The 83,414-nt window shown below is 60.2% G+C and carries 69 protein-coding genes and 8 pseudogenes (1 of these 77 only partly in view); 12 read left to right on the forward strand and 65 right to left on the reverse strand.

Features of this window, described 5'->3' with window-relative positions; all coding sequences use genetic code 11:
- The 10 genes from IVB42_RS32015 to IVB42_RS32060 form a co-directional block, all read right to left on the reverse strand.
- On the reverse strand, positions 1-780 hold the 5' portion of the coding sequence (locus IVB42_RS32015; protein ID WP_247369499.1) for a sugar ABC transporter permease. Its footprint begins 156 nt before the window's first position; the window shows 780 of its 936 coding nt (coding positions 1-780); its start codon is at positions 778-780; its stop codon lies off the left edge, out of view.
- A gap of 82 nt (positions 781-862) precedes the next feature.
- On the reverse strand, positions 863-2,248 hold the full coding sequence (locus IVB42_RS32020; protein ID WP_247471784.1) for a sugar ABC transporter substrate-binding protein: 1,386 nt from the start codon (positions 2,246-2,248) through the stop codon (positions 863-865).
- Positions 2,249-3,017: 769 nt separating this feature from the next.
- Positions 3,018-4,736: an ABC transporter ATP-binding protein gene (locus IVB42_RS32025; protein WP_247371507.1), complete on the reverse strand. Its 1,719-nt coding sequence runs from the start codon at positions 4,734-4,736 to the stop codon at positions 3,018-3,020.
- Between the two features lies 1 nt (position 4,737).
- Positions 4,738-5,517 (reverse strand): ABC transporter permease, encoded by a 780-nt coding sequence (locus tag IVB42_RS32030; RefSeq protein WP_247471787.1) that lies wholly within the window; start codon positions 5,515-5,517, stop codon positions 4,738-4,740.
- 89 nt (positions 5,518-5,606) lie between these two features.
- Positions 5,607-6,563: an ABC transporter permease gene (locus tag IVB42_RS32035; protein WP_247369509.1), complete on the reverse strand. Its 957-nt coding sequence runs from the start codon at positions 6,561-6,563 to the stop codon at positions 5,607-5,609.
- Positions 6,560-8,263, reverse strand: coding sequence for an ABC transporter substrate-binding protein (locus tag IVB42_RS32040; protein WP_247471790.1), 1,704 nt, complete (start codon positions 8,261-8,263; stop codon positions 6,560-6,562). Before IVB42_RS32040 ends, IVB42_RS32035 begins: the two co-directional genes overlap by 4 nt.
- Positions 8,264-8,310: 47 nt before the next feature.
- On the reverse strand, positions 8,311-9,645 hold the full coding sequence (locus IVB42_RS32045; protein ID WP_247369513.1) for an NtaA/DmoA family FMN-dependent monooxygenase: 1,335 nt from the start codon (positions 9,643-9,645) through the stop codon (positions 8,311-8,313).
- Positions 9,646-10,821: 1,176 nt separating this feature from the next.
- A complete protein-coding gene (locus IVB42_RS32050) occupies positions 10,822-11,109 on the reverse strand; it encodes a hypothetical protein (protein ID WP_247369516.1) in 288 nt (95 codons plus the stop codon).
- A gap of 375 nt (positions 11,110-11,484) precedes the next feature.
- Positions 11,485-11,877 carry a tautomerase family protein gene (locus IVB42_RS32055; protein ID WP_247369519.1) on the reverse strand — a complete coding sequence of 131 codons (393 nt, stop codon included), beginning with the start codon at positions 11,875-11,877 and terminating at the stop codon, positions 11,485-11,487.
- A gap of 165 nt (positions 11,878-12,042) precedes the next feature.
- Positions 12,043-13,725, reverse strand: coding sequence for a methyl-accepting chemotaxis protein (locus IVB42_RS32060; protein WP_247471793.1), 1,683 nt, complete (start codon positions 13,723-13,725; stop codon positions 12,043-12,045).
- Between the two features lie 325 nt (positions 13,726-14,050).
- Here IVB42_RS32060 and IVB42_RS32065 point away from each other — a divergent pair, with 325 nt between their 5' ends.
- Positions 14,051-14,914 (forward strand): LysR family transcriptional regulator, encoded by an 864-nt coding sequence (locus IVB42_RS32065; protein WP_247369523.1) that lies wholly within the window; start codon positions 14,051-14,053, stop codon positions 14,912-14,914.
- A gap of 15 nt (positions 14,915-14,929) precedes the next feature.
- Here IVB42_RS32065 and IVB42_RS32070 read toward each other — a convergent pair whose 3' ends face one another.
- The 9 genes from IVB42_RS32070 to IVB42_RS32110 all read right to left on the reverse strand — a co-directional run bounded on the left by IVB42_RS32070 (position 14,930) and on the right by IVB42_RS32110 (position 23,673).
- Positions 14,930-15,982: a phenylacetaldoxime dehydratase family protein gene (locus tag IVB42_RS32070; protein ID WP_018458442.1), complete on the reverse strand. Its 1,053-nt coding sequence runs from the start codon at positions 15,980-15,982 to the stop codon at positions 14,930-14,932.
- 15 nt (positions 15,983-15,997) lie between these two features.
- The gene (locus IVB42_RS32075) at positions 15,998-16,735 is read right to left on the reverse strand and encodes an ABC transporter ATP-binding protein (RefSeq protein ID WP_247471798.1); all 738 of its coding nucleotides are present in this window, start codon (positions 16,733-16,735) and stop codon (positions 15,998-16,000) included.
- Positions 16,732-17,511 carry an ABC transporter ATP-binding protein gene (locus IVB42_RS32080; RefSeq protein ID WP_247369525.1) on the reverse strand — a complete coding sequence of 260 codons (780 nt, stop codon included), beginning with the start codon at positions 17,509-17,511 and terminating at the stop codon, positions 16,732-16,734. Before IVB42_RS32080 ends, IVB42_RS32075 begins: the two co-directional genes overlap by 4 nt.
- Positions 17,508-18,707, reverse strand: coding sequence for a branched-chain amino acid ABC transporter permease (locus tag IVB42_RS32085; RefSeq protein WP_247471800.1), 1,200 nt, complete (start codon positions 18,705-18,707; stop codon positions 17,508-17,510). Before IVB42_RS32085 ends, IVB42_RS32080 begins: the two co-directional genes overlap by 4 nt.
- A gap of 1 nt (position 18,708) precedes the next feature.
- The gene (locus tag IVB42_RS32090) at positions 18,709-18,978 is read right to left on the reverse strand and encodes a hypothetical protein (protein ID WP_247471802.1); all 270 of its coding nucleotides are present in this window, start codon (positions 18,976-18,978) and stop codon (positions 18,709-18,711) included.
- Positions 18,879-19,628, reverse strand: coding sequence for a branched-chain amino acid ABC transporter permease (locus IVB42_RS32095; protein WP_247471804.1), 750 nt, complete (start codon positions 19,626-19,628; stop codon positions 18,879-18,881). Before IVB42_RS32095 ends, IVB42_RS32090 begins: the two co-directional genes overlap by 100 nt.
- Positions 19,629-19,666: 38 nt before the next feature.
- A complete protein-coding gene (locus tag IVB42_RS32100; protein WP_247455006.1) occupies positions 19,667-21,268 on the reverse strand; it encodes a branched-chain amino acid ABC transporter substrate-binding protein in 1,602 nt (533 codons plus the stop codon).
- Entirely contained in the window at positions 21,225-22,580 is a 1,356-nt protein-coding gene (locus tag IVB42_RS32105; RefSeq protein ID WP_247371534.1) for an MFS transporter, read from the reverse strand. Before IVB42_RS32105 ends, IVB42_RS32100 begins: the two co-directional genes overlap by 44 nt.
- A 103-nt stretch (positions 22,581-22,683) precedes the next feature.
- Positions 22,684-23,673 carry a nitronate monooxygenase gene (locus IVB42_RS32110; protein ID WP_247455009.1) on the reverse strand — a complete coding sequence of 330 codons (990 nt, stop codon included), beginning with the start codon at positions 23,671-23,673 and terminating at the stop codon, positions 22,684-22,686.
- Positions 23,674-23,787: 114 nt separating this feature from the next.
- On the opposite strand from IVB42_RS32110, the gene IVB42_RS32115 reads away from it, so the two are divergent.
- Entirely contained in the window at positions 23,788-24,735 is a 948-nt protein-coding gene (locus IVB42_RS32115) for a LysR family transcriptional regulator (RefSeq protein WP_247299987.1), read from the forward strand.
- Here IVB42_RS32115 and IVB42_RS32120 read toward each other — a convergent pair.
- Complete coding sequence (locus IVB42_RS32120) at positions 24,701-25,588, reverse strand: LysR family transcriptional regulator (protein WP_247299985.1); 888 nt, start codon at positions 25,586-25,588, stop codon at positions 24,701-24,703. The two genes, IVB42_RS32115 and IVB42_RS32120, sit on opposite strands and share 35 nt — an antisense overlap.
- A gap of 106 nt (positions 25,589-25,694) precedes the next feature.
- Between IVB42_RS32120 and IVB42_RS32125 the strand changes: the two genes are divergently transcribed.
- Positions 25,695-27,194: a CoA-acylating methylmalonate-semialdehyde dehydrogenase gene (locus IVB42_RS32125; RefSeq protein ID WP_247285545.1), complete on the forward strand. Its 1,500-nt coding sequence runs from the start codon at positions 25,695-25,697 to the stop codon at positions 27,192-27,194.
- Between the two features lie 220 nt (positions 27,195-27,414).
- Here IVB42_RS32125 and IVB42_RS32130 read toward each other — a convergent pair whose 3' ends face one another.
- The 11 genes and pseudogenes from IVB42_RS32130 to IVB42_RS32185 all read right to left on the reverse strand — a co-directional run bounded on the left by IVB42_RS32130 (position 27,415) and on the right by IVB42_RS32185 (position 37,883).
- A complete protein-coding gene (locus IVB42_RS32130; protein ID WP_247369534.1) occupies positions 27,415-28,401 on the reverse strand; it encodes a pyridoxamine 5'-phosphate oxidase family protein in 987 nt (328 codons plus the stop codon).
- A gap of 27 nt (positions 28,402-28,428) precedes the next feature.
- Positions 28,429-29,040, reverse strand: coding sequence for a glutathione S-transferase (locus tag IVB42_RS32135; protein WP_247299979.1), 612 nt, complete (start codon positions 29,038-29,040; stop codon positions 28,429-28,431).
- A gap of 199 nt (positions 29,041-29,239) precedes the next feature.
- Complete coding sequence (locus IVB42_RS41850; RefSeq protein ID WP_247299977.1) at positions 29,240-29,473, reverse strand: hypothetical protein; 234 nt, start codon at positions 29,471-29,473, stop codon at positions 29,240-29,242.
- Positions 29,474-29,590: 117 nt separating this feature from the next.
- Entirely contained in the window at positions 29,591-30,667 is a 1,077-nt protein-coding gene (locus tag IVB42_RS32145; RefSeq protein WP_247285541.1) for a carbon-nitrogen hydrolase family protein, read from the reverse strand.
- 92 nt (positions 30,668-30,759) lie between these two features.
- Entirely contained in the window at positions 30,760-31,743 is a 984-nt protein-coding gene (locus IVB42_RS32150; protein WP_247471807.1) for a molybdopterin-dependent oxidoreductase, read from the reverse strand.
- Between the two features lie 88 nt (positions 31,744-31,831).
- On the reverse strand, positions 31,832-32,725 hold the full coding sequence (locus IVB42_RS32155) for a LysR family transcriptional regulator (RefSeq protein WP_247285610.1): 894 nt from the start codon (positions 32,723-32,725) through the stop codon (positions 31,832-31,834).
- Positions 32,726-32,912: 187 nt separating this feature from the next.
- Positions 32,913-33,713 carry an ABC transporter ATP-binding protein gene (locus tag IVB42_RS32160; protein WP_247369539.1) on the reverse strand — a complete coding sequence of 267 codons (801 nt, stop codon included), beginning with the start codon at positions 33,711-33,713 and terminating at the stop codon, positions 32,913-32,915.
- 4 nt (positions 33,714-33,717) lie between these two features.
- Entirely contained in the window at positions 33,718-34,566 is an 849-nt protein-coding gene (locus IVB42_RS32165; RefSeq protein ID WP_247371543.1) for an ABC transporter permease, read from the reverse strand.
- Positions 34,566-36,089, reverse strand: coding sequence for a CmpA/NrtA family ABC transporter substrate-binding protein (locus tag IVB42_RS32170; RefSeq protein ID WP_247471810.1), 1,524 nt, complete (start codon positions 36,087-36,089; stop codon positions 34,566-34,568). The genes IVB42_RS32165 and IVB42_RS32170 overlap by 1 nt, the downstream gene beginning before the upstream one ends.
- Positions 36,016-37,580 (reverse strand): annotated as a pseudogene (locus IVB42_RS32180) (cation acetate symporter). Before IVB42_RS32180 ends, IVB42_RS32170 begins: the two are co-directional and overlap by 74 nt.
- 9 nt (positions 37,581-37,589) lie before the next feature.
- Entirely contained in the window at positions 37,590-37,883 is a 294-nt protein-coding gene (locus IVB42_RS32185; RefSeq protein ID WP_247369547.1) for a DUF485 domain-containing protein, read from the reverse strand.
- Positions 37,884-38,587: 704 nt separating this feature from the next.
- Between IVB42_RS32185 and IVB42_RS32190 the strand changes: the two genes are divergently transcribed.
- Positions 38,588-38,788, forward strand: coding sequence for a hypothetical protein (locus tag IVB42_RS32190; RefSeq protein ID WP_247299960.1), 201 nt, complete (start codon positions 38,588-38,590; stop codon positions 38,786-38,788).
- A gap of 295 nt (positions 38,789-39,083) precedes the next feature.
- Entirely contained in the window at positions 39,084-40,631 is a 1,548-nt protein-coding gene (locus IVB42_RS32195) for a Fic family protein (RefSeq protein WP_247299958.1), read from the forward strand.
- 391 nt (positions 40,632-41,022) lie between these two features.
- On the opposite strand, the gene IVB42_RS32200 is transcribed toward IVB42_RS32195, so the two are convergent.
- The 6 genes from IVB42_RS32200 to IVB42_RS32225 all read right to left on the reverse strand — a co-directional run bounded on the left by IVB42_RS32200 (position 41,023) and on the right by IVB42_RS32225 (position 48,958).
- Positions 41,023-43,845 (reverse strand): EAL domain-containing protein, encoded by a 2,823-nt coding sequence (locus IVB42_RS32200; protein ID WP_247452977.1) that lies wholly within the window; start codon positions 43,843-43,845, stop codon positions 41,023-41,025.
- Positions 43,845-44,738 (reverse strand): transporter substrate-binding domain-containing protein, encoded by an 894-nt coding sequence (locus tag IVB42_RS32205; RefSeq protein ID WP_247369553.1) that lies wholly within the window; start codon positions 44,736-44,738, stop codon positions 43,845-43,847. Before IVB42_RS32205 ends, IVB42_RS32200 begins: the two co-directional genes overlap by 1 nt.
- Positions 44,739-44,829: 91 nt before the next feature.
- On the reverse strand, positions 44,830-45,579 hold the full coding sequence (locus IVB42_RS32210; protein ID WP_247299952.1) for a VTT domain-containing protein: 750 nt from the start codon (positions 45,577-45,579) through the stop codon (positions 44,830-44,832).
- Positions 45,580-45,582: 3 nt separating this feature from the next.
- A complete protein-coding gene (locus tag IVB42_RS32215) occupies positions 45,583-46,932 on the reverse strand; it encodes a pyridoxal-phosphate dependent enzyme (RefSeq protein ID WP_247369555.1) in 1,350 nt (449 codons plus the stop codon).
- 748 nt (positions 46,933-47,680) lie between these two features.
- Positions 47,681-48,196 (reverse strand): DsbA family protein, encoded by a 516-nt coding sequence (locus tag IVB42_RS32220; protein ID WP_247456387.1) that lies wholly within the window; start codon positions 48,194-48,196, stop codon positions 47,681-47,683.
- 348 nt (positions 48,197-48,544) lie between these two features.
- Entirely contained in the window at positions 48,545-48,958 is a 414-nt protein-coding gene (locus IVB42_RS32225) for a helix-turn-helix transcriptional regulator (RefSeq protein WP_247471819.1), read from the reverse strand.
- Positions 48,959-49,146: 188 nt separating this feature from the next.
- On the opposite strand from IVB42_RS32225, the gene IVB42_RS32230 reads away from it, so the two are divergent.
- Positions 49,147-49,905, forward strand: coding sequence for an SMP-30/gluconolactonase/LRE family protein (locus IVB42_RS32230; RefSeq protein ID WP_247299944.1), 759 nt, complete (start codon positions 49,147-49,149; stop codon positions 49,903-49,905).
- Positions 49,906-49,949: 44 nt separating this feature from the next.
- Here the strand turns inward: IVB42_RS32230 and IVB42_RS32235 are convergent, their stop codons facing one another.
- The 5 genes from IVB42_RS32235 to IVB42_RS32255 all read right to left on the reverse strand — a co-directional run bounded on the left by IVB42_RS32235 (position 49,950) and on the right by IVB42_RS32255 (position 55,688).
- A complete protein-coding gene (locus tag IVB42_RS32235; protein ID WP_247369571.1) occupies positions 49,950-51,803 on the reverse strand; it encodes a TRAP transporter large permease subunit in 1,854 nt (617 codons plus the stop codon).
- Positions 51,804-51,838: 35 nt separating this feature from the next.
- Positions 51,839-52,864: a TRAP transporter substrate-binding protein gene (locus tag IVB42_RS32240; RefSeq protein WP_247299942.1), complete on the reverse strand. Its 1,026-nt coding sequence runs from the start codon at positions 52,862-52,864 to the stop codon at positions 51,839-51,841.
- A 192-nt stretch (positions 52,865-53,056) separates the two neighbouring features.
- On the reverse strand, positions 53,057-54,067 hold the full coding sequence (locus IVB42_RS32245) for a transketolase family protein (RefSeq protein WP_247471823.1): 1,011 nt from the start codon (positions 54,065-54,067) through the stop codon (positions 53,057-53,059).
- A complete protein-coding gene (locus IVB42_RS32250) occupies positions 54,064-54,915 on the reverse strand; it encodes a transketolase (RefSeq protein ID WP_247299938.1) in 852 nt (283 codons plus the stop codon). The genes IVB42_RS32245 and IVB42_RS32250 overlap by 4 nt, the downstream gene beginning before the upstream one ends.
- Before the next feature lie 23 nt (positions 54,916-54,938).
- Entirely contained in the window at positions 54,939-55,688 is a 750-nt protein-coding gene (locus IVB42_RS32255) for a glucose 1-dehydrogenase (protein WP_247299936.1), read from the reverse strand.
- 111 nt (positions 55,689-55,799) lie between these two features.
- On the opposite strand from IVB42_RS32255, the gene IVB42_RS32260 reads away from it, so the two are divergent.
- On the forward strand, positions 55,800-56,696 hold the full coding sequence (locus IVB42_RS32260; RefSeq protein ID WP_247471826.1) for a LysR substrate-binding domain-containing protein: 897 nt from the start codon (positions 55,800-55,802) through the stop codon (positions 56,694-56,696).
- Between the two features lie 94 nt (positions 56,697-56,790).
- Positions 56,791-57,464: pseudogene (locus IVB42_RS32265) on the forward strand (lactate dehydrogenase); the annotation flags it as partial.
- Positions 57,465-58,633: 1,169 nt separating this feature from the next.
- Here IVB42_RS32265 and IVB42_RS32270 read toward each other — a convergent pair.
- Positions 58,634-59,029, reverse strand: coding sequence for a hypothetical protein (locus IVB42_RS32270; RefSeq protein WP_247299934.1), 396 nt, complete (start codon positions 59,027-59,029; stop codon positions 58,634-58,636).
- Between the two features lie 26 nt (positions 59,030-59,055).
- Positions 59,056-59,256 (reverse strand): hypothetical protein, encoded by a 201-nt coding sequence (locus IVB42_RS32275; protein WP_018459031.1) that lies wholly within the window; start codon positions 59,254-59,256, stop codon positions 59,056-59,058.
- A 688-nt stretch (positions 59,257-59,944) separates the two neighbouring features.
- Here IVB42_RS32275 and IVB42_RS42095 point away from each other — a divergent pair.
- Complete coding sequence (locus IVB42_RS42095; protein WP_256464689.1) at positions 59,945-60,070, forward strand: hypothetical protein; 126 nt, start codon at positions 59,945-59,947, stop codon at positions 60,068-60,070.
- 158 nt (positions 60,071-60,228) lie between these two features.
- Here the strand turns inward: IVB42_RS42095 and panC are convergent.
- Together panC and panB are read right to left on the reverse strand one after the other, a co-directional pair.
- Positions 60,229-61,088 (reverse strand): annotated as a pseudogene (panC, locus tag IVB42_RS32280) (pantoate--beta-alanine ligase).
- A 2-nt stretch (positions 61,089-61,090) separates the two neighbouring features.
- Positions 61,091-61,981 carry a 3-methyl-2-oxobutanoate hydroxymethyltransferase gene (panB, locus tag IVB42_RS32285; RefSeq protein WP_247300065.1) on the reverse strand — a complete coding sequence of 297 codons (891 nt, stop codon included), beginning with the start codon at positions 61,979-61,981 and terminating at the stop codon, positions 61,091-61,093.
- A gap of 272 nt (positions 61,982-62,253) precedes the next feature.
- Between panB and IVB42_RS32290 the strand changes: the two genes are divergently transcribed.
- Complete coding sequence (locus IVB42_RS32290; protein WP_247337824.1) at positions 62,254-62,727, forward strand: hypothetical protein; 474 nt, start codon at positions 62,254-62,256, stop codon at positions 62,725-62,727.
- A 316-nt stretch (positions 62,728-63,043) separates the two neighbouring features.
- Here the strand turns inward: IVB42_RS32290 and trbB are convergent.
- The 5 genes and pseudogenes from trbB to IVB42_RS32315 all read right to left on the reverse strand — a co-directional run bounded on the left by trbB (position 63,044) and on the right by IVB42_RS32315 (position 68,974).
- Positions 63,044-63,869, reverse strand: a pseudogene (trbB, locus tag IVB42_RS32295) (P-type conjugative transfer ATPase TrbB).
- Positions 63,870-64,125: 256 nt separating this feature from the next.
- Positions 64,126-65,441, reverse strand: a pseudogene (locus IVB42_RS32300) (MFS transporter).
- An 82-nt stretch (positions 65,442-65,523) separates the two neighbouring features.
- Entirely contained in the window at positions 65,524-66,186 is a 663-nt protein-coding gene (locus IVB42_RS32305; RefSeq protein WP_247299931.1) for a hypothetical protein, read from the reverse strand.
- 384 nt (positions 66,187-66,570) lie between these two features.
- A complete protein-coding gene (locus tag IVB42_RS32310; RefSeq protein WP_247299930.1) occupies positions 66,571-66,993 on the reverse strand; it encodes a CopG family transcriptional regulator in 423 nt (140 codons plus the stop codon).
- Positions 66,994-67,003: 10 nt separating this feature from the next.
- Positions 67,004-68,974, reverse strand: a complete 1,971-nt coding sequence (locus IVB42_RS32315; protein WP_247299929.1) for a conjugal transfer protein TraG — start codon at positions 68,972-68,974, stop codon at positions 67,004-67,006.
- 508 nt (positions 68,975-69,482) lie between these two features.
- Between IVB42_RS32315 and IVB42_RS32320 the strand changes: the two genes are divergently transcribed.
- A complete protein-coding gene (locus IVB42_RS32320) occupies positions 69,483-70,271 on the forward strand; it encodes a polysaccharide deacetylase family protein (RefSeq protein WP_247300063.1) in 789 nt (262 codons plus the stop codon).
- Positions 70,272-70,446: 175 nt separating this feature from the next.
- Here IVB42_RS32320 and IVB42_RS32325 read toward each other — a convergent pair whose 3' ends face one another.
- From IVB42_RS32325 to IVB42_RS32365, 9 genes and pseudogenes are all read right to left on the reverse strand, one after another.
- Complete coding sequence (locus IVB42_RS32325) at positions 70,447-70,653, reverse strand: cold-shock protein (RefSeq protein ID WP_026233366.1); 207 nt, start codon at positions 70,651-70,653, stop codon at positions 70,447-70,449.
- A gap of 323 nt (positions 70,654-70,976) precedes the next feature.
- The gene (locus tag IVB42_RS32330) at positions 70,977-72,701 is read right to left on the reverse strand and encodes a DUF3363 domain-containing protein (protein WP_247299928.1); all 1,725 of its coding nucleotides are present in this window, start codon (positions 72,699-72,701) and stop codon (positions 70,977-70,979) included.
- A 240-nt stretch (positions 72,702-72,941) separates the two neighbouring features.
- Complete coding sequence (locus tag IVB42_RS32335; protein ID WP_247367885.1) at positions 72,942-73,856, reverse strand: lytic transglycosylase domain-containing protein; 915 nt, start codon at positions 73,854-73,856, stop codon at positions 72,942-72,944.
- Positions 73,853-74,359, reverse strand: coding sequence for a S26 family signal peptidase (locus tag IVB42_RS32340; RefSeq protein ID WP_247367878.1), 507 nt, complete (start codon positions 74,357-74,359; stop codon positions 73,853-73,855). Before IVB42_RS32340 ends, IVB42_RS32335 begins: the two co-directional genes overlap by 4 nt.
- Entirely contained in the window at positions 74,359-74,823 is a 465-nt protein-coding gene (locus tag IVB42_RS32345) for a DUF2840 domain-containing protein (RefSeq protein ID WP_247367877.1), read from the reverse strand. Before IVB42_RS32345 ends, IVB42_RS32340 begins: the two co-directional genes overlap by 1 nt.
- Before the next feature lie 454 nt (positions 74,824-75,277).
- A complete protein-coding gene (locus IVB42_RS32350; RefSeq protein WP_018457390.1) occupies positions 75,278-76,180 on the reverse strand; it encodes a replication initiator protein A in 903 nt (300 codons plus the stop codon).
- Positions 76,181-76,183: 3 nt separating this feature from the next.
- A complete protein-coding gene (locus tag IVB42_RS32355; protein ID WP_018457391.1) occupies positions 76,184-76,462 on the reverse strand; it encodes a helix-turn-helix domain-containing protein in 279 nt (92 codons plus the stop codon).
- Between the two features lie 382 nt (positions 76,463-76,844).
- Positions 76,845-77,480, reverse strand: a complete 636-nt coding sequence (locus IVB42_RS32360; protein WP_345946707.1) for a DUF2285 domain-containing protein — start codon at positions 77,478-77,480, stop codon at positions 76,845-76,847.
- Between the two features lie 397 nt (positions 77,481-77,877).
- Positions 77,878-78,154, reverse strand: a pseudogene (locus tag IVB42_RS32365) (DUF2285 domain-containing protein).
- Positions 78,155-78,231: 77 nt separating this feature from the next.
- On the opposite strand from IVB42_RS32365, the gene IVB42_RS32370 reads away from it, so the two are divergent.
- On the forward strand, positions 78,232-78,495 hold the full coding sequence (locus tag IVB42_RS32370) for a helix-turn-helix transcriptional regulator (protein WP_247338177.1): 264 nt from the start codon (positions 78,232-78,234) through the stop codon (positions 78,493-78,495).
- A gap of 515 nt (positions 78,496-79,010) precedes the next feature.
- Here the strand turns inward: IVB42_RS32370 and IVB42_RS32375 are convergent.
- From IVB42_RS32375 to IVB42_RS32400, 5 genes and pseudogenes are all read right to left on the reverse strand, one after another.
- Complete coding sequence (locus IVB42_RS32375; RefSeq protein ID WP_018458991.1) at positions 79,011-79,331, reverse strand: DUF736 domain-containing protein; 321 nt, start codon at positions 79,329-79,331, stop codon at positions 79,011-79,013.
- A 1,159-nt stretch (positions 79,332-80,490) separates the two neighbouring features.
- On the reverse strand, positions 80,491-81,414 hold the full coding sequence (locus IVB42_RS32385; protein ID WP_247471829.1) for a DUF2493 domain-containing protein: 924 nt from the start codon (positions 81,412-81,414) through the stop codon (positions 80,491-80,493).
- 330 nt (positions 81,415-81,744) lie between these two features.
- The gene (locus IVB42_RS32390; RefSeq protein WP_247299923.1) at positions 81,745-82,806 is read right to left on the reverse strand and encodes a toprim domain-containing protein; all 1,062 of its coding nucleotides are present in this window, start codon (positions 82,804-82,806) and stop codon (positions 81,745-81,747) included.
- A gap of 90 nt (positions 82,807-82,896) precedes the next feature.
- A pseudogene (locus IVB42_RS32395) lies at positions 82,897-83,073 on the reverse strand (DNA-binding protein); the annotation flags it as partial.
- A 107-nt stretch (positions 83,074-83,180) separates the two neighbouring features.
- Positions 83,181-83,321: pseudogene (locus tag IVB42_RS32400) on the reverse strand (antirestriction protein ArdC); the annotation flags it as partial.
- Positions 83,322-83,414: the final 93 nt, after the last annotated feature.

Genomic DNA, 83,414 nt, shown 5'->3' on the forward strand with positions numbered 1-83,414 from the left:
GCTATCTCCAGGCCCGCCTTGCGTAGTGCCAAAGATGATGTCGAACTGATTGAGCGATTCGATCAGCCGAAACACAGCCGCGATCAGAATGTAGGGAGCGATCAGCGGCAACTCGATATGCACAAAGGTTGCCCACCCCTTTGCGCCATTGACACGCGCGGCCTCCCTCACTTCTTCATTGATACCCTGAAGGCCTGCGAAAATGATCAGCGCAAAGAATGGCGTGTAGGTCCAGACGTCAATCAGGACGAGCGAGAACATTGCGGTGTTGGGATCTGAAATCCATGCAAAACGGGCGATTCCTGCAAGCGAGAGCAGATAGTTAAGGATCCCGCTTTGCGGGTCCATCATCGTCGTCCACATGAGCGCTACGCTCATCGGAGGCAGCACGAGGGGCAAGAGGATGACCGGCCGCATCAGCCGTGCAACGATGACTTCTGTCGCGAACAATTTTGCAAGTGCAAGACCGAAGGCAGCCTCCGCAACCACCGCCGATCCGGCGTAGACAAGAGTGGCCCGAATGCTGTTCCAGAAATCATCCGACTTGATCAGCGCTGCATAGTTGTTGAGGCCGACGAAGTGGACCAGCGGCCGACCGAACTTGAGATCCGTCAGCGACTGAAAGACGCCATAGAAGAACAGAAAAAGAAAGCCGAGCAATATGGTGATCGCTGGCGCTATGGCTGCGATGCTCCACCAGTCAAGATGCGACTGCTCGGCGCGCGTGACCGCCTTATCGTTTGACGCAACAAGTGGGCTGGCTGAAGACTGCAGCGTCACGAGCCCGTCGGATCCTCGAAGGTCCATCTCGGTCTATCTCTAAAATGCATGGGGCGGCGATGAGCTCGCCGCCCCATTTGTTTCACATTGACGAACGGATTTCCGAGGCAAGGGCGGCCAGCGTCGCCTTCACGTCGGCTCCGTTGACCATTTTCTGCATGGCTACGGCCCATGCGTTCATTGCTTCGGCAAAGCCTACGCGGGCTGTGAAGGCGAGTTGCGCCCGTTCCTGCACGGTTTTAAACGTGTCTACGAAATTGTTGAACTCTGGCTTTGCCGCATAGTCGAGCCAGGCCTTGTCGCTCCAGGTCGAGGCGCGCGGAGAGTTGACGAGCTTGCCGGCGATGGCGCCGTTCAGCTCGACTTGCTTCGATGTCGCCCATTGGATGAACAGCCAGGCGGCTCCTTTTTTCTGGGACGCAGCGTTCATCGCAAGCGACCAGATCCAGATATTCGACTCGAAGTTCTTGCTAGTCGGTGCGTGCAATGGGGGTGCGAACGCGATTTTGCCGGACGCGGGCTTGCCAGCCACGTCGTTCCAAAACCCGAACATATTAGAATCAATCGCCATCGCGGTGCGCCCTGAATTGATGCCATCAACGACCTGGTACCAGTTGTCATTGGCAAAGGACGGCGCCGCGCATTTCTTGATCATGTCCACATAGTCTTTGTGGAAGGCGATCGACTCGGGCGAATCCAGCCCTGTCTCCAACTTGCCGTCCTGGACGACGAAATCATGCACGCCATAGGACCTGGCAATCGAGATGGCAGCTGTGTGGATGCTGCTCCAAAAGCGCACGCCGCGCACGCCCAAAGGGGTGATGGCGGAATCCGCAGCCTTCAGCTTTTCGCAGGCGGCGGACATCTCTGGCGGAGTCGTTGGGACCCCAATGCCGTATTTTTCAAGTATGTCCTTACGGTAGAACAGCTGGATGTTCTCAAAGCCATGCGGGATCGCCCACACCTGCCCGCTTCCTGGCTCGATTTGGCCTTCCTTGACTTTCCAGGTCAGCGCATCCCGCAATGCAGGGAAGAAATCCTTGTAGTCGTAGCCCGCTGCCGTGAGCTTAGCGTCGTTCAGATAACGATCGAGCGGCTCGAGCAACTGGCCCGGTGCGAGATCCCAGGCCGGTTGAATGCCCGTACCCACCACGTCCCAGCTGCGGGATTTTGTACTGAGCTGGATGGTCAGCTTATTCCAATAGGCATCGTCGGGATACAGTTCGGGCGTCACCTTGATGCCGGTGAGTTTCTCGAATTCCGGCAACTGGGCCGCGACCGCGTCGGCATACGGATGAATGTCGTAGGCCCAGACGATCGACGTGCCTTCGAACTGGCGCCAGTTGATGTCCTCCGCCTTAGCTTGGGAAAACGCCATGGCCGTTCCGGCCAAAAGGGTGGAGCAGATGAGAGCTTTTTGTGCAAAACTAGCCGTATGGCCGCGCAAAGCGGCGAGCGTCCTTGGCATGATTCCCTCCGATGGGCTCTTTGGCCCGCAAACCACGCGCCCCCTCCTCTTCAAGCGGCCGCGGCGTTGCCGAGGCTAATCTTCGCGCATCTAACGAAAGCGGCCTTTGAGGCTCGGATTGGGTAAGGTTGGGTAAGTCAAAAAATCGGGCGATTGGGAAGTATCGATTGGAAGAAGCGGAGTTTGGAATGGGCCCCGGTTGACGACAACAGCCTGGCGAGCGCTGTGATGGCTGCGTTTGTACCCCAGTTCGAGACGAACAGCACTAAGGCGCACAGGGCGAGCATCGCGATCGGTGCTCCGTTGCCGTATACGATATACGGCTTCTGGAGCGCGATCCAAGCGGCGATGTGATGGGCGTTAGTGCAGCCAAGAGATATGGGCGCAGCAATATTCGCGTTGAAGCGGTCGCCCCCCTGCACGGCAATCCTGTCAGGAGAAAGCGCTCAAATGAATCTGCACCTACTCCATCCCGTCACAGGTGGAGAAGTCGTGAGATTCCCGGAGAGATCGTCGTGCATGGCGGCAATCAGCAAGCAACATAGACTCTAGAGAAGCTTGTGCGGCTTGGACCGCGCGCATACTCGCCTTCAATGAGCCGGCTCGACCATATCAGGAGCGGTCTCGTCTATTGGTTGAGACGGATCCTCCGATCCGTTTGCGGGCAAGAGGTATCGGCAGCCCCGATGGGATTGGCGGGACATCGGTCTCGGCGGGCAGTATATTGGTCCTCGATCCACGCTAAACCTAACCGAAAGTACTGGCGCATTCATGCGACCTCTCCGCTGACGAGGCTAGACGAGCGATCGCTTGCGACAGGTCGGACGAGGCGAGGTACCGCAGCAATCAGACGCTTGGTATAGTCCGCCCGTGGATTGAGGAAAACCTCATCCGTATCGCCACTCTCGACGACGCGTCCATGGCGCATGACCATGACCCGGTCGCTGAGATGGCGAATCACGCCGAGATCGTGCGAGATGAAGAGATAGCTCATACCGAGCTGCGCCTTGAGATCCCCGAGCAGGTCGAGCACCTGCGCCTGGATCGAGACATCCAGAGCGGAAACCGGTTCATCGCAGACGATCACGGCTGGCTTTGGCGCGATCGCACGCGCGATCGCGACGCGTTGGCGCTGGCCGCCCGAGAGCTCCAGCGGCCGGCGATCCAGGAATGCTGGCGATAGGCCCACCGACTCGAGCAGCTCAATAATGCGCAGGCGACGCTCCGACCCGGTGTCCACATCAAGGAGGCTGTCAGATATGATGCGGCCGACGGTCCAGCGTGGATCAAAGGAGCTGAGCGGATCTTGATAGATCACGGAGATCGAGCGGCGTCGCGCCCTACGCTTGCGTTCGGCGATTTCGCTCCACGCCTCTCCCTGGAACAGAACGGCTCCCTCGTCGGGAGTATCCAGAGCCATCGCCAGGCGGGCTGTGGTGGATTTACCTGATCCTGATTCCCCCACAAGGCCCAGCGTTTCGCCTGACCGAAGCTCGAAGGATACGCCGTCAACCACCGTCCGCGGGACGCCATCAGGGCCGTTGAATCGCTTCACAAGATTGGTCGCACTGAGGATGATTGCAGTGGATTTAGGCGAGTGTGGTTGTTGCAGCGGGCTCAGAGACTTGGGTAGGCGTGCAATCGCCGTGGACGACAAACGGGAGCCGCGGGGACGTCCCGAGGGTACCGCGTTCAGGAGCTGCGAGGTGTAATCGTGTTGCGGGTCGCCGAAGATCTGCGCAGCTGGTCCACGCTCGACGACCTCGCCTTCGCGCATGACCAGAACATCATCCGCCATGCGCGAGACCACCGCCAGGTCATGGCTGATCAGGATCAGAGCCTTGCCCCGTGCCTTGGTTTCCTCCAGCAGCGCCAGCACCTGTGCCTGCACGGTCACGTCGAGCGCGGTGGTTGGCTCATCGGCGATCAAGAGGTCTGGATCGAGTGCGAGCGCCGACGCAATGAGGGCTCGCTGGCGTTGGCCACCGGACAATTGATGCGGCAGCTGCCGGGCTTTGATCTCAGGCTCAGGAACCCCAACGAGTTCGAGCAGCTCAACCACGCGGCGTTTGAGTTCCTCACGGGAGTGGACAGCACGATGGAGAAGGAGGCCCTCGCCGATTTCTCTGCCGACCTGACGGAGTGGATCGAGCGAGAGAAGGGCGTCCTGCAGCACGAAGCCGATCTTCTTGCCCCGGATGAGCCGCCATGAACGTTCATTGAGGTCAGTCAGGTCTGTCCCTGTGAAGTTCATCTCGTGCGCATGAACATGTGCCCCATGGCCCGCAAGCCCGACGAGAGCGCGCGCGGTTACGCTCTTGCCCGAGCCGGATTCGCCGACGATCGCGAGGCAACGCCCCGATCGAAGCGAGAACGACACGCCACGCACGGCCGTGCCGTTTGGATTGTCGCGTCCGAATGACACGCGCAGCGAATCTACGTTGAGAAGACTTGGCTGAGGAGGCTGGGGGGGAAGAACATGCAACATGTCAGCCCTTTCCTTCGAGGCGGTTCTGCAGATAACGTCCGATCACCGTCACGCTGAGAGCAAAGATCACCACTGCCAGACCCGGCATGATCTCGAGCCACCACGCATAGATCACGTAGTTGCGGCCAGCATTCAGGAGCGCCCCCCATTCAGGGGCTGGAGGGGGAACACCGAGTCCCAGAAACGCAACGCCCGATGCCCAGATGATGGCTTGGCCGACGCCAAGCGTGATCATCGCGGTCAACGGGTTCATGGCATTGGGGAGGATGTGCCTTCGCACGATACGCCAATACGGGTGTCCAAGCGCCTTGGCTGCCTCCACATATCCTGCGCCCTTAACAGACAGGACCTGCCCCCTGATCATCCGGGCATAACCCGGGGTTGTTCCGATCCCGACCGCGATGACCAACGTCAGCACAGTCGTGCCGAAAACGGCCACGAACAGAAGCGCAAGGAAAAGCACCGGTAGCGCGAAAAGTGCGTCGAGCAAACGGCTGAGAACATGATCGATGGCTCCGCCGCAAAGACCGGCGGCGAACCCCAGAACGAGTGCAATTGACACGCTCAACGCGGTCGCGCCAAGACCGATGGTCAGGGACTGCCCTGCCCCTTCAACAATGCGGGAGTATAAATCGCGACCGGACTGATCAGTCCCCAGCCAGTGGCTGGGCGACGGGGCCTGTACTGAGGACGTCAGGTCAATCGCCAGCGGATCATGGGTCTGTAGCAGCCAGGGCGCGGCCGCCGCTGTTAAGAAGAACGTAACGATGGTTATGGCCAAGCAAACCCGCAAAGGAATTGCCTGTGCCGTTGAAAGTGCTTCCCTCCAATAGCGAGATTTGAGGACGTCTGGTAGCGCGGCAGAGCAAGTCATGCCAATTTGATCCTTGGGTCAACGATACTGTAGGCGAAATCGACGGTCACGCTGACAATGACAAACAGGCCAGCGGAGACCAGAATGACGCCGGAGACGACGGGAACGTCGCGCGTGGCTGTAGCGGCGACCAGGACGCCGCCAAGTCCCTGTCGGGCAAAGACGGCCTCAATTAAAACGGCACCGGACAGAAGCTTACCGAACGCCCAGCCTGACAAGGTGATTGCTGGCAAAGCTGCATGGCGCAGGACATGACGAAACCGCACACCGAGATCGCCCATGCCTCGCGTTCGCGCCGAAGTTACAAAGGGCAACTCGAGCAAACGCGTGAACTCACTCGTAACGACTTGCCCGAAGAGCCCAGACAGTTCCAACGCCAGCGCCAGGGTCGGAAGAATGAGGCCGATCGCCGAATTTCCTCCCACCACAGGAAAGATGCGAAGCTGTACGGCAAAGACGACGAGCAGGATGGTGGCTAGCCAGTAAGGCGGCACGGTCGCCAACAGAACCTGCATCCCGCTCAGCAGCTTTGCCCAGAAATTATCTCTCCCGGCTGCAAAAACTGTGGTCAGAATAGTGATCACCCACGCGGTTAAGAGCGCGGCGACCGCAAGGAGGACGGTTGGCCCAATCTGTTCGGCAATGATGGCTGTCACTGGCCGGTGCTGGTGGTAGGATTGGCCAAGGTCCCCCTGCAAAATCCCGGAAATGTATTTCGCGTATTGCAAGAAAATCGGCTGGTCGAAGCCATATTTTGCGTTGATTGCCGCAAGCTCTTGTCGAGGGGCCGCCCCTACATTGCCGCTGACGACGTTGAGAATGATCTGGGCGCGGTCACCTGGCAGCAGACATTGGACAAGGAAGGTGAATGTTGCCGCAGCCCATACGGTCGCTGCGGCGGACAGGATGCGATGTGCGAACCACACGGCCCGTCTGCAGGCTGCGACTTTCACGGGGCGGATTTCTTGTCGAAATAGCTATCATAGAAGACCGGCTCGCCGACGGAGCCGCGGTCGAGCCAAATGTCCTTTAGATGTGCTTGCACAGCTAGAGTGACGTCCAGGACTGCGAACCCCACGACAGGAGCGTCAGCGACGATCTTGCGCTCTGCTTCCTGATAGAGCGAGGTTCGCTCAGCATTGTCGAAGTGTTTTTCGGCCTTCTGAATAATGTCCCACAGTGCCCGGTCCTGGTAGCGTGAGGGATTGAAGCGATTGAGCTCACCATTAAGGTCAGGCTTCCAGGAGATGCGGAAGATTTCAGCGCCGGGAGCAACCCAGTAGAGAAGGACGACCTCGTAATCGTTCGGACCGAGATTTTTCCCGGCGAAGAAATCGGCCTGGTTCGTTGGCTGAAGCCGCACGTCGAAGCCGGCAGCCTTTGCCTGCTGTTGGATCACCTGCACGGCCTGCTCACCGTCGGGCTTCAAGAACGAACTCGAATAGGAGATGCGTACGACGAGCGGCTTGCCATGCTTGAGGCGAACGCCCCTGCTGTCACGCTCGGTCCAACCCGCCTGATCCAGGAGCTGATTGGCTTTGCCGACGTCATACCTGTATGACGGGGCAAGCTCGCTAATATATTCGGGCGAGCTTTGGCTTAGCGCGCCATTGCCTTCAAACGGCAAGGAGCCCAGGAACGAGGACTCGACCGCGGCTTTTCGGTCGGCGGCATAGGCAAACGCCTGGCGAACGAGCAGATCGTCAAAAGGCGAGCGAGCCGTATACAACGCCAAGCGCAGGGGCGTGCCACCCGTAATGTGCCGCAAGACAGTGAAGCGCGAGTTCGCATCTTTCCAAGCGACGGCTGGAACGTCGTAAGCTGCATCAGATTCCCTGGTTAGCAGAGAGCCATACCGAACGGTCTGATCGGGGAAGAACTTCCACTGGATCCCGTCAACGTAAGCCGGTCCCTGGTGCTTGGCTGTTGCCGGCGCGGAGTTGTAGTCGGGATTGCGGCGGAATATAACCTCTTTTCCCCGATTCCACTTCTGGACGATGAATGGACCCGATCCGACCGGGTTCTCGCAGTTCACCGCAAGTCCACGCTTGAGCGCCGTTGGCGACAGAATGCCCTGGGACGACTGGGCCAGAACATTGAGCAACGGCTGGAACGGCGCCTTTAGCGTTAGTCGAAGTGTCGCGGGCGCGATTGCCGCTGCCGATTCAAAGTTGTCGCTGAGGTAAGGAGCGGCCGTCGGATTGCGGAGGTCCGGATTGGTGCTGAGCCAGCCATTGATGTTGTCGGCGACTGCCTGTGCATCGAGCGGTGTCCCGTCGGTGAATTTCACGTTCGGCTTGATCTGAAACGTGTACACTTTCTTGTCGTCGGAGATGGTCCATGATGTAGCCAGCCATGGCACAATCTCCCCGTCCTTCGTCCGGGCGACTAGATTGTCGCTATATTGCCGCTGTAGATACCACTGCTGGACCCATCCTCCGAACAAGCAAGGCGGCTCCTGAAAGTGGCCATATCGAATAATGCCGCCGCGCCTCGTACTGTCGCTCGAACCGTCCTGAGCAAAAGTGCTGGGCGCATAGGCGATCTGCGAGAGCGTGGAGAGCGTTATTGCAATGGCTGCTGCCTTTTGCTTTCTGTAAGCGTGTGGCTGGCCCGCGAGAAGCGCAGATGATTGTGTGTCGGACAGAGACATATCGAACCCCAAGCTATTGATAGTGAAACCGCGAGGCAGACGGGCGATCAGGCCGTCGCCCGCTCTTGCGACGGAACGCCCCCTGGGAGCGCAAGGCCAAAACGGTCACGCAAGCTTTCTTCCCGATACTCGGTGCGAAACAGTCCGCGGCGCTGCAGTATTGGAACGACATGATCGATGAAGGCGGGCGCACCATCCTCCAACACATCTGGGATGATGTTGAAGCCATCAACTGCGCCGGCGCGGTACCATGCCTCGATCGAATCGGCGATCTGTTCCGGTGCGCCCGCGATCACGCGATGGCCGAAACCTTGAACGCTGCTTATGATCTCCCTAACTGTCCGGCCTTGGCGTGCCAAGCTTTCGATGGTGCGGTGATGACCGACCGAAAATGGGACATCATTCGGATCGGGCAGCAGTTCCTCGGGAATGGGTTTGTCAAGGCTGAGCTTTTCGGGCGCCACATTGATGCCTCGCGCCAAAGCGACGAGCGCGCTGGGCAGATCGAGTAATTCGTCGATCGCTCTCTTGCGGCGATACGCCTCCTCTTCCGTGCCGCCAACGAAGGTGACCAGGCCCGGCAGTATGATCGGCGCCGTCCGCCGGCCGAGTTGATGCGACAGCGCACGCAGGCGTCCGGCCTCGCGCAGCGCTGTCTCCAGGTCGCCTGCAGCAGCGAACACCAGATCGGCGCTGCGCGCGGCAAGCCGCAATCCGTCGTCCGAGCCTCCCGCTTGAACAATGATCGGGTGCACTTGTCGCGAACCGGGGTGCGTGAGCGGACCGCGGACGCTAAAGATATTGGTGTTGGGGTCGAGCAGTCGAAAGTGGGGATTGGCGTAGATTCCAGATGTCTGATCCCCGACGATTGTTCCATCTCCCCAGCTCAGCCATAGCCCACGGACCGTTTCGACGAAGTCTTCGGCGCGCTTGTAGCGCTCCTCGCGACCGAGCTCGCGCCCACCGAAATTGCCGACCGTCGCGGGGCTGGAGGTCGTGACAGCATTCCAGGCGGCGCGGCCGCCGCTAATGACATCAAGTGATTGGAAACGACGCGCCAGGTTGTACGGCTCATTGTACGTCGTCGATGCGGTTGCAATCAGTCCGATGTGTTTCGTCTCACGTGCGATTACCGTGAGAACAAGCGTAGGTTCAAGCCCGTTGAGTGGCGGTCGGCGGGTAATATCCCAAGATATTGCCGGGGTATCTGCAAGAAACACCGCGTCGAGCAAGCCGCGCTCGGCCACCTTCGCTGCCCGAAGATAATGCTCGATGTCAAAGAAAGCGCTCGGATTGGTGCTCGGCCAACGCCATGCTGCGGCGTGTCCGCCCGCGCCGTGAAGATTAAGCCCAAGATGAAGCGTTCGGATTGCAGAAGACATGAATTCTCCAGGCGCGGGATGGCATGCGCAGTTCAAGGGGTGTGTTGGCTCGGCTACGCTATCTGGCTGCTTCTTGCGCGCTCGCGCAGAGAACGAGCGGCATCCGAGGACGCGGCGAGGCCGCCGGTCGAGATTAGCGGATCAGGTGAAGCAACCCGCGCGCTCAAGGAGCCCGAACACTTGACCAAGCGCGAACCAGCTGGACCTCTGACGAATTCGCTCGAGCGACGGTTGGCCGGGGGACATTGTGTATTGTACTTGCCCGAAACTCTGCTGGTGAGCCTTACAATGCGTGCAACTCGCGCGATGACCAAAGCCGCTGTCATGACAACTCCACGGCCGACACCAGCGGCCTTCGATCGCGAGAGAATCAAGCGACGGGACATCAAACGCAATAGTTGCGTATTTCAATCTGCTACCGCGCGCTGGCATACTCTTCTACGACAGCCTCGTTGTCTTCGAGCTTGCAGGATTTGTGCGCGTGCAGTCTGGTTGTCGCAGTTTCTGAGCGCGATCCCAAAGTCACGCCGAGGCGAGTGATTGCAAATCTGATGTGTCTCTTGGAGCATCGTCGTTCGGGGCGCGCGCTCGGTGTCAGCGACGGGGGTCCTCGAGTATCCCTCGATAGGATAGAAGAACTTTCAGGCCGATCGGCGACGGACACAGCCCCACCGCTTGCCGGGCACCCTCGTTGCGCGCGGGCAGCGCTCTCAGCCCAGCACCGCCAGCATGAGTTTTAGTGGCCTCGCGTGCCTCTGTGGTGTGACTGTCAAAGCGTGTCAAGCTCATCGGTTAGTGATCGACTTGGGCGCGCGAGATCAAGCTTCTTGAGCAAGTGTCTTTGCCTCCTGGCCAAGCCTGCGCTCGCATGTCTCGCGATACCGGACCGATCCAGCGGGAGCTGAGATAAGGCGCTCCGCGAACCCAGCAGCGACGCCGCTGCGGGCTGGTCGACAGTTCTCGGCTCGGCGCTTTACTTGTCGATTGCCGCGGGCTGCCGACGTCACATAGTTGCCAACGTTGCTCACGACCTTTCTGATCGAGGCAGGATGCTGACGACTTCGCCGGAGATGCCGTCGGCTCAGCCACCTGGGTTGCGCTGCGCTTCTGGGACACCGACCTGACTGATCCACCGCTGCTGTTCATTCGTAAGCAGCTCCTGACGGGTAATGGTATTTAAAGCCCGCTCGAAGCGAACTTGTCGCGTGCATCCTGAATAGAATGCGACAGATCCCGCGACAGCTCGATGATCGGTCCAGCTGCGGACGCACCATCAAGGTCGCGCACAATGGCCCCGATGCAGCAATTGGTTGCTTCCAGCACCGCTAATGAGACCGACATTTCTGCGGGGGTGCGAACCCGAGCAAAATCGAATTGCGCCAGAGGGGCACCTAATCCGCGAAGGTGTTCAGCGGCGGAATTGTACGCCTGCCAACCTGGTTTTGGGAAAGCAAGGAGGGTCATTGCAACGGTCTCTGCTGCGCGACTGAATGAAGGGATCGTAGAAGCGATAGTCTGTAACCAATTGAGGCTACGGTTCTTGTCGAATGTCTAGAGCCCGCCGCGGCATTGAAGTGAGATCGTATTGACCTGATGCGGCTCAAGAACGTAGCCCCGCTTGTGCGGGCAAAGTCCGCGACCAGAGCGTTAGAGAAATCGTGTTGGCCTTCTGGGGAAGGAAATCCGCAGCCAAGCGGCAATTCCGGCCCCGAGTCGCTTATGTCAGTCGAACGGGACAACGCGTTTCCGTTTATGGGCGAGGCAGGCGTCTCTGCTCGGTGCGGGCGGGCGGACGGGTTCCGTTCCCTGCATTAACACTGAGGCAAACTTGCTCCAGGCCTAGTGTAACTCGCCGGTGACGAACTGCGCTCGTCCCATGCCGAATGACCAATCCTCATCCGCATTGATCACGAAACTTATCATGAGGTCAGTTGACGCTACTCCACAGGACGACGACAGCCTCTCGGCGAGGACGCGGTAAAACTCCAATTTGGACGCCTTGTCGCGCGGTCGGCTCGTCAACTGCAGCATGACCAATTTATCGGTCCGATTGATATCAAGACCTGTGTCAAGCGCGACGAGGCTGGATTTGGGGTGCTGATGCACCACCTGATAGCGATCGCGGGGCGGCACGTGGAGCGTTTCGACCAGAACTTCGTGAGTGACATCCAAAAGCCGTTGGATCTCCGCGTCACTTCGTCCCTCGATCAAATCGAACCGCAAAAATGGCATGGCGATGCTCCTGGAGGCTCAACTAACAAAGCTGCGGCCGGCAACCAAGGTGGACCGAGCAATGAAAAGCTGCAATACTCGTTGTATGTTTTCTCTGCCGAGATCGACATCATCATTCAAGATGACGGTCATCTATTTTTAAGATGGACGACGGAGCACGCCAACTCACGCGGCCCGAACACTTGCCAGGAAGCGATCGACATCCGCTTTCAGCAAAGTGGACTGGTGGTTCAGCCCACCTGCAGCCGCAAGCACATCAGCCGCAGCCACCCCGGTCTGGGCAGACGCCTCGCTCACCCCGACGATGTTGCGCGATACGTCTTCGGTGCCTTGCGCGACCTGCTGGATGCTGCGTGCGATTTCGCGCGTCGCGACACCCTGTTGCTCTACGGCGGATGCAATCGCAATTGCGATCTCGTTGATCGAGGATATCGTGCCGCTCACGCCCTCGATTGCTTGGACAGCCTCGCTCATGGCGCCCCGCATGCCGTTGACTTGGGTCGAGATCTCCTCCGTTGCACGTGCGGTCTGCCCTGCGAGCGACTTCACCTCGCTTGCCACGACGGCAAACCCCCTTCCCGCCTCGCCGGCACGGGCGGCCTCAATGGTTGCATTTAGCGCCAGCAGGTTCGTCTGGCTTGCGATCGCAGTTATTAACTGAACCACGTCTCCGATCTTTGATGTCGCGGCTACAAGACCTTGAATTGTGATATTAGTCCGTTGCGCCTCTTCAACGGCGCCTCCGGCGACCTTGGTCGAACGCGCCACCTGATTGCCTATCTCGGCGATCGAGGCCGAGAGCTGCTCAGTGGCCGACGCGACCGACTGCACGCTTGAGCTGGCCTCTTCTGCAGCAGTCGCAACCACTCCGGACTGGCGGCTGGCAGATCTCGCCGTCTCCGACATGCCTTGGGACGTCGTCCTCATAGCGGAAGCCGAGTGAAAGAGGGCATCGAGTGACGTGCTTACACCTTGTGCGAACTCGTCGGCCAGCTTGCCCAGGAGGCCCCGTTTTTCCGTCTCGGCCATCAATTTCATCTCGTCCTGTTCCTGGCGAAGGCGAGCGGTCTCTATCATGGCGTCCTGAAACACTTTGACGGTCGTCGCCATCTCTCCCACTTCATCCGCACGCGAGAGCGCAGGAATCGCCGATCTTGTATCGCCACTGGCGAGCTTTCGCATCGCCCGCGTGAGACTGGCGATCGGCCGCGTGATACTGCGGCTGAGAAGAATTGACGTGGCCACGACAAGCGCAAGGGCTATAAGGATGAGAAGGCCAATGCGCTTTGCTTCTGCCATGAATATCGCGTCTACGTCGTCCAGATAGATGCCGCCCGCGACTGCCCAGTCATAGGGCTTGAACCCCACGACATAGGCGATCTTGGGAAGTGGGTCGCCGACGCCGGCACGGGGAAAGCTAAAGGCGACAAAGCCGGATCCGCCGGACTTCACAAGATCGACTTGCAGCCGGGAGAAAAAGACACCGTTGGCATCCGAGGTGTCCTTCATGCTCTTGTTCTGAAACTTGGGATTGGGATGCGCGACCAGTACGGAATCCATGTCGAGGGCATAGAAATAGTCGTCCTTGCCGAAACGCAATGATTGAAGCAGTTGCTTGCTCCGTTCCAAGGCCTGCGCATCGGAGAGCCCTGCCGCTCGGGATCCCTGGTAGTCCAATTCAAGCACCTGCTTCGCCAGCAGGACGAGCTGCTGAAGCTTGTCTTTTCGGTCCTCGAGCAGGCTGCTCTTGAGGGCCGACAAGCCGACCCCGGCCACGGATGCAATACCTAGAACAGAGAGAACCACCATCAACATCAGCCTGGAAGAAATCTTGAACTTGGCAGGCATGAAAAATCCTCAACACGCTGAGTCCGACCATCACTCCGCCTCATCTATCGCACATTGATAAAAATTGCCTTTAGCCCACAGGGCCACCTTGATATCAGGGCCAGTCGAACAAGGGCGCTGGGATGTGAGTTTATGCAAGCCTCGTTGCGATCACTGCGGTTCGCGGCGAACCATTACCAGTTGAGATGACGGTCATCTCGTCTCTAGATGACGACGCGCGCCGCATGGTTCCCCAATGCGTCTTTCACGCGGCCCACATTGGTCGTTAGGATGATTGTGACGTCATTCAAAATGTTGCTGCTGCTGGCTTCAAGAGTGGACTGGAATGGATCTCTCCGATCTCAAAGTGTTCGAGACGGTTCTGCGTCTTGGAAGTATCAGCCGTGCGGCAACGCAGCTGTGTACTGCTCAATCCAAAGTCACAACTCGTATCCGAGTGCTTGAGGGCAAGCTTGGCATTTCACTCTTCGAGCGTCACGCACGGGGCGTAACGCCAACCCCGGCAGCCCGCAGGGTCCTCCCCTATGTCGCGAGGCTTTCAAAACTTGCCGCGGATGCCCGAGCTGCGGCACGGGATGATGGTGTGCCGAGGGGCACTCTGCTGATCGGAAGCCTCGAGACGACCACCGCGTTGCGATTGTCTCCGCTTCTGCCAAGGTTTGCCAGCGCCTGTCCCCACGTCCAGCTCACGATCACGACCGGAAACACTACACGCTTGTTGAATGACGTCCTCGAGTATCGTCTCGACGGCGCGTTTGTCGCGGGCCCGGTCGATCACCCGGACCTGCATCAACGGCCTTTCTTCCACGAGGAGCTCGTGCTGGTAACGACCCCTTCGGTCCGGACAAAGGACCTGGCTGCCATCGGGCCCTTGAAGATGATCGTCTTTCAGACCGGCTGCTCTTATCGCACCCGTCTGGAGACGATGCTGATGGAAATGGGGATCACTCTGTCCGAGCCGCAAGAGCTTGGTTCTCTCGACGCCATCATCAGTTGCGTCTCCGTCGGCCTTGGTGTCACCTTGATGCCGAGAGGTGTCATTGCAGCTGCCGCCCGGGACGGCAGGGTCGCTGCGCATGCGTTGCCGCCTTCCCGGACGGCCGTTGAGACGGTGTTCGTCTGGCGAAAGGATGTCTATGTATCGAGCGCGATGACAGCCCTGTTCGATCTGATCGAATTCTGGCCGTAACTCGAGCCGTCCAGCCTAGGACCGCCGCTCGCCTTCGAAGTAGTTCAATAGGCCCGTGCCTGGTGCGCAGTTGACATACTCGAAAAGCTGGTTGTTCTCCGGCAGCACGAAGACTTCATGCCAGGTTCTGAGCTGGTTCTTCGCGCCGAACTTGCGGTAACGGGCCATTGCGGCGCGGAAGATCGCCCCGTGCGACGGATGATGCTCAGCCCAGTTCTCCATGTGGCCGAGCGAGAGAAAATATCCGAGCGCATGAGTCTCGAGCTCGGGTGCCCCGCCGACATCGCATGTTTGCTGAAACCGCAGCGAGCAGCAACCCGTTGCCTCAGGACTTTCGCGCAAGAAGTCCATTCCGCGTTCGAGGGGAGCTCGCAGGTCGCGCATGTAATCTTCGGTTTGGTCGGCATCGCAGCGCCCCCAAAAGGCCGCCGACCGAATCACCGTGAGGTTCCGGGGCGTAGCGATCCGCCACCGATTGGACCTGGTCTCGCGCGGCGTCGCGGATGGGAGCTCAGGCAGCGCCGACGGCAAGGGATCGACCGCCGCGAGTGGGATCCGGTCGCGCATCGCGCCGTAGTAGCCGCAATACGGTGTCGGGTAGAGCGCCACTTCGTTAGAGCGACTCATTCCGGCTGGATAATCGTTCCAATACAGCGTCTCAAGGCGTTCAATCGGAACGGTCAAGCTCTCACGGAAGTAGCCCGTTGCCTCCGAACACCTCGCCGAATCGTTCCACCAATTTGCCACGCGACTATCTTCGAGCCAATCATCACGACGGGTCCGGTCAACCCAATAGCTCGCAACCACATGCGTATAGAGGCCGTTGTGATCGACGAACCACGCATGATCGTGCACGTGCGGGCCGTTCGGCAGGCTGACGGCTTCGGACATCCACCGTATGAAGCCGGACTTGTAGACGGCTTCCGCGTTCGGTCCCTGGATGCCGTGAAATGCAACACACAAGGCGTCGCATTTGCGTGGGAAACCGACGGACCAACGCTGGACCACCGGCTCGAAACCTTTCGGCTTACGCAGCGGATTGATCCGCTCCAACACCTGAAAATTCATAGCGAGCTCCGTTCCCTAGTGGATTCCAAAATATGCCTTGTGAAGCTCGGAATTCTCTTTCAAGAGTTCAGCGCTTCCTTTGGCGACAACGAGTCCTTGTGCCAGCACGTAGCCGTAATCGGCCACGTCGAGCGTTTGACGCACGTTCTGCTCGATCAGCAGAACCGAAAGCCCGGCTGTCTTCAGTTGTCGGACTATTCCGAAAACCTCCGAGACAAATAACGGCGACAGTCCGAGCGAGGGCTCGTCGAAGATCACGAGTTCCGGATCGGCCATCAGCCCTCGCGCGATGGAGAGCATCGACCGCTCACCGCCGGACAGTGTTCCCGCGAGCTGGCTTCGCCGCTCCTTCAGACGCGGGAACACCTCGAACATCTCCTCCATCCGGGCCGCAACGCGCCTGTCGTCACGCATGATCAATCCGCCCACCTTGAGGTTATCAAGGACGCTCATGCGCGGCATCACGCGATTGCCTTCCGGGACCGTCGCGATCCCGAGGGCCGCGATCTTGTGGGTAGGCATGTTTGTAGTCGCTACGTGCCCAAAGCGAACCTCGCCTTTCCGGATCCGGGTCAACCCGAGGATGGCCCGGATCAACGTGCTTTTGCCGGCGCCGTTGGCCCCCAGGATGACCGTTACCGTACCGGGCCTGACCTCGATGGTCACGTTCTTCAGAACGTCAGCGCGATCGTAGCCGGCGTTGATCGCATTGGCCGACAACGTCCGCGCCGCGGTTCGTCGCACGCTGATCATTGCCCTATCCCGAGATAAGCTGCCTGCACTTCGGGGTCGGCTATCAACCCGTCAAAACTGCCTTCGAAGACTTTTCGGCCGAAATTGAGCACGATGCAGCGATTGGAGACACGCCGGATGACGTCCATTTCGTGCTCCACCAGGACCACGGCGAGGTCCGGCATCTCGGACCTGAATGCGAGGAGATCGTCCATGAGTTCGCGCGTCTCATCCGGGGTCATACCGGCGGAGGGCTCATCCAGCAACAGCAGGCGCGGCCTGCCGATCAGCGCCCGGCAGATCTCGATCCGCCGACGATCGATCATCGCGAAAGAGCTCACAGGCTGGAACAGCCGGTCGGCAATCGCGGCGTTGAAGCGGGACGCAATCTCCCTTGCGCGATTGACCGTCTCCCGCAGCTCTCTGCCCCACCGCGCGCGCCGAAACATATTTGTAAGGAGACCGAGATCGCAATGGCAGAGGGCTCCGACCGCAATATTGTCGAACACGCTCTGATCGAGCATCAGCCTCGATCGCTGAAAGGTTCGCGCGACACCGGCACGACCGATCATCTGGGGCGCACAGCCAAAGAGGTCGCGGCCATCGAGCCGGATCGTTCCCGCGTTCGGGTCGTAAAGTCCCGTGATGACGTTGAAGAATGTCGTCTTCCCCGATCCGTTGGGCCCGACCAGCCCGATCGTCTCGCCGCGGCCGATCTCGACGTCGAAACGGTCGAGCGCGACCAGCCCGCCGAATGTCTTGGTGAGACCGGCACAATGCAGCAGAGTGCTACTCATTTTGGCGCTCCGTCGATGAAGCGGGACAGGTCCCTCACCGGACGAGGCAGGATGCCGCCCGGGCGGAACAGCAAGATGACGAGCACGAGCAAGGCGAACAGCAACAGGCGGAATTCCTGGATCGACTGCAGCTTTTCCGGCACTTCCAGGATGATCAGGGCGGCTACGACGGAGCCCCACAAATTGCCGATTCCGCCCAGCACCACGATTGAGAGCATCAGCAGGGAGTCCCCGAGGCCCGCGCCGTTGGGTGTCACGAACCCGTTCATCATCCCGTAGAGCGCTCCAGCCATGCCGATGATGGCGTTGCCGAGGACAAAGCCGACGACCTTCCACAGCCGGATTGACAGGCCGAACACCGCCGCGGCGGTCTCATCGCTGCGGACAACGTCCAGGGCGATGCCGACCCACGAGTTTTCCAGACGACGGACGAGGATGAACACGAGGCCGAACATGCAGACCGAGAGCGTTGCATAGGGCAGATAGAACGACACGCTCCATGGACCAATCTGTTTGAGCCGGGCGAAATCGAGCCCCATGATCGAGAAGCTTCCGATCTTCAGCCCCTGGGGCCCGCCGAGGACGTCGTTGACTTCGAGCCAGGTCCGCAGCAGCACGCCGAAGGCGATCGTCACGAGCGCGGCATAGTGCCCGCGCGTTCGCAGCACCGGCAGCAACAGCACGAGGCCCATTGCACCCGTCACAATCGCGCCGATCAACGGCGCAAATGTGCGCGGAACGGTGCTGTATGCAGTCACTAGGGCGGCCGTATATGATCCCACGACGAAGAAGGCCGCGCCTGCGAAGTTGGCGATGCCGGCGAATGCGAGCTGCAAGTTGAGAGCGATGCAGGCAGTCGAGAAGATTGCTACCGTTGACAACATGAGAAGCGCGTAGTGATCGGCGTGAAACAGGACAATCAGGATCAACGCACACAGCAATGCCATGCCATTGGCAACGCCTCGGTAGTCGCCGCAGGTGGCGGCAATCTCCCGGCCGATCTGCGTTCGATCGGACACTCCAAACGCCAGAACGAAGGCTGCGAGCAAGGCGAGAACGACGGGCTGGGATTCGGCGTGCATCATCACGCCGCCGCCGGAAAACAGGAGCGCCACCACGGCTGCGACGAGGGCGCGCGGATGACGACGAATCCGTGGGACGGAGAGCGAGGGAGCCGGGCTTGAAAGGCTGCTCATGTCACACCCGTTCGCTGCGCTGTTCTGCAATGATTCCTGTCGGGAACAACGCAATCAGGATGATGATGACGGCAAAGGCCACCACATCGCGATAAGCGCTCGAGATCGGCATCGCCACCACAACCAGCGTCTGCACGCCGGCGAATAGAAATCCCCCGATGATCGGCCCGATCAGGCTTCCAAGACCGCCCACCACAGCCGAGGCGAATCCGATAATGCCGAGCAGAACGCCCATGTTGAAGCTGATCTCGCGGTAATACAGCCCGAGCATGCAGCCGGCAAAGGCGGCGAGCCCCGATCCCAATGCGAAGGTCCCAGCACGACGCGCTGCTGGTCGATGCCTGCAAGGCGTGCAACCTCGTCATCCTGGGCCACGGCGCGGATCGAGAGCCCGAACCGGGTGCGGGTCACGAACAGATGCGTTCCCACCACCAACAGCAGTCCGGCACATACGATGATCACACTATCGATACCCACACTGAAGGAACCGGCATTGATCATGCCACTCGGCAACAGAGCCGGAAACGGCTTCGGGTTGCCGCCGTTGGGCACGCCAAGCCGGATGGCCTCGCGTAGCACGGTGCCGGCCATTAAGGTCGCGAGCAGCACATTGATGCTGGGGGCGCCGCGCAAGGGGATCACAAGAATCCTCCCGATCACGATGCCCGCGAGCGCCCCGGCGCCGACCGCAGCCGCCAAACCGGTGAGCAAGGCCAGCGCAGGGGGCAGCGCAAAGAGAGCTCCCGAAACGCCGGCGGCTCCCAAGGCTGAAAAACTTCCGAGCGTCACGACGTCACCATGCGAGAACTTGATGACGTCGAGCACCCCAAAGAACAGCGAAAATCCAACGGCGATCATTGAGTAGATCACCCCCAGCATGAGGCCGTTGAACAGCTGCTGCGCTACGATCCCGATGTCCATCAATGTCTCCGCACGCTAGGGCGTCGCATGACGTCTGGTCAATTGAGGCGGAGTTTTCGTTTGCTGGCGGCATATTCGCTATCCGGCCAATAGACCCATTTACCATCCTGGGCGACATAGACGTTGGCCCTCAGAATGTTCTGCCTGTGGTCGTCGAAATTGATCTCGCCGACCAGCGACTTGTATGCCTTGGTCGTATTGAGCAGGTCCTTGACCTTGGCGCGGTCGGGGCCAACCTTCTCGATCGCATCCATGATCAGAGTGGCGGCGGAGTAGGCGAAGGGGCCATAGGCGTCCGGGTCTTCGCGAAAGCCCGCCTTGGCGTATGCGTCGAGAAACGCTTGACCCTGCTCATATTTGGTGATGGGAGCACCGTTGTGGAAGGAAATCGTTCCTTCCGCCGCGGCACCTGCGCCTTCCAGGAAGCCTGCGTTCATGATGCCAGAGACGCCCGCAAGCTGAGCGGTGACACCGACCCGATCCATTTGAGCCCGCAATCGGACGCCGAGCGGCGTCAGGCCGCCCACCATGATCAGATCTGGCTTCAGCTCCTTGATCTTGGTGAGCTCAGCCGTGAAGTCCTGCTGATCCGGGCTGACCGGAAAAATCGCGACGATCTCGCCGCCGGCCAATTTGAGATATTCGCTGAAATATTTGTTCTGTCCCTTGCCGTAGTCGGTGGTGTCGTGAACGACAACGTATTTCAGGAAACCCTGCTTGGTGAGGAACTCCGCTGCGAGCTTGCCTTCATTGATCATCGTCCCGTTGACGCGATGAATTTCGTGGTAGTCGTTGCCATAGGTGATCTCGGGCAGGATGGCGCCCCACACCACGACCGGCAATCCGAACCGGGCATAGGTATCAACCGTCGCGATGCCTACGGCAGAGCAATAGTGGGTCACACCGGCGATGATGCTACGATCCGATGCGGCCTTGGTTGCGACCTGGATGCCGATATTCGGCTTGCATTCGTCGTCCAAGGTGACGAGCTCGAAAATGTACTTTGCCGATGGGTCGGCGTTTCTCAATTGCACGGCCAACTGCGTGGAATTGCGGCCCCCGATACCGGGAGCTGAATTCCCGCCCGACAATGGTCCAATAAACGCAAGCTTTACGGTCTCCTTGGCCAAGACCGGAACTGTTCCGGTCGCCACCGCGACCAGCGCGCCGCATGTCAGCAGCAACAATTTGTTTATCAGCTTCATTGGCAATGCCCTCCCCTGCTCGGAAAAACTGTATCCATCGCGCACGAGCGAGACAGTGCGAATCTTCGCAAATGGGCGTGCGCAACGGAGCACGAGCAGGTGGACCGGCGATGATCGCCTACAATCGAGACAGATTGCTGCTGCTTTTGGCAACGGATTGCCTTCGACGAGGCGGATGCGGACGCAAAAAAAACACCCCGTTGCAATCGGCAACGGGGTGACTGGGTCGCAGGACATCTGCGACAAGTCGAGGGAGGTAGTCTTCGTAATCACGACAGCCAGGGGCTCATCGCAGACGTCGAATAAATCCTTCATACCATCGCCACGGCAAATTCCCGCGGGGCGTTCGTGCAAAGGGTCTTGCACGAACACCTTGATGGCAATTGGCGGCTCATGCGATCTGGCGGCTGGCTGCCGGTGTGTTGTCGAATTCACTGGAAAGGTCGACTGCGACAGTCTTAGGCAGGCAGAGGACATTAACCGCCGCGGTCATCAGTGCGATCGCGATGGGATAGATCAGGCCGGCGTAGATGTTGCCGGTGTAGCTGACGAGCGAGAGGCTGATCAGCGGAACGAAGCCGCCGAATATCCCGGTGCCGATGTGATAGGGAAGCGACAGCGAAGTATATCGCAGCCGCGCCGGAAAGAGCTCGACGAGAAATGCGGCATTCGGCCCGTAGACCAGCGCTACGAAGATGAGTTGCGCCAGGATTAGCGCGGTGACGACCACGTAATTGTGCGCAGCCGTGGCGCTTGCAATCCCCATGTAGATGGGGACGTAGAGCGCGGCGGCGAGCAGCAGGCCGGCGACAATCAGCGGGCGGCGTCCGATGCGGTCTGACAGGGCCCCGCTCACGACGATCAGGGGCGTGCCAAGGGCTAGAGCAACGGCGACGCAGACATTTGCCGTCAGGAAGTCCACCTTGAGAACGCTCTGCAGGAAATACAGCGCATAGAATTGTCCGGTGTACCACACGCATCCCAGACCCGCCGTCGCGCCGAAGAGAGCATAGAGCGCATAACCCAACCCTTGTCTCGTGCCAAAACTTTCGCGAACCGGCGCGCGCGAGACCTTGCCGGCCTGGCGCATCTGCTCGAAAACCGGCGACTCGCTCAGCTTCAGACGAAGATAGATCGAAAACACGACGAGAAGTGCAGACAGCAAGAACGGGATACGCCAGCCCCAAGCACGGAAACCTTCCTCCCCGAGCGATAGCCGACACGCCAGCACGACCAGAATTGCAACGAAGAAGCCCAAGGTGGCTGTGGTCTGGATAAAACTGGTGAAGAAGCCTCGACGGTTTACCGGTGCATGCTCAGCCACATAGATGGCAGCGCCACCGTACTCGCCGCCGATGGCCAAGCCCTGTACCAAACGGAGCAAGACCAACGCGACAGGTGCAGCAAAGCCGATAGTTTCATATGTCGGCAAAAGGCCGACCGCGGTGGTCGAAATCCCCATTAAGATAAGTGTCAGCAGAAACGTGTGCTTGCGTCCCAATCGGTCGCCAAGACTGCCGAACAGGATGGCACCGAACGGCCGGATGACGAATCCGGTCGCAAAGGTCGCAACACTGATCAAGACGGCGGCGGTGGGATCATTGGCGGGGTAAAAAAGGGTCGAAAAGAACACGGCAAGGCTTCCATAGAGATAGAAGTCATACCATTCGATAACCGTGCCTGCACTTGAGGCAAGCACCACCGTCCAGATGCTCAGGTTCGGGGCGTCCGCTTTAGGTTCGCTCATCATATCTCTCCATGGGCCTTGTTGGGCACGTGTTTTCCCGGGCGCGCGCGCCGCAGCGCACGCCCCTTCTCCACCCGGCAATACGTAGAAAGTTGCGGACCCGTTAGGCCGCGATAGAATTTCGGGTCGGCGCATAGTGCGCAAGACATGCGCTTGCTTCTGCCGAAATTCGCTTCACCAGCTCACCGGCGGTTGGAATGTCGTTGATGAGACCGATTGCTTCTCCGACCGTGACATTGGCCGTATCGTAGTCGCCGGAGACCCACGCCTTCTCGACGCGCTGCAGCTCGGCTTCTTGCAGTGTGCGCAGCTCGTCTTCCCGGCCATGCCACCTTTCGATGAAGCCGTTCTTCATCAGGCGTCCAGTGTACTCCGAGGGCCAAGCCTTTTTGCGGACAACGTCGTAGACACGTGTCCGGATCGTTTCATCGCCGGTGGCTGCCAGCACCTTTTCCTTGGCGTTGCGATGAATGACCGACTCTTGCGTGGCCCAAAACCGCGATCCGATCAAAGCACCGTCGGCACCTAGCATTAGCGCGGCGGCGAGACCGCGCCCGTCAGCAATGCCTCCGGCGGCAAGAAGGAGAACGCGCGGCGCTCGTTGCGCGATCATATCGGCGACTGCAGGAACGAACGGCATCGTCGAGCGCGCCGTGAGTCCGTGGCCGCCGGCCTCCGTACCCTGTGCGATGATAACGTCCGCGCCGACGTCGATCGCCCGCTGGGCATGCTCGAGCGTATGCACCTGACAGATCAGGGGGATGCCGGCCTGCTTCACTTTCGGGGCATATGGCGCAGGATCCGAGAACGACAGCATGATCGCTTTCTTGTGCCGCTCCAGAGCGAGATCGAGCAGACCCGGATCGTTCGCCAGCGCCCAGGTGATGAATCCACAGCCGACGTCCGGGCGGCTCACCTTTGCGGACTGTTCTTCGAACCAGGCGCGGTTGGCATAGCCGCCGCCGAGAAGGCCGAGAGCACCTGCCGCGGAAACCGCGGAGGCCAGCTCGCCGCCGGAGGCCGGATCCATCGGCGCCAGCACGATCGGGTGCTCGAGCCCAAAAAATTCGGTCAGTCTCGTCTTGATAGCCATGTCTCTTCCTCTCCTAGGCTTATGCCCGTCTCGGATACTGGGAAGCTAGATTGGCTGTTGACAACATAAAAGTGATTATTATTGATCAGAGTCATCATTCCGGGAGATGACCACATGGACAGCACGGATCTGAATTTCTTTTCCGCGGTCGCCACGGCCGGCGGAATCGGCCGCGCCGCCCACAATCTCCACACCGTGCAATCGAACGTGACCCAGCGAATTCGAGCGCTGGAGAACCAGCTCGGTGTCCGACTTTTTGATCGGTCCAAGAAAGGCGTTACGCTCACCTCCATGGGCAACAGGCTGCTTCCTTACGCCAAGCGCATCAGCGATCTGTTGGCCGAGGCGCATTGCGCAGTGAAGGACGAGGCGTGGCCGGGCGGCGAGCTGCGCATTGGATCAATGGAGACGACGGCGGCGTTACGCCTACCACCGTTGCTCACCCACTACGGCATCGCTTATCCCGATGTTGACGTCCAAATCGAGACAGGCCCGACCGCAGCGCTGGTCGACTGCGTATTGTCTCGGAAGCTTGACGGAGCTTTTGTCTCTGCACCGGTCACGCACGGTGAACTGACCTGCACACCGATCGTGGAGGAGGAGCTGGTGCTGATCACGCCGCCGATGGTGACGTCCCCCCAACACCTCGGCAAATTCCTGGCTTCGGGAAGCGGCCGGAAGGTGATCGTGTTTCGTGCCGGCTGCTCCTATCGACAGCGCCTGTCCGAATATCTTGCGCATCGTGGTTTCGTCGACCTGCGCTGGATGGAAATGGGAACGCTCGACGGAATCATCGGTTGTGTGGCGGCTTCGGTCGGGCTGTCATTGGTGCCGCGCGTCGTCGCTGATTCTGCCGAACGACAGGGCTTGATCCGCCTGCATTCGCTGCCGAACGGGACCGGCAGTGCCACCACGGTTTTCGTTCACCGCAAGGACGCATTCGTGTCCTCCGCCCTGCGGGCGTTCATGGAATGCGCCGGATCGGGAACGAACCAAACAGCCCCGCCCGAGCAACCGGCAGTGGCGCTCAAGCAGCCTCGAAAGACGACCTCGCCGCCTTGACTGATGCCACGATAAAGCGATGCACTTCTGCAACCCGCCGCGTTTCGTGCGTATCGGGATGCGACGTCAGCCAGTAATTCCGCACGAAACGAATGTCGGGAAGCAGACGCTGCAATTCGGGATAGCGCTGGGCCACGTAATCATGAAGGATTCCGACGCCGTGTCCACCACGAACGGCCTCCATCTGCGCAACGACGCTACCGCATTCATAGCGTCGCGACATGAGCCGGCCGAGCACTGAGGCATAGTCCAATGCCCTGCTGTAGACGAAATCCTCGACCTGGGTGACGAACAGGCGGCCGGCAAGATCGGCCTGCGTCCTGATGGGACCCTCGCGCGCGAGATAAGCATCAGCAGCATAGACACTGAGCGTATAGTCGGTGAGTTTGGACAGGATCAGCTTACCCTGCTTGGGCCGGTCCAGCGTGATCGCAACGTCGGCCTCGCGCCTTGACAGGGAGAATGTGCGCGGAAGCGGCACGAGTTGAATGACAAGGCCCGGGTGCTTCGCGGCCAGCGAGCCCAGCCGATCGGCCAGGAAGTAGTTGCCAAGCCCGTCCGGTGCCCCTACGCGCACGGTTCCGGTGAGGGCCTCGGCCGCGCCTCCAATGCTCGATCCCACTTTGAGGAATTCGCTCTCTGCGCGCTCGGCAGCCGCGACGAGCGCCTCGCCCGCCGCCGTCAGCGTGCAGCCTGTAGTGTGTCGTTCGAGCAGTTTGGCATTCAAGCTACTCTCCAGCGCGGTCAGTTGCCGGGCGACCGTTGCATGGTTCAGCCGTAGGCTTTTCGAGGCCTTCAGAATCTGGCCGGCACGCGCCACTTCTAGGAATATCCGAACGCGCTCCCAATCCATTGACTACACTTTCTGCACAACGGAGCCGCGAATTCGGCCGTTGATACCGCATTTTTATGCGCTGCATATCTGGCTCGATCAAGCATCATGTTAGGGAGAGCAGCCAATGCCCGTGACTATTCTGAATTTCATCAATGGCGAGCTGGTGCCGAGCCGCGGCCCTCGCACCGCGCCGGTTTACAATCCCGCGACCGGCGAGCAATCGGCAACGCTCGGACTTGCCACGACGCAAGACGTGCGGTCGGCCGCTGCAGCCGCCCGCAAGGCCTTCCCGGGCTGGGCGAACACACCGCCACTGCGCCGTGCTCGTATTCTCAACCGTTTCCTGCGGATCATGGAGGATCGAATCGATGAACTTGCCCAAGTGATCACCGCCGAACACGGCAAGGTGCTTTCGGACGCGAAGGGCGAGATCCAACGCGGCATGGAGGTGGTGGAGTTCGCGACCGGCGCGCCGCAACTGCTCAAGGGAGAGATCACCGAGAATGTCGGGACCCGTGTCGACAGCCACTCGCTGCGTCAACCGCTCGGGGTGGTCGCTGGCATCACGCCATTCAATTTCCCGGCAATGGTCCCGATGTGGATGTTCCCGGTTGCGCTGGCCTGCGGCAATACGTTTATCCTCAAGCCGTCGGAGCGCGATCCCTCGGCCTCGCTCGTGCTTGCGCAGTGGCTGAAGGAGGCCGGGCTGCCCGACGGCGTGTTCAATGTCGTGCATGGCGACAAGGAAGCGGTGGATGCCATCCTAACGGATCCCGATATCGTGGCGGTCAGCTTCGTCGGCTCGACGCCGATTGCGCGATACATCTATGAGACGGCGACCAGCCACGGCAAGCGCTGCCAGGCGCTGGGCGGCGCCAAGAACCACATGATCGTGATGCCTGACGCCGACATGGACCAGGCCGTCGACGCTCTCATGGGCGCGGCTTATGGCTCCGCCGGCGAGCGCTGCATGGCGATCTCGGTAGCCGTTCCGATCGGCGACACCACCGCCGATCGTCTGATCGAAAAGCTGGCGCCCAAGGTCCGCGCGCTTAACATTGGTCCCGGTACCGACCCCGAGGCCGAGATGGGCCCGCTGGTGACGAAGCAGCACCTCGACAAAGTCCGAGGCTATATTGACGCCGGCGTTGACGAAGGCGCGAAGCTGATTGTGGACGGGCGCGATTTCCATCGCCAGGGCTACGAGAAGGGCTACTTCATCGGCGGCAGCCTGTTTGATCGCGCGACCACGGACATGAAGATCTATCGCGAAGAGATCTTCGGACCGGTGCTCGTGGTGGCCCGGGCCAAGTCTTATGACGAGGCGGCCGACATGATCAACCAACACGAGTTCGGCAACGGCACCGCAATCTTTACCAGGGATGGCGATGCGGCGCGTGAGTTTGCGCATCAGATCCAGGTCGGCATGGTGGGCATCAACGTACCGATCCCGGTGCCGATGGCATTCCATTCGTTCGGCGGATGGAAAGCCTCTCTGTTCGGCGACCATCACATGCATGGCCCCGAGGGCGTTCGCTTTTATACCAAGCTGAAAACGATCACGACCCGTTGGCCGACCGGCATCCGGGCCGGCGCCGAGTTCGTGATGCCGACGATGTCCTGATCTTCTCCGAATGGAAGGCCGTGGCAGCTCCACGGCCTTCTTAACCCGCCAGTTGGCCCGGCCCCCAAATGGTGAACTCTGGCAGTCGCGCCAGAGAGCTGAATTCGGCCGATCAATCCGTGAATATCGCCCTAGAATCTCGGGCCGGGATCAGATTGGCCCTGTCGATCTCCATCGGCCGCTCGAGGCTGTCATGCTCGCTCTCCTCAGCTCCATTGGGTCACTGGGAACGCTCACCTCTCGGCCAAGCTCCCGTGGTGAGCGCCCTCGGAGAATATTCGACCACCTCTCCGATGAGAGGGATCGCCGCAGCGCGCACTCTCCGGCCGGCCGTGACATGAAGCCGCCAGGCGCGCTCGGCGCCCTTGAAGCCCTGAATCGGCGGATCATTCCAGAGCAACTCGATCGTCCCGTGCAGGATTAGGACATCGCCGACGACAAAGTCGACAAAAAGCAGTCCCGCCCTGGGATTGGACATAAAATTCCCAAGCGTGTTGAAAAAGGAATTACCCGCAAAGTCCGGAACGGTGATCTGGTTATCCGCCACGTGAATGAAGCCTGGCTTACCGCCGCGGTGAGAAATATCGCAATCGAACGATGATCCGTCATCTGAAGCCGCACATGAGGCGACGAAGAAGGTCGCCGACTGGCGGATCAGCTCTCGTGCCGCATCGTCCAAGACGGCGAACGCCTCGACCTCGCCGGGACCGAGTTGCTCCGGCGCAGCGGATGGTGCCGCGCTGATATGGCGCGTGTGGATGTATTGAGGGCAATTGCCAAAGCTCTGCACGACCGCCACCTCGAAACTTGTCTGGTCGAGGGTGATCAGCGTTCCGTTCATGCGGTTTCGCCGACGATTGGTCAGGTCTATGCCCAGCACTCCCAAGCTGGCGCCCACGGAAAGATTCGTTCCGAGCAGGTCGAAGGTTTTCGGTAACGATCCGATGCGCAGCCGTCCTGGATCCGGTGAAGAGACGAATCCGCGCGGGCCAAACAGGACCGAAGGGATCGGCCAGCCCGCTCGGTCCGACGAGCCGACAAGGAGGTATTCGAGTCCTGCGAAGAATTCACGGTGCTGATCGGGCATCCATGTGCGGATGGAGGTTTTCCCGCGCTCGCTCATTCTGTCGGCCACGCCGACGCGTCGCTGCACGTCGATCTCGCCCTGGTGAAAAGGAGACGAGCTCCGTTCGGAAAGGCTGGTCATGACCGCACCTCGAAGAAGATTTGCCGATCAGCTCGCAGGCGCGCTTGGCATCCGCTGAAAATTCGGAAGTGCTTCCAGCCGCCCCAGCCAGGCGACAATGTTCGGGTAGGAGGACAGTTCAATGCCTCCCTCCGGAGCGGCCCGTGTGTAGCTGTAGCAAGCGAGATCAGCCACGGTCGGATGGGTTGCCGCGAGAAATTCGTGCTTCGCAAGATGACCATCCATCACGCTGAACAGACTGCTGGCGACCCCGGCCGCTTGCCGGCCATCGACGGGCAAGTTGAACACCTTGCCCAGCCGAGCTGTTGCTGGTCCATATGCCAGCTGTCCGGCTGCCACGGACAGCCAACGTTGCACGGCAGCCGCACTGACGGGATCTTCCGGAAGCCACGTCTCGGTAGTGTCGTAGCGCTTGGCCAGATAGATCAGGATTGCGTTGGAATCGGCAACGACGGTGCCGTCATCATCGACGACAGGTATCTGCCCGAACGGGTTCATTGCGAGATAGGCCGGCGTCTTCCGCTCGGCAGGGGGCGTTGGGATCAACTCGTAAGGAAGCGAGAGAAGGCCGAGCAAGAGCTCGACCCGGTGGCTGTGTCCCGACAATTTGCCGCCATAGAGCTTGATCGTAGCTGACATTCCCAACTCGCTTTCGCTATTCAAACGATGTCTCGGTACTTATCATTTCCCATTCGGACGATAATCGAATGTTCCTTCATTTTACCATTGCGGTTTTTGCAACGATCCAGACGAGCAGAATGACTGGCCGCCATTTTTCCCTCTGAACTCGCGCAACACGTTCTTCTGAACCTCTCCGATCGTATTCCGGGCAGCTCGCTCACGCAGAAATCGTTGTTCGGCAGGTTGTAGGGAACCAGCCGTCCTTCAGCACCGCCACGCCATCCCTTTCCCCTGCAGCGCCTCCTGCCGTCGGGACGGCGGCCGCGACAACTCGCTCGCCGAAATCAGGATGTGGCAGTCCGACGACGGCGCTTTCGAGCACATCTGGAATGCGATCGATCTCGAGTTCGAACTCCTTCGGATGAACGTTGTAACCGCCCGAAATGATCACATCCTTCGCGCGCCGACCTTCAAAGGGAGCCGGCGGCGGAACGCACGAGTTCTGTCGGTCGCTGCTCCAACAGCTCGCTGAGAACGCGCTTCATCTCGGCCCCCTTTGATGGATCACTCAGTCCGCAACTGCCCGCTCAAGCTCGGCCACTCTGGGTCTGACCGTCTCCTGCTGCGAGGACTGGACCGGCCGTTCGTCCCCCTCGCCTGTTTCCATGTCGATAAAAACGGCCGGCTCGCGCTGTGAACGGTCAATCGTCAGCGAAAACACATCGAAACGATTGTAGTAGCCTACGACATCGTGAAATTGCTTCGGTTCGACGCATTGCGCGACGTCAATATCGGCATATGCGATGCCTTCGCTGTCTGAGAGGACGTCGCTGATAATCTGCCCTGTTGGATCGAGGATCATCGATACCGCATGCGGTGTGCCCTCGATCAGATCCAGCATGGCGGGGTTAGCCTGTCCGAGCGCGTCCTTCATACCTACGTCCATGCAGGCGGACGAAACGATGTTGAAGCATTTGGCTTCAAACGAATGAGCTCCAGCCCGGATCTCGATGGCCCTGCGTAGGTCATAGCCCCCCTTCTCCTTGGAGGGACGCGTCGGCCAGATCGGCGGGTAGGTCGAAATATGAACTTGCTCGCCCTGCGCCATCAATGAATAGCGGGCAAGTGGATTCGTATTCTCACCACAAATCAGCATGCCAATGCGGCCGATGGAGGTCTGCGCGACGCGCAACCCACGCGCATCTCCGGCAGCCCAGACCAGCTTCTCGTAAAACGTCGGAACGAGCTTGCGATGATGATTCAGGATCGATCCATCTTGGCCGATCAAAAGATTGGAGTTCCAGATACAGCCAAGGCTGGCAACCGTCCCTTCCGTAAAACCGATAGAGACCACGACGTTGTGGCGCTTGGCCGCCATCCTGACCTTTGTCAATTCCGCGCTGTCGAGCCGCAATGCCTGGGCCGACAACGCTCTGAAGAAATCATGAGACATAATCGGCGCCTGCAGCGCCGCCCACACGGGAAAGCCGGGAATGAACGATTCCGGGAAAGCAACCAGCGAGGCACCGTTGCGTGCCGCCTCGGCAACGAGGTCGCAGGCCTTGTCTGCACTTTTGGCCGCGTCGAGGAAAACTGAAGATGTGTGGCACGCGGCAGCTTTGAAGCGCGGCAAATTCGACGGCATTTGAGACGATCCTCTCGGTTTCTGGCACCACAGGTTAGTCTTTCGCCGGCGGGTGGCGAATGCGGAAAATCTGCACGAGCGGTTGCGCGTCTTCAGACGACCAGGACCGGCACGCGATAGATCGCGTTGCGTCGGCCGCCGGCCGGCTGATTCTCGCCCGATCGCGAGATCGCCCGAGACAGGAGACCGCAGCATCCCTCTTTTACTATCCAATCACAGGTGAACTTGGTCCAGGATCGTCCTGACACCTTCTCCAAGCGGCATCCCTGCCAGCTCCGCCCTTCATCGGCGCTCAGTTCGACCGCCGCAATCCCGTCGTCACCCCAGGCCCATCCCCAGACCTGCAAAACCTCGTCACGCCTGAGCTGACCATTCGGCTTTGGCGCCACGATGACCGATTGGGGGGCGATCGCCCACACCGGCTGGGTCGAGCCGTCCGGCGCGAGGTCGTTGTACCATGTGGTGGTGAAGACGCCCGGAGCCCGCTCCGAGCGCAATTCGAGCTTGCGGAGCCATTTGACGCTGTTCGTGCCGTAGAAGCCCGGGACCACCAACCGCAACGGATACCCGTGCTCAGGAAGCAGCGGCGCTCCGTTCATCTCGTAGGCGAGCAAGACGTCGTCGGATATCCGGGAGAGCGGCAGATCCTTGATGTAATGTCCGCACGCGATGCCTCCGAAGTCGCCGGAGTCCGCCCCCTGTGACCAAACGAAATTTGCGCTCCTCGCCACGCCCGCTGATCCTAGCACATGATCCAGACGAACGCCCGCCCAGCGCACGTTGCAGACCCGCTGCGTGGGCTTGTCGGGCGCCAGCGGGCTGCCTGCACATTGATGCACCGAGACCACCTCGGTCTTTGGAAGCGACTTGAGCTGACCGACGGAGAAGCTCGCGGGCGTCTCGACCAGGCCGGCGATTTCCAGCGTCCAATCATCCCCATGAGTGACATCGAGAACACCGAGATGGCACAACACGATGCAGCCTTCGACTGGCGTGATGCGGTCGGTCAGCAGATGCGGTTCAGAGGGAATTCGGCCGAAGAAGCCGCGTACCTTGTACGTAAAGTCGTCAGCCATCGCAGCGCTCCCTCGCGCCGGCATTCTAGTACATCACGGGAGGACGTCGACCGTAAGAAACTCCGCAGATACACTTGCGCGTATTCGATCACTCGAATTCGTTCAGATACGCTCTGTCCGCCTTGAAGATCTCATGAAGGAACCGCAGCAGCGTACGCACCCTACCCATATATTCGATATCCTCATGGACGGAAATGTAGAGCGACCGCGTGACCACCACATCTTTCATGAGCCATACAAGGCGAGGATCCTTTTTTGCCGAGAAGAAGGGCAGAAGGCCGATGCCACGCCCGACAGCGATCGCATTCTGCTGGGCTGCCATGCTGGTCGATCGAAACACGACGCTCTCCGGCACCAGGACGTCGTGCAGCCACTGCACCGGCTGGATAGCCACGAGATCGTCGACATAATCAATGAAATCGTGACGCTTCAATTCTTCCATGGTGCCCGGCGTCCCCCGTTCCACGATGTACCTGGACGACGCGAACAGCCCAAGCTTGAACTCGCCAGCTTTTTTGACCGAAAGTTTGGGGCCCACGAGGGGAACGAAGCTGATGCACACATCCGCCTCGCGTTTGGTCAGATTGATCAGATGCCTTTCGGTCACAAGCTCCACGACAACGCCCGGGTGCTTCTCATTGAATTGGACCAACTTCTCGGCAAGGTAGAAGGCGGCAATACCCTCCATGCTCGTCAGCCGGACGCGACCAGTGGGCTCGGCGGGCGTGGCGCGGAAATCTTCCGATATCACCAGGGCCGCGCCCTCAATTTTCTCGGCCTCTTGGTAGAGCTTGTGCCCGTCCTCCGTCAGCACGAACCCGTTCGGCTTGCGGTCGAAAATCTTGATACCAAGATCTCGCTCAAGCTCTGAAATGCGCCGGCTGACCGTCGTGTGGTCGACTTTGAGGCGCCGCGCGGCCGGCATCAACCGCCCCTGCCGGGCGAGTTCAAGGAAGAATTTCAGGTCGTTCCAGTCGAACATTCGCTCCTGCGTGCCAATCCGGAAGAGGCCAACGACGAAAATCCGACGGTGGGTGACCGCCCCCCGCCCGATCAAACAGCCTTCTACGGCGGCTTTCAAGATGCCTGAAGGCGATTTCCGTGCCTTCGGTGCCTGAAGCCGCGGGGCGCAGCCCGCTCTCGCGCTCCAGCCGCAACGATCTCGGCCGTTATAGCTCCACCATTCCCTGAGGCACGCATTCTCGTTGATACAGATACTCGAGAATTTCCTTTCTATACTGCAGACTCCCGGCGTGGGTCGCCAGTTTGAGCCGGTCCCGCGGTCGCAAGGTATCGATCTCCCAAATCCGCCCGATTCGCGCAGCCGGTCCGTTCGAGAGCGCGACAATTCGATCGCTCAGGAAGATCGCTTCGTCTATGTCGTGCGTGACCATTACAACCGTGGTCGGGGTCTTTTCCACGATGCGAACCAGTTCGTCCTGAAGGCTCGACTTGGTCAGCGCATCGAGCGCGCCGAACGGCTCGTCCAACAGCAGCACCTTAGGCTCGACCGCAAAAGCGCGAGCGATGCCCACCCGCTGCTTCATTCCACCTGACACCTCGAAAGGGTATTTGTTGATGGCGTGCTCCAGGTGAACAAGCTTCAGCGCCTGCTCCGAGCGATCCTTCAATTCGGATGCCGCGGCACCCTTGAAGGCCTGTTTGACCGCAAGGCGAACATTTTCGTAGCAAGTCATCCAGGGCAATAGAGCATGGCTCTGGAAGACCATTGCGCGCTCCGGCCCCGGGCCAGAAATCGTCGTCCCGGCGCAGCGTATTGCACCCTTTGTAGGCGCCAGAAGGCCAGCAACAATGTTTAGCAACGTGCTCTTGCCGCAGCCTGAATGGCCGATCAAGCAGACAAACTCGCTGTCTTCGATAGCGAGCGAGATTCTATCCAGCGCAAGAAGCCCCTTGCCAGAACGGTCAACAAACGACATTGACACATCGTTGATCTCGAGATCCGCCATCGTCCTATTCCCGGAAGCTGAGGCTTTCGCCTATTCGCTTGAGCAAAATATCTAGCGCCAATCCAATACCGCCGACCAGGACGATGGCGACGATCATGCTCGCGATCTGGAGATTATTCCATTCGTTCCAGATGAAGTACCCGATGCCGCTCTGTGCGCCGACCATCTCGGCAGCCACGATGACGAACCAGGCGATACCGATCGAGATCCTCATTCCCGACAGGATCATAGGCACACTGGCGGGAAAGACGACGCGCGTGACATGCTCTAGTCGTGGAAGACCGAATACGCGCGAGACGTTCAGCCATTCAGCCCGCACGGAAGCTGTCCCGGTTGCCGTGCTGATCAACATCGGCCAGACCGCACAGATGAAGATGATGAAGATCGTCGAGACGGTGCTGTCGCGGAACGTATAGAGCGCCAGCGGCATCCACGCGAGTGGCGATACCGGCCGCAGGATCTGAATGAAAGGATCCAACGCGCGATGGCAAGCAGGCCATAGACCGAGCAGGAAGCCTAGGGGCACCGCGACGAGTAAGGCCAGCGTGAAGCCCAGTGCTACGCGGCCCATGGAATAGGCCAGATGCCATGCGATGCCCAGATTGTTGGGATTGCCGTGATCGAAGGCGTGTGTGATCAGATCCCAGCCGCGGAGCGCGACGATCCACGGTGAGGGGATCGCACCGGCCTGCTGACCCGGCGCGCTCTGGCCGGCAAGGCGGACATATTCGGCATCGGCGACGCTAACACCTCCCGACGAACCGGCGGTGAACCAGCCCCAGACGCTTACAAATGCGATGAAGATCGCGACCGAGGATACCCAGGGCTGCTGCAGCCGGCGTGACACCTCCATCAGCCCCCCTTCCGGACCGAAGCCAGGTAGTCCTGCGGCTTATTGGAATCGAATTCGTTCCCGAGAATCCTTTCGGTGCCGAAGCCGACCGCTGGCGGCGTCACGCCCTGCTCGCGCATGATCCGAGCGGCATCGGTCGCCAGCATCACCTTTTCGGCGAGCACCTTGTAGTCGACATCCTCCTTTAGCATGTTCCAGCGCCGGAGCTGGGTCATCAGCCAAACTGCTGCCGAATATTGCGGAAACGGCTGATAATCAACCCGCCGCGGATCTTTCCGGATGGTGCCAAGGCCGTCGGCATACGTGCCGCTCAAAACCTGCTCGAGGACAATTTCGGGAGCATTGAGATATTGCGGCTCTGACAGCACCTTCGCCATGCCGACCCGGTTCTCCGGCTTCGAGACATGAAGACTGGACGCGATGATGGCGCGGTAGAACGCCATGAATGTGTTGGGATTTTGCTGGATCCAGCTTTCCGCGGCGGTGACAGAGCAACAAGGATGTCCATCCCAGATATCCTTCGAGATCAGATGAATGAAGCCAGCGCCTTCGTAGACCGCGCGCTGACCGCCCGGCTCTCCGCCGAAAAAACCATCGATGCTTCCGACGCGAAGGCTCGCCACGTATTCGGTCGGAGGTACGATGCGGTATTTGACATCTTGGTCCGGATCGAGCCCGGCGGTAGCCAAATAGTTGCGCAGCTGCAGGGTCTGGTGACTTTGCTCGAACGGGACCGCGAATGTGAAGCCCTTCCAGTTCTTGGGATCCCGATTGTCCTTGTGCTTGTTGGCCAAAACGAGGGAGTTGCCGTTCTGGTTCAAGATGGTCAGCACCTTGATCGACTGGACGTTACCGCCGAGGCCGGCTGTCATCGTCAGGGGGACCGGCATCACCTGCTGCGAGACGTCCAGCTCGCCGTTGAGCATCTTGTCGCGGATCAGCGCGATACCGGCGATCTTCTGCAGACTGACATCCAGACCTTCCTTGCGGTAGCTGCCGAGCCTTTCGCCGTAGATCAGCGGAACGGCGCAGGTGATCGGGAGGAAGCCAACAGCCAGCTTGGTTTTCTCGAGAGGCCTTCGCTCCTGGGCAATTGCCTTCAAGGTGTCGATTGGCAGGATGCTGGAGAGAGCGCCGATGATCACCCCAGCGCCAACGGTGCGAAGCAGTTCCCGCCGCAAAACCGGCTGCGGGAAAAGGCCATGCAGAAGTGCCTGCTGGACGCTTTCGGACACGGCCTCTTCGACAGTCGGCTGCGCGGGAGCATGCGCTCCGCAACTGCACAGGCTGCCGATGAAACGATGGTGATGTGAGGCGTCGCGCATTTCTGTCCCCCTGGTCAAAATGTTCGGTTCAAAATCGTAACATTGACGCGCGAAGGGCCAACGGCGAAATTGTGCAGGAGCATCTGCAGTTCCGCGCATGCCATTCGGAATTCCCAGCTCTGGTTCACTCCGCCGATTGCGGCATCGTCCTTGAGCGCCCGAACAGGATGCGATGCTGCATCTCGTCGAAGCGGCCATCCGCGTTCGTTTCCCGCGTTAACAACGACACCGCGATCGCCACGGCAAACGACAGCGGCATGCTGATGATGGCCGGGTTACGCAGCGAGACGAACCACCAGGCGCCGCTCACCTGGGCCAGCGGCTTACCGAGCACGTCGACCTGGATGGTCGGTGACAGCGCAATGAGCACCAGCGAGCTTAGCGTTCCGATCATGATGCTAGCGACGGCCGCTGGCGTCGTGAAGCGACGCCAGATGATAGCGAGGACCAGTGATGGAAAATTGGCGGCACAGGCGATGGGAAGGCGAGCCCGGCCATGAAGGCCACGTTCTGGCCTTCGAAGGTGATGCCGAGCACGATTGCCAGCACCGAGATGGCAACGGTGGCGATCCGCGCCACTTTGAGCTGCTCAGCCTCCGATGCCGTACCGTGGCGAACGACGTTGGTCCAGACATCATGGCACAACGTAGCCACACCGGAAAGCGTCAGGCCTGCCACCACCGCCAGCATGGTGGCAAACGCAACTGCGCAGATGAAACCGAAGAAGGCGTCGCCGCCGACTGTGAGGGCGAGCAGAGGTGCAGCCATGTTGCCGCCACCGCCGGCTTTCATCACCGCCTCCGGGCCGACCAGCACCATGGCACCAAAGCCGATGATGAACACCGTCAGGTGGAAGAAGCCGATCAGCCCGGTGGCATAAAGTATCGATAGTCGCGCGGCCTTGGAGTCCCGAACCGTGTATACCCGCATCAGGACGTGCGGCATCGCCGCGGTGCCGAACATCAGCCCGAGGCCGAGTGAGATCGCGTCCCATTGCCCCGAAACCACCTTCGAACCTGGCTGCAGCACTCTTGTGCCGTACTTCTCCGCCGCTGCGGCGAACAGCTTGAGCGGGTTCATGTCGAAATGCATCAGGACCAGGACTGCCAGGATCACTCCGCCGGCGAGCAGCAGCGCCGCCTTCACCACCTGCACCCAGGTGGTGGCGAGCATGCCGCCGAACAGCACATAGATGAGCATGGCAGCACCGACCAAAGCCACCGACCAAGTGTAGGGCAGGCCGAACAGCAACTTGATCAACGATCCGGTCGCGACCATCTGGGCGATCAGGTAGAACAGGATCACCGCCAGCGTACCGACCGCCGCGGCGAGCCGCACCGGCTTTTGGCTGAGCCGATAGGCGACCACGTCCGCGAACGTGAATTTCCCGACATTGCGCAGTGGCTCGACAATCAGAAAGAGGATGATCGGCCAGCCGACCAGCCATCCAATCGAGTAGACCATGCCATCGAAGCCATTCGAGGTGACAATGCCGGCGATGCCGAGCAGCGCGGCCGCGCTGAGGAAGTCGCCGGCGAGCGCCCAGCCATTCTGCCATGCGGTGATCTCGCCGCCCGCGGCAAAGAAGTGCTCCGTGGTACGGGTGCGCCGCGCCGCCCAGTAAGTAATCAGGAGCGTCAGGACCATAAATGCGAAGAAGAAGCCGATCGAGAGCGAGTTGTTCGCCATCGCGAGGTCCTATCGTTCGAGGTCACGAAGGCTGGCATCGAATACCCGGTTCGCCCACAGCACATAGATGAGGCAGAGCAGGAACGATGAAACGATGACGAGAGGGCCGAGCACGATGCAAAGCGAGAGCCCGGGCGCAAGCACAGTGCCCAAAAGCGGCTTGTCGAATGCGAACAATGCCATGAAGCCGAAATAGATCGTGATCATCGTCGCACAAAGCAGCAGCGCGATCCGAAGGCGCCTGTTCGCAAGCGTGACAGAACGAGGCGCGACGCCGGAATTGACGGAAGTCTGCGCGTCCATCCACCCTCCCAGAAGTTCTTGATATCCACTACCGGCCAGCTTCCGCCGAGCCGCAAGCGTCGGGAACCACGAAACTTTGCAATGTACTGTGCAGATTTGCGGCCTCGTCGAAGGCGATGCTGTGTCGTCTCGACGGTCGCGGCGATAACAACCATGCCGGCAATGACGGCGCGCCTGCGACGGCATTGATCCTTGCATGCAAGGATTACGTTGGCGGCGCGGGCTTGGACACGCGTGAGGGCGGCACCACGATGGGTGGCGTGAGTCCGAGCTGCGGACATGCAGTCAAACCGGAAACCTCGCAGAATAGCGGGCGCGACCTCCATCGGTACCGGAAGTACAAGAGGAGTTCTATCGGGGTTCTCGCGCAGCGCGTCACACTGCCGATCTACTCGACTTTCCAGGCCCTGCACCGCGTCCGCGGTGGATTTGTCGGTCAGCGCACCCGTCCATCAAACAGACCCGTGCGTTCCTCCTGGAGCGAGGCATGGTGTGCGACAAAGCCTACATTCCCTGTTCGAGTTGCCCGGTATCTTGGCAATTAGCGCCAATGTTTTTCGCCTTGCATGTTGCGCATCATCGAGGGTTTAGCGGAAGACTCGCATCGATGGATGGGCGTATCGAGGGACTATCGAGCGAGATCGAAACGCTGGCCAGTCAAGACCGGGCCTGCCAGCGAGCCGAGCTAAGCGGACCCCACCAGCATGACGAACACGCTTGCTCATCCCGATGTCACCAGCGACGGCCTCTCTCTTGCGGTCAGGGTCGGAGCCGCGATTGACAAGGATGTGGCCTCTGCCGGCTTCTGGACGCCCGGGTCGGTCTTCAAGAGCGGCAGCGCCTCGCAGGTCGTGCCGTGCGGTTGGCTGGACCACGGTCGTGCCGGGGCATCGCAGCGCGTCTGAATGCCAAGAGAATTCGTCGTCTTCAGCGTAAAATCAGCCCTATCTGAACGTCATGAAAATGATGGCGAATTTGAAAACCGGAACGTCGGCAGATCACCGGCACCATGACAGGTTCCATCCCGGACCGACCTGGTCCGCTACTGGAATCGTGGGTCGGGTTCTCAGTCCAAAGTGAACCATTTTCATGATTATTCCGTTGAGAGATTATTTTTCACGTGGTATGATGGATTTTCGAAATCCAAGCCCTCAGTGACCAAAATTCGAGGACGGGGGAATGTTTTTCAGAGGAATGTAAGTGAGCGCAGAATTTTCAGGATCGGTGAATGTTTTTCACGATAGGCGATTGCCTGAGCCCGCTGTCCCCGCGGGTTATGCCGCGCTCATCGACACTTACAAGCTGGCCGTGCCGGTCCCCCGCACCCTTTCGGCCATCGGAGCCCGGCACCGCATCATTGAACAGGATGGTTGGCGGATCTACACGCCTCGCCATGCTCCCCAGGCCTCGCTTGAGGGACACCTGACTTTTGCCCTCAAGAACGAAGGAGTCGATCTTTCCGTCCTGAAGCGGCTTTTCCTAGTCGTTAACGAGGGTGACATCGCGGAGCTTGTCCGGCAGAAGCCGACCGGAATTTACACACGCCGCATCTGGTTTCTGTACGAGTGGTTGCTTGGCCGCGAGCTGAATCTGTCGCTTACAGACAAGGTCTCATATGTAGACGCCATCGATACCGACCTCCAGTTCGGAGGGGTTGGCACGAATTCCGCCCGGCATCGCGTTCGCAACAATCTTCCCGGCACCCCGGAATTTTGTCCGCTCGTTTTCAAGACGGCCGCGCTGAACCAATTTCTCGCGCAGAACTGGAAGGAGCGCGCGCGCGCTGTCGTCAGCGAAGTCCCGAAGGATTTGCTCGCGCGGACCGCCGCCTTTCTGCTGCTGAAAGATTCAAAGTCCAGTTACATCATCGAAGGCGAAAGGCCGCCTCAGGATCGCATTCAAAGATGGGGACGCGCCATCGGCGAGGCTGGACGCGCGCCGCTCGATGAGCAGGAGTTTTTGCGCCTGCAAGGCATCGTCATCGGAGACGAGCGTTTCGTGAAGCTCGGGTTCCGGCAGGAAGGCGGCTTCGTCGGAGAGCATGACCGCGATACACAGCGCCCTATCCCGGACCATATCAGCGCGAGGCATGAAGACATCGCCTCTCTTATGGCAGGATTGATCGCATTCGACCTCGCCGCCGAGAACGAGCTCGATCCCATTATCGCGGCGGCGGTGCTCGCCTTCGGCTTTGTTTATATCCATCCATTCGAGGACGGCAACGGACGCATCCATCGATACCTGATGCATCATGTCCTCGCGCGGCGCGGATTTAATCCGGCCGGGGTCCATTTTCCAGTGTCGTCGGCGATTCTAGACCGGATCGCCGAGTACAAAGGCGTGCTGGAAAGCTATTCCAGCAGGCTACTTCCGTGCGTACAATGGGAAGCGACCCCAAAGAATAATGTGAAGGTTTTGAACGACACCGGGGATTTTTACCGCTTCTTCGACGCGACCCCGCATGCCGAATTTCTGTACGAATGTGTACGCCAGACGATTGAGCTGGACCTTCCGAATGAGACGAGCTTCCTGCGCAACTTCGATATGTTCCGATCCGGAGTCGAAAACATCATCGACATGCCCGAGCGAACGCTCAACAACCTGTTTGGCTTTCTGCGACAGAATCAAGGAAGACTTTCAAAGCGGGCACGAGAGAACGAATTCGCCGAGCTCACTCAAGATGAAGTTGTGAAACTTGAGCAATTGTACGCGGACTCATTCGGTCAAAGCGGAGCCTTAAGTGACTAACGGCGCGTCTTGCGCAGAGACAGGAAGCCCATTCTTTCCAGCGGTGGTACGGGTCGTGTCCACGGTTGTGGTGTAGCTCGGTAGAGCAAAGCCACCCGGTCGTGCGCCTCTAATAGCGCCGTAGCAGGCGGGCGCCATTGCCTGGCCACCGGAAATTCTCCGGTAGGATCGGGTTGCGACACGCCAACGGCAACAACGCAACCAGAGGAACCACCGATGATCGACGACATAATGCGAGCAGGCGCGACATTGCCGGGGCGCGGCCGATTTGGACCACGAGCAGGCGCTATGGCCTCGATTGGGCTTTGGCTGTGTCGGTTGCATTCGGACGGCTGCTTCGCCACTCAAAACGAGCAAGAAACAACAGCAATTGGCGTCTCCCGGCGACGGCCTATGCGGAAGCCCGATTGACCGACCCGCGTACCCGCTTCAAACCGTGACGTGGCGAGAAAGCTCGGGCGAGACTCACGAAATCCTCGGCCGGCATAGGCCGTCCGAACAAATAGCCCTGGTAACTGAGCTGTCCATGTCGCGCCAGGAACGCATATTGCTCCTCCGTTTCGACGCCTTCGGCGATGACTGAAAGGCCAAGGCTTCTGCTAAGCGCTATGATCATCTGGGCTATCGCGGCGTCATTAGAGTCAACCAGAACGTCCTTGACGAAGCTGCGATCGATCTTGAGCTGGTCAAGCGGCAAACGCTTCAGATATGAAAGCGCTGAATAGCCGGTTCCGAAATCATCGAGGCTGAAGCCGATGCCAATCGCTTTCAATTTGCCCATCTTGGCGATCACATCGTCGACGTTGCTGACTAATGTGCTTTCAGTGAGTTCGATTTTGAGGCGATGGGGATTGGCGCCGGTTTGCTCAATGATCGCGCGGACCTCTTCGACAAAATTCTTCTGACGCATCTGCAGGGCGCTGACATTGATTGCGATGGTCAGGCGTTCGGTCGCCGGATCGCTTGACCAGCGAGCCAGCTGACGGCACGCGGTCTTCAACATCAAGGCGCCGAGCGGAAGGATGAGGCCGGTGCTTTCTGCGACGGGGATGAATTCGCTAGGAGAAATCATCCCTTTATGCGCATGCGGCCAGCGCGCCAGCGCTTCTGCCCCCAGCAGCCTTCCTTCGTGATCGACCTGCGGCTGGTAATGCAGCAAAAGCCGTTCCTTCTTAAGGTCTTCTCGTAGATCGGTCTCGAGGGCAGCGCGGGCTGTAATCATAGTCTGCATGGCCGGGTCGAAAAACCGCAGGCCATTTCGCCCCGCCGTTTTCGCATCGTACATTGCCAGATCGGCTCTCTTGAGCAACTCGTCAACGTTGCACTCATCAGTCGAAAACAAGGTCACGCCAACACTTGCGGTACAGGGATATTCATACGCATCGAGTTGGAAGACCTCGGTGAAGGCTGCGAGTATCTTTTCGCCTATCGCTTCCGCCTGTAAGGCTGCGACCTTTGCTTTCTGTGTACCCAGATTGGCGAGAAGAACGACAAATTCGTCGCCGCCAAAGCGGGCAACTGTGTCATCCGCCCTCACACAATGCGAGAGGCGCTGAGCCGCACATTTCAGCAGCATATCGCCCATGTGGTGACCCAGCGAGTCGTTCAGTGTCTTGAAATTGTCCAGATCAATGAACAGCAAGGCGCCGTAGGAGTTGCTACGGATATTCGCATTGACCGCCTGGCGCACGCGGTCGATCAGCAGGACGCGGTTCGGCAGGCCTGTTAGCTGGTCAAAGAAAGCGAGTTCTTGGATCTTTTCCTCAGCGTGCTTCAGTTTAGAAATGTCATAATACGAGCCGATGTAGTTGGTGACCTCGCCCGTCTCGTTTTTCACAGCAGATATAGTCAGCCAGCGCGCACAGTTTTCGCCGCTCCTGGTCCTGAGACTCATATCACCTTGCCAGCCGCCAGTTGCTTGAACGGAACCCCACATACTGCGGTAGAATTCACCATCACGCCGATGAGACCGGAACAGTCTCGGGGTTTGTCCCACCAATTCTTCGATCGTATAGCCGGTTAAGCCCACGAAGGCGCGGTTGGCACTCAAGATTACGCCTTTGGTATCGGTGACGATCATGCCTTCCTGAGCATTGAAAGCAGCCGCGGCTATGCGCAATTCAGAGTTTGACTTGTCCAGAGCCTCTCTCTGTCGCTGCAGGTCGGCCTCAATGGCTTCGCGCCGCCTGATCTCTTGAGAGAGAGCGAGATTGTTTTCGGCCAACTCCGCTCGATGTCGATTGGACTCCACGAACTTGATTTGTAACCGCGCCGCATTTTGACGCATTCGCTCGAAGCCGATCGCCAGCATAAATAGCACGATGGCGAAGAGGCCAAGATAAAAAACGGAGAGGGGTGAAAGCGTACGACCGTATAGCTCATCCTCGCTGGCCAGCCTCAGGACGGAAAGTCGAGTGCCGGTAACTGGCGAGCGAAGTGCGAGATATCCTTTCAGTTCGGAAGCGCTGAGATTTGACAGCGGTTGTATGCGGCCAGACGAAATCTTGGCTAGCGAGGGGCCTTCGGTGACAACGGCCGAGTGCTCTCGCTCGATCGGGAGCAGCACCTGCCCATCGTCTCCCAGGAGGAATTCGCGCGGCTGGCCGAGGTCGTTGGTAGACACCAATGAGGAAAGTAGATTGAGACTGCTCACGGTCTCGACCGTTCCCCTTATCTTGCCCTTCTGGAGTACCGGTACGCTGACCACAATCAGGCGGCGCTTGTCGTCAATCTGAATATATGGTTCGGCCAGGGCGTTACGGCCCGGCGAAGCTGTCGTCGCGCTGGACGAGCCGACATCAACTTGCGCCACGCCGTTGCGATCGAAGAAAGCCAGCCGCAAATAGGCGGCTTGGCCCTGATATTTCTCCTCAACCATCGTCGCCTGAAAGCGGCGCTCGATTGCAGCCAAATTGGCGAAGAGGCCGTATTTGACGGACATTCCGAGATCGAGATTGCTGAAATAGTTGGAAATGTCCTCGCTGGCTGCAAGCCGTGCCGCGGCTTGCCGCCGTTCAGCTAAGAAATCGCTGACCTCCGCGGCGCGCGCTTCACCGAGCGACACCAGACGCGCATCGGCGTTTTGCCGCAACTCCACTTGCGACGTATAGAGATTGCCAATCAGATAAAACATAGACAGCAGAAACGCCGCTGCTGCTATCAAGAGCCAGCGTGGAGCTAACGATCGGCTGAATCTGATCAGCGAAGATATCATTAATTCGTTTTCGCGAAATATTCCGGGAAAAATCGACGGATGCCGGGATAATATTTGTCCACCAGCCGGTCATAGAAGCCGGAGGCCTTGATCTCGCTCAAATACGCGTTGAATTCATTGCGCAAAGCTGGAGCGTCCTTCGGAAAGGCGGTTGCCAACGTTTGCTGCTCGGAGATCGGCCCCAGAATCTTGATTTTGCCGGCCCATTTGCCCAAATCCAGAATGGCATCCGGCACGTCGAGCAGTGTCAATTCGGCTTCTTTGTTGAGCATGGCCGGCACCATCTCGTTCAGGTTGGCGCTCTTGTTGTAAGCCTTTAGATCAATACCGACGTTGACCAAGCCGTAATTGGATGGATCCAAGCAGGTGCGCTCCATCACGAGTACGCTCTTGGATCCGATCGCCTTCCGGGTGTTGACGATGTCTGCCGCGAGATCCGCGCCGTCCTGGATCGGCTGCAGATCAGACTCGGCTGGTGCCACCAAGAGAACCTGCGAAGGAAGGGTCGGCTCGGAATATAGAAGAATGGCCTCACGCCAGGGCAGCACGGTGAAGCCGCTCGATATCACATCGCCTTTGATGGGATAGTCACCTGCCAGCGTCACTTCGCCATTTTTGCGCACCACATCCTTGCCGAGCAGGTCGCGGATGACCGAATAAAAATCCGAGTAGACAAGCTTGTAGGAGACGCCAATTCGTTTGGCGAAGCCCTGCATCAGCTCGACGTCCAAACCATCCCCCGCGCCGGTCACAAAGTTGGCGTAGCGGATGCCAAGATGGCGGATTTCGCCTCGCTGCTTGATCTCTGCAAGATCAGCTGCCCAGCCTGAAGTCGCGAAAAGGAAGACCATGGCGCCGCTTAGCGACCCGCGGACAAAGCGTTTCAGGGACATGGAGGCGCTCTTTACCTTTGTGCCAGTAGAAGCGCCTGCAATCTATAGCTGTGAGTTTAAGAAAGGATGGCGAAATACAACAAAGTAGATTTCAGTTTTCGGAAAAACCAGTTTGTCGGTAAAGGATTGATTGCAGGCCAGGTGCTGAGTGCAACGGAAGATTGTTCGATCCGGGCGTGCCTTTCAGTTTCTTGAGGTCGTTCAGCACCGACCGCCACGGACCCATCGCGCTCAACAGCGTGCTTAAGCATAATATGGTCAAGTATCCGGAAAACTGCTGCCAATGGGGCGTTTCGCCGGACAGTAAGTGATGCCCTTGCTGCCCTATTTGCGCATAGAACAGGACCAGCGGCGCGCCGCCCAACATGCTGGTCGTCAGGTACTGAAGAGGGGTGACGTCAAGCATCGCGGCAATGAAATTCACCAGTGGTGCGGGCACCAGCGGCGAGAGGCGTAGTCCGAGCAAGGTCAACCAGAGTCTCACAGCCGATTGCTGACATAATGAAGCGCTGCGACGTTGAATGTGCTTTCGATAGAAGAGAAACGCGCTCAAACCGCCAAAGGCACTGCCGAGCAGCACGGTGGCGCCTCCCTCCAACCCGTCCATGTAAAAACCGGCGGCCAGGCAAATCATTGGCATGGAGGGAAAGGACAGAAATGCAAGGACAGTGGATGTGACCAGAAACGCCACAGCGGTGCCGAGTGGATGCGCTTGGGCCATTGTTTCAAGCCCCGGAAACACCTGCCAAAAGGCCTCTCTCGAAATAGGTGATGCAAGATATGCCAGCGTCAGAAACATGACGACTGCTATATAGACGATCAATGGCTGGTAACCACGCATCGGCTATCCCAAGCTGGATAGAAGAGGCGGCATGTAATCAAAGCTGTTGTAAGTATTCCAGAAAAGAACCTTCTTGTTCTTGAGCGCCCCCGCTTTAGACATGGTGAGCAACGAGCGCCATGCTTTCAAAGTGAAGACTGGATCAAGGATGAGTCCGGCTTCCTCCAACTCGTTCGCCCACGCAACGTCGGCGGCTTCGACCAAGCCGTAGCCGGGCTGCCAGCTGGTGGAATCCGGCACGAATATCTCGTCTTGCATCACGCGAAGCACATCAGGGGAGATGCCTGGAAAGCGGATTTGCTGCAGCCACTGGACCGTGCTGCGAGCGAGTTTGGCAACATTCCCCTCCACAAATGGCAAGGAGGGTTGCCGGTTGACAAGCCATCGCGTCAGATATGATTTGTCCTGATCGGCCACTCCCACGACCTTGGTCTTCCATCCCATCAAATGGACGCCCAGGAGAAGGCCCAAGACCGTCGAGCCGCTGCCCATGGCGACAAAAATCACGTCGGGCGGTGCGCTCCACGCCTGAGCGGCGCTAAGGAACTGCGCCAACTCGGCAATCGCATTCATATGCCCCAACACACTCAGGTCGTTCGAGCCGCCTGGGGGAACGAGCGAATCCGTATCCGAATGTAGCCAATTTCTCGCATATTCCTGGGAAGCTTGGCCCACCAATTCAATGTTGTTCTTGGCTATGGCAACGTGTTCAACCAGGCCTCGCAAAATACCCAGCCGCGCCATGTCCGTGGTAGCTCCCGGCACCTCGAAAAGCACCAAGTCCAGGGCACAATTCAGCGGCTGTCCGTCACCGGTCAAATCGGCCACACGATTGGCTAGGGCAAACTGCAGAGCATGATTGCTAGAGACCGCGCCAACGGTCCCTAAACGCTTGGAGCCGGACCACTTCAGATTCGGGAGCAGGAATTCGTACTTCCGCGCCTTGTTGCCAAAGACGGGATAACGCGCACTGCTCTCATTCATCACCAAAAGATCAGAGCAGTCTATTTGTCGCGTCACAGATGACGGCAACTGCAATAGCTGGTTGTTTCCCCTCAAGAAAATGGGGGTCCATGGAATGGTGGCGCGGCCGTCAGCCTGCCTCAGGAAAACCGAGTTACCGGGTTCGCCCTGGCGAACGTAATCGGCAAATGACTTATCGCCGGAGAGCGTGTTGCCGATGAAAGGACCGCCTGCGGCATCGGGATCCAGCAGGGACGGAAAGAATCTACCGAGTGCCAAGGATTGCGATTTCAACGCTGCGGACGAGGGAGCCAAGCCGGCAAGATCAGCGGCGTGCGGGAGCGGCGACAACGGGAGGGGGCGACGTTGATGGGTGGCGACCGCGCTCAACGCGGCACCTCCGCTCAGCGCGGCACCGCCTAGGAGGGCCGCTTGCATGAAGTTCCGGCGAGAGAGGTTCATTGCCTGGATGCTACTCGGTGTAGCTTCAGGTTAACGCTTTTTTAACCCTATTCCAATCCGCATGCGCGCTCACGGGCGAAATATGAAAGGTTTGCTTAACGCAGACGCGTTGAAGGCGTGCTCAGTATCAAATCTAGCTCAAACCAGCTTGGCAGTACGGCGATTAGCCCCGCCGTATTGTTGTTTTGGCGCAAGGGCTTCGCCCATCGGACCGCATCAAGAGATATACTCCGGGTCGGCCGGAAAGTGGATCAGAAGGGGCCTTTTTGCTAGTGCGCGCGCACTTCCCGTCTGCGCCCCTATTGTATCCGGCGTTGGCGCCACTCGGCTGTTGCGCAATCTCCGCACGTCGTTGGTGTAGGCGCCGAAGCACGGCACGATCAGCTGGCGCCTTGGCCAGCACCGCGCCCGAACAATTGCGAACGAGAGTGGCTGACTCATAGTCGCGGTGAGAAACACCAGACCCAAGCGCTTTTCCGATCCGGAATGCGTGTCCGGCCTGCGGCAAGCCAATGCCAGCGTGCCGACGACTCCAACGAGGGGCGGTTGTGCTACGCTTGTACTGTTTGGAAGACGACCCGCTGCCGAGCCGCCTGCCCGCAGTTGGGCCGACAGTCCGCTGAAGCCGACACGGTGACCGCGTCGACGTCGGATCGGCTCAGACACTCGAAATGAATCAGGCTTGCGGCCTGCGCCCCAGCGGAGCGCCTTTTGTGCGGATCAGTCGCTCTTCAAGCATATCCAGCCGATCCTGCCCCCAGAACCGTTCGCCTTTGAAGACATAGAACGGCGATCCAAAGACACCAGCTTCCAATGCGCGAGAGGTATTGGATACGTATTCCAGGCGGGCAGCACCTGCCGCCCCCTCCAACAGCGTCAAACCGTCATAACCGGCGCGATCCGCAGTTCTCAGCAGCGTGTCGCGGTCGGCGAGGTTCTCGTCCTCGACCCAAATCGCGCGCATCATTGCGTTCGCGAGAGTGTCGACATTCAAGCCTTGGTTTTGCGCCGCAATTACCATGCAGGACGCAAGATCCACGTCGACAGGAAAATAGGAAGGCTCGATGTTGACGATCATCCCGAGCCGCTCGCTCCAACGCTTAAGCTCCTCGATGCGATAGTCGCGTCGCTGCCATGAACGCTTTTCAAGAACGATCCCGCCGCTTGCTGCATAGACATCCTGCATGCGCATTGGGATATAGTGACACGAACTCCGTGACGCGCGGTTATCTGTGACAATCTGACCTGCCCTAAATAGGCCCAGTCCGACATCAGCCAGACATAGTAGTCGATGAATGGCGCATCTTGATCAAGCATAGCATCAGGCCTTCGGAAGGTGGTGGGCGTGGATCAGTCTCGGCTAATGACGATAAGGACGGTTGCGCGGGCGCCAACCCGCCGCACGTGGTGAACGAGGTGCCCCGGAAACTGCAGGAAATCTCCGGGGCCCATGACGACACTGCGGTCCGCGAACTTCACTTCGACGCGGCCCGTAATGACGTAGAGCGACTCCTCGCCGGAATGTTCTGCGTAGGTTGCCTCACTGAAGTGGGCCGGCGGCGTCATTAAGAAAGCTTCCGCCCGTCGGCCCGGCCCCGCTGGCGATAGGGATACAAAAAGAGTATCCATGGACCGGATCCTCCTCCGGCTGCCGGTTCGCTGTACGAACCAGATGGATGTCCGAGTCCGCGACCTGTTCACCAAATAGCAGCGCCACGGGAATGTCCAAAGCACGAGAGAGCTTCATCACGGTTGCGATCGACGGTGCCTTGGCGTCTTTCTCGATCCGGGACAGGAAGCTTTTGTTCAGTCCCGTCGCGAGAGCCAGCTCGTCGAGTGTCATGTTCTTGTTGCGGCGCCAGGCACGCAAACGAGCGCCGATCCGTCCCGCCGGCAGCTGCTCTGAAACACTCGCTTCGAATTTGGTCGTCCGAATTGTCTTCTTGCTCATCATTCTTCATCACCGGACTGGCAGACCAGATTTCCACGATTTTTTGTCTCCCCAAGCATCGTGGCGACTGAATGTGCTTTGTCAATGAACGAAGAGGTCCAGCGCGGAGCGGTAGGCCTCGCGCGCTCGTCATGAGCACACCTCGTCTTAGTCCGTTATAGCGCGCCATTTCAATAGTGACGGACTGATATATGGTTCCCTCTGGGCAACAAGGTGCCCGACAGACTACACGTGGAAAAAACTGTCACGACCGGATCTGGATCGCAGAAGCCGGTCTTCGGGCGCTGATTTGCATCGACGAAAGCGGAAACGAGATCCGGCGCATGCAGGGCGAAGGTGCCGACCGCTTTCTGTTCCCGAACGATCTCTGCTTCGGTCCGAATGGACTGCTCTACATGACCGACTCCGGCATGGCTGCTGAGGATTTCATCAACGGGCAAGCCTTCGTCGACGACTATATGAATCTTGATTGGGACGGCCGTGTGTATGAGATCGATCCAGCGGCGATGAAAGTCCTGCGCGTGCTCGATCGCAAGATCCGGTTCACCAACGGCATTGCCTTCGGTCCCGACAATCAGCTCTATGCCAACGCGTCCTTCACCGGCGAGATCTACCGATACGACGTGCTCGGCGAAGCCTCGCCGAAACGTGCGGTCTTCGGCAACGTCCTGCAGCCTGATTCCAATCCTGACTTCAAAGGGCCGGACGGTATGGCCTTCGGGACGAATGGCCGCCTCTATTGCACGGTCTACAACCAGAAGAACGTCACGGTGCTGGACCGACGGGGCGAAGTCGTCGACCGGCTGATCCTGGATGGGCCGCAGCCGACGAATTGTGCCTTTACACTCGAGGGCAAGAAGCTGCGTGTCACTGAAGTCGGCAAGGGCCAGGTCGAGGAGATCGATATGCCCTGCGAAGGGCTGCCGCTGTATCTGCCGAAATTCGCCTGACGAGGCGCCTCACGGTTTTGTCCCGCGAGGCGTTCCGCCGACGCTCAAAGGAAGCCGATCGATAGCCAGGGCACGGCTGCAACGATCAGGGTGCCGATCAAGAGCGCGATCATGTAGCCCACGATCGGCTTCATGCCCTCGTCCGGGTTGATGCGGCTGATGGCGCAAGCCGCGTAGTAGCCGACGCCGAACGGTGGCGCGAATAGGCCGATGCCCATCGCGAGAACGACCACCATCGCGTAGTGGACGTCGTGCACCCCCACGTGCCGCGCGATGGGGAACAGGAGCGGGCCGAACAATACGATGGCCGGGATCCCCTCCAGCACGCTGCCGAGGATCACGAAGGTCGCGATCGTCACCGCTAGGAAGACAGGGACGCCGCCGGGAAGGCCGGTCATGAACTTTGCCAACGAGGCTGAGAATCCCGACTGGGTCAGCGCCCAAGCCATGCCCGTCGCCGCGCCGATGATGAGCAGGATCGCCCCCGACAGCGAAGCCGTTTCGACCAGCATCGGATAGATACGGCGCCAGTCGAATTGCCGATAGATGAAGAGACCCGCACAGGCGGAGTACAGGATGCCGATGGTCGAGACCTCCGTTGCCGTCGCAACGCCTTCAACGACGGCGGTCCGGATCACGAATGGCAGTGCTATGGCCGGAATCGCAATCACAAAGGCGCGGCCGATCTCTCGCCCCGTCGCGCGTTTGACGTGGGACAGGTCCTCGCGGCGGTATCGCCACCACACCACGGCCGCGAGCATGAGCGCGAGCACCACGCCCGGAAGCAACCCGCCGGTGAACAGCGCCGAGATCGACACACCGGTCACCGAGCCGATCGTGATCAGAACCAGTGACGGGGGAATCGTCTCGGTCTGCGCGCCCGTCGCGGCCAGGAGCGCAACGAGATCGCCGGGCTTGGCCCCGCGCTGCCGCATCTCGGGAAACAGCACAGGAGCCACGGCAGCCATGTCAGCCGCCTTGGAGCCGGAAATGCCCGAGACCAGATACATCGCCCCGACCAGCACGTAGTGCAGTCCGCCACGCACGTGACCGAGAAGGCTCGCCAGGAAGCTGACCATGGCGCGCGCCATGCCCGTCATCTCGATCAGAAGGCCAAGAAAGACGAAGAGAGGCACGGCAAGCAGGATCAGGTGGCTCATGCCCTCGTCCATTCGTCCGATCATCACGACGTCGGGCGTGCCGGTTGTCAGGGCAAGATAGCCGACCGTGGCGAGGCCAAATGCAAACGCGATCGGCACCGCCGCAAAGACCATCGCGCCGACCACGAAAACGAAGAAGATCAGAAGATTCAGATTGCCAAGCGGCTTCAAGACCGGCGCCAGCAGAACGAACGTCCCGATGATGCCTGCGACGATCGCCAGGGAGGCCAGCAAGCTGCGCAGGCTCGCGATGCGGATGAGCCGGAGGACGGCTGCGATCAGCATCAGCCCGATCCCGATCGGCAGCGCCGCCGCACGCCAGGTGTTGACGATCTCGAGCGCCGGGGTCGTGACGAACGCCTCGTCCGCGGCGAACTCATAGGCCGGCCAAACGACGAGCACGAGAAATGCCAGCGATGCCGCTGCTGCGACGACGTCCAGGAACGCGCGAAGTTCCGCACTGAGAACGCCGACAATGGCGGTCATCCGCATATGCTCGCCGCGCTGGAACGCGATCACGGATCCGAGCATGGCGAGCCAGAGGAAGAGAATGCCGGCGAGCTCGTCGGACCAGACGATCGGCGAGCGGAACACGTATCTACCCACGATGCCCGAGGACAGGACTGCGATCTCCGCAAGGACGAGCAGTGCCGCCGGGACTGCGACGACGTGGCCAAGTATCCTGTTCGCTGTCACCACCCAACTGCGCGCGTCCCCTTGAGATCTGCCGGCCGCCATGCCGGCATCGACGTGCGGCGTATGGCTCATACTGGTCATGATAGCTGGCCCGCGGCTTTTTCGAGCTGAGACCACGCCTCCTCGCCAAACTTGCCCTTCCAGTCGGCGTAGAAGCTGGTTTTGGACAAGGCCTGGCGGAAGGCGCCACGATCCACATGGATGAACTTGAGGCCCTTCGCCGAGAGGTCAGTTCGCAATGACTGGCTGAGCTTCGCGATGTCCGCCCGCTGGTCGACGGCGGAGCGGTCGAGCTCGCGCGTCACAATCTCCTGTACGTCCTTGGGTAGGCGCTCGAAGGCGCGCTTGTTGCCCAGGATCCAGTAGCCGTCCCAGACGTGCCCGGTCAGGCTGCACGTGCTCTGCACTTCGTAGAGACGCGCGGTCGCGATGATCGGCAACGGATTCTCCTGGCCGTCGACAACCTTGGTCTGCAACGCGGAATAAACCTCATTGAAGTTGATCGGCGTCGGCCCGGCGCCGAGCGCCTTGAAGAGTGAGGTGAGCAGCGGCGCCGGTGGAACGCGGATCTGGAAATTCTTCAGGTCATCCGGCCTCCGCACCTCGCGGCCCGACGAGGTCACCTGACGAAAGCCGTTGTCCCAGGCCTTCGACACCGCCATGATCGGCGTCTTGGCGATCTGCGCCCGGATGTAGGTGCCGAGGTCGCCGTCCATCGCCTTCCATACGCTGTCGTAGTCAGCGAATGCGAACCCGGTGTTCACGATGCCTGCGCTAGGCACGAGGGTGGCAAGTATCGAGGACGATTGGTTGAAGAACTCAACGCCGCCGCTGCGAACCTGGGTCAAGAGCTCGGTATCGGAGCCGAGCTGGTTGGCCGGGAATAGCCTAATCTCCAGTCGACCGCTCGTCGCTTCGCGGATACGGTCGATCGCCTCCTGCGCCCGGATATTCACTGGATGCGTCGGATCCTGTCCGGTCGCGAACTTATAGACGAACTCTGCGGCATACGCCGGCCGGGTGAGAATCCCGCAGAGAGGAACGGCCGTGGCGGCCATCAACAGCGAACGGCGGCTGATGCTTCCGGTCTTCGAGACAGTCATGTTTTCCTCCTGATCCTGCGTTGACGTTGCTGCCGACTGCTTTAGTCTGCGCCGGCGTGCAGCTTTCCGGGTTCTTCGCTTGCCGGCTCTCGACCGCCGGCGTTCGGGGAAGAGCCATCGCTCGCCGCGCGACCCGCGGCGGGCGAAGCTCTTCACTGAGGTTTGGCTGAGTTGGCGCTTAGCGCCGGTACTCTAAAGCCACTGCTTGATCTGCCTCGCGACCTCTGCGGTGGAAATCCCGTAGCGGTCGTGCAGTGTCGGAAGTGCGCCGGCGTCAAGAAATTCGTCCGGCAATGCGATCTGGCGAAAAGGCGGATGGACACCGGAACGCATCAGAAGTCCGGCAACCGCCTCGCCAAGACCGCCAATTGTTGTGTGGTTCTCGGCAACGACGACAAGGCGGCCCGACTTACCGGCTTCCCGCAAGATCGTCTTGGCATCGAGCGGCTTGATGGTTGGAACATGCAGCACCGCAATATCGACGCTGTCGCCCCTCAAAGTTTGCGCGGCTTCGAGCGCACGCATGGTCATGATGCCGGACGAGATGACTAGGGCGTCCTCCCCGCCACGGATCAGCTTGGCCTTGCCGAGCTCGAATTTGTAGTCGTACTCGTCAAGCACGACTGGCACCTGCCCGCGCAGCAGGCGCGTGTAGACCGGTCCCTGATGCGCCGCGATGGCGGGCACCAGTTGCTCGATCTCATGGGCATCGCAGGGATCGATGACCGTCATGTTCGGCATCGCGCGAAACAGCGCAATATCCTCCGCGGCCTGATGGCTCGGGCCATAGCCCGAGGTCAGACCCGGCAACGCGCAGACGATCTTCACGTTGCGGTCTTCCTCCGCGATCGTCTGGTGTATGAAGTCGTAAGCCCGCCGCGATGCGAACACGGCGTAGGTGGTGGCGAACGGCATGAAGCCTTCGGCGGCGAGGCCGGACGCGGCGCCGAACAAAAGCTGCTCGGCCATGCCCATCTGGTAATAGCGGTCCGGAAATTCCTTCGCAAAGATGTGCAGGTCAGTGTACTTGCCGAGATCGGCCGTCATGCCGACCACATCGAGACGGCTGCGTGCGAGCTCGACGAGCGCGTGTCCAAAGGGCGCCGGCTTCGTCTTCTGTCCCTCGGTCGCGATCGATGCGATCATGGCCGAGGTGGTCAGGCGAGGCTTGCCCGGCTGCGGTGCGGATCTGACGGTCTTCATGCCTGCCTCCCGGCTTCCAGCGCGGCGAGCGCGAGCTGCCATTCGTGCTGCTCGACGCGGATGAAATGGCTCTTCTCGCGCTGCTCCAGGAATGGAACACCTTTCCCCATCAGCGTGTCCGCGATGATCATCCGTGGCTTGGGCTCAGGATGGGACTTGGCGGCGTCGAAGGCGGCAACTACGGCATTGAGATCGTTGCCGTCGACGCGCTGCACGAACCAGCCAAAGGCCTGAAGCTTGTCCACCAGCGGCTCGAATGCCATGACCTGCGTGGAAGGACCGTCCGCCTGCTGATTGTTGACGTCGACGATGCCGATCACATTGTCGAGCTTGTAGTGGCCTGCCGACTGGATGGCCTCCCAGACTGAGCCTTCATCAAGCTCGCCGTCAGAGAACAAGGTGTACACCCGCGCCTCGGATTTCTTACGCTTGAGCCCCAGGCCCATGCCGACTGCGATGCTGAGCCCAAGCCCGAGCGAACCGCCCGACATTTCCATTCCGGGTGTGTAGGAGGCCATGCCCGACATCGGCAGGCGGCTCTCGTCGCTGCCATAGGTTTCGAGCTCTTCCTCGGGAACAATCCCCGCCTCGATCAAAGCCGCGTAGAGGGCGATGGCGTAGTGCCCGTTCGACAGAAGGAAGCGGTCGCGTCCTTCCCAGGACGGATCCTCCGGCCGGTAGCGCATTGCGTGGAAATAGGCCACCGCGAGAACGTCGGAGATGTCCAGCGCCTGGGCGATATAGCCTTGGCCCTGGACTTCACCCATGCGCAGCGCATTGCGGCGAATGTTGTAGGCGCGGTCCGCCAGCTTGGGCGTGTTCGCAAGCGTGTTGGTCGGCGTTTCCATCGATCTGACCTTGTCTCGCTAACTCAGTGGATGAGCATGCCGCCGTTGACGTCGATCACGGCACCGGTCACATAGGCCGAGAGGTCCGACGCCAGGAAGGTGTAGATGCCGGCGACGTCTTCCGCCGTGCCGAGGCGATTGAGCGGAATGCCTTCCAGGATTTTCGCTCTCATCTCATCGGTCAGCTTCCCTGCCGTGATGTCGGTGCCGATCAGGCCGGGCGTGACGCAATTCACGCGAATGCCATCCGGGCCAAACTCCCGTGCCATCGCTTTGGCGAGGCCAAGCACGCCGGCTTTCGCCGCCGAGTAGTGCGGGCCGCCAAAAATTCCACCGCCACGCTGGGCCGAGACCGACGACATGCATGCAATCGATCCGGATTTCCGTGCGCGCATATGCGGGATCACCGCCTGAGAGAGAAACAGGATGCCCTTGAGATTGACGTCCTGAATGCGATCCCAATCGGCCGCCGAAATTTCCAGAAACTTCACCGGCTGGGTGATGCCCGCATTGTTGATCAAAACATCGATGCCGCCGAAAGATTCGATCACGCGGGCGACCGCCTGCTCGCAGGACGACTTGTCGGCGACGTTGCACCCTAGCCCAGTGTGGGAGGTTCCAAGCGACGTCGCAGCATCCGCGGCAGCGCCAGCGTCAATGTCCAGAATGGCGACCCGAGCGCCCTCGCCGGCGAACCGCCGGGCGGTGGCAAGCCCGATCCCGCGCGGCGAGGCTGCGCCCGAAATGATGGCCGTCTTACCGCTGAGCAGCATCAGTTCCTCCCACGAATTTATTCTTCCTTGGCAAGGCAAGGAATGACCCGCGGAGGATGAACGGACAAGCGCGCAGTTGTCACGGACCGATGAATCTGGTTCACTTGTGGGATGCTGTCGAATATCCCCATATCGGCAATTCGCGCCTTTGAAGCGGCCGCCCGCACTGGATCGTTTCGCGATGCGGCGAATGAGCTTCACTTGACCCCGAGTGCCGTCAGTCACGCGATCCGCAAGCTGGAGGGCACGCTTCGGACCGTTTTGTTCGAGCGCAGCGCCCGATCCGTGCGGCTCACGCCGGCCGGCGAGAACCTTATGCGTCACACGGGAGCGGCATTCGACCAGCTCCGTCGCGGCCTCGAGGAAGTCGCTGCGCGCGGGCCACAATTGGTGCGCGTCCATTCCGCGCCCAGCTTTGCCGCGCAATGGCTGGCGCCACGGCTTGCACAGTTTCTCGCCGCTTACCCGAAGCTCGAAGTTCGACTGGCTGCAAACACCGACTACGCACGCTTCAGCAATGATGATTTCGATATCGACATCGTCTACGGTCCGCCGCGCGCGGAAGGTGTCGAAATTGTTCCTCTGCCGGAGGAGACGGTCACGGCGCTCTGCTCGCCCTCGCTCGCAAAATCGATACGAAAGGCTGCCGATCTGCTCGATCAGACGCTCATCCGCTCCGACGTCAAGCGGGTGCAGTGGCACCAATGGTTCACCGCAAATGGCTTGGAAGCCCCTGCGCTTCACGGCATGAGATTCGACCGGAGCTTTCTTGCGATTGCTACGGCTGCGGAGGGATTGGGCGTCGCGCTGGAATCGACCCTCCTGGCCGAGCGCGAACTGGCGAGCGGACGATTGGTCGCTCCGTTGGCACGACGCGCTAACGATATCCGCTACGTTGGTCACCGCCTGATCTACCCGCGCGCCAGCCGACAGAGATCGGCGGTACGAGCCTTCGCAGATTGGCTCATGGCGCAACTCGGGGGGGAAGGCGCGGTACCACCGAGCTAAGGTGATCGCAGAGAATCGGCGCCGAACTCGATCCGAACTGTTTACGTCTATACGTTTTATAGCGATCGACGAGTACCGAAGTGCTCCCGACCTGGAAGAAGCCCGCGATGCATCGGACGTCGATTGGCCTGCCGATCGCCACGTGCGCGACGGCAGCTACTTCTTCGACAAGGCCCACGGATTTATGCAGGTCGTCGACGGCGAGCCCGTCGTGGTGAAAGCGCGCAACGGCCGCAGCGCCGAGGGCATCCCGGAAAAGCATGTGCGCATCATCCGGAAGCCGATCCCGGTCCGCGACTCCGTGCGCGAGGTGTTGAAGGCGCAGGAGCTCGACCGACCGTGGAAGAACGCCCAGGTCAGGCTGCGCATCGCCTAGTCGAACTTCGCCCGCGACTTCGGCCCGATCAACTTCACCACCGTCTCCATGGTGGAGGATGAAGAGATCGTCGAGGTGCGCGAGACGCACCGCCGGCCGAACATCCAGCCCTTCCTCGACGACCTGGACTGCTGGCTCGTCGCCTCGATCGAGGACTACGACCTCGAGACGAACACCGCGAAGCCCGGGCCGATCGGTGATCGCGCCGGCGGCGGCCCGGAAATCACCAGCGCGGCAGACGCGCTCGCGGTCGTCCTCAACGAGCGCGGCTGCATCGACATCGACCACATCGCCGAGCTTCTGCACGGGACTGCGACGACGTCGTCGCTGAACTCGCCAGCGCCGTTTTCCGCGACCCCGCGAACGGCTCGTGGCAGACGGCGGACTCCTACCGGCAGGATGTTAGCTGCCTGCTCCAGCGCGTTTTCTTCAAGCGACGGCGTGCTGGCTTGCAGTTCCCCCTCGTCACAGTCCGCCGATCCTAGGAGTGCTCAAACCAGCAATGCTAGGGACTACAAACTGAACGTCCGCTTCCGAGCCATCTAGCATGACCAATTCGCACCGGCGAAACGCCAATCCAGTTCGGGAAAGTAGCAAGAAAAAGTGTCGTGATTTGAGCACGTCTGGAGACCCGTCAACGCGTAGGCGGGCGCCAGTTTCGGAAATCTCAACGAGAACGCAATCGCGCCACCATTTTCCATTTACACCCAAAAGGGTGACCCAATGCTCTCGTTCGAAACGCACGCGCTTTGTTTGTCGCTTGCTCCAAAGCATCGAGATCACACCGCTCAGCGGCGCCTTCAAATCATTTCGTCAGAAAAGAAGCCGAAGAGCTGTTTGCGAGCGACATCAAGCCGGCCACGCTGGCAAGTCGGCAGTTGAAAGAGAATTATTGCCTTTGACCTCAGAGGCAAAGCGAGGTCTTAAATTACTTAACCTTCATAATAACGCGAAGAGGCTCGAACATAGGAGTATAGTCCCGCTGCAGTCATCGCTAGGAGCGCGCCGAAGCACAATTGTTTGCGCATGAGCGCCCCTGGTTGGGGTCCTGGATAGCAACCGACCTTTCCTGCGCCCGCGCCGTCAGTTCTTATCCTGATTTTGCACAGATTTCCGGCTGTTGTGTCTGGAAAATGCATTTTTTGAGCACCACACAAGGCTACTCGGCCGTGTTGCGGCACGAATAATCGTTATTGCTTTCGGCTCAGCAAACAGGACCTGAAGAGCGGCGCGATATTATGCGCGCGACGCGCGTCGTTTGGCCCGGGTGTGAGGGGTTTCATAATTGCGATATGGATTCTGAAGTAAGTCTTGGTCATGACTCGGTCTCTGATTTTCTTCGTGGTCTTTGCGATCATCCTGGCAGCGCGTGGGCAGCAGCGAGAACAATTCGTGTTACGCCCGACTGCGGCCATGCCTCCGGTCAACGTACCCTGAGCGCAAGCGCACGGAACGTGTCGGCGAGATGATGATCATTTGGGGCACTTATCTGGCCAATCAAATCCGGCGGGCCATCCGCCGGCGGAGATCGTGAGAGTCCAGCATCGTTGCGCCGGCCTCGTTAGCCATCAGTGACCCTGGAGGACCGGCGCCGCCCCAGTCGTTCGGGCTCACTCCGGCGTAGTTCGACAGGAAGAGATCCTGCCGGCACTGGCGATGGCAGCTCAGGAGCTCTCGTGTCCTCTGGTTGGAGTTGGTGCGTAGTAGGGCGCGGCTCCATCAGCTCGAGCACCGCTCGTCCCTTGTCCGTGATGCGCCACCCTCCATGCAAGCGGTCGACGAGTTGCTGCGTAAAAAGGTCGAGCTCGGGCACACGGGCGCCCATTCGTTTGGTGCGTGCCGCCCAATCCGGACCGCTCGTGGCCAAAATGGCCATGTCTCGCTTGAGGTCCGGCATGGATGCGAAGCCGTTCGGGTAGCTCACAAGGATCTTCAACACCGTGACCTGGAAATTCACATGAGCACTATCGGTCTTGTCCGTATCTAGCGCCACATGGTTGGCGCGGAGCGAAGAGCTTGCATTGCGACCTGCCGAAGGCGCTCCGCCGTGATCTCACCTTTGTTGGCGGCCTCCAAGATCTTGGAAGCGACATGGGCCCGAGTGCCGGTTTCGCTGCGAGGCAGACTGTCGCAAACCTCCTCAAGAACAGCACGCAGAAGCGCAGTGGTCGTTGCGTCCAACACTTGGCGACTCCGCAAGGCGCAAAGAATGGTAGCAGAGAAAGCACGGTGAACTCCTCAAAGAACTACTAGCTGATTCCAAAGTCGAGTATGAACTTCACCACAGTCGTCGTTGCTTGTTGATTGTCCAAGACGTTGCCGCCATGCCCTCGAAGCAGGACAGTTGTGCTGGTCTGGCTCCGCCACGCCAGCGCTAGAGGAAGCGCCTCCGTGATGGAATTCAGCGCTGGAGGGGCTCTTTTTGACGATTTTCGCCGCGATGTCCGTGCGATGTCTCGCCACTTGCCAGAGTGTCTATTTTCCCGCGGAGAATCCATCGCCGGGGCAGCCGCAGCGGGCGTTCCGGTACAGACAGACCGTCAGTGTTTATGTCCGATCGTTTTTCTTTCTTTGAGATTTCCCTTAAGCGCCGTGGGCGAAGCTGGTCATGGTCCGTCAGCACGAGCGAGGGCACGCCGGTATAGCAGGCTCACGAAGCAGTCGAGCCGCCGCCAGATAGGAAGCGAAGAGGGCGTCATTTCTGCTGCTAAGCACGCCAATGGGCCCGCCTGCAACAGTTTCGTCACGCCGAGCTGGCGAGCGGTGTCGGTCACCGCGTTGGCTCCCGCGCCATTAGGCCCTGGTCTGTGAGTGGCCATGTCATGACCATGTCCCAGTCCTCGTATTTTGCTGATGCATCTAGGGAATGTCGATGAAGCAGACCAAGCAAAACGAGAGATCACAACGTGGGAACCTCGTCGGCAAAGTACTTGGTCGGAAAACGAAAAAACTGACCGCGACGATGAAGCGCCGTGCCCTCAAGATAAAAAAAATCTGAGCGACCGGATCCGCCATCTCAATAGAGACACGCTCCACGCCTCCTCGCACTAAGCTCGTCAGGTGGCGCCCCTCCAAGGTTCGCTCGCTTCCTCTCCGCTAGCGCCTCTCTGCACCTGTTTGCTGTCACGTTGTGAGGGGCCCGCCGATTGGAGCTTCCTATCTCCTGGCGTCCGGATCGAGCATGACGTTGTCGATAAGCCGGGTCGGGCCAACATAGCCTGCTGCACAAATGGCGACCGGACGCGATAACTGGTTCGTGGCCGGTTTTAGCGTTTCAGCGTCCACGATTTCGAGGTATTGCAACTCATCCAACGCCTCAAGGGGAGGCCTGACAAGCGATAGCAGCCGGACGGGATCGCACTCTCCTTCGCGAAACGCGGTTTCCGCCGAGAGCAGGCGCCGGCTGATCGCCAATGCACGGTTGCGCTCCGGGGCGCTGAGATAGCGGTTTCGGCTGCTCATTGCGAGGCCATCCGGCTCGCGGACCGTCGGCACGGTGACGATATCGATCGGCAGATTGAGATCAAAGGTCATGCGGCGGACCACTGCACATTGCTGCAAGTCTTTCTGCCCGAAAAAGGCGACATCCGGCTGGACCATGTTGAACAGCTTGCAGACAACGGTCGCAACGCCGCGGAAATGGCCGGGCCTGAACGGGCCGCACAGGGACTCCGCGAGTGCACCGGGTTCAACAAAGGTATCAAACTGAGGCGGGTAGAGTACTCGTCCCGCACCTCCGGAGCAAAGAGGACGTCGACTTCTGCCTCCCGGCAAAGTTGTTCATCGCGAGGGAAGTCGCGGGGATAGGTGGTGAGATCTTCGGTTAGGCCAAACTGCGTAGGATTAACGAAGATGCTGACGACCGTGGCGTCGCAACGAGCCTGGCTGTCTTCGACCAGGGCCATGTGGCCCTGGTGCAGGTAACCCGTCGTGGGCACCAATCCAATGTGTCTGTCGGGGCCCCGAGCCTCAGCTAAAGCGCGACGCAGTTCAGCAACGGATCGGATGGTTCGCATGATTACGACCCTGAGGTTGGTTCGTGTGGAGGCCAGTTTGCGACGAGCTCCTTGAGCGCGTCCGGAAGGCGATAGGATTCCTGCCCTCCTGGGAATGTACCGTCACGAACGTCAGTCGCCCAGCGCGAGAGCGCCTCCTGCATCAGCTGAAATCCATTCGAATAGGCGCGCACGAATTTGGGCGGCTTACGGTCGGTAAGACCCACGACATCATGAAACACGAGCACCTGCCCCGAACAATCAAGACCGGCTCCGATTCCGATGGTCGGAATCTTCAGGATCTCCGTCGCCCGCGCTGCTAGCTCCGCCGGGATTCCCTCCAGCACGAGAGCAAAACAACCAGCTTCCTCCAGACGATGCGCGTCCTCGAGCAGGCCGAAGGCGTCGGTGGCAGTCCGGCCCTGCACCTTGAAACCCATGACATTGACGCTCTGTGGGGTGAGACCGAGATGTCCCATCACGGGAATTTCACAGTCGACCAGGGCGCGTACCATATCGAGGCGGTTTGCACCGCCTTCGAGCTTCACCGCATCGGCGCCACGCTGGAGGAAGCCGCCGGCGTTGCGGATGGTCTCTTCCCGGCTCACGTGGAAACTGAGGAAGGGCGTGTCGGCAATGAGAAGGGCACGCGGTCTTGTCCGCGCAACCGCTTCGAGGTGATGATTCATCATCGAGACGCTGACTGGCAAGGTGTTGTCGAATCCGAGGCAAACATTGCCAACTCTGTCGCCGACGAGGATAATATCCACGATCGGATCAGCGATGCGCGCTGCAACCGCGTCGTAAGCGGTGGTCATTGCGATCCGCCGCCCCTCCTCCTTCCATTGCTGAACAAGGGGTATCGTAACTCGCTGGGTTGGCGACTGCGGCGTGTGGCTGATCTCGGTCCTGATCTGTTTTCTTAACGCAGGCACTTCAACTCCCGGCGCTTCCTAGGCGAGAGGAGAGATAAGGGTCAATCCACCGATACACAAAGAAAGCTTTCCCTCCAAACTGGAAGAAGGGCGCACCGAACCTCCCAATGATGGCGCAATCATCGTGGGAATGATTCTCTGCAGCCGAGAGGAAGGTCGCGGTACGAGTCATGGATCGCAAAGCGGCGGATATGGACCAAAAACGCCGATGATCGGCCCGGCTGGCAATTCTGATGGGAGGCCGCAAGCTCATGGTCGGCAAGCTCTGCAACGCCGCCGCCGCACTCACTTTCACCGCGGTGGTCGTCGGTGGATTTTGGAGCCTTTCGAACAGCTATTTGATTTGTGGGCTTGCGCTAGTCGCTTCAATATTCGCCCGTCGCTCGGTTGAGCGCTCGTTCATCAAGCGCGCCCATCGCGACATGGTGCGCATTCATAGCGCCGACTGGGGCTGTGCCGACGCTACGGGCACGGGCTTAGCCGACAAGCCCTCGAGCGGCCATGCTCGTGATGACCTTCTGGTGACGAGCCGTCGCATTCTAGCCGACGGACCCGTCTTGATGACCAACCCTGCTTCACCTTTCCAGGCCGCCCGCATCGAACGCCTGCGGGACTTGCTCGGTCAGGCCCCCGAGCCTTGCAGCAGCCCTGTAAGTGGCAATGGGCACAACGCAAGGTCTGATCAAAGAACGGGAGAGAATACCTCAGCATGCGGCGGCAGCTGATACGTTGCGAGCCTTCTTGGGCTGCCGCGGCAATTTCCGCTGCGCAGCTCCGGCCATCAGCGACGGGGCAGCCAGCGCCCCCCCCGGGATATAGTGGAGCATGCGTCATCTTGAGCCGCCCGTCTGAACGCAATAGACACATGTGCTGACGGCTGGCGCATGGCAACATGGTATCAAGTTCCGCACCTTCGTAGCTCGTGAAAGACGCGGGCTTCATCCTAGCGAAGTCGACTAGGCCAGAAGAAGCCCTGCTCCCTCGTCACCGCCGGGCGGCCTTGGTCTTGAGGCGGCTGCGTTAAGCTGGCGGATGGATCCATCAGGCCGGTACGAAGTCTTGCGGGCCAACAGCCGAGGGCGTGCACTGTCCCGGGACGGTGATGACGGCTTCCTGGACCAGCTGCTCGAGCCGGCGCAGCGCGCCAAGCGAGGTCCCCGCGTGGATCGTGCCGATGCCGCCGGGATGTCCTGTGCCCCAGGCTTTCAAGAGATCGAGGGCTTCGGCCCCACGGACCTCGCCGATCGGAATGCGGTCAGGGCGCAGGCGAAGAGGGAGCGCACAAGGTCGCAGAGCGAGATCACGCCATCCTTGGTCCGCAATGCCACGAGGTTCGGTGCCCTGCACTGAAGCTCCCGGGTGTCTTCGATAAGAACGACGCGGTCCGATCCTTTCGCGACCTCGGCAAGCAGCGCATTGTCAGCGTGGTCTTCCCGGTCGAGGTGCCGCCGGCGGCCAGGATGTTCTTCCGTGCGGCGACCGCATTGCGAAGCGCGATCGCTTGGCTCACGTTCATGATGCCTGCGGCGACATAGTCGTCCAGCCCGAACACGGCGACCGCCGGTTTGCGGATCGCAAACGTCGGCGCGGCAACAACCGGCGGCAGCAATCCTTCGAAACGTTCCCCCGTTTCCGGCAGCTCAGCCGAAATCCGGGGGGAGCCGGGATGAACTTCGGCTCCTACATAGTGCGCGACCAGTCGGACGATTCGTTCGCCATCCGCTGCCGAAAGGCTCTCTCCGGTGTCTGTAAGCCCGCTCGACAATCGGTCGATCCATAGCCGCCCGTCAGGGTTGAGCATCACCTCCACAACGGTCTGATCTTCCAAAAAGCCCGCAATGGCCGGCCCAAGGGCGGTGCGGAGCATGCGCGCCCCGCGCAACTCGGCTTCCAAATGAAATGAATGTATCGCCACGGCTGCCCCACATGATCGAGGCCCTGCCCTTCAGCGGCCTCATGTGAGACAAGTAGAAAAAGCAGATCCTACGCTGTCGCAAGACAGGATCATCGCCGTCGTAGTCTGGCGTAGAAACGGCAAGAGTCGGAAAGGAAGGTTCGATAAGCTCGTGTTCGGCGGCGCTGAAAAAGGAGCACTCGTTGGGCATCAGCCCGTCAAGCTCGCGTCACCACTCCAGGTGTTCATCCGCCTCCAGCACCGCAGCTTCGCTCGCCGGGATAGCGGCATGAGCCGAGCTCCAGCCGCAGGCCGGTTGGAGTAGGGCCGAAGTCCTCTTCTTCCCTTTCCGACTTCGAAACCATGGAACGGCAAACCAGGCGAGCGCCGCCAGCTGTAGCAGCACGTTCAGTCCGAACGCGGTCTGGTAGGCAATCAAAGGATGGTGGCCGGCCTCAACGGGCCATCGCTCAAGAATCAGGCCCGTCCCGTACTGCACGATGAAGGCCCAGCCAAATTGCAGGACGTTCAAACCACCATTCGCGCGCGCGACCAGTTGGGGCGGGAAATAATCTCCTATGATGGCGTAGGTCAAAGCGGTGGCCGATCCGGCCACCGACACGACGCACCACGGCAGAAGTGACGGCCAGGGCGGATGCAGGATGATGACGATCTCCGCTCCGATCAACAGGGCCGCGACGGCCGCGAACAACACTTCCATATTCCTGCCACGGCTGCGCACCCAGGTTGCAAGCACGCCCAAGACTAGCGCCCCGAGGCTCAAAACAGTCGCCATCACGAACAGCTCGCTGACGAGACTTGTTCGATTGAGCCGTTCGATATCGCAAAGCCAAGGTGCCGCCCACAAGGACTGCAGTGCCCACGCCGACCCGATACAGGTTGCCGACAGGGGGCAATCCGCCAGAAGCGTTGATCAGAGTAGATGGTTTTCAGTGTGGCCGGCTTCGTGCTGCCTGATGGGCTGTCGACTCGTTCGGGAGCGACCAGATAGATCAAAATGGCAGCGAGCGCGCTTGCGGCGGCCAGCACCGCGAACAGGCCGCGCCAGCCTATCCAGTCCAGGAGCACCTCGGCAGGAGCGGTTGCCGTGACCGCGCCCAACGAACCCAGCATGATCATAAAGCCATTGATGAGGGCCAAACGTTCTCTAGGAAACCAGAGGACGATCATTTTAAGGCCCGACATCAGCGCTGCTGCACTCCCAAGTCCGATCATCGCGCGGGCGATGAGAAGCGAAACGAAACCCGTCGATAGTCCGAAGAGCGCGGCCCCCGCTGCTGCCACAACCAAGAGCAAGCTCTGGACCCGGCGCGGCCCGTAGCGATCTAGTAACATGCCGATCGGAATCTGACCCGCCATGACGACCAGGAAATAGATCGACGTGAGCAGCCCGATGTCGGCAGCGCCCAGCCCGAGGTCGGAGCCAAGGGGTCCAGCGATCAGCGTATTGATCGTCCGGAACAGGTAAGCAAGGTAGTACCCGGCCGCGAAGGGAAGAAAGATGCAGGCGATGAGCCGCCACACAGGAAGCGGTTCGATGCGTGCCACAGGCGTTGTTTGCGCGGCGAACCCTTTCTGTACGCTTCTGCCGTTCTGGACGGTGCGTTCAACACAACGAGCTGGACAGGTTCCGAAAGTTCACCTTGCTGCCGCCCTCCTCGGCGGCAGCGCGCGGCTCGGAGCCCCCCTCTACAGCGGGTGCGGACGAACCCTCCTGAAGCAGTTCTTCTGCAGTTCGCCTCTCTGATACACCGCTACCGATTTCAGAGGCACGCCAGCTCGCCCTTCCGAGCCGATCAATCGTCTCCTGAATCAATGGTTGGCCAAACCGCACTCCGCGCTCGAGCTGTTGGACCAAAACCTTGCAGCGTTCTTGGCCGAGGAGGCATGCGTCCCGCTGCTGGGATGATTGCATGGCCGCCGTAACGGTGAGGTGATAGCGCGCATGCAGGGCCACTGTCTCGGCAACGATCGCGACCTCGCGCTCGAGCCTTGCCATCTGACCACTGAACCGGTCCGGAGTTTCACGAATGAGCCCTTCGGCCGCTGGCGCAGGAGCCAGAAAACGCTGAAGCGCCGTGTCGACGACCATGCTCTTGCCGACTCCCGCGCGTTCGGTCGCGGCTTCAAGCCGCTCGAAGATGCTTTCGGAGAGCTGAACGATGATCTTCTTGGTTCGCAGACCTTCGTTCGAGCTCGGCTCCACCTCGCCATCGGAACTTTTCCCAATCGAGCTGGCCTGACCTTCAGCCTCACCATCGATCTGCATTGTTTCTTCAGCTCCTCAATTGCGACCGCACGAAACGGCACATGCTATCCGTGCGGCGTGGCTTTCCGGTCGAAACAGATGAATCGGCCCAGCGATGATGCGTCGACAGAAGGGTCAATCCGACCACGACATCAATCGCGCCGACATCGGCGTCGTAGTCTGGCGTAGCCAAAGAAAGACGAGGCGGGCTCAAGATGAGCCGGATCTTTCAGCCTCCTGCGCGGCAGCTAGGGGCCACTCGCGATGGCCTTCTGGGACGTCAAGAAAGCTCCCCGCGCTTCACGACTCTGTGTCGGTCTGCCTTCGCGCGCGCCCGCTCGGCTCACCTAGGCCCGGCGCTCGATCGCCAAGGAGCCGTCACAGGCACTCTGCGCGGAGAAGTTTCTATTCGGGCTTCTTGGAGGCTTGCACGTCGATGCTTACCTCCTTCAGGACGCTGGATCCGCTCGCAAGTCGTCGTCCCAGCGCTTCGACAAAGCGGTCGTACCGCTCACCGCCCTTGGCGCGGGCGGCAGGGCTCGAATGCTCCGGCAATGCCGGAGTTGAGGTCAGCCAGAACCGGATGAAGAGCGCGACGGTCTCAAGCGTGATGCCATCATTGCGTTCAAGACGCTCGAGCACCCGCACAATCCGATCCAGCCGTTTTGCTATCACAGCCTCGCGCCGATCGGAATCGTCCGGAGAAAGGAAGGAACCTATTGCGGCCTCGACCACCAGCGACTTGGACCGGCCACCGCGGCTTGCGAAGGCCTCAAGCGTTTTGAACGTTTCGGGATCGAGATAGATGCTGAGCTGGACCTTTTTCACGCTGCCTCGCTCACAGGTCCATTCCATCGTCGGGATCGAGGGTGACGGTTCGCGCAACTCCCTGCATCGACCGGCTCATCAGTTGCGCCTGGACGGCATCCTCGTCACCCTCGTCGAGCTCGGGGTCGAACTCGTGCTCGCCGGCCGGCGTCTTGATCTCGATTTCCTCATGCAATTCCGGCTCGCGGCGTAAGCCGCCGTTCGCCTCGTCGCTCCTGCCCGTGCGCCTGGTCAGCAGCTGGCCCGACGGCGATATTTGGGCGCGGGCTGACCAGTCATCTGGGCGGGTGGGCTGCTTGTTCGGCTCCAAGCGGGGCGGCTTCAAGACACGTCGCTGGAATTGCGGATCCTCATAGTAGCGGACCTTGTTGGCACGGACCGGGTGCACACCGGAAATCATCACGACCGCGTCTTGCGGAGACAGTTGCATGATTTCGCCGGGAGTCAGCAGCGGACGAGAGGTCTCCTGGCGGCTGACCATCAAGTGCCCAAGCCACGGGCTCAGGCGGTGGCCCGCATAGTTCTTCATGGCTCGCAATTCGGTCGCAGTTCCGAGCGCGTCGGAGACGCGCTTGGCGGTGCGCTCGTCATTGGTCGAAAAGGCGATCCGGACGTGGCAATTGTCAAGGATCGCATGGTTCGGACCGTAGGCGCGTTCGAGCTGGTTAAGGCTCTGCGTGATGAGAAAGCTGCGGATGCCGTAACCTGCCATAAAGGCGAGTTGGCTCTCGAAAAAGTCGAGCCGGCCGAGGGCTGCAAACTCGTCAAGCATCAGAAGCAGCTTCTGCCGGCGCCGGTCGGGATCAAGGCTCTCGGTCAAACGCCGTCCGATCTGGTTCAGGATGAGCCGCATCAAGGGTTTGGTGCGGACGATGTCCGATGGCGGCACCACGAGGTACAGTGAGACGGATTCAGGACGGTCGACGAGATCACGGATGCGCCAATCGCTTCGCGCGGTGATCTTGGCAACTACCGGATCACGATAGAGCCCGAGGAAGCTCATCGCCGTCGAGAGCACACCCGAGCGCTCGTTCTCGCTTTTGTTCAAAAGCTCGCGTGCCGCTGATGCGACGACTGGATGGATGCCTGTCTCAAGATGCGGAGTCGCCAGCATTGCATTGAGCGTAGCCTCGATCGGGCGAGATGGATCCGAAAGGAAATTTGCAACCCCGGCGAGGGTCTTATCGGCTTCGGCGTAGAGGACGTGCAGAATTGCCCCCACCAGGAGTGAGTGGCTGGTCTTTTCCCAATGATTGCGGCGCTCGAGTGCACCCTCAGGATCGACGAGAATATCCGCGATATTTTGAGCATCTCGCACCTCGCAGTCGCCACGGCGGATCTCGAGGAGTGGATTGTAGGCGGCGCTGGCCGGATTGGTCGGATCGAACAACAGCACGGGCCCAAATTGCGCGCGCCACCCAGAGGTCAACTGGAAGTTCTCACCCTTGATGTCATGGACGATGGTGGAGGCCGGCCAGGTCAGAAGGGTCGGAATGACGAGGCCAACACCTTTCCCGGAGCGCGTCGGCGCAAAGCAAAGCACATGCTCGGGCCCGTCGTGGCGCAGATAATGACGTCCGAACCGGCCGAGCACGACGCCGTCAGGGCCTAACAGCCCGGCCCGTCTGACTTCGCGTAGATCGGCCCAGCGCGCCGAGCCGTAGGTGGTGACGTCCCGCCCTTCATGGGCTCGCAGGACCGAGAGCAACATGGCGAGCGCTATGGCCGCGATGCCGCCGCTTGCAGCAATCGCGCCACCCTCCAGAAAAACGACGGGCGCATAAGCATCAAACTTGAACCACCAGCCGAAGAAAGCTGCCGGCTGATAAATCGGCCAATGCCCGAGCTTGAACCAGGGAGCCCCAAGCTGTTGCTGGAACGCAAGCCGCCAGGCTGTCCATTCGGTCGCAGCCCACAGGAACGCGAGCACGATGAGGCAGACCAGGATGACCTGGTGCCAAATGATTTTTGTTGCCGACATGATCGGGATATCTCGGCATATCGACGTGCGCACACAACTACAATGGTGCTCGCGTCGCAGTGGCGCGCGTGGCAGCGCAGAGATCGGCGGGGACAAAGCCGAGATACGTAGCCAACGCCCATTCAAGCGAAGCGGGACTGATCGAGGTTTGCATCATGAGACGGCGCCGAAATGCCGATTATGTGCGTAAGAGCTCATGGATGGGCAGAAAAACGCTGACTTCGCTCAAGTAATGTGAAGCGTTCCTGAAGATTGCCCTCCTGGAGCGCTCAAACGCTGGAGGGACGGACGACCTTCGATCCTCGCGAAGTGTCGCTGAATGGGTCCCGGAGTTCTGACGATCGCGCAATAGATAAGCTCACCCGCCGCCAAGCTGCCCTTTCCCAAGAGCCACCTGAATCGCATGAGGTTATGGTGTTTCGGCAATGCTGCTGGCTCAGGTAAGGGTGGAGGTGTGGCGCATTCAAAGACGCGCCTGCTCAGATTGACGACGCCGCTTGCTGGTGCTGTGACCCTGCTACTTGCCGGGATAGTCGTGACAGACGCGGCCGACTGCCCACGGCAGGATGTGCTCGGCACCTCCCGCGTCCTCGAGGTCGACGCAAAGGCCCACGCGCGCGTTGGATTGAACAGCTTTCGGGAAACGCTCCCTTTGGCTGACCATGAGGTCGTCCTCACCTTTGACGACGGGCCGCGGCCGCCGAGCACGCAAAAGGTACTGGCGGCGCTCGCCAAGGAATGCGTACGGGCCACGTTCTTTCTGGTCGGCAAGTCCTCCGCGAAGTCTCCAGAGCTCGTTCGCCGAATTGCTGCCGAGGGCCACACCATCGCACACCACAGCTGGTCGCATACGATGATGTCGAAGATGACCTTCGAACAGGCCAAGAAGGATATTGATCGTGGAATTGCCGCCGATGAGACGGCGCTCAAGGGCGCCTCCGCCCAAAGCCCGCCATCGCGCTTTTTCCGGTTTCCGTATTTCGACTCGAGCCCAGCGATGCTCGAATTCTTGCGTTCGCGCGGGATGGTCGTGTTTGGAGCTGACCTTTCGGCGGGCGACTGGGAGAACCTAACCCCAGAACAAGAACTAAAGACAGTTACCGAGCGGCTGGAGGTCGCAAGCAAGGGCATCATTCTCCTGCACGATGCCCAGGCCCGAACGGCCGCAATGATGCCGGCGTTCTTGCGCTATCTGCACGAGAATGGCTATCGCATCGTGCATCTGGTGCCGGCTGGCCCGATCGAGAGCAACGCTGAAGTCACCCCAGCGGCAAGCCGCAGCAGTTCGCGGAAATGACAGCGGGTAGATTGGGTCAATCTAACCAACTGGTTCTCACGGTGCGCCCGGGTCCAGATCGATGCCATGGCACGGCCGTATCGCCCACTAGCGGCGCTATCTTCTTGGCGAGATCGGTCCCTTTTCAGGAGGGATTCCGATCCAACCGTTGCCGCCGCCGTCGGCGATATCGGCCTTATCCGATCCGGAGATTCTCGGCTGATACTTTGCCGGAACCACCAGCCTTGGCCTCGAAGCTGATCCGAGCGCCTTCTGCCAAGCCGGTGTATCCGGCCTTTTCAACGGCGCTGATGTGCACAAAGACGTCGGGGCCGCCGTCATCCGGCTTGATGAAACCGTAGCCCTTGGTCGTGTTGAACCACTTTACAGTACCGATCGTCACCGTCACTTCTCCTAAATGAACACATGCCATCTAGCGAAAACTCGCACCTGCATCAAGATATCCAGGAGGAGACAGTTGCTCGGAACCGGGCACGCAGAATGGTCGAACCAGCGAGAGGTTCGCGAGCTGAGAGAACCCCGTCTCGCCGCTATGCGGCGAATGTCCCGGCCCCCCAAGACCCGCTGGGGCGTGGTTGCAGTGAGCGCGACTACAGCGAACTTCTTCTAGCGACAAAAGGACAGCGGGCTTCGCTTGTACGTGGGCGAGCGCAGCCGCAGCTAGCGCCGCAGTCGTGGATCGCAGCCCAGCGGAGAAACTGCCAGTCAAAGTGACAGGCCCCGTTTGCGGCCCCAGGACCAATCGACATTGCCTGGACCTGCGATCCCGCTCACCTGTTTGCCCAGTTCCCGCTCTAGTGAAGGAGCCCAAGGCACGAGCTGAAAGCCGAGCCCATTATCAATCATGGCAAAGCGCCCCGAGGCGAGGGAAAGCCGCTGTCGGTATGTCCCCGAAACCTGTTCACCTGATCGAGCAGGCAGATGCGTAAGCCCCGTCTCCTCCGCGAGGCGCCGGCCGGCGCGATCGAGCTCGCGACTTCGCAAGGTCTCGATCAGATTGCGGCCAAGCCGCACCTTGTCGCCGTGCCGCTGTGCAAGCCCGTACTCTGCCAGCACATCAATCCGCTGTTCCAGGGCTGCCCGGACCTCTGCGCCAAAACCGGCGCGCGAGAACTCAGCAGGCTCGCGCGCCACAAGCTGCCGGTCGAGCCATGTGGCACCTTCCGCGGTGACCTGCTTTTCGAGGACGAGTTCCGATCTTACCGCGAGTGCGATGCGTGTCCGTCCCCTCGCATCCTCAAAGCGGCGGAGCTCCACGACGCCTCCAATCGGCCCGTCGCCAGCCGCCTCGATATCGGGGAGTTTGAGGTGATGGACGCGCCCGTCTATGCCGTCGACAATGGCAAAGGCATTGCCCCTCAATTCGTCGTCGTGTCCGCGGGCGACGAGACGGCCAATGATCGGTTGACCGTGATGCTCGCCTTCGAGCGCAAAGGAGGACGGTGAGCGTGCGATACCATCCTTGGCAATCGCCTTGTGCAGCCGCTTGATGATGTCGCCGCGCTCGCCAAGCGCTCTCAGGCGTGGCTCGGCGTCTTCGGCCAAGACCCAGCGAGCGGGCCCTGCCGGCTCTGCCACACCCAGGCGCTCCAGCATCCGCATCCGCCCGATCCGAATGTCTCGTAACGGGTCCCGGGCACCATCCCGTTCCGGCCTTAAATCGATGACCCCATCGGCCAATGCCGCTTGCCGCGCGAGCACCCGGTCGAGCCTGGTCCAGCGCTCGGCGCTCACCTCGGCTTCCAGCGCTTCGCGGATCTGGAGCTCGGATCGGGGACCCAATTCGCGGGTGACGAGATCGCCGGCTCGGGCCCGCAAGCCGTTTGCGATGTAGTCGCGACTGATGACGAGGTCTTTTCCATCATCGGCGCGGCCGCGCACGAGAATATGAATGTGCGGGTGTTCCGTATTCCAGTGATCGACCGCGACCCATTCGAGGCGCGTTCCAAGGTCGCGTGAGGCCTGATCCATGAGCTCACGGGTGAAGCTGCGCAGGCTGGTGAGCTCGCCTGCATCATCGGGCGAAACGATGAAGCGGAAATGATGCCGGTCACCCTCGCAGCGTTCGGCGAAGCCGCGGCCGTCTGCTTCATCTCCGAGAGCATCAAAGAGCTTGCTTGGCGCCCCGTCCCGGGTGACGCCGTCACGCTGCAGATAACCAAGATGGGCCCGCAGCGCCCCGGGCGTGCGCATTTGGCGAACCACCCGCGCCTTGACCATGGCGCCGCGAGACCGGTTGCTGAGCAGTCTGGACGCTGCAAGGCTCGCGGCCCGCCCACGTCCGAAGTTTGTTCCACGACGATAGCCGCGTGACAGACCGCCGGCCTTCTGCGCGGCTCTGAGGGCCTGCGCCAGAAACGGCTTTGCCCCCGGCGCTCGCGTAGAGCGAATGCGGCCAGGGCGGATTCGGAAGTCGTCCTTACCGGCCATGGTTTGCCGGCAGAGTGCAAAAAGCTGAGCCGCGGCTGCAATTTGGCAAAACTGAAAATGTGCGCTCAAGATTCGCAAGTTGCATTGGATGATTGAAACTAAAGCCAGATTTCTCACAACCGACCGGCCGCACCTTGCGGCTTTTATCCTGCCATCCCCGGTCCGCTCCTTCCGCCCGCGTCCTCATCACTCTCCAAAATGCGAGAACTTGCGATGGCATGCGAGGAGATGCGATTATCGTCATTGAGACTTCGATTCGTCCGATCGCGGCACGAACAGACCACTCGCATGGGGCACAAGTCCAGTTGTGTTGGGGGTCAGCGTGTCTTTCGATGAAGGCGTTTCATGCAGAGCGGATACCGAGCTCCGTTCGCTCGACCAGGGATGAAATCGCGGAACAAACGGCGCGGCCTGCTTCCAATCTGTGCTGGGAACGGGGACCGAAGTATCGCGCCAGCGCTGTATGATGCCGGTCAATGGCTCGAGTTTGTTCAGGTAGGCCAGGGTTTCTTCAGGCAGCGCGCGCCCCGTCGTCAGATGCTTCGCGTAGCGCTGGGGGCCTGCGTTGTAGGCGGCGAGAAATCCGTCCGAGCCGAACCGGTCCAGCATCTCTCGCAGGTAGGCGGCCCCTGCGAAAATGTTGTCATGGGGGTCAAAGGGGTCGATGCCTAGATTGTAGCGGGCGCTCAGGTCGACCCACGTCCCTGGCATGATCTGCATCAAGCCCAGGGCACCTCGAGATGACACGGCCTGCGCTTTGCCACTGCTTTCGACCTGGATCACGGCACATACCAATTGCACGGGAACTGCAAACCGGCGGGACGCCTCGGCAATGAAGGCCGCATATGGGACGAATTTGCCAAGGCACGTTGAGGGCGGAGCAGGCGCCTGCAATTCGGATTGGGCTCGACAGCTCGACGGCAATTCGACAGCTGCCAAAGCTGCCAGGAATGCCGCGATGATACGGAAGGATGGACGGCATGCCCGCATCGCCTCGAGCGCAACCTGGGAGCAGTCAGCGTGCGGCCTTTGCAGCTGATCATCATCTGCGCGCCCGCATCTGCTGACGAGCTTGGCCGGAAAGGAGCAAAGGGATTGTGGTCCGCGGGAGCATGATGAAGCTGCAACCCGATGAAGCGAGGCAAGCATGGTCATTCCTCCTTCGTCCACACTGGCAAAGCTTGGCCGATGACGGCGGAGGCCGCGATCGGCCCGAAATAGCGGCCGTCAAAAGAGTCGGCGGATTGCCAGTTCATCAGAAAGATTTGATTGTCCAGCAGGACGCGGCATCCCTGCCAGGCGGGCAAAGGCCGCCCACGGCCATCACGCTCGCGGGCCTCGCCCATCTCGATGCCGTCGACGAGGATAGTGAGTTCTCGTCTGCAGACGGTGTGCCCAGGGAGCGCCAAGACCCGCTTGAGCATGGGAATGCCGAGCGGCAGATAGCCGTTCAAATCAAGGAAGGACGCAAGCGGGTCAGGCGGGCGAACGGCTACGAGCGAGGTGACACGGAGACGCTCCACCGCCTGCAAGCGGTAAAGACCGATCGGCACGCTGTGCGAAGCGTTCCAAACATACCATGGCGCTGTGCCCCGGTCGGCGGAGAGCGCAAGAGCCGTGCCCCCGCACATTGCAAGAATTGTTATGAGCTGGCCCATCAGAGTGTCACCCTTTGGCGCCGGAGCCACGCCTGGTGGCGCGCACGGGTGTAGCTTCGCGGAGTCTCATTCACCGAAAGGCGGTTGTGCGCGTGGTGCCAGTAGTCGGGCGCCGCGTCGGCGGGATCGATGCCGAGTGCTTCCACCGCCTCGATCAGTTGCAGGACACGTTCGACCTTCGGCCAACCGGACAATCTCAGCAGGCTCTCGCCGCCCGGACTGATCCAAGGCACGGTCGAGTAGCGCTGCCCTGGCGCGGACGCGCGCAGAATATCGATGCGTGACAGTACGGTTCCGAAGTCATTGGAGCTCCAGCGTACGAACGCAAAAATGCTCCCAGGCGCAAATGAAAGAACACGCCGGTGATGGCCGATGATCGTTTCCGATATAGGCCGGCCGAACCGAATGCGGTTTTCGATGCGTTTCTCGAGCCACAGGAGCTCAACCGTCGTGAGATCATTCATATTGAAATTCCATATCGCAAGACGGCGGGCGCGGTGCTGAGACGTGGCGATCTGAAATCCAGGACGAGGAGGCGTGATAGGCAGACGACAAGTGGGGCAAAGCACGACTGCTTCGCGCTCACGGCCGCGTCAGACCGCCAAGCGAGCCTGAAGACGAGACAACGCTCCTGCAGGTCCAGGACTGCGAAGGCCCATTTCCACGAACCAAGACGCAGCTCAGCCGCTCTCGTGCGGAGGTTGGCGTACGTGGGCTCACTGGACAGCCAGGACCGGCTCTGCAGGGACGTGGACTGGGGGTCCGTTAGAAGGAATCCGAAGGATTCCTGGTTAGGAAAGTTAGAGGAAGCGGAAGCTCCTCTGTGGCAACGGCTTTTCCGCGATAGCGGTCCCTGATCGCACGCGTTTTCGGTCCCGGATGGCACGGTGGCGCTGGTCCCTGATAGCACGGCGGGATTCACAGGTTTTCCCCCGAGCTGGAGATAAGCCCGCGCTTGCGCAGCCGGTGGGTAAGCGGGTCGACCGCAGTGGGAGCGAAGTTCAGCCGTTCCGTCCCATTTGGGTCGTGCGAGATGACCAGTTCATATCCCGGCAATCTCTGCTGTCGAACGATCTGGCGCAGGTCGTATGCGAAGTGCTTGAGTGGCGATAGGCAGCCCGATTTGGCGTGGAGGTGCACAAGATCAAAGCTCCAGCCGCCCTTTTGGCGACCGCCGTGCTTGCGCACGAGGCGATAAAGCCAGCGCTCCAGTCCACCAGTCAGATCGAAATATGCGCGGTCGATCGTCAGCACGAGCGCTTCGTTCAGAACACCCGTGTAGAACCAGTCTGGCAGGATCAGCTCGAGCCCGCGGGCGCGGCCGTGCATATCCGCGGTCTCTTTCCATTCATTGATCCACGAGAACCGATGCTGCCGGCGCTCCGTCGGCTGGCGAATGGATGTCATCACGGTGGTCGATTGCAAGCGGTCGAGCGCAGCCTTGAGGCGATCGTAGTCGCGCACGCTTGTGCCGCGTCCAACGAAAGTCAGGATCTCGTAAGGGGTGGCGGCCATCAACCGCGATGTCTTCAAACCTGCATCACGCGCCTGGATAATTTGCGAGGCGGCCCAGATCAGCACGTCCGCATCCCAGATGGTCGCCATGCCATGTTCCGGCACGGCTTCGACACGGATTTTGATTGTCCCGGCCCCGAAATCGATGGGAACGGTCCGCTTTGACTTCGCCAGCGAAAAGAACGGATAAGCCATTAGGTCTTGCGCGTCGCGCGGCGCGAGATCACCGGGAAGAGCGCGAAACAGATCGAGCTGATCCCGTTCTGAGTTGCGCCGCCAGCGCGCAAAGGAGTTGCTGTCCGGCATGGGTCAGCGCCGCTCCTTGCCTGCGTAGGCGATGGGCGCGTGCCGCTTGGCGGGCAAGACCGTGCCAACCCCGGGATCGCTGGTCGACGTTTTGGCGCCGCGGTCCACCCATGCTTTCAGGTCTTCGAGCGCGTAGACGACGCGGCCGCCTAGCTTGCGGTAGGTCGGACCTGTGCCATAGGTGCGATGCTTTTCGAGGGTGCGGCCGGAGAGGCCAAGAAAGCGTGCCGCTTCTGGTGTGCGAAGATAGCGCTGCGGCGTGCCGGCGTTCGGGTCGGGCATCGGATCGCTCCCGTGATGTCATGGAGCGCGACGGAGTTTGATCGCGCGTCGACGGACATCATGGAGGAGCGAACGCACGTGAGGGGATGCCGAACATTGTTAGGACGATTTCGGCACCCCTCCTTTTGGTTTCGCGTTGCGATCGGCAAAAGAGGACTGCAGGCTTTGGTAGTCAGCAATCGGCCGACGATTCTGCTGCGCAGCCAGGGACGTCTCAGCTGTTGGGCGTGGTGCGGGAAAGTTCGACGCGCTCCGATGCGCCGCAGGCGATCGGCACGCATGAGGCGTAAGATCCGACCGCGGGCCGCCCGCCGGTGCAGTCAGCGGGAGGGCGAGAGGCGCCAAACCTGACCTGGTTGCATCAGTTGTACGCTATCCAGATCTATTTCTTGCGGGATCTCGATCGAAACAATGCACGGTAGCCGGTACGCACGATGAAGCGACCGGCTTTGACCAGGCGAATGGTACGGCTGCGCAGGTCGTGGGTCTTCCAGCCGCGGTCGATGAGCCGCCTTTTGCCGAACATCACCTCGGCGATCGTTCGATAGGATGCGCCATCCTCATGCCCATCCCGCGCTCGCAGAGCCAGGCCGAGCCTTTTCCGCTGCTGGGCCGAAAGCCGATGAAAGGCAGGTCCCGGCGGGCGGCCGTTCAGCGCTCGCCATAAGCGATGTGCGGCGTGGGCGCGCGCGACGAAATTCTCGTCAAGCGGCAATTCGGTGGCATATCCGGTACCGAGGTGCGGGGCCTCTCTGAGCCATAATCGATGCTGCGCGCCCTGGACCAGCAAGAGGGCATGCCAGCCGTCCGGTGCTTGCCTCATGGTGGCCGACGTAAGGTCAGCAAGCGGAAGTACTACGTCCGAACCTTGAGAGCCGGACGCGCTCCGAACGATCGGCACCACCGTTGGCATCGCCTCGGGCGCCCAGAAGATGGTCTGCTCGTAGAAAGACCCTTGCGGGTCATGGGTGAAAGCAGCGCCAAATACGCGAATGCTTCCTATCCTGCGGATGGACATCCGCAAGCTTTTTGGAGCAAACACGCGTCGATTTCGGTTAGACCTGCGCCTGACCCAAGAGGCGGTGGCAGAGCGCATGGGTGTCGACCGCGCGTTCATCAATGGAGAGAGGGTTGCAAAACGTGACCCTGCTTACGATCTGGCAAGTCTCGCAGGCTCTGGAAGTTCGACCCGCCCAACTGGTCGAGGAGAAGGCGAGCAAAATTCGTGCGTGATTGTGCGCTCGACCGCATCTACTCCGGGCTGAACTCTCCAAGCGCGATTGACTCGATAGCCGGTCAATAAGGGCTGTGGGAGTGCCAAGTTGCCGTGGAAGCGATCACCAAGTGATGCTCAAGAAGATCCATGATGGTCGGAGAGAATTGACTTCTCAACTCGGATGGCCAAATCCTGCTATCTACCTGCGCCACCGCGCAACCAGATGACGGTAGCCGTGATCTGCCAGCCATCTAGCGCGCCTCAAATAGCTCTCGAATGCAGTTTGCGCCCGCATCGATTCTCGGTCCGGATCAAATGTGCAGCACGATTCGGGCCACTTCCTTCCAGTCGGCGCCATCTGCCGCGGCGTCGAGAAGGCGCCAGTACGTCACCAGATGCTCCTCATCATAGGATGTGAGCGCTGGATCTGTGGGGGCGCAGGCGGCGACATGCGGCTCAAGGGGCGGTGTTTGCATGGTAAATCTCGCAAGAATGACAATAGACGTGCGCAGGCACGGTTCCTCAGTTCAATGTGAAGAAGCAACTTGCGCCGATGGATATGCGCAAGTTGGTGGGTCGGAATTTTTTAAAACTGCGGAAGCAGAAAGGCTTCACGCAGGAGAAATTCTCAGAGGCGTCCGGCTTCACGCAACAATATATCAGCGGATTGGAACAAGGTCGGCGCAATCCCACCGTGGTGACGCTGTTCGAACTCGCAACCACACTGGGTGTTAGCCACGTGAATCTTGTCTTACCGGACCAGGAGTTCTCCAGGAGCTTCCTAAAGCACCGAAGAGGAAAAAAGATTGACCAGTAGAGCATCGTACCGCGGCGAGACGTTCCCCTGCCGCCTGCAAGAAGCCTCGCACGAGCGGTTCGACGAGGTTTTTGTTCGAGCTCTGCTTGCCGGTTTTATGCGGTCGGACCTAAGGAGGGTGTAGCCTCCTGCCCTTACAATCCATCCGGCAATGCTCAAGCGTGAGTGAAGGGCTTCAAGATGATGGTCAAAACGGGACCGCGTAGACGCCGAACTTGCCATTCCGATTGTGCCTCCGCCCGATTAGACGCCCGATGCAAGGTCAGCAAAGCGTTAGCGCTGCAGCGGTGACTTATGAGGTTGAGGCGCTCGGTCCCCGGGCTCCGCAAAGCCCCTCGCTGCCCCAAGAGCAAGCTGTCTACGATACCGGCATTGACCAGACCAAAATAGATATCGGTACCCACGAGAGGTGATGTGAGAACCGCTCCAATGGAACAGCAGCGTGATCATCTTGCCGCCTTAGGCTGGAAAAGAAGCCCCGCCCGATCAACTCAGGCGGGGCTTTGGACCGAGCCTCACTCCCCGTTCTTGCGCGGGCGCGACCACAGGAGCGTGTAGCCCTCTCCGCCTTCGTCATCGAACAGGTTCGCGTAGATCGGCGCGTTGAACGACGGGTCGTCAAGCTTGAGCGAGAGGTAATCGCGGCCCTCCTCGGAGCGCTTGGACCAGGCTGCCCCGATCTCCGCCCGGCCCACATAGATGCGGTGGCTGGGAGCGTTATCGTTGGAGCGGTTGGTCTCGGCGACGATGCGGACGCCCCTGGCCTGCAAACTCAGGGTGACGATCTCGCCCTGGAAATCGTTGCCGACTTTCTTGAAAGAACCGATGTTAGCCATGTCACTTCTCCTGTTGTGTTTCGAGCCCGCGACCACCGCGGCCTCGATGGCGATCTAAAGGCCGAAGACGATCGGCGACGCACCCGCTAGCAGGCCGGAGCGCAGCGGAGGACGCCGTTGGAGCGACTTTCTTGTCTCGCGAGGAATGGGCGCAAGCCCAGGGGAAGAAAGTCGCATCAACGGCGTTGCGGCTCAGACGATCGAGGCGCAGCCGCTCTTGGGCCAGATCGAGCCATCAAGGAGGCCACGTGCGTCCGCGCGCTGAACCGCAATCCTAAGGAGATGAGTGGCAAATTTCGGTTGTTCTGAGCAACAGGTCGGGACGGGCCGGCGCAGAAGGAGAAACAATCTGCCGCAAAGGGCGGTATCGTCTCCCGCAGGAATGATCGAGCGCGGTGCGCCCCACGCAGCTATGCGAGCCAGACAGAGATTGGTGGGCCTTGCATAAAGGCTTCAAAGGGAGACGCGGTTGCCTTTCGCTCGAGCTCGACGCCGTCTCGTTCAACCTGGTCTCTGTGCGAGCTTGCTCGACCTGATGACGACGCAGCCTCATCGCTCGAGCGTGGCGGCTGGAAGAATTGGTCGAGGTGTATTCTCCACCACCCCGGCCGAGTGAGACGGTGGGGGGCCTCGCGAAGCGGTCAAACGCGCCCATGCCGTGCCGCCGATGCAAAGCGCACCTACGCAAGCGAAGGCCTCCCGCCAGCTCGGCGAACGCACCCCGATCTGGGACAGGGCAAACACCACATGGTAGCCGGCGATTGCCGCGGGACCGCGAAGACGGTTGCGACCGGGACGCGCAAGGTCAAGGACCGATTAACCGCGAGAGTGAGCTGACCAGCGGCAAGCGTCAGCGCGCCAGAAGCAATTCCGATAAGCAGTGCGCCGAAGAGGCCCGCGCCATCGCGAAAATGCCGATATTCCGACACTGAGCGCGACGAAAAACGGCAAGGCATAGACCGCCAGCGCAAGGATCAGCCAGCAGAACAAACCGATGCCGAGCGTGTTGAGGGCAAGCCCAAGGGCGAGCATGGCGGTGGCTCCAATGCATAGACGTATTGGTCGCGCCTCCACCACCACCGCGGCGCGGCTTCGGACCTAAAATCGAAACGAGGCGGAGTTGCGGCGTGCAACGCCACCTTGGCGTCTTCGACGGCGCTCATGCGCCGCCGAACTTCCAAACGGGAATACCGAGCCGCTTCGCCTTGTCAGCGAGATTGTCCTGAATTCCCGTGCCCGGGAAATGCATGACGCCGATCGGCAGGAGTTCGAGCACGGCGTCGTTGCGCTTGAACGGCGCCGACTTGGCGTGTTTCGTCCAGTCCGGCTTGAAAGCGATCTGTGGGACCTTGCGATTGGTCGCCCATTTGGAGGCGATCAGTTCGGCGCCCTTGGGAGAGCCGCCATGCAGGAGGACCATGTCCGGGTGCTTGGCATGAACCTTGTCGAGGCGATCCCAGATGAGGTTGTGGTCATTGAAGTCGAGCCCGCCGGTGAGTGCGATTTTCGGCCCGGGTGGCAACAAGACCTCGCTTTCGGCGCGGCGTTTGGCGGCAATGAAGTCGCGGGAGTCGATCATCGCTGCGGTGAACGTGCGGTGGTTGACCAATGATCCCGATCGCGGGCGCCAGGATGCGCCGGTGTTGACCTCAAATTGTTCGATGGCCTGGTCACGGAAGAGTTCCAGGCAGTTGCGGCGTTCGATCAGCGTGACGCCTTCGGCGGTCAGGCGCTCGAGTTCGACCGATCGCACCTCGGACCCGTTCTGCTCGCGTTGGCTCTTGTGCTGCGCTTGTTCGTTGTTATCGAGCTGCCTTTCGACGCGCTCGACGGCACGATGGAACAGGTTGACGGTCGACCAGAGCAGATCGTCAAGGTCCGGCTCAAGCCGGGTGTCGCTCAAGGTCGCGACCAGGGCGTCGAAGATATCGGCGACGGCGCCGCCAACCATCTTGCCCTCTGGGAGTGGTCTTGGATCGGGCTGGTCGTCGAAGGGGTGATAGCCGAAGAGCTGGAGTTCGGTGATGACTTGGTCGGTCGGAGAAGAGTTGTGCAGCGGTTCGACGTCGTCATGGTCGGTCATGGGAAGAGGTCCTTTGCCGGATCGGCCGCGACTATCGCCGCCTTCGTGGCGATCCTCTGACGGCGGCCGAAGCGTGCCAGAACCCGAAAGGGCCGAAGCGGCAGCGGAGGATGGCGGAGGCCGGCTATTTTGCTTCGCGATGCAAAGCGCGCGGCGAACCCAATGATGTGTCTTCACATCACTGGCGCGCGGCGGAAAATAGCCGGCCGTAGCCATTGCCGGCGCGCTCCGCCTGCCGTCCGATCGCTCTCTAGAAGGCCGAGGTCGCGTCCTCTTCCGGTATTGGCCTCGCCTATGACTGGCCGATCGACGTCGATCAAGGACCGGAAGCTATTCCGCGGGTACAGTCGAGGGATGCAGGAAGCGAACGACGTCCTCTGGCACGAGCTGGAGCTGCAACGCTGCTTGGAGAGCATGGACACCGAAGACATGCAGATCTTCGTTGAAGTCGCCCAGCCGGGGCGACAGCGTGACCGCTTCAATGCCGGCGTCCGCTGCGCGCTGGCTGAGGGTCGCCTGCACCGCATCGCCAGCGGCATCGACATCGCGGGCGATGTAGAGCCGGCGCAGCCCGGTCGGAAGAACCATGGCGGAGAGATGATTGGCCGAGAGCGCAGCCAGCATTGGCATGATCGGCAACACGTAACGTAGCGACAGCATGGTTTCGATTCCCTCGCCGGCAGCGAGCACGTCGTCCACCACGCCGAAGCGAACCGCGTTCCCCAGGAGATCGCCCATCGCGCGTCGCGGCGTATCGATCGGAGCTTTGCCCAGCCGAATGCGATCAAAGCCGTCAGGGTCGAGCCAGGTGCGATGCACGCCAGTGATCCTGCCTTCGAGATCCGTGACGCAGGCGATCATCGCCGGCCAGGTCTCGGCTGGCAGGTGTTCGTCGGGCCGATAATAGCAGCGCGGATGGAAACGCAGGCTGCCACCATGGTGCAGGTGGGCGATCCCGCGACGCTGCAAATATGTCTCGGCCAGCGTCCCCTCGATCGGTTGCGATCTCATAAAGAGTCGTCTTGCCGCGTCTTGCGATCCGGCCGGTCCTAAGGGACGAACGGGTTTCGGGACGAGTTCCGGTTCAGTACGAGCCAGCCTCAGAAAGCGCCTCGCCTCCTCTGCGACCTCCCGGAAATCGCGCAAGCCGCAGGTTTCACGGATGACGTCGAGGAGATCGCCATGTTCCCCGGTTGCGGCGTCAGTCCATTTTCCGGCGGAGCCTTTCCGTGAGTCCTGGAGCCGCACGAACAGTGAGCGCCCTGGGGCGTTGTGGACATCGCCGACCAGCCAGTACCGCCCCTCCCTCTTTCCATTGGAGAGATAGTGTCGGCACACCGCCTCGGCCTCGCGCGCGAGGCGGCGTGCTAACTCGCAAGGCTTGCTGAACATCAGGCGGCCTCCCGCTCACTGATGCGCGTGATCGGATAGGGGTCGAGCACTTTCGACAGGACCTCCACACCGCTCGCAACCGTACGCACGAACAACCGCCCGCACGTTGAGACTTTGCAGGAGCGTACGCTGCGCGATACTTTCGGCGAGTTGCTCGATGGAAATGCCCGCCGTCACATGCCGGACGTTGGACTGGCTCAGCACCAGCTTGTTGAACGGAATATCACGCGAGGGCGACAAGGTGATCTTTTCGACAGCCTTCGTCATGTCGATTCTCCACGACGGGCGGCCGAGAGCCTCTCTCTCGACCTCCAACCCATCGCGGAAAACGACCCGCCCTCTCACTCTCGTGCCCGCGGTGACCCGGTGGAGTCTCACGCCGCTTCCTGGTCCGCTTTTTCCGCCTTCATGTCGGCAGCGGGTGCTGGCAAGAATCCAAGGAGATAGTCCGCGACCTTGCTGGCCTGTGAAGCGGCCCGGACAATTGCACGATTGTCCTCGCGCAGTACGTCAAGTAATCAGCAGCAGATCATAATGTGAAGGAGCACCACGTTTCCGGTGTTATGCTGGGATAGTGCGCGATCTCCTCCACATTATTGCCTTGCCGC

This window comes from Bradyrhizobium sp. 45 (genome assembly GCF_023073155.1).
Lineage (GTDB): Bacteria > Pseudomonadota > Alphaproteobacteria > Rhizobiales > Xanthobacteraceae > Bradyrhizobium > Bradyrhizobium canariense_D.

Bases quoted from the DNA above. Each gene is read 5' to 3' on its own strand.
- IVB42_RS32020 (WP_247471784.1), bottom strand. From the start codon at position 2,248: ATGCCAAGGACGCTCGCCGCTTTGCGCGGCCATACGGCTAGTTTTGCA.
- IVB42_RS32025 (WP_247371507.1), bottom strand. From the start codon at position 4,736: ATGTTGCATGTTCTTCCCCCCCAGCCTCCTCAGCCAAGTCTTCTCAAC.
- IVB42_RS32040 (WP_247471790.1), bottom strand. From the start codon at position 8,263: ATGTCTCTGTCCGACACACAATCATCTGCGCTTCTCGCGGGCCAGCCA.
- IVB42_RS32045 (WP_247369513.1), bottom strand. From the start codon at position 9,645: ATGTCTTCTGCAATCCGAACGCTTCATCTTGGGCTTAATCTTCACGGC.
- IVB42_RS32050 (WP_247369516.1), bottom strand. From the start codon at position 11,109: ATGACCCTCCTTGCTTTCCCAAAACCAGGTTGGCAGGCGTACAATTCC.
- IVB42_RS32055 (WP_247369519.1), bottom strand. From the start codon at position 11,877: ATGCCATTTTTGCGGTTCGATTTGATCGAGGGACGAAGTGACGCGGAG.
- IVB42_RS32060 (WP_247471793.1), bottom strand. From the start codon at position 13,725: ATGCCTGCCAAGTTCAAGATTTCTTCCAGGCTGATGTTGATGGTGGTT.
- IVB42_RS32065 (WP_247369523.1), top strand. From the start codon at position 14,051: ATGGATCTCTCCGATCTCAAAGTGTTCGAGACGGTTCTGCGTCTTGGA.
- IVB42_RS32070 (WP_018458442.1), bottom strand. From the start codon at position 15,982: ATGAATTTTCAGGTGTTGGAGCGGATCAATCCGCTGCGTAAGCCGAAA.
- IVB42_RS32075 (WP_247471798.1), bottom strand. From the start codon at position 16,735: ATGATCAGCGTGCGACGAACCGCGGCGCGGACGTTGTCGGCCAATGCG.
- IVB42_RS32080 (WP_247369525.1), bottom strand. From the start codon at position 17,511: ATGAGTAGCACTCTGCTGCATTGTGCCGGTCTCACCAAGACATTCGGC.
- IVB42_RS32085 (WP_247471800.1), bottom strand. From the start codon at position 18,707: ATGAGCAGCCTTTCAAGCCCGGCTCCCTCGCTCTCCGTCCCACGGATT.
- IVB42_RS32090 (WP_247471802.1), bottom strand. From the start codon at position 18,978: ATGCTCGGGCTGTATTACCGCGAGATCAGCTTCAACATGGGCGTTCTG.
- IVB42_RS32095 (WP_247471804.1), bottom strand. From the start codon at position 19,628: ATGGACATCGGGATCGTAGCGCAGCAGCTGTTCAACGGCCTCATGCTG.
- IVB42_RS32105 (WP_247371534.1), bottom strand. From the start codon at position 22,580: ATGAGCGAACCTAAAGCGGACGCCCCGAACCTGAGCATCTGGACGGTG.
- IVB42_RS32110 (WP_247455009.1), bottom strand. From the start codon at position 23,673: ATGGCTATCAAGACGAGACTGACCGAATTTTTTGGGCTCGAGCACCCG.
- IVB42_RS32115 (WP_247299987.1), top strand. From the start codon at position 23,788: ATGGACAGCACGGATCTGAATTTCTTTTCCGCGGTCGCCACGGCCGGC.
- IVB42_RS32120 (WP_247299985.1), bottom strand. From the start codon at position 25,588: ATGGATTGGGAGCGCGTTCGGATATTCCTAGAAGTGGCGCGTGCCGGC.
- IVB42_RS32125 (WP_247285545.1), top strand. From the start codon at position 25,695: ATGCCCGTGACTATTCTGAATTTCATCAATGGCGAGCTGGTGCCGAGC.
- IVB42_RS32130 (WP_247369534.1), bottom strand. From the start codon at position 28,401: ATGACCAGCCTTTCCGAACGGAGCTCGTCTCCTTTTCACCAGGGCGAG.
- IVB42_RS32135 (WP_247299979.1), bottom strand. From the start codon at position 29,040: ATGTCAGCTACGATCAAGCTCTATGGCGGCAAATTGTCGGGACACAGC.
- IVB42_RS32145 (WP_247285541.1), bottom strand. From the start codon at position 30,667: ATGCCGTCGAATTTGCCGCGCTTCAAAGCTGCCGCGTGCCACACATCT.
- IVB42_RS32150 (WP_247471807.1), bottom strand. From the start codon at position 31,743: ATGGCTGACGACTTTACGTACAAGGTACGCGGCTTCTTCGGCCGAATT.
- IVB42_RS32155 (WP_247285610.1), bottom strand. From the start codon at position 32,725: ATGTTCGACTGGAACGACCTGAAATTCTTCCTTGAACTCGCCCGGCAG.
- IVB42_RS32160 (WP_247369539.1), bottom strand. From the start codon at position 33,713: ATGGCGGATCTCGAGATCAACGATGTGTCAATGTCGTTTGTTGACCGT.
- IVB42_RS32165 (WP_247371543.1), bottom strand. From the start codon at position 34,566: ATGGAGGTGTCACGCCGGCTGCAGCAGCCCTGGGTATCCTCGGTCGCG.
- IVB42_RS32170 (WP_247471810.1), bottom strand. From the start codon at position 36,089: ATGGCCGCTTCGACGAGATGCAGCATCGCATCCTGTTCGGGCGCTCAA.
- IVB42_RS32185 (WP_247369547.1), bottom strand. From the start codon at position 37,883: ATGGACGCGCAGACTTCCGTCAATTCCGGCGTCGCGCCTCGTTCTGTC.
- IVB42_RS32190 (WP_247299960.1), top strand. From the start codon at position 38,588: ATGACGAACACGCTTGCTCATCCCGATGTCACCAGCGACGGCCTCTCT.
- IVB42_RS32200 (WP_247452977.1), bottom strand. From the start codon at position 43,845: ATGATATCTTCGCTGATCAGATTCAGCCGATCGTTAGCTCCACGCTGG.
- IVB42_RS32205 (WP_247369553.1), bottom strand. From the start codon at position 44,738: ATGTCCCTGAAACGCTTTGTCCGCGGGTCGCTAAGCGGCGCCATGGTC.
- IVB42_RS32210 (WP_247299952.1), bottom strand. From the start codon at position 45,579: ATGCGTGGTTACCAGCCATTGATCGTCTATATAGCAGTCGTCATGTTT.
- IVB42_RS32220 (WP_247456387.1), bottom strand. From the start codon at position 48,196: ATGCGCATGCAGGATGTCTATGCAGCAAGCGGCGGGATCGTTCTTGAA.
- IVB42_RS32225 (WP_247471819.1), bottom strand. From the start codon at position 48,958: ATGATGAGCAAGAAGACAATTCGGACGACCAAATTCGAAGCGAGTGTT.
- IVB42_RS32230 (WP_247299944.1), top strand. From the start codon at position 49,147: ATGGTTCCCTCTGGGCAACAAGGTGCCCGACAGACTACACGTGGAAAA.
- IVB42_RS32235 (WP_247369571.1), bottom strand. From the start codon at position 51,803: ATGGCGGCCGGCAGATCTCAAGGGGACGCGCGCAGTTGGGTGGTGACA.
- IVB42_RS32240 (WP_247299942.1), bottom strand. From the start codon at position 52,864: ATGACTGTCTCGAAGACCGGAAGCATCAGCCGCCGTTCGCTGTTGATG.
- IVB42_RS32245 (WP_247471823.1), bottom strand. From the start codon at position 54,067: ATGAAGACCGTCAGATCCGCACCGCAGCCGGGCAAGCCTCGCCTGACC.
- IVB42_RS32250 (WP_247299938.1), bottom strand. From the start codon at position 54,915: ATGGAAACGCCGACCAACACGCTTGCGAACACGCCCAAGCTGGCGGAC.
- IVB42_RS32255 (WP_247299936.1), bottom strand. From the start codon at position 55,688: ATGCTGCTCAGCGGTAAGACGGCCATCATTTCGGGCGCAGCCTCGCCG.
- IVB42_RS32260 (WP_247471826.1), top strand. From the start codon at position 55,800: ATGCTGTCGAATATCCCCATATCGGCAATTCGCGCCTTTGAAGCGGCC.
- IVB42_RS42095 (WP_256464689.1), top strand. From the start codon at position 59,945: ATGAAGCAGACCAAGCAAAACGAGAGATCACAACGTGGGAACCTCGTC.
- IVB42_RS32290 (WP_247337824.1), top strand. From the start codon at position 62,254: ATGGTCGGCAAGCTCTGCAACGCCGCCGCCGCACTCACTTTCACCGCG.
- IVB42_RS32305 (WP_247299931.1), bottom strand. From the start codon at position 66,186: ATGCAGATCGATGGTGAGGCTGAAGGTCAGGCCAGCTCGATTGGGAAA.
- IVB42_RS32315 (WP_247299929.1), bottom strand. From the start codon at position 68,974: ATGTCGGCAACAAAAATCATTTGGCACCAGGTCATCCTGGTCTGCCTC.
- IVB42_RS32330 (WP_247299928.1), bottom strand. From the start codon at position 72,701: ATGGCCGGTAAGGACGACTTCCGAATCCGCCCTGGCCGCATTCGCTCT.
- IVB42_RS32335 (WP_247367885.1), bottom strand. From the start codon at position 73,856: ATGACCATGCTTGCCTCGCTTCATCGGGTTGCAGCTTCATCATGCTCC.
- IVB42_RS32340 (WP_247367878.1), bottom strand. From the start codon at position 74,359: ATGGGCCAGCTCATAACAATTCTTGCAATGTGCGGGGGCACGGCTCTT.
- IVB42_RS32345 (WP_247367877.1), bottom strand. From the start codon at position 74,823: ATGAATGATCTCACGACGGTTGAGCTCCTGTGGCTCGAGAAACGCATC.
- IVB42_RS32350 (WP_018457390.1), bottom strand. From the start codon at position 76,180: ATGCCGGACAGCAACTCCTTTGCGCGCTGGCGGCGCAACTCAGAACGG.
- IVB42_RS32355 (WP_018457391.1), bottom strand. From the start codon at position 76,462: ATGCCCGACCCGAACGCCGGCACGCCGCAGCGCTATCTTCGCACACCA.
- IVB42_RS32360 (WP_345946707.1), bottom strand. From the start codon at position 77,480: ATGTCCATCCGCAGGATAGGAAGCATTCGCGTATTTGGCGCTGCTTTC.
- IVB42_RS32370 (WP_247338177.1), top strand. From the start codon at position 78,232: ATGGATATGCGCAAGTTGGTGGGTCGGAATTTTTTAAAACTGCGGAAG.
- IVB42_RS32375 (WP_018458991.1), bottom strand. From the start codon at position 79,331: ATGGCTAACATCGGTTCTTTCAAGAAAGTCGGCAACGATTTCCAGGGC.
- IVB42_RS32385 (WP_247471829.1), bottom strand. From the start codon at position 81,414: ATGACCGACCATGACGACGTCGAACCGCTGCACAACTCTTCTCCGACC.
- IVB42_RS32390 (WP_247299923.1), bottom strand. From the start codon at position 82,806: ATGTTCAGCAAGCCTTGCGAGTTAGCACGCCGCCTCGCGCGCGAGGCC.